The sequence below is a fragment of the Shewanella sp. 0m-8 genome (assembly GCF_052977265.1).
Genome location: NZ_JBRIMB010000009.1, coordinates 1 through 115,343, shown reverse-complemented (window position 1 = coordinate 115,343; position 115,343 = coordinate 1). Strand labels below are relative to the sequence as shown.

Annotated in this window: 97 protein-coding genes, 1 tRNA gene and 1 riboswitch; of the genes, 33 read left to right on the top strand and 65 right to left on the bottom strand. The window is 43.2% G+C overall.

All coding sequences use genetic code 11. The features are described 5' to 3' along the window. Nucleotides 1-213: 213 nt before the first annotated feature. The gene (locus ACVBIO_RS06655; protein ID WP_447172249.1) at nucleotides 214-2,148 is read right to left on the bottom strand and encodes a B12-binding domain-containing radical SAM protein; all 1,935 of its coding nucleotides are present in this window, start codon (nucleotides 2,146-2,148) and stop codon (nucleotides 214-216) included. Nucleotides 2,149-3,409: 1,261 nt separating this feature from the next. On the opposite strand from ACVBIO_RS06655, the gene rarD reads away from it, so the two are divergent. Then, nucleotides 3,410-4,351, top strand: a complete 942-nt coding sequence (gene rarD / locus ACVBIO_RS06650; protein WP_447162864.1) for an EamA family transporter RarD — start codon at nucleotides 3,410-3,412, stop codon at nucleotides 4,349-4,351. 212 nt (nucleotides 4,352-4,563) lie between these two features. Here rarD and ACVBIO_RS06645 read toward each other — a convergent pair whose 3' ends face one another. Further along, nucleotides 4,564-6,138, bottom strand: coding sequence for a methyl-accepting chemotaxis protein (locus ACVBIO_RS06645; protein WP_447172248.1), 1,575 nt, complete (start codon nucleotides 6,136-6,138; stop codon nucleotides 4,564-4,566). Between the two features lie 446 nt (nucleotides 6,139-6,584). On the opposite strand from ACVBIO_RS06645, the gene ACVBIO_RS06640 reads away from it, so the two are divergent. Together ACVBIO_RS06640 and ACVBIO_RS06635 are read left to right on the top strand one after the other, a co-directional pair. Beyond that, nucleotides 6,585-8,774 (top strand): M3 family metallopeptidase, encoded by a 2,190-nt coding sequence (locus tag ACVBIO_RS06640; RefSeq protein ID WP_447172247.1) that lies wholly within the window; start codon nucleotides 6,585-6,587, stop codon nucleotides 8,772-8,774. Nucleotides 8,775-9,097: 323 nt separating this feature from the next. Continuing rightward, nucleotides 9,098-11,254, top strand: a complete 2,157-nt coding sequence (locus ACVBIO_RS06635) for a bifunctional 2',3'-cyclic-nucleotide 2'-phosphodiesterase/3'-nucleotidase (protein ID WP_447172246.1) — start codon at nucleotides 9,098-9,100, stop codon at nucleotides 11,252-11,254. A gap of 184 nt (nucleotides 11,255-11,438) precedes the next feature. Here ACVBIO_RS06635 and ACVBIO_RS06630 read toward each other — a convergent pair whose 3' ends face one another. From ACVBIO_RS06630 to ACVBIO_RS06620, 3 genes are all read right to left on the bottom strand, one after another. Beyond that, nucleotides 11,439-11,621: a hypothetical protein gene (locus tag ACVBIO_RS06630; protein ID WP_447162868.1), complete on the bottom strand. Its 183-nt coding sequence runs from the start codon at nucleotides 11,619-11,621 to the stop codon at nucleotides 11,439-11,441. 332 nt (nucleotides 11,622-11,953) lie between these two features. After that, on the bottom strand, nucleotides 11,954-12,256 hold the full coding sequence (locus tag ACVBIO_RS06625) for a Fis family transcriptional regulator (RefSeq protein WP_447162869.1): 303 nt from the start codon (nucleotides 12,254-12,256) through the stop codon (nucleotides 11,954-11,956). Nucleotides 12,257-12,282: 26 nt separating this feature from the next. After that, nucleotides 12,283-12,651, bottom strand: coding sequence for a hypothetical protein (locus ACVBIO_RS06620; protein ID WP_447172245.1), 369 nt, complete (start codon nucleotides 12,649-12,651; stop codon nucleotides 12,283-12,285). A gap of 194 nt (nucleotides 12,652-12,845) precedes the next feature. On the opposite strand from ACVBIO_RS06620, the gene ACVBIO_RS06615 reads away from it, so the two are divergent. Next, complete coding sequence (locus ACVBIO_RS06615) at nucleotides 12,846-13,457, top strand: DUF938 domain-containing protein (protein ID WP_447162008.1); 612 nt, start codon at nucleotides 12,846-12,848, stop codon at nucleotides 13,455-13,457. Between the two features lie 14 nt (nucleotides 13,458-13,471). Here ACVBIO_RS06615 and yjjG read toward each other — a convergent pair whose 3' ends face one another. Next, nucleotides 13,472-14,158, bottom strand: coding sequence for a pyrimidine 5'-nucleotidase (gene yjjG, locus ACVBIO_RS06610; protein WP_447172244.1), 687 nt, complete (start codon nucleotides 14,156-14,158; stop codon nucleotides 13,472-13,474). Nucleotides 14,159-14,809: 651 nt separating this feature from the next. Then, nucleotides 14,810-16,600: an acyl-CoA dehydrogenase C-terminal domain-containing protein gene (locus ACVBIO_RS06605; RefSeq protein ID WP_447172243.1), complete on the bottom strand. Its 1,791-nt coding sequence runs from the start codon at nucleotides 16,598-16,600 to the stop codon at nucleotides 14,810-14,812. A 219-nt stretch (nucleotides 16,601-16,819) separates the two neighbouring features. Between ACVBIO_RS06605 and ACVBIO_RS06600 the strand changes: the two genes are divergently transcribed. The 7 genes from ACVBIO_RS06600 to ACVBIO_RS06570 all read left to right on the top strand — a co-directional run bounded on the left by ACVBIO_RS06600 (nucleotide 16,820) and on the right by ACVBIO_RS06570 (nucleotide 23,739). Further along, on the top strand, nucleotides 16,820-17,668 hold the full coding sequence (locus ACVBIO_RS06600; RefSeq protein ID WP_447162005.1) for a D-hexose-6-phosphate mutarotase: 849 nt from the start codon (nucleotides 16,820-16,822) through the stop codon (nucleotides 17,666-17,668). A gap of 357 nt (nucleotides 17,669-18,025) precedes the next feature. Next, nucleotides 18,026-21,274: a YdbH domain-containing protein gene (locus ACVBIO_RS06595; RefSeq protein WP_447172242.1), complete on the top strand. Its 3,249-nt coding sequence runs from the start codon at nucleotides 18,026-18,028 to the stop codon at nucleotides 21,272-21,274. Nucleotides 21,275-21,377: 103 nt separating this feature from the next. Continuing rightward, a complete protein-coding gene (locus ACVBIO_RS06590) occupies nucleotides 21,378-21,578 on the top strand; it encodes a YnbE family lipoprotein (protein WP_447162003.1) in 201 nt (66 codons plus the stop codon). Between the two features lie 24 nt (nucleotides 21,579-21,602). After that, nucleotides 21,603-21,923: a YdbL family protein gene (locus ACVBIO_RS06585; protein ID WP_447162002.1), complete on the top strand. Its 321-nt coding sequence runs from the start codon at nucleotides 21,603-21,605 to the stop codon at nucleotides 21,921-21,923. A 411-nt stretch (nucleotides 21,924-22,334) separates the two neighbouring features. Continuing rightward, entirely contained in the window at nucleotides 22,335-22,841 is a 507-nt protein-coding gene (locus ACVBIO_RS06580) for a rod shape-determining protein MreB (protein ID WP_447162001.1), read from the top strand. A 55-nt stretch (nucleotides 22,842-22,896) separates the two neighbouring features. Beyond that, nucleotides 22,897-23,313, top strand: a complete 417-nt coding sequence (locus ACVBIO_RS06575) for a lysozyme inhibitor LprI family protein (RefSeq protein WP_447162000.1) — start codon at nucleotides 22,897-22,899, stop codon at nucleotides 23,311-23,313. A 48-nt stretch (nucleotides 23,314-23,361) separates the two neighbouring features. Next, nucleotides 23,362-23,739, top strand: coding sequence for a hypothetical protein (locus ACVBIO_RS06570; protein WP_447172241.1), 378 nt, complete (start codon nucleotides 23,362-23,364; stop codon nucleotides 23,737-23,739). A 159-nt stretch (nucleotides 23,740-23,898) separates the two neighbouring features. Here the strand turns inward: ACVBIO_RS06570 and ACVBIO_RS06565 are convergent, their stop codons facing one another. The 10 genes from ACVBIO_RS06565 to ACVBIO_RS06520 form a co-directional block, all read right to left on the bottom strand. Next, nucleotides 23,899-24,414 (bottom strand): GDYXXLXY domain-containing protein, encoded by a 516-nt coding sequence (locus ACVBIO_RS06565; protein WP_447172240.1) that lies wholly within the window; start codon nucleotides 24,412-24,414, stop codon nucleotides 23,899-23,901. A 68-nt stretch (nucleotides 24,415-24,482) separates the two neighbouring features. Continuing rightward, nucleotides 24,483-25,631: a DUF4401 domain-containing protein gene (locus ACVBIO_RS06560; RefSeq protein WP_447162875.1), complete on the bottom strand. Its 1,149-nt coding sequence runs from the start codon at nucleotides 25,629-25,631 to the stop codon at nucleotides 24,483-24,485. After that, nucleotides 25,631-26,710 carry a DUF2157 domain-containing protein gene (locus tag ACVBIO_RS06555; RefSeq protein WP_447172239.1) on the bottom strand — a complete coding sequence of 360 codons (1,080 nt, stop codon included), beginning with the start codon at nucleotides 26,708-26,710 and terminating at the stop codon, nucleotides 25,631-25,633. Before ACVBIO_RS06555 ends, ACVBIO_RS06560 begins: the two co-directional genes overlap by 1 nt. Nucleotides 26,711-26,852: 142 nt before the next feature. After that, nucleotides 26,853-28,004 (bottom strand): AI-2E family transporter, encoded by a 1,152-nt coding sequence (locus ACVBIO_RS06550; protein ID WP_447172238.1) that lies wholly within the window; start codon nucleotides 28,002-28,004, stop codon nucleotides 26,853-26,855. Between the two features lies 1 nt (nucleotide 28,005). After that, nucleotides 28,006-28,683: a potassium channel family protein gene (locus ACVBIO_RS06545; RefSeq protein ID WP_447161994.1), complete on the bottom strand. Its 678-nt coding sequence runs from the start codon at nucleotides 28,681-28,683 to the stop codon at nucleotides 28,006-28,008. Nucleotides 28,684-29,012: 329 nt separating this feature from the next. Then, nucleotides 29,013-30,272: an ABC transporter permease gene (locus ACVBIO_RS06540; RefSeq protein ID WP_447172262.1), complete on the bottom strand. Its 1,260-nt coding sequence runs from the start codon at nucleotides 30,270-30,272 to the stop codon at nucleotides 29,013-29,015. A 50-nt stretch (nucleotides 30,273-30,322) separates the two neighbouring features. Beyond that, nucleotides 30,323-31,483 carry an efflux RND transporter periplasmic adaptor subunit gene (locus tag ACVBIO_RS06535; protein ID WP_447172261.1) on the bottom strand — a complete coding sequence of 387 codons (1,161 nt, stop codon included), beginning with the start codon at nucleotides 31,481-31,483 and terminating at the stop codon, nucleotides 30,323-30,325. Between the two features lie 68 nt (nucleotides 31,484-31,551). Beyond that, nucleotides 31,552-32,718: an efflux RND transporter periplasmic adaptor subunit gene (locus ACVBIO_RS06530; protein WP_447161993.1), complete on the bottom strand. Its 1,167-nt coding sequence runs from the start codon at nucleotides 32,716-32,718 to the stop codon at nucleotides 31,552-31,554. Then, the gene (locus tag ACVBIO_RS06525; RefSeq protein WP_447172237.1) at nucleotides 32,715-33,848 is read right to left on the bottom strand and encodes an HlyD family secretion protein; all 1,134 of its coding nucleotides are present in this window, start codon (nucleotides 33,846-33,848) and stop codon (nucleotides 32,715-32,717) included. The genes ACVBIO_RS06530 and ACVBIO_RS06525 overlap by 4 nt, the downstream gene beginning before the upstream one ends. Beyond that, nucleotides 33,838-34,524 carry an ABC transporter ATP-binding protein gene (locus ACVBIO_RS06520; RefSeq protein ID WP_447161991.1) on the bottom strand — a complete coding sequence of 229 codons (687 nt, stop codon included), beginning with the start codon at nucleotides 34,522-34,524 and terminating at the stop codon, nucleotides 33,838-33,840. Before ACVBIO_RS06520 ends, ACVBIO_RS06525 begins: the two co-directional genes overlap by 11 nt. A 387-nt stretch (nucleotides 34,525-34,911) precedes the next feature. On the opposite strand from ACVBIO_RS06520, the gene ACVBIO_RS06515 reads away from it, so the two are divergent. Next, the gene (locus tag ACVBIO_RS06515) at nucleotides 34,912-35,130 is read left to right on the top strand and encodes a DUF7661 family protein (RefSeq protein ID WP_447172236.1); all 219 of its coding nucleotides are present in this window, start codon (nucleotides 34,912-34,914) and stop codon (nucleotides 35,128-35,130) included. Here ACVBIO_RS06515 and ACVBIO_RS06510 read toward each other — a convergent pair. The 14 genes from ACVBIO_RS06510 to hinT form a co-directional block, all read right to left on the bottom strand. Then, complete coding sequence (locus ACVBIO_RS06510) at nucleotides 35,122-35,511, bottom strand: hypothetical protein (RefSeq protein ID WP_447161989.1); 390 nt, start codon at nucleotides 35,509-35,511, stop codon at nucleotides 35,122-35,124. The genes ACVBIO_RS06515 and ACVBIO_RS06510 overlap by 9 nt on opposite strands. Before the next feature lie 254 nt (nucleotides 35,512-35,765). Next, nucleotides 35,766-36,170 carry a hypothetical protein gene (locus ACVBIO_RS06505; protein ID WP_447161988.1) on the bottom strand — a complete coding sequence of 135 codons (405 nt, stop codon included), beginning with the start codon at nucleotides 36,168-36,170 and terminating at the stop codon, nucleotides 35,766-35,768. Nucleotides 36,171-36,385: 215 nt separating this feature from the next. Then, nucleotides 36,386-36,988 (bottom strand): GNAT family N-acetyltransferase, encoded by a 603-nt coding sequence (locus tag ACVBIO_RS06500; protein ID WP_447161987.1) that lies wholly within the window; start codon nucleotides 36,986-36,988, stop codon nucleotides 36,386-36,388. Nucleotides 36,989-37,090: 102 nt separating this feature from the next. After that, on the bottom strand, nucleotides 37,091-37,639 hold the full coding sequence (locus ACVBIO_RS06495) for an NAD(P)H nitroreductase (RefSeq protein WP_447172235.1): 549 nt from the start codon (nucleotides 37,637-37,639) through the stop codon (nucleotides 37,091-37,093). 253 nt (nucleotides 37,640-37,892) lie between these two features. Next, the gene (locus tag ACVBIO_RS06490) at nucleotides 37,893-38,486 is read right to left on the bottom strand and encodes an HvfX family Cu-binding RiPP maturation protein (RefSeq protein WP_447161985.1); all 594 of its coding nucleotides are present in this window, start codon (nucleotides 38,484-38,486) and stop codon (nucleotides 37,893-37,895) included. An 88-nt stretch (nucleotides 38,487-38,574) separates the two neighbouring features. Then, entirely contained in the window at nucleotides 38,575-39,417 is an 843-nt protein-coding gene (locus ACVBIO_RS06485) for a DUF6279 family lipoprotein (protein ID WP_447172234.1), read from the bottom strand. Nucleotides 39,418-39,626: 209 nt separating this feature from the next. Continuing rightward, a complete protein-coding gene (locus tag ACVBIO_RS06480) occupies nucleotides 39,627-40,694 on the bottom strand; it encodes a phosphotransferase (protein ID WP_447172233.1) in 1,068 nt (355 codons plus the stop codon). Beyond that, nucleotides 40,695-41,357, bottom strand: coding sequence for a nicotinamide riboside transporter PnuC (gene pnuC, locus ACVBIO_RS06475; protein WP_447161982.1), 663 nt, complete (start codon nucleotides 41,355-41,357; stop codon nucleotides 40,695-40,697). A 132-nt stretch (nucleotides 41,358-41,489) separates the two neighbouring features. Further along, nucleotides 41,490-41,750: a hypothetical protein gene (locus tag ACVBIO_RS06470; RefSeq protein ID WP_447161981.1), complete on the bottom strand. Its 261-nt coding sequence runs from the start codon at nucleotides 41,748-41,750 to the stop codon at nucleotides 41,490-41,492. Nucleotides 41,751-41,907: 157 nt separating this feature from the next. Then, entirely contained in the window at nucleotides 41,908-44,046 is a 2,139-nt protein-coding gene (locus ACVBIO_RS06465) for a TonB-dependent receptor (RefSeq protein WP_447172232.1), read from the bottom strand. Between the two features lie 52 nt (nucleotides 44,047-44,098). After that, a riboswitch (TPP riboswitch) is annotated at nucleotides 44,099-44,229 on the bottom strand. Between the two features lie 188 nt (nucleotides 44,230-44,417). Beyond that, nucleotides 44,418-44,807 carry a YcfL family protein gene (locus ACVBIO_RS06460; RefSeq protein ID WP_447172231.1) on the bottom strand — a complete coding sequence of 130 codons (390 nt, stop codon included), beginning with the start codon at nucleotides 44,805-44,807 and terminating at the stop codon, nucleotides 44,418-44,420. Nucleotides 44,808-45,011: 204 nt separating this feature from the next. Beyond that, on the bottom strand, nucleotides 45,012-45,497 hold the full coding sequence (locus tag ACVBIO_RS06455) for a PaaI family thioesterase (RefSeq protein ID WP_447161978.1): 486 nt from the start codon (nucleotides 45,495-45,497) through the stop codon (nucleotides 45,012-45,014). Further along, entirely contained in the window at nucleotides 45,490-45,993 is a 504-nt protein-coding gene (locus ACVBIO_RS06450; protein ID WP_447161977.1) for a PaaI family thioesterase, read from the bottom strand. The genes ACVBIO_RS06455 and ACVBIO_RS06450 overlap by 8 nt, the downstream gene beginning before the upstream one ends. Next, on the bottom strand, nucleotides 45,990-46,346 hold the full coding sequence (gene hinT, locus ACVBIO_RS06445; RefSeq protein WP_447170144.1) for a purine nucleoside phosphoramidase: 357 nt from the start codon (nucleotides 46,344-46,346) through the stop codon (nucleotides 45,990-45,992). The genes ACVBIO_RS06450 and hinT overlap by 4 nt, the downstream gene beginning before the upstream one ends. A 194-nt stretch (nucleotides 46,347-46,540) precedes the next feature. On the opposite strand from hinT, the gene ACVBIO_RS06440 reads away from it, so the two are divergent. After that, nucleotides 46,541-46,954: a helix-turn-helix domain-containing protein gene (locus ACVBIO_RS06440; RefSeq protein WP_447161975.1), complete on the top strand. Its 414-nt coding sequence runs from the start codon at nucleotides 46,541-46,543 to the stop codon at nucleotides 46,952-46,954. A 235-nt stretch (nucleotides 46,955-47,189) separates the two neighbouring features. On the opposite strand, the gene ACVBIO_RS06435 is transcribed toward ACVBIO_RS06440, so the two are convergent. From ACVBIO_RS06435 to bioB, 11 genes are all read right to left on the bottom strand, one after another. Further along, nucleotides 47,190-48,041 (bottom strand): CsgG/HfaB family protein, encoded by an 852-nt coding sequence (locus ACVBIO_RS06435; RefSeq protein WP_447161974.1) that lies wholly within the window; start codon nucleotides 48,039-48,041, stop codon nucleotides 47,190-47,192. Continuing rightward, on the bottom strand, nucleotides 48,041-48,454 hold the full coding sequence (locus ACVBIO_RS06430) for a curli assembly protein CsgF (protein ID WP_447161973.1): 414 nt from the start codon (nucleotides 48,452-48,454) through the stop codon (nucleotides 48,041-48,043). The genes ACVBIO_RS06435 and ACVBIO_RS06430 overlap by 1 nt, the downstream gene beginning before the upstream one ends. Nucleotides 48,455-48,466: 12 nt before the next feature. Further along, the gene (locus tag ACVBIO_RS06425) at nucleotides 48,467-48,928 is read right to left on the bottom strand and encodes a curli production assembly/transport protein CsgE (protein ID WP_447161972.1); all 462 of its coding nucleotides are present in this window, start codon (nucleotides 48,926-48,928) and stop codon (nucleotides 48,467-48,469) included. Beyond that, complete coding sequence (locus ACVBIO_RS06420; protein ID WP_447161971.1) at nucleotides 48,925-49,560, bottom strand: LuxR C-terminal-related transcriptional regulator; 636 nt, start codon at nucleotides 49,558-49,560, stop codon at nucleotides 48,925-48,927. The genes ACVBIO_RS06425 and ACVBIO_RS06420 overlap by 4 nt, the downstream gene beginning before the upstream one ends. A 114-nt stretch (nucleotides 49,561-49,674) precedes the next feature. Further along, nucleotides 49,675-50,220 carry a curlin gene (locus tag ACVBIO_RS06415; protein WP_447162882.1) on the bottom strand — a complete coding sequence of 182 codons (546 nt, stop codon included), beginning with the start codon at nucleotides 50,218-50,220 and terminating at the stop codon, nucleotides 49,675-49,677. 497 nt (nucleotides 50,221-50,717) lie between these two features. Beyond that, complete coding sequence (gene cctA / locus ACVBIO_RS06410; RefSeq protein ID WP_447161969.1) at nucleotides 50,718-51,065, bottom strand: tetraheme c-type cytochrome CctA; 348 nt, start codon at nucleotides 51,063-51,065, stop codon at nucleotides 50,718-50,720. 289 nt (nucleotides 51,066-51,354) lie between these two features. Then, a complete protein-coding gene (htpX, locus tag ACVBIO_RS06405) occupies nucleotides 51,355-52,218 on the bottom strand; it encodes a protease HtpX (RefSeq protein WP_447161968.1) in 864 nt (287 codons plus the stop codon). Between the two features lie 377 nt (nucleotides 52,219-52,595). Then, nucleotides 52,596-53,261 carry a dethiobiotin synthase gene (gene bioD, locus ACVBIO_RS06400; protein WP_447161967.1) on the bottom strand — a complete coding sequence of 222 codons (666 nt, stop codon included), beginning with the start codon at nucleotides 53,259-53,261 and terminating at the stop codon, nucleotides 52,596-52,598. Between the two features lie 18 nt (nucleotides 53,262-53,279). After that, the gene (locus ACVBIO_RS06395) at nucleotides 53,280-54,050 is read right to left on the bottom strand and encodes a methyltransferase domain-containing protein (protein WP_447172230.1); all 771 of its coding nucleotides are present in this window, start codon (nucleotides 54,048-54,050) and stop codon (nucleotides 53,280-53,282) included. A gap of 100 nt (nucleotides 54,051-54,150) precedes the next feature. Continuing rightward, nucleotides 54,151-55,344 (bottom strand): 8-amino-7-oxononanoate synthase, encoded by a 1,194-nt coding sequence (locus ACVBIO_RS06390; RefSeq protein ID WP_447172229.1) that lies wholly within the window; start codon nucleotides 55,342-55,344, stop codon nucleotides 54,151-54,153. Nucleotides 55,345-55,701: 357 nt separating this feature from the next. Beyond that, nucleotides 55,702-56,754, bottom strand: coding sequence for a biotin synthase BioB (bioB, locus tag ACVBIO_RS06385; protein ID WP_447172228.1), 1,053 nt, complete (start codon nucleotides 56,752-56,754; stop codon nucleotides 55,702-55,704). 248 nt (nucleotides 56,755-57,002) lie between these two features. Here bioB and bioA point away from each other — a divergent pair, with 248 nt between their 5' ends. After that, on the top strand, nucleotides 57,003-58,343 hold the full coding sequence (gene bioA / locus ACVBIO_RS06380; RefSeq protein WP_447172227.1) for an adenosylmethionine--8-amino-7-oxononanoate transaminase: 1,341 nt from the start codon (nucleotides 57,003-57,005) through the stop codon (nucleotides 58,341-58,343). Nucleotides 58,344-58,697: 354 nt separating this feature from the next. Continuing rightward, the gene (gene fusA, locus ACVBIO_RS06375) at nucleotides 58,698-60,782 is read left to right on the top strand and encodes an elongation factor G (protein WP_447161962.1); all 2,085 of its coding nucleotides are present in this window, start codon (nucleotides 58,698-58,700) and stop codon (nucleotides 60,780-60,782) included. Between the two features lie 291 nt (nucleotides 60,783-61,073). On the opposite strand, the gene ACVBIO_RS06370 is transcribed toward fusA, so the two are convergent. Continuing rightward, nucleotides 61,074-61,529 carry an AAA family ATPase gene (locus ACVBIO_RS06370; protein ID WP_447161961.1) on the bottom strand — a complete coding sequence of 152 codons (456 nt, stop codon included), beginning with the start codon at nucleotides 61,527-61,529 and terminating at the stop codon, nucleotides 61,074-61,076. A 76-nt stretch (nucleotides 61,530-61,605) separates the two neighbouring features. Continuing rightward, a complete protein-coding gene (gene cobB / locus ACVBIO_RS06365; protein ID WP_447161960.1) occupies nucleotides 61,606-62,331 on the bottom strand; it encodes a Sir2 family NAD+-dependent deacetylase in 726 nt (241 codons plus the stop codon). A 268-nt stretch (nucleotides 62,332-62,599) separates the two neighbouring features. Here cobB and fur point away from each other — a divergent pair, with 268 nt between their 5' ends. Continuing rightward, complete coding sequence (gene fur / locus ACVBIO_RS06360) at nucleotides 62,600-63,031, top strand: ferric iron uptake transcriptional regulator (protein ID WP_447161959.1); 432 nt, start codon at nucleotides 62,600-62,602, stop codon at nucleotides 63,029-63,031. Nucleotides 63,032-63,088: 57 nt separating this feature from the next. Here the strand turns inward: fur and ACVBIO_RS06355 are convergent, their stop codons facing one another. Continuing rightward, on the bottom strand, nucleotides 63,089-63,589 hold the full coding sequence (locus ACVBIO_RS06355) for a GNAT family N-acetyltransferase (protein ID WP_447172226.1): 501 nt from the start codon (nucleotides 63,587-63,589) through the stop codon (nucleotides 63,089-63,091). Nucleotides 63,590-63,741: 152 nt separating this feature from the next. On the opposite strand from ACVBIO_RS06355, the gene ACVBIO_RS06350 reads away from it, so the two are divergent. Continuing rightward, nucleotides 63,742-65,394: an FMN-binding glutamate synthase family protein gene (locus tag ACVBIO_RS06350; RefSeq protein ID WP_447161957.1), complete on the top strand. Its 1,653-nt coding sequence runs from the start codon at nucleotides 63,742-63,744 to the stop codon at nucleotides 65,392-65,394. A gap of 17 nt (nucleotides 65,395-65,411) precedes the next feature. Here the strand turns inward: ACVBIO_RS06350 and ACVBIO_RS06345 are convergent, their stop codons facing one another. The 10 genes from ACVBIO_RS06345 to sdhC all read right to left on the bottom strand — a co-directional run bounded on the left by ACVBIO_RS06345 (nucleotide 65,412) and on the right by sdhC (nucleotide 76,804). Continuing rightward, entirely contained in the window at nucleotides 65,412-66,338 is a 927-nt protein-coding gene (locus tag ACVBIO_RS06345; protein ID WP_447172225.1) for an AEC family transporter, read from the bottom strand. Between the two features lie 324 nt (nucleotides 66,339-66,662). Next, on the bottom strand, nucleotides 66,663-66,971 hold the full coding sequence (locus tag ACVBIO_RS06340; protein WP_447162228.1) for a hypothetical protein: 309 nt from the start codon (nucleotides 66,969-66,971) through the stop codon (nucleotides 66,663-66,665). 241 nt (nucleotides 66,972-67,212) lie between these two features. After that, nucleotides 67,213-68,085: a succinate--CoA ligase subunit alpha gene (gene sucD, locus ACVBIO_RS06335; protein ID WP_447162227.1), complete on the bottom strand. Its 873-nt coding sequence runs from the start codon at nucleotides 68,083-68,085 to the stop codon at nucleotides 67,213-67,215. Further along, entirely contained in the window at nucleotides 68,085-69,251 is a 1,167-nt protein-coding gene (gene sucC / locus ACVBIO_RS06330) for an ADP-forming succinate--CoA ligase subunit beta (RefSeq protein WP_447162226.1), read from the bottom strand. The genes sucD and sucC overlap by 1 nt, the downstream gene beginning before the upstream one ends. Nucleotides 69,252-69,332: 81 nt before the next feature. Beyond that, nucleotides 69,333-70,520 (bottom strand): 2-oxoglutarate dehydrogenase complex dihydrolipoyllysine-residue succinyltransferase, encoded by a 1,188-nt coding sequence (gene odhB, locus ACVBIO_RS06325; RefSeq protein WP_447172224.1) that lies wholly within the window; start codon nucleotides 70,518-70,520, stop codon nucleotides 69,333-69,335. A 32-nt stretch (nucleotides 70,521-70,552) separates the two neighbouring features. After that, a complete protein-coding gene (sucA, locus tag ACVBIO_RS06320; protein WP_447172223.1) occupies nucleotides 70,553-73,375 on the bottom strand; it encodes a 2-oxoglutarate dehydrogenase E1 component in 2,823 nt (940 codons plus the stop codon). Nucleotides 73,376-73,580: 205 nt separating this feature from the next. Next, nucleotides 73,581-74,288, bottom strand: coding sequence for a succinate dehydrogenase iron-sulfur subunit (locus ACVBIO_RS06315; protein WP_220781975.1), 708 nt, complete (start codon nucleotides 74,286-74,288; stop codon nucleotides 73,581-73,583). A 12-nt stretch (nucleotides 74,289-74,300) separates the two neighbouring features. Next, nucleotides 74,301-76,067 (bottom strand): succinate dehydrogenase flavoprotein subunit, encoded by a 1,767-nt coding sequence (gene sdhA, locus ACVBIO_RS06310; protein WP_447162223.1) that lies wholly within the window; start codon nucleotides 76,065-76,067, stop codon nucleotides 74,301-74,303. Further along, nucleotides 76,068-76,415 (bottom strand): succinate dehydrogenase, hydrophobic membrane anchor protein, encoded by a 348-nt coding sequence (gene sdhD / locus ACVBIO_RS06305; RefSeq protein ID WP_447162222.1) that lies wholly within the window; start codon nucleotides 76,413-76,415, stop codon nucleotides 76,068-76,070. Continuing rightward, a complete protein-coding gene (sdhC, locus tag ACVBIO_RS06300) occupies nucleotides 76,409-76,804 on the bottom strand; it encodes a succinate dehydrogenase cytochrome b556 subunit (RefSeq protein WP_447162231.1) in 396 nt (131 codons plus the stop codon). The genes sdhD and sdhC overlap by 7 nt, the downstream gene beginning before the upstream one ends. A 411-nt stretch (nucleotides 76,805-77,215) precedes the next feature. Between sdhC and ACVBIO_RS06295 the strand changes: the two genes are divergently transcribed. The 8 genes from ACVBIO_RS06295 to ACVBIO_RS06260 all read left to right on the top strand — a co-directional run bounded on the left by ACVBIO_RS06295 (nucleotide 77,216) and on the right by ACVBIO_RS06260 (nucleotide 94,458). After that, nucleotides 77,216-78,505, top strand: coding sequence for a citrate synthase (locus tag ACVBIO_RS06295; RefSeq protein WP_447162221.1), 1,290 nt, complete (start codon nucleotides 77,216-77,218; stop codon nucleotides 78,503-78,505). A 65-nt stretch (nucleotides 78,506-78,570) separates the two neighbouring features. After that, nucleotides 78,571-78,777 carry a citrate/2-methylcitrate synthase gene (locus ACVBIO_RS06290; protein WP_447162230.1) on the top strand — a complete coding sequence of 69 codons (207 nt, stop codon included), beginning with the start codon at nucleotides 78,571-78,573 and terminating at the stop codon, nucleotides 78,775-78,777. Between the two features lie 1,004 nt (nucleotides 78,778-79,781). After that, nucleotides 79,782-80,843, top strand: coding sequence for an efflux RND transporter periplasmic adaptor subunit (locus ACVBIO_RS06285; protein WP_447162220.1), 1,062 nt, complete (start codon nucleotides 79,782-79,784; stop codon nucleotides 80,841-80,843). 114 nt (nucleotides 80,844-80,957) lie between these two features. Further along, on the top strand, nucleotides 80,958-84,275 hold the full coding sequence (locus ACVBIO_RS06280; RefSeq protein WP_447172222.1) for an efflux RND transporter permease subunit: 3,318 nt from the start codon (nucleotides 80,958-80,960) through the stop codon (nucleotides 84,273-84,275). Beyond that, the gene (locus ACVBIO_RS06275; RefSeq protein WP_447172221.1) at nucleotides 84,272-87,373 is read left to right on the top strand and encodes an efflux RND transporter permease subunit; all 3,102 of its coding nucleotides are present in this window, start codon (nucleotides 84,272-84,274) and stop codon (nucleotides 87,371-87,373) included. Before ACVBIO_RS06280 ends, ACVBIO_RS06275 begins: the two co-directional genes overlap by 4 nt. A gap of 320 nt (nucleotides 87,374-87,693) precedes the next feature. Beyond that, complete coding sequence (locus tag ACVBIO_RS06270; RefSeq protein WP_447172220.1) at nucleotides 87,694-89,934, top strand: hypothetical protein; 2,241 nt, start codon at nucleotides 87,694-87,696, stop codon at nucleotides 89,932-89,934. 316 nt (nucleotides 89,935-90,250) lie between these two features. After that, nucleotides 90,251-91,642 carry a sigma-54-dependent transcriptional regulator gene (locus ACVBIO_RS06265; protein ID WP_447169806.1) on the top strand — a complete coding sequence of 464 codons (1,392 nt, stop codon included), beginning with the start codon at nucleotides 90,251-90,253 and terminating at the stop codon, nucleotides 91,640-91,642. 506 nt (nucleotides 91,643-92,148) lie between these two features. Next, nucleotides 92,149-94,458, top strand: coding sequence for a hypothetical protein (locus ACVBIO_RS06260; protein WP_447172219.1), 2,310 nt, complete (start codon nucleotides 92,149-92,151; stop codon nucleotides 94,456-94,458). A gap of 215 nt (nucleotides 94,459-94,673) precedes the next feature. On the opposite strand, the gene ACVBIO_RS06255 is transcribed toward ACVBIO_RS06260, so the two are convergent. Genes ACVBIO_RS06255 through ACVBIO_RS06240 form a run of 4 tightly spaced genes read right to left on the bottom strand, consistent with a single transcriptional unit; the run spans nucleotide 94,674 to nucleotide 100,131 of the window. Then, a complete protein-coding gene (locus tag ACVBIO_RS06255; RefSeq protein ID WP_084221416.1) occupies nucleotides 94,674-94,847 on the bottom strand; it encodes a Trm112 family protein in 174 nt (57 codons plus the stop codon). 11 nt (nucleotides 94,848-94,858) lie between these two features. Continuing rightward, a complete protein-coding gene (gene lpxK / locus ACVBIO_RS06250; protein WP_447162212.1) occupies nucleotides 94,859-95,851 on the bottom strand; it encodes a tetraacyldisaccharide 4'-kinase in 993 nt (330 codons plus the stop codon). After that, nucleotides 95,852-97,687 carry a lipid A export permease/ATP-binding protein MsbA gene (gene msbA, locus ACVBIO_RS06245; RefSeq protein ID WP_447162211.1) on the bottom strand — a complete coding sequence of 612 codons (1,836 nt, stop codon included), beginning with the start codon at nucleotides 97,685-97,687 and terminating at the stop codon, nucleotides 95,852-95,854. It lies immediately after the preceding gene. A 32-nt stretch (nucleotides 97,688-97,719) separates the two neighbouring features. After that, nucleotides 97,720-100,131 carry a DNA internalization-related competence protein ComEC/Rec2 gene (locus ACVBIO_RS06240; protein WP_447172218.1) on the bottom strand — a complete coding sequence of 804 codons (2,412 nt, stop codon included), beginning with the start codon at nucleotides 100,129-100,131 and terminating at the stop codon, nucleotides 97,720-97,722. A 95-nt stretch (nucleotides 100,132-100,226) separates the two neighbouring features. On the opposite strand from ACVBIO_RS06240, the gene ACVBIO_RS06235 reads away from it, so the two are divergent. Next, nucleotides 100,227-100,733 carry a DUF2062 domain-containing protein gene (locus ACVBIO_RS06235; RefSeq protein WP_447162210.1) on the top strand — a complete coding sequence of 169 codons (507 nt, stop codon included), beginning with the start codon at nucleotides 100,227-100,229 and terminating at the stop codon, nucleotides 100,731-100,733. A 93-nt stretch (nucleotides 100,734-100,826) separates the two neighbouring features. On the opposite strand, the gene ACVBIO_RS06230 is transcribed toward ACVBIO_RS06235, so the two are convergent. The 3 genes from ACVBIO_RS06230 to yejK form a co-directional block, all read right to left on the bottom strand. Then, nucleotides 100,827-101,660: a M23 family metallopeptidase gene (locus ACVBIO_RS06230; protein WP_447162209.1), complete on the bottom strand. Its 834-nt coding sequence runs from the start codon at nucleotides 101,658-101,660 to the stop codon at nucleotides 100,827-100,829. Between the two features lie 21 nt (nucleotides 101,661-101,681). Next, on the bottom strand, nucleotides 101,682-102,560 hold the full coding sequence (locus tag ACVBIO_RS06225; RefSeq protein ID WP_447169809.1) for a 6-carboxytetrahydropterin synthase: 879 nt from the start codon (nucleotides 102,558-102,560) through the stop codon (nucleotides 101,682-101,684). A 382-nt stretch (nucleotides 102,561-102,942) separates the two neighbouring features. Next, nucleotides 102,943-103,971 (bottom strand): nucleoid-associated protein YejK, encoded by a 1,029-nt coding sequence (yejK, locus tag ACVBIO_RS06220; RefSeq protein WP_447162207.1) that lies wholly within the window; start codon nucleotides 103,969-103,971, stop codon nucleotides 102,943-102,945. Nucleotides 103,972-104,468: 497 nt separating this feature from the next. Here yejK and ACVBIO_RS06215 point away from each other — a divergent pair, with 497 nt between their 5' ends. From ACVBIO_RS06215 to ACVBIO_RS06205, 3 genes are all read left to right on the top strand, one after another. Next, a complete protein-coding gene (locus ACVBIO_RS06215; protein ID WP_447162206.1) occupies nucleotides 104,469-104,687 on the top strand; it encodes a YejL family protein in 219 nt (72 codons plus the stop codon). 83 nt (nucleotides 104,688-104,770) lie between these two features. Further along, a complete protein-coding gene (locus ACVBIO_RS06210) occupies nucleotides 104,771-106,555 on the top strand; it encodes a DUF3413 domain-containing protein (RefSeq protein WP_447172217.1) in 1,785 nt (594 codons plus the stop codon). 153 nt (nucleotides 106,556-106,708) lie between these two features. Beyond that, nucleotides 106,709-106,785 (top strand) — tRNA-Pro (locus tag ACVBIO_RS06205). A gap of 118 nt (nucleotides 106,786-106,903) precedes the next feature. On the opposite strand, the gene ACVBIO_RS06200 is transcribed toward ACVBIO_RS06205, so the two are convergent. After that, entirely contained in the window at nucleotides 106,904-107,128 is a 225-nt protein-coding gene (locus ACVBIO_RS06200) for a cytochrome c3 family protein (protein ID WP_447162204.1), read from the bottom strand. Between the two features lie 431 nt (nucleotides 107,129-107,559). On the opposite strand from ACVBIO_RS06200, the gene ACVBIO_RS06195 reads away from it, so the two are divergent. Beyond that, nucleotides 107,560-109,731, top strand: coding sequence for a sensor domain-containing diguanylate cyclase (locus ACVBIO_RS06195; protein WP_447172216.1), 2,172 nt, complete (start codon nucleotides 107,560-107,562; stop codon nucleotides 109,729-109,731). Here ACVBIO_RS06195 and ACVBIO_RS06190 read toward each other — a convergent pair. Further along, nucleotides 109,728-111,167, bottom strand: coding sequence for an alpha/beta hydrolase (locus ACVBIO_RS06190; RefSeq protein WP_447172215.1), 1,440 nt, complete (start codon nucleotides 111,165-111,167; stop codon nucleotides 109,728-109,730). The genes ACVBIO_RS06195 and ACVBIO_RS06190 overlap by 4 nt on opposite strands. Before the next feature lie 105 nt (nucleotides 111,168-111,272). Here ACVBIO_RS06190 and ACVBIO_RS06185 point away from each other — a divergent pair, with 105 nt between their 5' ends. After that, nucleotides 111,273-111,752: a DUF6942 family protein gene (locus ACVBIO_RS06185; protein WP_447162201.1), complete on the top strand. Its 480-nt coding sequence runs from the start codon at nucleotides 111,273-111,275 to the stop codon at nucleotides 111,750-111,752. A gap of 340 nt (nucleotides 111,753-112,092) precedes the next feature. Here ACVBIO_RS06185 and nadE read toward each other — a convergent pair whose 3' ends face one another. Beyond that, nucleotides 112,093-112,923, bottom strand: coding sequence for an ammonia-dependent NAD(+) synthetase (nadE, locus tag ACVBIO_RS06180; protein WP_447162200.1), 831 nt, complete (start codon nucleotides 112,921-112,923; stop codon nucleotides 112,093-112,095). A 202-nt stretch (nucleotides 112,924-113,125) separates the two neighbouring features. Here nadE and ACVBIO_RS06175 point away from each other — a divergent pair, with 202 nt between their 5' ends. Beyond that, nucleotides 113,126-113,770, top strand: coding sequence for a LysE family translocator (locus ACVBIO_RS06175; protein WP_447162199.1), 645 nt, complete (start codon nucleotides 113,126-113,128; stop codon nucleotides 113,768-113,770). 1,064 nt (nucleotides 113,771-114,834) lie between these two features. Next, a complete protein-coding gene (locus ACVBIO_RS06170; protein ID WP_447172214.1) occupies nucleotides 114,835-115,269 on the top strand; it encodes a hypothetical protein in 435 nt (144 codons plus the stop codon). The last annotated feature ends 74 nt before the right edge of the window (nucleotides 115,270-115,343 follow it).

Here is a 115,343-nt window from a genome sequence, read left to right as displayed (position 1 = left end):
ATTGATAGTCCTATATTGATAGTCCTATATTGATAGTCCTATATTGATAGTCCTATATTGATAGTCCTATATTGATAGCACTAAATTGATAGCACTAGATTTATGGTTATAACTTCATAAGCGTTTATTTATAAAAATGAAAAGACCACTTTCTGCAGCAGAAAGTGGCCTTTTAGCATTAAAACTTATCGCTATTTAGCTAGAGAATGACGATTAGTCTTCGCTAGTTTCAATTAGATTATTAATCGCTTTTGAGATCAGATCTTTCTTCATCTGCGTTTTAGCCACTTTTTGGTTAAACCAAAAGCTCATCGGCTGCTCAAAACCAATACCGTGCATATAGTTGTAAATCGCTTTACGCAGCCCCTCGCCGAGCATTTCATGATCTGTGCCCGTTGGATCTGTAAAGTCGACATCGTTTTCAGCAAATAAAATCTCAGGGCGCTCGCAAAGCGTAATACCAAACTGCTCAGGATTAATACCGATAGGACTATGGATAGTCGCCACAAAACGGTGCCAGTATGCAGACTGAAAACACCCCTGACTCATCATCTGACGTACCATTTCCAGCGAATCAACCGTTTCTTGCTCCGTTTGAGTCGGAAAACCGTACATCAAATAAGCGTGAACCAATATGCCGGCATCACTAAAGGCTTTGGTGACTTGGGCAACGCGCTCAACGCTCACGCCTTTTTTCATCAGTTTCAACAGACGATCTGACGCCACCTCAAGGCCACCACTCACTGCGATACAGCCAGAATCAGCGAGTAACTGGCAACGCGCTTGGCTAAAGGTTCTCTCAAAACGAATGTTGCCCCACCAGCTGATCACGACATTGCGCTCAATTAAACGCTTAGCGAGTGTAAACAAAAGCTTTGGCGGTAGCGCTTCATCGACAAAGTGGAAACCTGTTTCACCAGTTTCTTCAATCAATTGCTCTATTCTATCCACCAACACATCGGCGCTAGCGGCATCAAAACGGTCGATATAATCTAAGCTGACATCACAAAAGCTACATTTACGCCAGTAACAGCCGTGGGCGATGGTAAGTTTATTCCAGCGTCCGTCGCTCCAAATGCGGTGCATTGGGTTAAGCATTTCACACAAAGATAGATATTCACCTAATGGCAGGCCGTCATACACAGGTGCACCCACATCGGTTTGCGGAATATCGTGCAGCTCAGTGTTTTCGTTAAAGTGTACGTAAGGCTCGCCATTTTCATCCTCAGCAAGGAAATAGGTACGCACCAAATCATCAATCTCACGCTGTCCTTGGAAATATTCAAGCAAGGTAATAAATGGACGCTCGCCATCATCAAGACAGATAAAATCAACAAACTCAAACACACGGGGATCTTTAAGCGCACGTAGCTCGGTGTTGATAAAACCGCCGCCCATTACAATAGGAAGCTCTGGATTGATGGCTTTACAGGTTTGTGCAATACGCAGCGCGCCCAACATATTGCCAGGGAAAGGCACGGTTAATGCGACCACACTAGGCTGGGTTTCTTCTAAATATTGCTCGACTAACTGTTCTAGAATTTCTGAGCTAAAACTTGGCTCGTCCATCAGGGTATCGTAAAGGTTATCAAAGCTTGGGTTGGCCGCAGCAAGCTTCTCGCCATAACGGCTGACTTCAAAGTAAGGATCAACCCCTTGAGTGATAACGTTCGATAAGTCGTTAATAAACAGCGTGGCTAAATATTTGGCTTTATCTTGTACACCAAGATTACCAAAAGCCGCTTGCAACACATCGCCAGATACCGCTTCCATCTGGGCAATCGTGTCAAACGCAGGGCCTTCAGGTAAAAAGCGGCGCGAGTTAATACGCAGTGCAAGGCTGGGATCTTTGCCTTGTAAAAAGCGAATAGCAGGTTCAACGGCAAGGTGATAGCGGTCATACTCGGCCAGAAAATTGAAAATAACATCAGGCAGCTGATCGTCTTCAAAGTGCTCGTAGTTTTCTTCCACATGTTGACGAATAATCTCCAGCGCAGGCGCAGTCATCATCTCTAGGAAAAGCTCAATAGCAGGATCTCGCTGCACCGCCTCATAACCTCGAGAGCGTAAAAAACCCGTTAAATACGCTGTTGCCGGATAAGGCGTATTGAGCTGGGTCATAGGTGGAGTCATTAGAAGAACGGTCATAGCCTGCCTTTAAATAGTAAAACTTGAATACTCTGTTAGAAACTGAACGGTTTGATACAACAGTCCATTGGAAAACGTACCAGTGACGACGGGACAGTGATAAGTCCGTAAAGTTGGCCTATGAAAGCCATCAGTGAAAACGGTCACTAAGCTTCCGTTACACCCACCACTAAATAGCTTCAGTAAATGCCATCAGTTTATAAAGAGTGTGGCAGCAAAAAACGCAGCCAAAAAAATAATGAGGGATTCTAGCAAATGTACTAAATAAAAACCCGAAAATTAGCAGATGATAGCTTGATTTAGCAGCTGCACTTTAGGCATTGCCTAAAAAGTGCTTACCTTTGAGTAAAAAGCTCAGCGACGCGGCAGCAGGGATAATCGAATGATGTGCTCAGATGGTCACAGATGAACCTTACCTCATAATGACACTCCCAACTCCCTATGGGTCAGACCTGAAGAAACGAGCTTATGTGCAGACATTACAGAGGCTCGCTGCAAACGTCAAAACACTGAAAAATACTCGCTTTACATCAATAGGTTACATTGATATGTTGAGTGCAAATCAATCAGCGGTTAATATTTATCCGAGACGCAGGATAATAAGCTGTTCGATGTTTTCAAGGAGGATTCATCATGTTATTCGAGAAGTTAATCACAACGAGAATTAACTGTGACACCCATGATTATTAGCTGGATTTTCAACCGCCCGGTAATAAATTATCACTTGTCGTCTGTTCCCTTACAGATATCATTCTTTATCAGCTGAGTACTTTACCGCTATGAGCAAAATTAAAAACATCACTCGCATTTTTTTGGTATGTATAGTTTCTACATTTTTATCGATTTTATTAATAGAGAGCGTAGGTGTTGATGCGACTCAAGCAAATATATTTTCTTGGGGTAAATTTTCATTTCCAGTATTCATTTTACTTATGGTTTGTATTGACTCAGCTCAAGCATCAATCTTAAAGCTTATCAATTTGACGACTAATTCATCTACATTCTCCAAGACTAGCGGTAACCGTTAACTTATTTGCTGCACTTCAGGTGATAAATAGCGACTTTAGATTGTTTCCTAGTAAGACATTGACACTGGGGGCCTAAACGATAAAACAGTTCGACTAAGCTCAATCCTTAGCAACATCGATACCTTACTTAACTACTGAATCAATAGCACAAAGTGATATAAATCACACTCTTTGCGCTCAGCTAATGAGAAAATAGCGCCTTTCATAGCCTAATCCGTTCTAGCCAAATTCATATGCAATCCACAACCTCACAAAACGCTGCCTCTACATTTAAAGGCAACGCACTTGCTGCTTTCTCGTTTCTATTATGGGGCTTGATGCCGCTCTATTATCATTTTTTGCCAAATGCCAATATTAATGAATTATTGGCGTTTAGGATCTTGTTCTCAGTCCCTTTTATGATAGTGGTATTCCTACTTATGGGTCGCAAGATGCCTTCTATTTCACAGCTTAAAGCCGACAAAAAGTCTGTGCTGCTGTGTGGGTTGGCATCACTGATTATGTGCGTCTCTTGGTACAGCTTTACCTGGGCTATCACCCATGGACAAGTGCTTGCAGCCAGCTTAGGTTTTTTTATTAACCCACTTTTTGCTATCGGCTTGGGTGTACTGTTTCTTGGAGATAAATTAACTGCAGCACAAAAAATGGCGGTATTTTTGGGGTTCTGCGGTATCAGCTATATGGTCTATAGCTATGGAGAACTTCCATGGCTTGCACTCAGTATGGGCAGTTTCTTTGCACTCTACGGCTTGTGCAAAAAATTTATTCGCTTTGACTCACTGACCTCTGTCACTGTTGAAGCCGCTCTATTAATGCCATTTGCCGCGATCTATTTAGTCTGGTTGTGGAGTTCAGATCAAAGTGTGGCAATATCTTCTGCGTTATCAGGACAGACATCGGTATTGCTGCTGTATATTGGCTCAGCTCCTGTAACGTTAATGCCTCTAGTCTTCTTTGCGCTGGCCATCAGGGCGACAAGCTTGTCAATGATAGGGCTAATGCAATATATCGAACCTAGCTTACAATTCCTTATTGCTGTTATTTTATTTAATGAAGTTTTTGATCAGGTTAAAGCGGTGAGTTTCGCCTTGATATGGACCGGACTACTGCTATGTTCACTTGAAGCTCTACCTGCGCTAAGACACAAGTATCGAGCCAGCAAACATCCAAGTTAGTGATACACGTTAGGGTGAACCGTAGCGATTAGCACTACGGTTCACCCACCAGCTTGTACCATCTTAATCTAAATCACAGGAACGATGGGCTAAAGCCCAAGCTACACAAAGCAGCATTATCCGTCTTAGCCCTAACCGTTTAAACTTTTCCTCGAACCTAGGTCCTAGAACCTAAGACCTAGAACCTATGACCTGCTCTTCCTTCTTTTAAATCATATCTTTCTCTGTACGCTTTGCTCCCAAAACTGCTTCGACAAATTATGGGTCTTGGTCGATAGCCTCGACACCTGCTCGCCTCGCTCTGTAGCATCCATTGTTTGCTCCAAGCTCTCTAACGACAGCTCACTTATCACCTGTATCGAGTGGCTAATATCATTGGCTACGGTTGTTTGCTGCGTCATTGCACAGGCATTTTCGTCACTCATTAGATTCATCTTAATGATAGACTCACGCAGCGTTTCAAAAGACTCATCGACTTGCTTGGCAAGCTCCACTGACTGCTCAGCCTTACGTTGCCCTGCAGCCATTGTTATACCCGCCCTTTCAGTGCTGTCTCTAAATTTACTCACAATCGCTTCAATATGCGATGTCGACTCGCTAGTTCGGCTTGAAAGTTGACGCACTTCATCGGCAACAACGGCAAAGCCTCGTCCCGACTCTCCAGCTCTTGCGGCCTCAATGGCTGCATTTAATGCCAGCAGGTTTGTTTGCTCGGCAATGCCACGAATCACATCCAATACCTTATTGATATCTTGGCTATCTTGCTCTATCGATGCGACTACTGAAGCAAAGTTACCCACCTCATCTTTAAGTTGATTGATAGAGTCAATAACGCGCACGAGTAACTCATGGCCTTTTTCAGCCGACTGGTTACTCATCGACATTTCACGAGCCGCATTATGAATGTTTTGGCTCACCTCATTAAAGCTAGCGCTCATCTCTTCCATTGCGGTTGCTGCTTGGCTCGTTTGTTGGCTCTGGCTATCTGCACGCTGGCGAGTATTGGCGATCGTGTCGTTTAAGCTGCCGCTAAGAGACTCTATTGAACCCGCAGAATCGGCCATACGTCCAACCACACCACCGGTTTCGGTGAGTAGAAATTGCAGGGCAAAACTCACCTTACCGATTTCATCTTGTCGCCCAGTAAACACCCCTGTTGCTAATGGGTCGTCTACCGTTTTGGTTGCCTGTGCCACCAAGTGGTTAAAGGGTTTTAAGATCAGCTTAAGTCCAACAACTGCAGCCGAGCCCACCACAAGAGCCGCCATTATTGGTGAATAGCTAGCAAGTAGCGCTGCACACAAAACAGACAACATTAACCATGCGTATAGTTTTACGCCAAAACCTAACAGCGGTTTACGTAATGCTTGAGGTGTTTTTCCCGCTTGAATCCCCTGATAGATCCCTTCGGCACGGCTTATTTGCTCTGGAGTGGCTTTACGGCGCACCGATTGGTACTCGTGAATTTTGCCATTTTCATAGACGGGGGCGATATATGCATTCACCCAGTAATGGTCACCGTTTTTGGTGCGATTTTTAACAATACCGACCCATGGCTTACCTTGTTTAATTCGCTCCCAAAGTGATTTAAATGCTGCCTCTGGCATATCAGGATGGCGAACGACATTATGGGGCTGGCGTTGCAACTCATCGAAACTGTAGCCACTGACCTTGATAAAGCCTTCATTCGCGTATTTTATATTGCCATCGAGATTGGTGGTCGATAGCAAAATGCAGTTATCGGTGAGGTTTTTTTCTGTTTGGGTCACAGGTTGGTTATTTCGCATTGTTATCAGTCTTATCGCGTAAAAAAACGTACGCCATTCTTGCAAATATTTACAAGGAAAGGATTGATTACTATCACGAAAATACTGTTAGGCTCAATTTACTTTCTGTAAGTAAGCCCATAAGCGGCCTATTACGGGTTAGCCGCTTAGCTTATCAGCCTATTCCAGCTAAGCCCTATATTTGGTATACGAGAGTCAGTTTATCTCAAGTTACTCGATTGCTTTTTTCTCATCAAACTCACATAGCACATAGCACATAGCACATAGCACATAGCACAGCATAAATAAGCCTAATAACGTGTAAAAAATCGCTAAACGCACGATTTGTTACAAACAACACCTATTTTCAATAGATTTACCACATTGAGTCGTGATACTTAAAGGGGTTAACGTCAATGCAATACAATTGACGAAAAACGATAACAAGCATACTCGGGGATATAAATATGAAGGGATTAACCCTCAAACCAATCGTTTCTGCCGTCGCACTCGCATTAGCACTGAGTGCATGTGGCGCTTCAAATACAAACACTAATACCAGCGCTGAAATACAAGTCGCTCCTAATGTTGTTGCACAGCAAATCATTGAAAATAACGCCAGCAACCCATTTTTCAAGCCGTATGATACCTATTTGGGTATTCCTGATTTTGACAAAATTAAACCTGAACATTATTTACCTGCATTTAAGGCGGGGATTGCACAACACCAGGCTGAAATTCAGGCTATTATTGATAACCCTGAAGCGCCAACCTTTGCTAACACGATTGAAGCAATGGAGTTCTCTGGTAACTTAACCACTAAAGTGGCCAGCGTGTTTTACAACCTAACGGGCGCAGACACTAACGAGCAACTGCAAGCCATCTCTAAAGACGTTTCGCCAATGCTGTCATCTGCTAGCGACGACATCTTGCTTAATGATGCACTTTTCCAGAAAGTAAAAGCGGTTTATAACCAACGCGACAGCTTGTCTCTTAATGTTGCTCAAGCAAAACTGTTAGAAGACACATACAAGTCATTTACTCGTGGCGGCGCTAACTTGAGCGAAGCGGATAAGACTCAGCTTCGGGCGCTTAACGAACAGATTGGCAAACTTAGCCTAGAGTTTGGCGATAACCTACTTGCTGAAACCAACTCATTTGAGTTAGTCATTGATAGCAAAGCTGACTTAGCCGGCCTACCTGATGACGTGATTAATACTGCTGCGCAAACTGCAACTAAACGTGGTCACGAAGGTAAATGGGTATTTACCACGTCACGTCCATCTATTACCCCGTTTCTTACCTATGCCGACAATCGCGATCTGCGTGAAGCCCTCTACAAGGGGTATGTAGAGCGTGGTAATAACAACAATGCTAATGACAACAAGAAAATCTTAGCCGAGATGGCAGCACTTCGCGCCGAACGTGCTCAACTGATGGGATATAAGACCCATGCACACTTTGTGCTTGAAGAGCGCACCGCAAAGACACCTGAAAATGTGTATGAGCTACTTAACAAAGTATGGCCAGCGGCATTGTCACAAGCAGAAGCTGAAGTGGCTGACATGCAAGCGCTTATCAACGACGAAGGCGGTGACTTTAAGCTAGCGGCCTGGGACTGGTGGTATTATTCAGATAAGATCCGCGTGGCTAAATATAGCTTTAATGAGCAACAAACCCGTCCTTACTTCTCATTAGAAAATACCCTTAAAGGTGTGTTCTATACCGCTAACCGCTTATTCGGGATCACGGTAAAAGAGCGTACCGATCTACCTAAGTACAATGATGAAGTACGCACTTGGGAAGTGTTTGATAAAAATGGCGAGCTATTGGCTATCTTTATGGGCGACTATTTTGTTCGCGATAGCAAACGTGGCGGCGCTTGGATGAACTCTTATCGTCAACAGTACAACATGGATGGCACTGACTCTACGCCAATCATCGTCAACGTGCTTAACTACCCTCGCCCAGCGGGTGATGAGCCTGCATTGTTAACATTCGATGAAGCTAGCACGCTATTTCATGAATTTGGTCATGCGCTGCACGGTATGCTCTCAAACGTTGAGTATCGTTCACAAGCAGGTACCTCTGTGCCACGTGACTATGTTGAGTTCCCATCACAGGTGATGGAAAACTGGATGACGCAACCTGAAGTGCTTGCGCAATTTGCAACACACTACAAAACAGGCGAAGTGATCCCGCAAGAGCTCGTAAAGAAAATTCAAGCCGCAAGCAAGTTCAACCAAGGCTTTGCCACCGTTGAATATATGGCTGCGACTAAGCTTGACTTAGATTGGCACACAGTGACTGACTTCACGCCAAAAGATGCGGCTAAGTTTGAAGCCGATTCGCTAAACAATATGGGACTTATCACTGAAATAGCACCACGCTATCGCAGTACTTATTTCTCACACATCTTCTCTGGCGGCTACTCTGCTGGCTACTATAGCTATATCTGGTCTGATATTTTAGGCGCCGATGCGTTTGAGGCCTTTAAAGAGAATGGTATTTTCGATAAAGCCACTGCCGATGCATTTAGAAATAACATTCTTTCTCAAGGTGGCAGCGAGGATCCGATGCAACTGTACAAGCAGTTCCGTGGTAAAGAAGCGGGCATTGACCCACTGCTACGCAGCCGTGGTTTTTTAGCTAAGTAACGCGTTAATGCTCAATAAAAAGACACGTATTTAACGTGTCTTTTTTTGTGCCATAAAAATGTCGTTCGCCATTATTTACGCCAGCTACAACATCTAAGAATACTCGGAAAAATAGACATTTACACCACCCTTAAACCAACTAACCAGTAGAACATAGCGCAACAAATTGATACAAGCGAAACCCAGTCAAGATCACAAATCTCTCATCAATTATCTTTATACTCTGACCCCGCTAATAGTGAGTTATGCCAAAAATAAACCTATTAGTTTTTTGGGAAGGAGCACTCCTTCTCGGGGTCTAAACAAATATAAGAGTTATGGATATGTTAAATAAGAAAGTGCTAGCCGTTGTTATCGCTTCATCACTGGGACTCACTGGCTGTGATTGGCTCGATAATGATGATGACAATAATAAAGACAATACCATCAGCGTTCGCCTGATGGAGACGACTGACATCCACACCAACGTGATGCCGTACAATTACTTTGTCAGCGAAGAAGTCAACGAAACTAAGTTACCTGAATGGGGCTTAGCACGTACATCTTTGGTTATCGAAGCAACGCGTGATGAAGTTCAAAACAGCATGCTGTTTGATAATGGTGATTTAATCCAAGGTAGCCCAATGGGCGACTATATGGCGTCGCTGGGTACTAAGCACGTTAAAGAAAATACTCACCCTGTTTACAAAGCAATGAATGAATTGCAATACGATGCCGCTAACTTGGGTAACCATGAGTTTAACTACGGCCTAGAGTTCCTTGATGAGTCACTTAAAGGTTCAGACTTCCCTTATGTGAGTGCTAACGTATGGAAAGTTGATAACTCGCTAGAGAAAGTAAGCAATGCTGCACAAGAGTGTGAAGTTCGCATTACTGAAGAGTTCTACGACCAAGCTGAGCATAAGTATGAGCCATATGTGATCTTAGATCGTGAATTTAAGAGCAGTAACGGCGAGTCTTACTTAATTAAAGTGGGTGTAATTGGCTTTACCCCGCCAAACATTATGGGCTGGGATGCATCATTACTTAAATGTAATGTGATGGTGTCTGACATCAAGAAAACTGCTGAACATTATGTGCCTAAGATGAAAGCTGAAGGCGCAGACATTATTGTTGCGATTCCTCACTCAGGTCTAAATGACAATGACAATGAGTTTGCTGAAAACGCAACATTACACCTTGCCTATGTCGATAATATTGATGCAATCATGTTTGGCCACGATCATCGTGAATTCCCAAATACAACGGGTGAATACGGTGAAATCGAAGGTGTCGATGCTAAGCTTGGTCTAATTAATGGTGTTCCAGCTGTTATGCCTGGTTTCTGGGGCGCTAAGTTAGGTGTTATCGACTTAACCCTAACAACTAAAGATAACGGCGAAAGCTGGAGCGTTGACCATACTCAGTCAACTTCAGAGCTTCGTTCACTAGTACCAAACAGCTCTGACCCAATCATCGAAGACTTAGTGGCTAAAGAGCACCAAGGCACGATTGATTACATGTCTACATCTATTGCTTCAATCGATGTGAACATGAACAGTTTCTTCCCACAAGTGGTACCTGATTTATCTATTCAGGTTGTTAACGAAGCGCAACTGCACCAGTTAATGAAGTGGAAAGCTGAAGGTGAGTTTAAAGATGCTGCTGACGACGCTATCTTCTTGTCAGTTTCTGCACCTTTCAAGTCTGGCCGTAACGGTCCACAAGACTTTACCAACATCCAAGAAGGCGAGCTAACTAACGCATCTGTTGCTGATATCTATGTATTTGATAACAATACACCAGCTGTATTGAAGATGACGGGTTCTGATATGAAGAACTGGATTGAGTGGGTTAACTCAAACGCATACAACAGCCTACCTTTAGCAGCTGATGAACGCTTCCTAAATGAATCATTCCCAGGCTATAACTTTGACGTATTCTTTGGTGGTTTCAGCCAAGCTGGTGAAGGCCTACTGAAGTACACTGTAAACGTAGAAAACGAATCAAAGTACATCAAGATTAATGGCTTTGAGTATGAGACTACCACTAGTGAGCAGATTGACAGCCTAACTTATAACGGCGTTGAAATTGCTGATGATGCAGAAATCTATGTCATTACTAACAACTACCGCGCGTCTAACGTGAAAATGCCAGGTGTTGATAAAGCCGTTCTAGTTAAAGAAGAAGCGGCATTTAATAACCGTGAGTTAGTGCAATACTATCTAGAAGACTCGCTAGCAGACAACCAAGGTGATGCATCATTGGCATTCCCGAATGCTGAAGTGTTTAAGCTTGTAGCACCAGAAGCACAAGCAAAAGGTGGCGTTTGGTTTGCATCTGCAACACTAGATGAAGCGTTCCGCTGTGTAGACAACGGCATCACTGGTCTTTCTACAGAAAAAGAACAAGAAACTAAAGCGGGTACTGAAGGCTTTACTAAGTTCCACTTTAACTTTGACTACAGCGGTGAGTTCAACTGCGCGGCTAAAGCCAAGTAGTTAACACAAAGTAGCTAACACAAAGTGAATAAGGCGCCTTTAAAGTAGGTTAAATTAAAACTTAAATAAAAGCTCTAATAAACTAAAAACCCTACTTAGCGATAAGTAGGGTTTTTTATACTCAATAACTGGGCGCTTCTTTTAGACTGAAACAAATGCTTAAGGTTTTAACTTAAGCCAGTCACTAGTTTGCGGGAAAAAACAATTGGTAGACCCAGCGTGCACCATAAAACCCTGCTGGAATGCCTGCGATAATTGCAACCATTAACGCAAAAAACTTCAGTCTCTTATGATTCAAGTCAGATAAAAGCGCTTCAATATCAGAATCATGCATCGATTCTTGAGACCTTACCTTATTAGGCTCCATGTCTATTCGACTCCTTGTCCTATTCATCACTTATTATGTAACAGTGTAAACCATATTAAGTTAACTGCAGATATAGATTTTAGTATAAGAATGTTTCTAAACATTCCATACGGAGTCAAACATCCATTGGTGTGTCTGGTCTAAAAAAGATAATGCAACGGCTAAAATAAGTGCGAATGCAAAGTTGGGCAGCCAAGCTAATGCGTCAGTTAATACGTTTACTAATACTTCAACGAACAACTGCGAATACGTTTACTAATACTTCAACGAACGACTGCGAATACGTTTACTAATACTTCAACGAACGACTGCTAACACGCAATAAGCACGCTTTATTTAGCGGGCGCAACGTGAAACCGGCACTGTTTATTGACTTTGTTCAAGCTTATACCCTCTGCTTGCAAGAGCTTTTGGGTCAATGTCTGTATTCGTGCAGTCTCACCGCTGCGGATCGCCCTATCCAATAAGCTTTGTGACTCAAATATAAAGCTTATCATCAAGCTGTCTGGCATTTTTGCAAAATTAACTTGGTGAGTCACCCACATAAACCCTGCAACTTGCTCCTTAGCGGCCTCACAAACCTGAGTCAGGATAATGCGAATAGTGTTATCAATTTTTTTATCGGTTTTTCTCAACGCAGTCTCCTTTCCCGCTTTAACGATTACTGACCTTGATTAATCGCTATCAGTTTATTAATAAAGGCTTTTAGAGCATCTTTAGAGCCGAAGCTAAAGGCTAACCCGTAGTGAATACCATTCACGCTCTTTTGCACTCGTTTAGGGAATCGCGTCATCTCAGAGTAATGACAATATTGGTCTTTGACATTCACGCCTTCAATCGCGCTAAAGTCAGCTTTAAACACTTCATAAGCGGGACGGATCACCAGTTGTGCTTGCTTGCCATCCACATACAGATAAAACGGTTCTTTCAACTTAGGAAGCATGTACTCGGTAACTTTCTTGATTGAAAAATTAGTTCTGCACTCAAGTTCACTCAAGAGTGAAACGATCTCATTTTGTTCTATAGCCAAAATAATGCCTGTTAACCTCAAAATTGTGCTTAGATATTAACGCTTTTTATCTACAACGCCTAAGGGTTATTGCGGGGGATATTACGTGTTAACAGCATGATTTATTGAGTAGAGCGCTTTCTTAAGCAAATCATTGAATTTAGTTAATAGACGCGGTAAAACAGTAAGCCTAATTCGATAACAAAGCATCAACAGTGAGCTCATTACCTTACTCTCAATCTTGTGAAAACAATAAAACAGCTATAGGTGCAGTGTTAGAGCATAGCTTTAGCCAAGCCAGTCAAGTACTCGAAATTGGTAGTGGCACGGGGCAGCATGCAGTCTACTTTGCCAAGCTCTTGCCCCATGTCACCTGGCAAACCAGCGATCAACTCTGTTATCACGCGGGGATCAATGCCTGGTTAACCCAAGAGCCAAGCGACAATTTACACGCTCCCTTGGTACTTGATGTCACAGAAAATTGGCCAATAGATAAACTCGAAAATGGCCAGATTGATGCGGTGTTTACCGCTAATACCTTGCATATTATGGCTAAGTCTATGGTCGAAGATTTATTTGACGGACTAGGGAAGCATTTGGCGCTTAACGGACAATTTTGCGTTTATGGCCCGTTTAACTATCACAGACAATACAGCAGCGACAGTAATCGCAACTTCGATCAGTGGTTATTTGAGCAAAACCCACAAAGCGCAATTCGAGATATTGAGTGGATTATTGAACTCGCAGCAAAACAGGGGCTAGTGTTAATCACTGATTACCCCATGCCTGCTAATAACCGTCTGCTGCATTTTGAAAAGCAAAGCTAACGCGTTAATAAGCTTTAAGCCACCAGCTTTGTCGCTAATATCTGGCGAAGCTCGCACAAAGAGCCCACTTGATAATGCGGGTTAATACCGTCAGGCTTCTCTGCTCCATTGCTATTAAGCCAACAGGTATGAAGACCCGCATTAATGCCGCCTAAGATATCTGAATGCGGGTTATCACCCACCATCAGTACAGAGTCCTTATCGGGATTGCCCATCAACTGCAATGCATGATTAAAGATCCCCACATCCGGTTTAGCTACGCCAACCTCTTCAGAGATCACCAAAGGCGAAAAACGATCCGCTAAGCCCACTTTTTCTAAACGTATGGTTTGTAATTGGGTAAATCCATTGGTAATAATCCCCATATTGACGCGCCCCGTTAGCGAGTCAATTAACGCTTGAGCACCTGGTAGCAGCTGACAAATGTCAGCCATTGCAGCAAGAAAATCATTATTGAGTCTTTGTGTTGAAACGGTGAGCTTGTCTGCCCATGATTCAAAACGAATATTCTGCAACTCTTGAGCGGTTAACTTACCGTCTTGATAGTCAACCCAAAGCGGTTGATTTACCGTTTGATACTGAAGGAAGTCTTGACGAGTAAAATCCACATCAAAACGGGAGAACATTAATTGTAAGCCTTGAAAAGCATCAAAGTGAAACAAGGTCTCGTCTGCGTCAAAAAGTACCCATTTATACTGCATGTTTATCCTATTAAATGAATACAGCCATCGCTGCTAAATACTGTTGTGAATACTGCAATCAATTGTGAATTTTGCAATCAATTGAAAAGTGCAGTCGGTAAAGTGCGGCAAGATTAGCGCAGTAGAGGTGCTGTTGTCTAATCGCAGTCACTATCGCAGTCACTATCGCAATCACAATCTCAGTTACTATCTCAATCTCTATCGCAAGCCCAATAAAAGGTGATCGACTTAGCGTATTTTTTGACAAACTAATGTACGGCGAAGGGATGAGGATTGGTTATACCAATCAGTATAAAGATTTGGTCGCTCAGCGAGAGTTTAGCGGCACTGAGACAAGGCAACGAGTGAAGAGCATAGTAATTCTACGTTTAAGATCCCTCTTGTTCCATAAGATTCACAGTATCAGAGCCGCTAAAACTCGCCATTCTGGAGCGTTTTTAGCTGCCTACTTCTGCGTTGAACAACTTCACAAGGGAGCAACCATTCTTTCAGTTATTCGCCTTGAATTAGTTTTCCAAAAAACGTTCTGAGTAGATCAACTTCTTATACTGATTGGTATTATTGTGAGGTTATTCAATCTAGACCTTGATATCGAAAACACTCCTTCCCGCTATGGCAGTCAGGAGTGCTCCGTTAAAGCCATTTTACGCGTTAAAAAGCACTGTCATCAAAGGCCATAATACCTTCACTTGCCGCTTGAATTTGCTTACGCAAGCTCCGAGTCTGCACTGCCCAGTAGTTCATATAAAATTGCGCTGTGCTCAACTTATCTTGATAAAATATACTTTCATCAGTACCACTGGCTAAAGCTTGCAACGCCTTCTCGGCTGTTCGAGTCCACATCCATGCTAACGCTGTTATACCCAATATTTGCATATAAGCCATAGACGCCGCGCCAATTATATCGGGATTTTTTGGCGCATTCGCGGCTATGTAGCCCGTGGTTTTTTCAAGATCGCCCGCTGCATCCATCAAGCCGGTAATATAAGGCTTCATCGCATCATTAGACATATTGTGCTGAATAAGGCCTTTAACCTGCTCAGACCATGCCTGCAAGGTGGCGCCTTTATCTGATAGTATTTTTCGCCCGACAAGATCAAGCGCCTGCACACCATTGGTGCCTTCATAGATCATCGCAATACGGCTATCACGCACAAACTGCTCCATGCCCCATTCGTGAATATAACCGTGCCCGCCAAAGACTTGTTGAGCGTCAACACACGCCTTAAAACCTTGGTCAGTAACAAAACCTTTCACTATTGGAGTAAACAATGCCGCTAGCTTTGACGCCGCTTTAGCTTGCTCTGGGTCTTGGTGTCTCTCGGCTTCATCAAGCCAAAGTGCTTGCTGCCCCATCAATGCTCGAGTGCCTTCGTTAAAGGCTTTTTGTGACAATAACATTCGACGAACATCACCATGCACCAAGATAGAGTCTGCTGCCTGTTCTGGCTGGTTAGGGCCACTTAATGCTCGCCCTTGAATACGATCTTTGGCATAAGCTAATGCATTTTGATAAGCGATTTCAGATACGCCCAAACCTTGTACACCGACTCCGAGTCTTGCCTGATTCATCATGGTGAACATAGCGCGAAGCCCTTGGTGCGGCTCGCCGACGAGTTCACCAATAGCGCCATCAAAATTCATCACACAGGTCGAGTTACCATGGATCCCCATTTTATGCTCTAAACTGGCGGCGCAAAGGCTATTGCTCTCACCTAGGCTACCGTCATCATTAATTAGCACTTTTGGCACCACAAACAAGGAGATCCCTTTAACCCCCTCAGGAGCATCGGGAAGCCTGGCTAATACCAGATGTACAATATTGTCGGTTAAATCATGATCGCCAGATGAGATAAATATCTTCTCTCCAGTGATCGAGTAGCTATCATTGCCAACAGGCAACGCTTTAGTTCGCAGCAGTGCTAAGTCAGTACCAGCATGGGATTCTGTTAGATTCATGGTGCCGGTCCATTCACCACTGACTAGTTTTTCTAAATATTTAGCTTTTAACGCCTCACTACCATGAGCATGTATCGCAGCATAAGCCCCATGAGTAAGGCCTGGGTACATAGCAAATGCCATATTGGTAGCCGTTTTCATTTCAGTGGCGAAAACGCCAACCACCTCGGGTAAACCTTGGCCACCATACTCAGGATCACAGGTGAGAGTTGCCCAACCGTTGTCAACATATTGCTGATAAGCATCGATAAAGCCTTTAGGTGTGACCACTTTACCATCAACTAAGCGGCAGCCTTCCACATCCCCACTGCCATTTAATGGAAGCATAATATCAGTGGTAAAGTCTGCGACGCCTTGCAGAACGGCATCAATCAATTCCGGGTCAAATTCATCAAAGCCAGTTAGGTTTTCTTGTTGATAAACATTGAGAAGTTCGCCAAGAACAAACTGATAGTCACGTATTGGCGCTTGATAAATAGGCATAATGTCGTCCCTTTCATCTCTTATTAATAGTTATGAGTAATGGTCAGTGCTCTGACCACCATAACTAAGTTTGCACAAAAACTCAGCAATAATCTGACTTTGTTTGTACAAGAGAACAGCATTACCGTAAATACAGTCAAAAGAAGGCTTATCTCTAAATTGAAAAACGGGTAAGCTGAATCAATTATTCGTGCTAACGCTATGAAAGGACAACTCCCCATGGGTTCGGTCACCACCAAAAAACATGCTAACGGACTAGAATATGTCGACGTCAATACGCCTTTGTGTAAGGCCAGGATTTTTATGCAAGGGGCGCAAATTGATTACTTTGAGCCTGTAGGCAAAAAGCCATTACTTTGGGTGTCTAGCGCCGACGACTATGAACCTGGTAATGGTATTAGGGGCGGTATTCCAGTGTGTTGGCCTTGGTTTGGTATGAGTGATAACCCAGACTTTCCACAGCACGGGTTTGCTCGTACCCGCATCTGGTCTCTGGAGTCAGTTAAGATGCGAAATCAACTCGTTGATTTAAAGTTCACCTTGAAAATTAGCGAGGAGGATAAACAGTTTTGGCCTCACGATACTGACGTAACGATGCTGTTTACCCTAAGCGACACGCTCAGTGTCAGTCTCATCAACACCAACCATAGTGATTATGATGTCAGTCTAACTCAGGCGTTGCACAGCTATTTTCCAATCAGCGATATTCACCAATTAAAAGCGACAGGCTTTAGTGCGTCTAAGTATATTGAATTTGCTAAAGGCCCCTTCCCACAAGAAGGTGATAGCGTTGATTTTACCCGTGAAACTGACCGGGTTTATACAGATTTAAGTGATTGCCAAGAATTACATACACCAGATGGTGTAATTGAAGTGCGCCGCGAAAACAGCAAGAGCGCCGTGCTTTGGAACCCTTGGATAGAGAAGTCTGAGCGTTTATCTCGTTTCAATAGTGATGACTACCTAACGATGGTGTGTCTAGAAGCGGCAAATGTATTAGAAGATAAAGTGATATTGGCGCCTAACGAGAGCCATACATTGACAACCCATATCGCTTGGAAAGCGTAAACGTTTAGCATGAGAAGGTCTAATCACAGATCTTCTCTCTTACTTATACTTCTTAATGAGTCCGTAGCTCTCACTGAGTTAATAAGCCTATTGAGTTCATATTCACCTCAGACTCAGACACTGCACAGTGACCATTACACATGGCCTTTAAAATCTAAAAATGACTAGGTCAGATATAAGTTGTCTGCATAAGTCTCTCCCTTATGTTTTAAGTCGGTTATACAACTAAAAGCGAGTGTTTTTAATTCTCAGTCATCGCCTATTCAGCTCTAGAGTTAAGATGTTAGAATCCTCAGACTATACTGAAAGCGAGCAGGCAAATATCGCCTTTAGCCAACGACAGATGGAACCTTTCAAGTGCAACAGGCAGGACTGAAAAGCTGGCGACATAAAGCCGCACGATATACAGGTATCTTACTCTTAACCATAGTTACGCTTGCTGCTATCCTTGGTGGGGTCGTATTGTGCAATTACGAAAGAGTCACCATAGATTTAGCAAACCAGTTTCTAGCGCCTTATAACACCCAAATAAATCAACTTAGCTTTAACCCAAAAAGCTTAACTCATTGGCATGTATCGAGCACAGAATTGACGGTTGATAGCACTGATATAAAAATTACCGACCTCAATATCTTATTTGATAAAAAAACCAAACCCTGGGCTTTGAAAGTTAGCGATCTGTTGGCATTATCTGTAGAAGAAATAGATGTAAAACTTGCGCTAAATGCCTTATCAGTCTCAAGACAAACTGATAATGAAGCAGGACCGACAATTGGCCTTAACTTTGACGCCTTTCCCGATATTGAGCTCACACAAACACGCATCGCTTTGCAAGGAGCAAAAGCTAACGCCCCAATCATTGAGCTAAATAATCTGAGCTTAAACAAGCAAGGCGAACTTAAAAGCCAAATTGTGCTAGATAATCAGCCTCTACTTAGCCTGTCAGCCAAGCTAACCACTGAGCAATGGCGTGCGACCTCTAGTATTGACTTAACACTGCTGCAATCATTTAGTCGCCGCTTAGCAGCAACAGAGAAAATGCTTTATGCAAAACAAGCTAAAACACACCATAGCGCGCAACCTACAAGTCTATTATCGCCGTTGTATCGACTGACCCAGTCAATAGACGACAAAAATATCAGCTTTGATGCCACTTTGGACTCAACACTGAAACTGGATTTAACAACCGCAATCTTAACCTCTGAGCACAGTCTGCGCGGCACAAAATTAGTTTTATATAATCTTGCTGATGTCACAATGCAACCTGTCAGTTATAACCTTAGTGCTGAACAACAGAGCCAAGAAAGCTTAGGCACACTTAACTTTGATATAACTGGCCATATTGGCACACCGATTTTAACGGTCATGCCTTTTAAACTGCCACTTAGCCTGGAGCAACATGAGCAGCTATTACATCTGCTCAATGACAAACCGTTCGAACAAGCGCTGAGCAATTTGTATCAAGAGTTAAGCTATAACACCTTAAACAAACATAAAGGTCCAAGTCTGTTACTTAGCGTTGACGAAGGCTTGAGCTATCAGATAGGACAACCATCGCCAGCTGCGCCGCAGCTAAAAATACCTGCACTATCACTATCGATAAAAGACAGCCGCTTAGATGCGAAAATATTCGTTTCGCAGCTCGGCTATCAACTGCTTGGCTCTAACTCGGTATCAACTGCTACTTCTACCGCTGGTGATTACCGACTGAGCGCCGATTGGCAACTTGAGGTTAAACATGACCAAAGCATTACTCTTAACCAATTGTGGCCTAAGCTCAGAGAACTCCCCTACCAGATTAAGATAGGCAAGGCGTCATTGACAATGCAGGGGGAAATGACCGCTGCTAAGTCTAATCAACAGACTAGTTACAGTATTAAGGTCGCAAGTAACGCGGCACAAATCACCAATGGCATAACAATAGTCAGCCCAAAGTTAGCTGTTAACGCTGGATCAGCATTAGACGCTACACCACAAGCTATTTCACAAGCTATTTCACAAGCTAAGCCTGCAGTGCTCAGTAGCCATATTGAGCAAACTAAACTCTCAATTAACTCCCCTATCGAATACCGTTATCAGCAGGGAGTCACCCACTTCACCTTTCCAGCGCTTAGCTATCAAGTCACTGGTATTGACGGTGACCTGCAGCTAAGCAATACGCGTGAAGAGCAATATAAGCTTCGACTTGATCATCTTGATTTTGCACTTAAACAACCTATGCCGCTAACATTTACAACGGCTAACGCCAGTAATAACGAAAGTGCTAACTATAAAAATAGTAACGCTAAAAATTTATCGTTTACTCGCGAGCTGCTAACCCAGCAACTACATAATCAAATAAGCTTAACCCTTACACAACTTAGTCTCGACAAGTCTGGCTATAGCCCTGTCAGTCAGACAAAAAATAACAATGCCAACCAACTTAATCAACGCCGCATCAAGCAAAAACTGGTTCAGCTCGACACCGTTGAATTAAGCCAGCAGCTGACACTAAATCAGCAGCGGTTAAGTAGCGATGAAAACTGGCAGATTAATGATCTTTTCTTCACTAGTCAGCATCAGTTTGTGCCGCAATTAAGCAATTTGACTCGCTTTAACTTAAGCGGAGATTGGCAATTTAGTAGTAAATTCGCCCCAATTCTGGCTTTTTTAAGCCAAACAGACAGTTTACCTGACACGCTAGACATCCAAGGTAATACTGAGCTGGTTATGCATTATCAGCTTAAAAAGAACCAGCAGCTGGCGTTCAACATGGTGATTGACCCAAAGGTTAACGATATCAAAGGCAGCCTTTACAACCTGCCCTTCGATGGGGGCAATATGGATACGCAATGCCAGTATCGTTGGCAACAAAATAGCGCGAAAAAGCATGCAAGCTCATTTGCTTGCGACAATATAAAACTGTCGCTGCTGGCCTTTAATCCTGGCGTAATGATCACCGATATCAAAGCTGAAGCCGCAGTCTCTTTCAGTACTGGATCAGATGTTGCCCCCCAGCCAACAAGCACAAACAGCAAGCAAAATTTAGCGCTTGCACAACTACTTTTAGGCGTGAAGCAAGCCTCTGTCAGGCTGACTGCCCAAGGAGATTTACTCGGTGGCCAACTGCTTATCCCACAGTTTCAATTAAACCTTAGAAAACCATCATCAGCCTATTTTGTTTTACAGCATATTGATTTAACTAAGGTATTAGCCATTCACCCTTTAGTCGGTATTTCCGCTGACGGTATTTTTGATGGCGTGCTCCCCGTCAGCATCGAAAAAGGTAAAGCCAGTATCAGCAGAGGAAGACTCGCTGCGCGCCCCCCAGGCGGCTATATCGCTATAGGTAATAATCCCGCCGTTGAGAAGATGCGCCAAAGCCAACCCTACCTAGAGTTTGCTTTCTCAGCACTAGAACACCTTAACTACTCAGAACTCTCAAGTAGTTTCGATATGGACGCTCAAGGCGATGCTAAATTGAAAGTGAATGTAAAAGGACGTAGCCAGGGTATTGAACGACCTATCCACTTCAACTACTCTCAAGAGGAGAACATGATACAGTTGCTCAGAAGTTTACAGATAGGTGACAATTTACAGAACCAGATTGAACGCGCAGTTAAATAATCATAAATATTCAAAGAGTTATAACTGATTAAAAACCTGTATGTAGCGCTATACTGATTAAAACCTCAAATTAGCCCAACCCGTTAAGGAAAAGGATAAGCCAATGAAAACATTGCATAGTCCGAAATTATTATTAAGCCTAGTGCTCGCGCTATATGCTCTAGTTGGTTGCAGCCCGACGGTTAAGATTGAGCCGCCAGATAAACCCATTGTCATCAATCTCAACGTAAAGATTGAACATGAGATTAAAATCAAGGTCGACAAACAGTTAGATCAACTCTTAACCAACGACGAACTGTTTTAAGCAAAGGAAATAAAGGAGAACGCCATGAAGTCAAAATTACTTGTGCTTGTTACAAGCCTAATACTCAGCTTTAATGCCTTTGCAATCTCACTGCAAGATGCCAAAGCTCAGGGTCTAGTAGGAGAACAAACCAATGGCTATTTAGGTGTGGTCATTGTCTCGGCTGAGGCAAAAGCCGTTACAAGCTCGGTGAACGCAAAACGTAAAGCACACTATGAAAAAATAGCAAAGCAGAACAATATTTCTGTTAATGATGTCGCAAAGCTCGCCGCAGAGAAAGCGATTCAAGCAAGCAAAAAAGGCCATTATATTCAAAACCAATCTGGCAAGTGGATTAAGAAATAAGAGGCTCCGTAAAGCGGCCGTTATACTATAGCGGCCTAACGGTTTAGCAGCTTAGCGTAAACCCTGCTGCAGAGTATAGCCTTGTGTATGCGCTTGCCCTTTTTCTGCATTTTTTGGCTAACGTGCAAAAAATCAATTCCTAATTAAACAAAATTTCACACCTTTTTAGTCCTCGGCATTTTGCCAAATGGCTTCCCGATGCGCATTTTATGGATTTTATCGGTAAGCCCTTTACTTTACAGCAGCTATAACTCATTTAACCACATGGTTTTTCGCAGGTTTAATCTTTGGCGTACCTATCTGGTAAGATAATGAATATTTATATAAAAAGTAAGTAGTTAGCCACATTATAATTAGTATAAAGTATTAACCCGTAAATGAGAGCCTTAGTCGCCAAGGAAGCATAACATCATGATCCGTCGCTTAATCGATAAATTGAGTCCGACATTATATGTCCAGATATGGGAGAACCGTATCCGGGTTGTTGATATTGAAACCAATGGCGTATTTGATGAACAGCCGCACCTACAAGTAGAGTCGAGTAAAAACGGAGCAAAGATTGTGACCGCTTTTGGTAATAAGGCTTACGTTAATCCATTGAACCCTTTTTCTCATCCTAGAGCACTTCTCAATGATTTCTTTGTTGCTGAACGATTACTCAAGGAGATAATTAACCAACTCGCTGGCAAAAAACTCCTATCTCCCGCTCCTATAATCATTATCCATCCAATGGAAAAAACAGAGGGGGGCTTAACTATGATAGAAATTAGAGCATTTCGAGAAATGGCTATAGGCGCTGGCGCCAGAGATGTTGTTATCCATCAAGGCCAAGAGTCATTAATAAACACAGAAATCAATTTCAAAGAACTTGCAAAACAGGAGCAAAGGCTAGCTTTAACGTTATTGTCTATGCATTGAGCCGATATAAGCTAAACCATTACCAATTAAATTTATATAAAATGGGCTAAAACACTTGAAAAAAAACACTATTTTAGGCTACTCACTCTTAATCTTGTTCTCTGTTACTGCCCTAGCAAATGAGATTGATTGCGACAGTGCTTACTCGACAATCGAGATAAATCAATGTGCGGCACAGGAGCTCGATACAGCTAACATTGAGATGCAAACCTACTTAGCTAAAGCTTATGAGCACAACAGTTACGATGCAGAGCTAATTAGCGCAATTAAAGCTGCGCAACTAGACTGGCAACAGTATTTAACATCCCACTGTGACGCGGTATACACTCAGTGGCGTGAGGGCACTATTCGCGGCGTTATGGCCATTTCATGCCAAACAAAGCTAACTAAGCTGCGTACGCATGAAATTTGGGATAATTACCTAACGTACAGAGATAGCACTCCAGCCGTGCTACCTGAGCCAAAAAGCTAATTTATAATACTAATACAAAAGCTAATTTAAAAAATAGGTACTTAACAGATGAGTAGTCCTCTCGGTGGTTTGTATATTTCTTCTCTTAACCGTAATAAGCAAGCTAAGTTTGATTTATCCAGTCGCGTATATGTACAACTTAATTTGACGTTAACATACAATGCTCAGCAGCTCATTTCACAGAGCCGCTGTTTTTATGTGGGAGAGGTACAAACATTTAGTATCGAATATGGCTCTATCACCGTTGAAAGCAGCTTTATTGATTCAGCAGGGTTACTCAATCTTAGATGTCAGGTTGATTATAAGCAAAGCGACAAAGCTTTTAACGGTTTGCAAGAGTTCAACTTATCGCCGCACGAGCCCCTAAGCGGATTAGTCAATGCTGATGAGCGGTTTAAAATCACTGTGTGTGCCAAGCCTGCTTAATCGTAAGCACTAAGAGTGCTACACCAGTAACAAGCTATACTCATAACAAGTAATACTCATCAAAGTACTGCCCATCAAAGTAATGCCCATCAAAGTACTGCCCATCAAAGTAATGCCCATCAAAGCTATGGGCTTAACTTTCCTCTCGTTTAAAGCGGCTTAAATTGGTTTAAAATTTTTGTCTAGCAGGGACTCTAACAGTAAAGCCCCCTGCTCGCTTACCCTAAACTGGCCATATTTAGCAGAGTCAAATCGCTTTGCTTGTCCCTCTTCGAAAAAGAACGCATTGCTAGCAAATTTGATTTGATTGTGACGCACACGATATTGAATATTAACCACTTCATCAATCGTATCCTGAGCTTCATCAACCGACACTAATTGCGCCACTTGATTTTGGTCAAGCTTGACCTGCAGTAAACCGTCTCCATTCTCAACCTTAACTAATGGCCTGATCTTGGCCGCGATGGCATAGTTCAATGCCATATAATCCCCCTGCATTAAGGAGCGAGGGTCCACTGGAGCGAGCGCAAAACGAACCACTTTACCCTGGGCTAATTGCTGCTCTTTCTGGTATATATCCCAATTAACAACGGCCAATACTGCACAAATTGTCGCAATGACGAGATAAACAGTCATTGGATTCTTTAGCTTGATAATGTTAGTTTGTTCGGTCATAACACTCTCTTATACAACTTTTATACAGCATGTTTAACGATTCTGAACCAGCACGCTTATAAACCGCTTTATGCATTACTACCCGACTCAGTATTAGGTAATATTTTACCCAAGAGTAGCTTAGCCACTAGCAATATGACCCCAAGTGCCAATAGCCAAATCGATTTCTCCAGCAGCGTGACTTGCATGCTGTAATAGTACCAAGCGACAAAACTTACGATCCCCAGCAGTCCAAGGGAGAAAATAAGTCTTTCTCCAACATAGAAGCCAACAATCAAGATAAGCACTGCACTTAACAGACCCACCATCGGGATAGAGAGCGCCGCGAGTAATACCATAACCAGCATACTAATGAGCCCTTGTTTGCTATTGAGAGATAGTGATAACGAGCCAAAAATGTTAATCAGCAAAGCCATGGTAATAATGAGTGTCGTACTGACCGACAAGGCATTCGCCCAATTCGCTAGCACAGGAAACGCATTTTCTAGGGCGATACTCGTATGCCCAATCATTAACGGCAGTTGAATTAACACCATCCACAACGCCAACATATAACCCATAGCGCTCATTCTGGCAAAATGCTGCCCCGTGTTAGCGTGAGTTAGCCAAAGCCCGACAAACATTAGGTTGATGATGACTGGCATTAATTCCAGTAGCTGTAACTCATAGCCAATACCAATCACACAAGCTAGCACACCAAAGCTCATGACACATTGATGGCTATAGTGCTCAACTAAAAGCCAGTTAAGCATCAATATGGAGCCGAATGCTAAAAACCAACCTAGTCCAAAATCGTCGCTAAACCAACCTGTTATGCCATAACCTAGAGATAATAATCCACACAAACTGAGTGCTAATGCCATCTGATTTAAAAACAGCTGCGAGGGGCTTAAACGATAAACCAATATAGCCAGACCGCTGTAAAATAGACCAATAATAGTCGCAAAAGTGGTATCAAGATCATCGAAGAACAGGCTGAAAAAACTGATGGTAAAAGCTAATATAAATAGCGAGGCCACCCAGGCAGCCAGCGACTGCATCAATTGTATATACCAAGGGCTATTGGGCGTTAATGAAGGTAAGTCTGATTGAGTACTCCCCCCGTTAGTGGATAACTTTCCCTCAATTAAGCCAAGTGCATTCAACTCAGCCCAAAGTTTACCTTGGGCTAATACGTCTTGAGCCACAAACCGACCGGCGAATAATTTATCTAGCATCAAGACAGCCCTTCTACGCTAAAAGCCTGATGACGCTGTTTGAGCCACAGAGTCACTGCCGTTGTGGAGCCGATAATGCTCAGTCCAAGCACTAAAAATAGGCCTATAGGATCGTTGCCCTCTAGGACTAAACGGGCAAGTAGGCTATTAACAACGGCAACAAGACTAAAGCTGCCAATAGCGAGTACAAAGATATCTTTAAGCACAAAGTTATAGAGAACATAGCCCGCACCAATAAAAGCAACATAGCCAAAGAACCATAAACCGTTGCCCCAATCGAATAGAGTCTCAATGACTAATGCTGTAATACAGACCACACTGATTAGTATGCTGAGTTGTTGAAACACTGGCGCGTCATATCGATTGGGCTCATAGCCTAAACTTTGGTTATGCTGTAAATGTTGTTCACATAGCGAGCTCTGGTTAAATAAGCCAAGCTTGCCACTGAGCAACAAACAACAGAAATGCAGTAATAGGTTAAGTAAAAATAGTGCCTTTAAAGATAAATTGAAAATGAATAAATGCGCAATCATGCCCGGAAAAGTCTGGTAATAAAGAACCAAAGTCAGATTAACGAGTAAACCCAATAACAGCCATAACAGCTCAGATCCAGCGACCCAAGCTAGCGGTAAAACAAACAATGCCCAAAGTGCAAACAACTGCCACGGATCAGCTCCCGTTTGATAGGTTTGCCCAACCAAAGCCAAAAGGCTGCCGATAATAATGGCGGCGGCCAATAACACCGCATTTGCCGCAGTATAGCCAAAGCCTAACCCTGCACCTCGCTTTCTTGCCCGAAGGTGCTGCACAAGATAAATAAGCAAAGTAACTATCAATGCGCCCTCAACCACAGCAAAACGCGCAAGTTTACCCATAGATTGCCAGTTAGCGGCCACAAAAAAGACCACTCCAGCACCTAGAAATAATCCAGATAGCCAAGTGAGCAACACATTGGTTAACGCTTGCCATTGCCCCCTCGTTGGAGTTTGGCACGCTAAGGATAAGGCCTTGGGCATACTCTCTTGCGTTATCAAGGCTTGTTCAAACCAGCGCCATAACGCAGATTTAAAATTATTCACTCACTTGTTCCCTAACATAAATTTAATCAGAAAAAAATTTCTGCTTCAATATCTTATACCGATTTACATATTACTATCTTAGATCCGTTAACCAAAATAAAAAGGGTGCACTATGGCACCCTTTACTTGTTACGGACGAAGTTTATTCATCAGCCCCGCCATAAGCTGGCGCACTCACAGGTTTAGCGTCAGGATCTGTAACGGGTTGAGCATCTGGGGCTTGTCCCTCTTCGGTTTTGAGCCAAGTTATAAATAACTCATACCAAATAGCCAAGATTACCGACCCTAAGAACAAACCTATGATCCCAGCGGTGATCATACCGCCAATCGCGCCGATAAGAATGACCGGCATTGGCACATCGACCCCACGTCCCATCAGCATAGGTTTTAGGAAACTATCAGAAACGCCTGCAATCAATACCCAAACAGTAAAGATGGTAGCTGGGGTTGAATCATGAGTTGAAAATACATAGAAAATAAGCGGCAATACCACTAACAGTGGTGGCAGTTGCGCGATACCGAGAATAAACACAATAAAGGTAAATATTCCCGCAGCAGGAATACTAAAGGTAAATAATGCAGAGCCAATTAAAATACTTTGAATAAACGCAACGCCAACCACACCCAGTAATACACTACGGATCGTGGCTGCAGTTAAACTTGTCCACTCTTCACCGTGCTTACCTACTACTTTTACCGCCACGGTGCTGACTGCTGCTGCAGATTTCTCGGCATGCGCCATAAAGCCACCAGCAATGGCCAGTGAAATGATAAACATCACTAAAGACCCTAAGCTACTACCTAGCATACCCGCCGCTGCACTGACGCCTGTTTTAATTTGGGGTAAAAAGTGCAGTACCGCCTTCTCTAAATTAGTCGCAAATAATGCCCAAATATCATAAAGTTTATCGCCTATAAGCGGAATGTCTGCAATTTTTTGTGTTGGCCCAGGAATATCAACTTCACCAGACTGTAGCACTGTAATGATGTGTGACACCCCATCGAAAATTGAGCTTGAAACAATCCAGAAGGGTGCAATAAGCAACAGTATTCCTGCCAAAGCGAGAATCGTTGATGCAAGCCCTCGGCGCCCTTTTAATGCCTTTTCAAGCTTTTGCGTCATTGGCATAAGGGCAACTGCAATAATAGCTCCCCAAAGTACAGGGATAATAAATGGCTTGATGATATCTAAAGTCCAAACAACCAGAATAAACAGTAAGCCAATCCTTATTGCCGATTCCATCATATTGTTGATGAACAACTTACTTTGGGTATGCTGCATAGGGTTTTCCATATTAACCTTCCTGTTGTGTTTCTTTTTGAGCTAATCCAGCGCTCACTAAACTTGCAACGACAATTGCCATATAAAACACGCCTGCAATCGCCTCCATATATACCGCAACTTGTGCAAAAGGCGTATTAGGGCTGATATCGCCATAACCTAAAGTGGTTAACGTGACAAAGCTAAAATAAGCCATTTGTGAAAAATTTTGTCCCCAAACACTATGCTCAATACCTGAAAAAGCGTGAGGCGATAATGCTAAAATTAAGAGATATACCAAAGCCCACATCAAGCCTAGCAGTAAAAAAAGCGCAATAGAGCCGACGACCTTGTTGCCATCAACTGAACCAGAAAATAGGATTTGCTGAGCGATAGAGCTAAAAGTGCCCCAGAAAAAGACAAACATAAGGCCAAGCATAAAGAGATCAACATGTGGTACTGACATAAATTTTTTGACGGCCGCCGCCAAAAGCCAAACAATGATAAGCCCCTGCATAAAGCGCTTCCAGCGCTTATCGACCCCGAGACTGACCACACATACCCAGAAAGTAACGGCAATAATGACCTCAAGTATGGACTCTAGCATACCATCAGCGACCGTTTTGACTAATGAGGCACTAAGCAGCAACACCACTAGCGCTGCTGTCATATAGTAAAAGTTATTATCTTTTGTGATTATATTTCTGAACAATCTGTCGAGTCCCTGTCAGTTATCATTTTACCGGCCATATAACCAGCGGTTCAGCTTAGCTAATGCTTCCAATACAATAGCTTAATTTATCCTCAAATGCCGAAACTTTTAACATTCTGATAAAGATTTCATCTACGTTAATATGTCAAAAATAGCCGCAATTTCATAGCCATGTCAGTATTGACATTAAAAACACAAAAAATAACCCGCGATAAAAACTGCGGGTTATTAATACTAACGAACGACTTTAACAAGGCTATTTACTTACGCTTTTCACTCACATTTTTTACTAAAAAATTATAAAACCAGCAAAAAACAGTGATAACAGCTTAATCCCGTTGCAGCGCAACAATAGGGTCAAGCTTAGCCGCTTTATTGGCTGGGTATAAACCAAAGCCAACGCCTATCGTCATACACACACCGAGTGCCAGCAGTATGGAGAACGGTGACCAGGCTACAGGCCAGCCAGCAGCAGACGAGATAATTAGCGCCAGCAATAACCCAACTCCGATACCAATAATGCCGCCCGTCGCCGAGATAGCAATGCTCTCAATCAAGAACTGACGAGCAATATCCTTACGTTTAGCGCCTAAAGCACGTAACAGACCAATTTCGCCTGTTCGCTCTAAAATAGTCGCGAGCATAATATTCATAATACCTATACCACCGACCAACAATGAAATGCCTGCAACACAGGCCATCACAATATTGAAGATCTGCTGGGTCTTTTGATGTTGAGCCAGTAGATCTGCTGGAACCACCACATCAAAATCTTTCTCACCACCGTGGCGCCTATTTAGCAGGTGTTGCAAACTTTTGGCAGCAAGCGAAGGGGCTACTCCATCAGCTAAAGCCAACTTAAACGCATCAAGTTCACTCTCTAAACTCTTAAATTGCATTTTTTTAAGCGCTGTCGTTAATGGAATAAAGACTTGGTTACGCTCCCCACCAAGCTTCACGCCTTGAATGCTAGACTTAGAGCCCTCTTTTTCTGATAACACGCCAACAACGGTAAACCATTGATGGTTTACTTTAATCAGGCTGTTTATCGCATTGCCCTGAGGAAATAAACTTCTGGCAGCTTCTGGCCCCAATACCGCAACCTGTTGATAGTAAGCTTCATCAGTATCATTGAGTGTTCGTCCCTCACCTAGCGGCAGTGAACTCAGCTCGAAATAACTGGGAGTGACTCCAACCACTTTTGCATCGCTGCGGCCTTTGAGGCTAAACAGGCTGAACACTTTTACGTACTTCTCAGCACTCCAATTCTCAACAAATGGCAAGGTATCACGAGCACTTTCGATATCTCTCAGGCTTAATCCAATGCTGTGTTCTCGTATAGACTTAAGCGCCTCACCTTCGGCGCTACGTGCGTTAACGACTAAGTTTTTAACCCCCATAGACTCAATCATTTTTAATGCTTCGCGCTCCGCCCCTTCGCCAACACTTAGCATAGCGATAACCGCACCGACACCAAAAATCATACCGAGCAAAGTTAAAGAAGTGCGTAATTTATGGTGACGCATTTCATCGAACGCTTGTTTAATCCCTTCCCAATATACGGCAATAGGCACAGATGACTTATTCATAACGTCCTTTTTAAGTGGTTTGACTAGGCTCACCGAGGCTCTGTTAGCGGTCATACACGATTCCTCTTCGGTGGTGTGGTCAATGCAATGGTATCCCCTTGCTTCAAGCCTTCGGTGATCACGGTTCGATTCAAGCTGCGATTACCAAGTTTAACGCTTTGCTTAGCAAAACCAGCCGATGTTTGTAAATAGACCCAATACTCACCTGACTTTTGGAACAGAGCTTGGTTTGGCACGGTAATCACATCTTTAAGATCAAGTGCGTGTACCATGGCATTCACTTGTCTGCCTGGTTGCATAATTGCAGTTAAGGTTTTATCTAAAGTGACTGTGACCTCAAAATAATTAACTGGGCTGTCCTGCTCTTTAGCTTTTGCCAATGCATCGAGCTGCGTTAAGGTACCGTTTATTGCAAATTCTGGATATGCATCAAGATATAACGTCACAGCCTTGCCTATAGCCAAACCCAAGGCTTCTGATTCAAGCACATGCAATTTAGCCTGCATCTTTGAAGTGTCAGGAAGTAAGCCGATGGCCATACCTGACCACATCATGTCGCCAGCAGCGGGCAACTTGCCATTCCAACCCGTTTGCGCGACAAAAATGCCGTCATGAGGCGCAACAATCTCCATCTGCTTTAGATTACCGGTATAACGGTTCATCTTGGCCTGATGGCCTTTTTGCTTTAACTTGATGAGCTCTTGTTCTGCTTGGGCTTGAGAACCATGCTGACTCAGCCCCCAATCATAAAAGTCCATTTTGGCTTCAAGGTAATCTTGATTGCGCATCTGATCGATAATATCGATTTTGGTATAAACTCGTTCATCGTCACTGAAAAATTGTTCGGCTAAATCTTGCTCCTGCGCGGTCAGTTTTGTATCAGTAGTCAAACTCTTATCGATGGTTTTATCCCTCAGGCTCTGGATCTGGCTATCGAGACCTAGACGATCATAATCGAGCGCCTCCATCTCTAAGCGGAACCGTTCTCGCGCCCCATCCATTCGTGCAACAACATCACCGGTTTTAACCGTACTGAAATTGTCCATGATCCAAGCTAAAGACTGCGGGCCTCTAAGCCCTGTAGGTACATTGACCGTAGTCGAGTTACTCGCCTCTAACTCACCCGATGCAGGAATATCAACTTTAAAGTCAGAGCGATGAACCTCAACGGTTAACACACCATTATTTGCAGGATCACTACAAGCTGTCATGACTAGCAAGCCAGTGACGAATAAAGCACGACGAACATAGCGCCTTTTATTTGTTAAATGAGTGATTATCATGGCAGCAACACCTCCTCTCCTTCCGTTAATCCTGAGGTAATTGCTACTCGCTCTTTCCCCATATCCCCTAAGCCAACATATTGTTTACTCTCGGTAAATATCCCCGGCTTTAATACATATGCTTTGCCGCGTTCATAATGCACAGCATCTAAAGACAAGAGTAATTCAGGATTGTTATTGGCGATATCGATACTTATTTTTGCGGTCATCCCTGGGCGCATCATCTCTGTATCAGGTTGCTCAATACTGGCGACAGCATCAAATATAACCAAGGGGACATCTTGATTTTTAACTCTAAACACTGCGCCAAGTTCAATTATTTTGCCGTTAAAGCTTTTCTCAGGATTAGCATCGAGACGAATTTTTAATGCTTGGCCAATCTTAACTCGCCCAGCTTCAACTTCAGGGATGGTCATGTTGACTTGCATGTGTTGCAGATCGGGAATACTTAATACAGAGTCACCGACGAAAATATTTTGTCCTTCAGCGACTTTATTGCCTTGTTGATCATTGCCATAAACCACCATACCATCTCTTGGCGCAATTAATGTCAGTGACTTTATCCCCTTTTCGAGAGCGGCGACTTCAGAGGCAAACTTTTGCTGATCACCAGCTAACATTTTCATTCTCTGTTCAGCGCTTTCGATTTCAAGCTCAATTTTTTGATTAATTAATTGAACCCTGTCTTTAGCGATAACTTCATCTTTTAGGTATTTTTGTTGATCGATAACCGAAACAGTTATATCTGAAATGTCGACTTTAAGTTGACTCTTTTCTTGTTCCATTTTGGCTTCGGCTAGCTCAAGCTTTAGCTCTTGTAACTTTTTGGCATTACGCAGTTTCGAGGTTTCGATATCTTGAATGGTGGTCGCCAAATTTGCTGCTTTCACAGAAAGCCTTTGGGTTAATGTCGAGGTATCAAGCTGAGCCACTCTATCGCCTTGCTTGACTTCACTGCCCTCTGGAGCCAACATTTTTACCTGATACTGCCACACTCGACGCAGTGCCGGCGGCCTTAAGCTCACCGTATTAGCTGAAACGAGCTCCCCCGTCACCTCAATTTGTTGCTCTAAAATCCCTGACTCAACTTGAGTCACTACATATTGGCTACAGCCAGTGAGAATTGCAGCTAACATCAATGTATTAATGGCTGTCATCTTCATGATGAAGTCACTCCCGTTTCTATTAATACGCTCGTTCCAGGAATGATCTCAACTCGCTCGTCACGGTTAAATTTAATCGACAATTTAAACCAGTTACTTTTACCCCATGCCGGTTGCTTACTGGCTTGTCGACTAATCGTGTCGACACTACCGCTTAAGGTTATTGTTGATTGAGAATCGAGCCTTAGGCGGACAGTTTCGCCAATGGTTAGACGGTCTACATCGACTTCATTGACCCATGCAATTACCTCTAAATCATCAAGTGCGGGGATATTGGCAACTTGTCTGCCTATTTGCGCGTTATCACCCACCGAGTATTTTTTGTCGCTCCAAGGATCGCGAGAATAAAGTACTGGGCCTGCAATATCGGCGTGCAGCTCAAGTTGCTCTAGTCCCGATAAGGCTTGAGATAACTCAAGTTCAGCGCGCTTTTTATCAATCGCCAACTGGGATAATGATGCTGTGCGCTTATCTTGGATCTCGGCTAAAGCTTGCTGTTTTTTGGATAATTCAGACTCGGTTTTGAGCTGATTAAATTGATTGTCAGCGTAATCTTTAGCCGCAATAAAGTCAGCCGGAATAGCGGCATCTAACTGCGCTTTTTCTAATTCAAGCCGGGCTTGCTTAAGTTCAAATTTGGCTTGTAATAACTGCGCATTGAGCTCTATCGATTGGCTCTGTTCCTGCGCAGTCACTCGTAATAAGCTCGCTTCAAGCTGCTCAATTTGATTATCAATTTCACTCTTATCGAAAATAACCACGACTTGCCCAGGCTCAGCTAAGCTCCCCTCTGGCATCATCCACTGAATTTGATAGCGCCACGTATCGCCAGCCTTTGGCACCACAAAAGCTTGTGATACGACAGAGGCGACCTGTCCTGTCAGTAACAGCGGCGTCAAATCAGCTTTGTTTAACGAGTCTACGTCAGCATAGGCTAATGAGTTATCAGAGCTCTGGTTTATTGTTTTCGTTTGAGAACTCGACAAGGCGCTAGCAAGCGACTCTGCACCAGCGGTTGCTGATACACTCACATTGACCAGCATGGCAACAGATAAGCTAAGCACCATCCGAGGGAGCACACTCTTTGCTTTGATCATGACACGGTGATTAACCAAGGTATTAAGCGGCATTGTCACCTCTTTCTTCAATTTCTACGATGTCGCCATCTCGCATACGAATAACACGCTGAGCATAGGCTGCGACTTCTTCTTCGTGAGTCACGAGAACGATGGTCTGACCCGCTTTATGTAACTCAGTAAATAGCGCCATGATCTCAACTGACGTTTTACTATCGAGTGCACCAGTCGGCTCATCGGCTAACAAAATAGCGGGACGATTAACTAAAGACCGCGCAATAGCGACACGCTGTCTTTGGCCACCAGACAGTTGGTTTGGCCTATGGTCATGTCTAGATCCTAAGCCCACTCGCTCAAGAAGTTCGTGTGCATAGTCAGTATCTTGCTGTGCATCAGCTGAAAACCTTAAAGGTAATAATACATTTTGAAGGGCCGACAAACGCGGCAGCAGATGAAAGCTTTGAAATACAAAACCAATCTCTTTATTTCGCACCGCAGACAAGGCGTCATCATCTAACTCAGCCACTTCCTGGTCATTTAGGCTGTAGTTTCCCGACGTAGGCTTATCAAGGCAGCCTATAATATTCATTAATGTCGACTTACCAGAGCCCGACGGGCCCATAATCGCAACAAACTCATTTCTTGCGATTGAGAAGCTCACCCCATTGAGCGCTTTAACTAAGCTTTCGCCCATGGGGTATTCTTTTGTTAATTGATGAACTTTAATCATAAGGTTCTCATATAGCAGAATTAGTGAAAATCATATAAATGCTTATATCATACAGATAAGTGGATATAGGCCGTTTAGATGGTCTGCAAAAAAGTGTAAATAATCGTAATACAATTGGATTAATTATCGGACAACTATTTTCACAAATTGTTTTCGGTGAAGACTAGCTTGAAAAACGCCGACTAATTAAATCTATCATTTAGAAGAGCATGAGGCGCTAGCGCGATAAAAGCTGATGGGGGGTGATGCTGAAACATTTTTCTTCCTTGCTTAACCTAAGAACATCTCAATCCATTTGAAATACTTTATACAAAATACGTAAGTTCATAGCGAAACGCAAGCACTTGCAAACCCAGTTCCGATGTCTGCGACTCAGGAGTTTCAATATTGAGAACCAAATTCGATCTGTTCGTCAAACCAATGTCAGTAGTTAGAAAAGCGCATGAATGGCATCTATTTAATAAGCCTTGCATAGGTATTCGTACCAGAGTCTATGATGTGGTTATACCAATGGATCTGAAACAAGATGAGCTAGGAACACACTTAGAAGATATCTATCATGAGCACTGCTCAATAGCCCATCGGCAAGTGACGAGGTTAACTTAACATCGCGCCCGCTAAGGTGAACAAGGATATTGGAACGAAAAATACCCACTGGAATAAATACTTAAATGGCATTTCGAGGCTACTCATAAATCCGATATAAATCTGCCATATTGCAAATAAGCCAAAGTTGAGTGCGATAAATATCAGCATGCCAAAGCTTTGCATGGCTGAAATAGCGTTAAATGAACAAGCCAGTAAGACCATGCTTGATAGCACCAGAAATACCGAAATATAATGAAAAACACAGTGCATAATCACTTTTGCCACTGGATCAAAGGCAGCAGTCTGCATTGGCTGTAAAAAGTGTTTTCGGCCGTAGGTAAAATGACCAACACACGTTAAGGCTGTAATCCCCCCAGCAATCAGCAGATAAATATTCATGAGTGACTCCCACTAAATCAACAATATTGAATCAAACCTACCGCTAAACAGAGTTTCAATTATGGTGTCCAATTTTAGAAAGCAATTATAAAAAGCAAGTTTGGATAGCAGTTATAAAAAACAAGTTTCGAAAGCACAAGTTAGAAGGCTAAAGTTTGAATAATAGACAGGATATTAGCAAAAATCATTTCACAAATTATGTAATTTACTGAGGCTAAACGTGCTCAAGTCTAGCCCCAATAAGGTGAAAATGGTTACATGGAGACCATAGTCCAATAATCGAGACGTTTCTCCGGTTCGGCTAGAATGCTCTGACAGGTCTCTTTATATTTACCCATCAGTGGGCCTAAATTTTTCGCATTTGGCATACTAGCTCGGTGCTTTTCAGCCGCTGCAGTTATCGCTGCAGAAACTTCATCTTCGGTTTTAAATTGTTGTGCAAGCTCCTTAGCTTGCTCACCAGACACCTTTAAGCGTTCAACTACCGCCGCCATCTGAGGTGCATTCATCGCAGAAATTGCCTCCGTAGCGATATGATAATAAGCCGCACAATCGGCAAGTTCGCCAACAAAGGCCTCTTCAGCCTCCCCCGCGAAACTATTAAAAGAGAGTGAGCTAGCACCGAGGATCAATAAAGCTAAATTCGTTTTTGCAAACATTGAAGGTTATCCTTTTCTTTTTAGTCGCTAATATTTAGCATTAAAACAGCTTCGAGCATCCATTTCTACTTTAGCTTTTAATGAATATCAAGAGTATAGCGAAGATAACTCGTTCTCTTTTAAAAAAGAACCAGTTTAATACTGGCTTTACTGTCATTTTAGCGATGAGTGCTCTGTACGCCATTTCTTTCATTACAACATTAGGTCGCGTTAACTCACGAAGCTTGATACCCAAGCAGTTTATCTTTCAACCCTTGCTTCACGTCATGCCATTCGGCATCGATTATCGAGTACACAACAGTGTCTCTGACAGTGCCATTACTCAAAATTTGATGATTACGCAAAATACCGTCTTGGTTAGCGCCTAACCGGCAAATCGCTTGGCGTGACACTTGGTTTTGAATATGCGTTCTAAATTCTACCGCCATTACGTCTAGAGTTTCAAAAGCGTAAGACAGTATAAGTAGCTTTGCTTCGGTGTTAACCGCGGTGCGCTGTGCACTTTTTGCGTACCAGGTGTAACCTATCTCTAAGCGGCGATGTTGCTGCTGCCAGTTACAAATACGTGTACAGCCGACTATCGCACCCGAGTGACGTTCTCGAACCGCAAAGGCTAATGCCTCTCCTCGAGCCTCTGCCTCTAACGCCGCGGTAATATAGGCTTTCATCTCGTCTGGATGAGGAGCTGATGCGTACCATATTTCCCACAAGTTCCCATCTGTGACAGCGATACTTAGCGCCGGTAAATGCTCCAATGATAAAGGTTCAAGTACTATATACTCACCAACTAAACTGGTTTCTTTTACTTCTGCGTTCACCACAACCTCCTGTATTTTTATTATTCTACGCTAGCATGGTAACAGACTCAGTTTAAGCTAACTCTTGATGAAATTAGCTCAACTCACATACGATGCAAGAATTTATAAATATCGGGCGAAACTCATGCCATCTTTTAGGGTTTTAGTGGGGGCATTGATAACCGGGGTACCTAAATAGAGAAAACCGACTATTTGATCTTTTGCTTGTAAGCCCAATAATTGATGCACCTTTGCATCGAAGGCAAATGCACCAGTACGCCAAATTCCTCCTAGCCCCTGAGCAAATGCCGCTTGCTGCATGGCCATCACTGCGCATCCTGCAGCAAGGTGTTGCTCAAACGCTGGCACTTTAGGGTGTTCAGTCACTTTAGCAACCACGGTGATCACCATTGGTGCTCTCAAAGGCATGTTTTTCGCTTTCTCGATAAAATCTTCGTCGGCGCCCTTTTCAATCAGTGCTTTTACAAACACTTTCCCTAGACGGGACAAACCATCTTCTTCGGCAATAATAAATTCCCAAGGCGTTAACCCCGCATGATCAGGTGCTCGCGTGGCAGCATCGAGGATATTTTGTAGTTGTTGTGAATTAGGTGCAGGAGTCGTCAGTCTTGGGGTTGATTGACGAGTTAAGAGTAATTCTAATGCGTCCAACTTATTATCCTTAATAGTGTTTTTACGAAAAAAAAGGGTCAAGAAACATGTACTCTTTGAGAGTATCAATTGCGCAAAAAAAATCCCACCTATTTAGTGGGATTTACCTTGTTTAATCATCGATTGATTAAAGCATTTACTCAACATAACGGCATTTATTGCTAACGGGTCGTAACGCATATAAGTTAAAAAGACGTTACCAACTCATTTAAACAAGCAGCTAGAGCACAGATGTAAACAGCCTGAGGCCCCATTAAGCCAGCCCATTACGCTTGGCAATATAATAATCAAGGCTTGTGTAACGCCCCCCGCCCATAAACAGCAATGCCAACAGCATAAACAGGTAGGTAACTGCGAACTCAATACCGTTATTCAAAATAACAAAGTTGCCTGAGCTAGTTAGCCACTCGTAATTACCATTTGCTTGTAAGATCTCTTTAGCACGCTCAAGCTTTTCAGCCGAGGCAATCACGTTATCATTCGCTAACCAAGAGCTTGGGTCGGCAATCGCTAACCAACCATTTTCGATATGTACACTAAGAGCGGCGACCAACATAGTGAACGCTAACGGAATCGAGATTAAGCGAGTCGCCAAGCCTAAAATAAGCAATGCCCCCCCCAAAAATTCGGTACCTGCAGCAAGTGCAACCATCACCTCAGGAAAAGGTAAGCCTAATCCCCAATCGGGATTACCAAACCATGCAGCGGTATCGCTGAAATGGGAAAGCTTGTTATAACCTGCTTGCATTAACACTGGCGCGAGATATAAACGCAAGGCCAGCGGCGCTATCCCTTCGCCACATTTTAGTAGCGTCAAAAATTTCTGGTAAAGTGTAACTAGTTGCATATCGTTCCCTCTTTGAATTTAATCCTCGGCTTAGCTGTATAGACCCTTACAACTTAGCCTATCTTTCAGCAAAAACGGTAAAGTTAGCTTAATCGGCCTCGCTGAGCTCATTAAGATCAACGATTAATGCATCCAGCTTCTTTTGAAAGTATCTTTTCTGGCTAGCACTTGCCAGCTGATTGAGTCGAATAAGTAATTGACCAAATTGTTCGGTATTGTTATCAAGTGAGGCTTTATATACGTCTGACTTAAGGCTGTCTGGCTGAGTGATTAACACGGTTAGGCTGTGAGATAGCGCCGCTTGGTTTTGCCGATTCTTCAGTGCTTGTGAAAATAGCCTTATCCATTCATGCCGATATTCAAGCCACATGTCTAAGCTCGATGCACGGCCTAGGTTATATTCATGTATGGCTTGCTTTTGCTTTGATGTCAGCTTCCCTATCCACTTCTTTACACGTTTGTTGATGCGTTTATCAGCCATTTCGACTAATGCCAGCCTATCTTTACCTAAATACTTTTGATTTAGCTCTTTTTCATCAACTCTAAGCTGCGCAATGATTTGTTTAACTTGTTCATCGGTAAAAGAACTTATAATCGGTACCAGAGAGGGGTTAATAAATTCAAAGCTTCTGTTCCAGTGCTGCTTTACCTGCTTAACTTGTGCAGCCCATATTGCGGGTGTCAGGCTTGCTTGTTGAAATTCAAGTGAGAGCAATGATAACTGTTTCGCGTACAAAGGAAGCTCTTCGGCTCGGTGCCAGATTAAAAACTGATTAAGTGCAGATTCAAATTGGGCTTGTTGCTGTGTGTTTAACGAGACATATTCTGCAAGTTTCCACTCTATGGCCCAATCTAAAAAATAGTAGCCCATCTTGGTCGAGCAACCCACAAGAGAGATAAGGAGTAACATCCATAAGCTAGCTTTTCTCATTGCTTCCCCTATTGTTCCAACTGTTTGGGCTTATCTTTAATCACCATATGAATATTCAGTCATTAGCGTCTTTAACCTAGCATAGAACATCGGCAGGAATTCGCTCGGTTACAACATGTGTGGGGTAATTAAGAAGCAGTGAAAAATGTAAGCGCCCGCCATCATTATTACTGATAAATTAGCTTAGCTGGCACTAAGTACAACATCCACTAGGTACAGCAAGCAATTAACGCATTATATTGCTGAGCACTGTCCAAGTAATCTTCGACTAAATGGGCTCCCTCGCCATCAGCTAACTTTGTAATTTCGCCCTCTTTTACTAAGCAATCAAATGCCATTTGTAGTGCCCAGCACACTGCAAACACCCAATAAAGATCGACGGCGGCAGTGACGGCATTTCTTGCTTTGTTATTTAGGTTCGGGTGAGCAACTAAGTAGTTGTCAATCAGCCAATGGCGCTGCTCTGATGACAGAGAATGGCTGGCAATCACGGCTGCAAGATCGCATAAAGGGTGTGAGCTACAGGCATATTCAAAATCGATGCATTTAAGCTTATCTTCAACCAGCAAAATATTATAGGGGTTCAGATCTCGGTGGCTAAACTGAAGCTGAGTCACACAAGCACCGAGGCTATCAAGCATTGTATCAATCTGATGCGACTTAGCCAAAAGCCGTTGATAAAGCTGCTGCCAACGAATCAATAGCGCCTGCTCTGCACATCTATCATCACAGCAATCATCATTAGGTGAGCCCTGTAGCCGAGATAACTGCTTGTTCATTTCGGTTAATCGCGCCAAGTATCTCTGCCACTGTGTATCAACTGTCATCACATTACTGGGCCGAGGCAATTGCTTTAATCCGTTTAATAATTCAAGCAGCTTTTGCTCGGCTTTTGGCCAGATATTATGAGTGGTACTAATTGGGTGAGCCCCATTGGCACTCATTAAGTCATTCCAGCAATCTTGCTCATTCTGGGCAAAGAACTCACTTAAATAAAATGTTTTATCGGGGCTGACATAGACAATTTGTGGTGCAAGCTGAACCTTACTTGCAAGTTGCCAATTTAACACTTCGTCCTCTCGATTACAGATCTGAGAGCTCGCCCAACTATTGACTCTTAGTACCCACTCAGATTCAGTGGACTTACTCTGATGTAAGCCACGAATGTAATAGTTTTGATTGCTTAAGCCTTGCGTCAAAGGGGCTATCAGGCTGACATTTGTCAGCCCTGACTGCGCAAGATAAGGCGCCAGAATTTGAGTTAAACCTTGAGCCATTTAGGCGGTTCCTGCCGCTAAGTCAATCTCTTGCGTGGTTTGCTGCACGTACATTTTATTGCGCCACATGTAGTAGCCAAATACAACCATCCCAAGGTAAAGTACAAACAAAATGGCGGTTAACATCAAGCCTTTACTGACATAGAGATAAATAGAAACCGCATCAATAACAAACCAATAAATCCAGTTTTCTAGGACTTTTTTTGCCACCAAGTAAGTGGTCATAACCGCAAAACAGGTCGTCGCAGCATCTAAATAGGGGAAAGCGGCTTGAGTTTGAGTTGCCATGAAATGACCGATTAAAACAGCAATCAAGCTCGTGAGCCCTATTAATTTCAAATGCGTGCTCAGCTGCCATGAAACAATGTTCACCCCATCATGCTTTTTACCGCCTCGAGTCCACATCCAATAGCCATAAACAGCCATGGCCATATAGTAAATATTAAGCACGGACTCCATCAACAACGACACTTTCCAAAACAATACGGTATAAATCGCGGTACTGATAAACGCTGCCGCCCAACACCAAATGCTACCTTTCATCGCAAAAATAAGGTAGGCCAAAGCCAGTAAGACCGCTACAGCCTCCCAGCCCGTCAACGCTTCTGCTTCACTAAAAGCGGCAGTAAAACTATTGACTAACGCTAGCCAAAACTCAGACATAAATGGTGCCCTGTATTTAACACAAGATACTTAGCACAAGAAGTTCTTGCCCTAAATCATCGTCAGATATTGTTAAACTCAACAGTGGCCAAAAGACATTCCCTATCTCTAGACCACCTCATCTAAATAAAATTATTCGCTATGACTTAAATTGAGTTCGCCACCAATAAACTTACAAACGAATACGGCTTTACCAAATTTTTCATGAGCGGCTTGCATCTCAACCGCAAGCATAGACATCACATCGCCATACTCACCAACCACCTGAGTTGCCATTGCATTGGTCACTCGCTGTATGTTGTCGTAAGAATCCACTCGCGCAATAAACCATTTAATCGGGTCTAAATAGTTATCTTGAAGCGGGTAGCAACTAATTTCTGCTGTTAATTTCATGGTATTGACCTCAGCCACCCTATGGTGGCTCAATTTGACTATATTAAGTAAATCGGTATTCAGTAAATGGGTGATTAACTTAACCATTAATCACTCTTCACTTATGCTTTAAAAATCTTGAATCACACTTGTAATTACACGCGTGATGATCTCTTACTTACAAGAACTTAAGGTTAAATGTCATACCTAGTTGGCGTGGATCGCCATAGCGTATATATTGCTTATCAGCCCAATCTAAATCTGGTTCATTACCGAAGTAGAAACCACGAACGCCATATTGTTCGTCAAGTAGATTACGTCCCCACAGATACACAGACCAGATGTCGGCTTCATAACCCACTTTGGCGTTAAAAATTTGATAAGGATCAGACTTTGACTCATTACTGTCAGAGTAGTAGAAATCACTCTTTCCGCTAGCGTTGACGTTGGCAAACCAACCATTATCGCTGCGATAAGTCGCACCTATGCTAAAGGTATAGTTAGGTGAATGGGCGAGTTCTCGGCCTGAAAGATCGACCTCAGCACCATATTTATCTTCATATTGATAATCGCCATAAGCCGTTTCTAACCAGCCTAGGCTACCGTATAAGTTCAAGTTGTCTGTTGCATACCAATTACCTTCGAGTTCCGCACCGTAGTTGTGTGAACTACCTGCATTCTCGGTAAATAAAATAAAGTTACCCTCTTCACCCGGAACTGTTGACTGCTGTGATGCTGCAACTTGCTGATCTTGTCTATCCATATAAAACACAGCAAGGTTGGTGCTCGCCTGACCGTCAAACCAAGTCGATTTTAAACCCAATTCATAGTTATAAAGGATTTCGGTGTCGTACTCTTTTTTGTCTGCTAACTCAACTGGCAGCGACATGTTAAAGCCACCCGCTTTGTAGCCACGCGCCACACGGATATAGGACTCATGGTTTTCGCTTAACGCCTTGCTTAATGCGATATGTCCGCCCCACATAGTTTCGCTTGGGCCGAAACTGTCGCCTGCCGAATCACTGTAATCACTTTCTCGACGCTCAACCCGTAAACCAACAGATAATGCATAAGTTGCACCTAAGTCTGAATCTAACTGACCAAATAATGCATAATTTTGTGCTTCATACTCGGCTGATAACTGGTTATAAGTATCGAGCGTGTCGTTATCTTCTTGTAAGTCCATGACATACACGCCAATCAGCCAATCGGTACTATCTGAAAAAATACGTCCAGATTCTGTGGACGATAATCTAAACTCCTGGGTTAGCGTTTTTCTCTCGCCTTTTTTGTCCCAGTTATACTCGTACTCACATGGAATACCACCGCAATCTCGACTTTCCCAGTAGTCAGGGTTTGCCCAGTCACCGTCGTAGTTATGGCGCGTATCTGATTGCGCCAACGAGGTTAATGAAGTGAGATCAAAATTCTCGGCGCCAGTATAGGTGAACTTAAGTGACGAGCCTGTTGTACGTTGCTTATCGACACCCGGAGCATCGGTTAATGTGTCAAAACCATTATTATCCAGTGTCCATGCATCATAACCATTGTCGTAGTTCGCGTGCAGGAAAGTTAAATCGATTTCTAGATCTTCGGTTGCATACCAGCGTAACTTACCGCGGCCTGTAAACTCATCACGATTATTGGTGTCACTTCGGCCAAGGTAGAGGTTGTCACGATAGCCATCTTGTTGATGCTGCTGTAACGATACACGATAAAGTAAATTACCTGAGTCTGTAATAGGACCTGAGCTGAAACCACTGAAAGTCTGTAGATTATCATCGCCAAGAGAGACTTCTGCGCCATGTTCAAACACATCGGTAGGGTCGTTACTCTTGAGATAAATTAGACCTGCTAAGGCATTTGCGCCATAGCGAGTTCCTTGTGGCCCACGTAGCACTTCTACTTGTTGTAGATCATACATGCTTGAGACCATGCCTAAACCAGATAGGTCGATATCGTCTACAACAAACCCCACCGAAGAGTTAGGTGCGCCCTGGTATTCTTCTTGCTCGCCCACACCACGGATCTGAAAATATTTAGGTCTAGAGCTACCACCAGACCAATTTAAATTGGCAACCGTATTTAAGATATCTTCAAAGTGTTGGGCACCTTCATCTTCAATTTGTTGCTGATCAATAATGGTAACGCTGGAGGGCATTGTTTCTAATGCTGAACCACGAAAGTCAGAGGTCACCACCATGACTTCGATATCATCGTGAGTGGTGGATGCATCGCCATTAGCAAAGGCGTTTGTAGATGAGATGGCTGCAATAACCGCAAGTGCTATTGGCGAATAAGATTTTAGATTTAACATAGGACCTCAAAGTAAAATTTTGAGATCCGGCATCAGTAAAGAAGCGATCTGGAAATGAATTGTGGCCCATTCCTACGCCGGTATTAGCCGGATCAGGTTCAAAGGGTTCGTTTTTCAACATCTCAGTCAAAGCAGATAAATCCGACTTTCGGTTTATAGACTTTAACACCCCTTGGCGAGCGCGATTATACATGAAATTTACAACTCGATGACAGACTTCTTTAAAAACAGGTACTTTTTGCATGAAAAAACGTCAGCTTAGCTGACGTTTTTTTAACAGGTGTGATATAAACTTGGTTTACGCTAGGCTTTAGCCAACAACTTAAACTTACCACTTTAACTAACCAATATTAACCAAGAGTGTCGTCAGGCTAATTTGAAAAGGCTTTTCTCACGTATAGCTCAAAACGAGTTGCGGTGGCATTAGGAGCCACAGCGCTAACTTGCAGGTGCTGTTTACCGTGTAGCTTTACCGATTTCCAGCTTACGCCTTCGTCGTCAATTGTCATTCCGTTTAAATCAAACCAGGTGAACTTATATTGCAACCTTAAATCGGTTGATACCTGACTGACAATGGTTCCCGTACCACGTAAGAATCCGCCTTCAGGGCGAGCCATGATATTGGTTACTTGTACCTCTTTACCAAAGCTATTGTTATCAATCCTAGCATCCCCATTTGACCCCGCCATCACACCGGCGGTATGTGGAGCACATGCAGTGAAAACCAATGCGGTAAATAGTCCCAATAAAACCTTTTTCATCTCTATCCCCTTCTTAGCTGCAACACATACGCTATTGATACAAACCATGAGTTAAGTAGCAAGTTAAATTAACATGCCCGATTAATAGCCTAAGCGAATAAACGTAAGTTAATAAGCTTGAGTTAATAAGCTTGAGTTAATAAGCTTGAGTTTAAGCATAAGCTAATAGGCGTAACTTAAATAAACTAAAGTTAGCCAGCTCGACTAATCAATCAAAAAGTGCGCTCTTGCAGTTGCAATTAAATGCTTACGGTTTGTCTGCCAACAATTAATGCTTACATTGGCCACTCGGCGGCCTTGGCGCGTGATTTTACACTCGGCGAAGCTATCTTTATGGTAACCAGCCCTTAAATAATCAATTGAAAAATCGACAACTTTAGGTACTTTTGTGGTTTGCATAAACACCATCAATTGTACTATTGCCGACATCTCCATAAATCCTGCAATCACGCCGCCATGTAGCGCAGGCAAGATAGGATTACCTATGTTGTCATCTTTTGCTGGCAGCTTGAAAACCAGTTCATCACCAAATCTGTCTACCGCCATTCCGATAAATTTTGCGTAAGGAACATGCTCCAAGAGATGGCCAAAGTCATTTAGCTCTGTGGCCTTCTTTACGATGCCCTTAACGTCAAGCTTAGCACTGTCGTCCAACGATGGTTCAATAGAAAAGTACGATTCATCATTCATATTCAGCACCTCCCATCAATGCCTGCCTAAACTCTTCACCAACCATCTCAGGGCTGATACGCATAAACGAGCCTACCGCATGAGCGATGGGATCATCTATTGAATCTTGGTAAGCAATAGCGCGGGTAAAGGCAACACTTGAAGACAATTTATAACACTGGGCAAAACCGTAAACAGGTTTGTGCGGCGCTGCTGGCTTCATATAATCGACACGCAAATCGAGAGTCGGAGAGATCTCAAGCAAGCGGTGTTTATCAAAAATTGAACACACCACCGCGCAACCACTTGCAGTATCCATCAATGTTGTGATCACACCACCATGGATCACCCCCGTGTCAGGGTAACCAACAAGCTGTGTATCGTAAGGCAGCTCCAGTAAAACATGCTTTCCGCTACCTTCTAGCACTTTTAATTTAAGCTTACGGCATTGAGTTAGCTGCGCGACAAATCGGCTCGCCATATCGGTTAGCGAGTAGCTCTGACTGCTTGAACTCATTCACTCGGGCTCAACATCGGGCCTAGTGGATGGCCACCCACTAAATGCATATGAATGTGATAAACCTCTTGGCCACCATGCTGATTACAGTTCATGATTAATCGGTAGCCATCTTCAGCTATCCCCGCTTCTTGAGCCAACTTAGCAGCCACAGACATCATACGGCCTAATGCTTTTTCGTCTGATGCCTTAATGTCATTAGTTGTTGGGATCAGATGATTTGGAATAATTAACACATGTGTAGGTGCTTTGGGCGTGATATCTCTAAAGGCTGTCACAAGATCGTCTTGATATAAGATATCTGCAGGAATTTCACGTCGAATAATTTTGCTAAATATGGTTTCTTCGGCCATTTGTCTGCCCTCAAAAGGAAATTACTAGCCATAGTATACGCGAAAATATTGACAAGGCGATGGACGATTTCTGAAGTAAATCACATGATTGGATCGTGTTGACTTGCACCTGCATTAAACAGATGTATATACAATGTGGTTGACTTTACGCTGTTTAGGATTTCTAATGAAAAAAAATATGCAGGAATAAGACAATGCTTACGGAAAAAGAAACCGCACTCTTAGATGCCGCAACTGAATTAGTACAAGAAAAAGGCATGATTGCACTTAATATGTCTGATGTTCATAAGCGAGCCGGGTACTCCCGTGCTGCACAATATCAGTCTTTTAGTGATAAAAATGCTCTGCTTGCCGCTTTGTGTATGCGTGAACTGGTGAACAATACCACAGCTATTGAAGAGCAACGCTTCAACGAATTTACAGGGCATTTCACCGTTGTGCTCAGGCCCGTCGTTTATCGCTATTTGAAACTATCTGACAGATTGATGATTGATTCAGCTTTTGGCCTAATGTTGGCACAGGTTCGCTCACTGCCAGATGACGATCGCTTTAGCTACTTGAAAAGTGGATTTGAGTTTTTAAGCAAAGAACGAGAAATGAATAAGTAGCCAAGAATAAAAACTCAATATAGCGCTTGGCAAGCGCCAAGCTAAATGGACTGCATAATCAGCTCTATTTGCAAATCAATCTAAAGCTAAACAGTATTAAAAGTAATGAACATATAAAATACGAAACCACTCAAATAACACGCATTCGACACATAAATGAGTAACAATTTAGTTGGACGTGAACTGACACCATAAAAAAGGCGCTATACATAGCGCCTTTTTTAATATCGCTATATTAACCTTGGTTTAGCCTAGCTTGGACTCTGTCAACCGAATGAGCCTCTAACCAGTATTTTTTAAGCACTGAATTTTCTAAACCAGCTTGAGTATCTGCAAGGTTCCAAGCTCGTTTCCAAATGCCATCAGCAATCATGTGCACCACTGCACTTTCAATCGCCTGTACCACACACAAACTAACGGGTTCGTTCGAGGTATAACCAACTTCAGACTCTAATAACTCCTGAGCATCGATAAATTTAAATACCCCTGCCGTCAGTTCTTTAGACAATACTGATTTAGTTGTGGTGACACTGCTAAGCAGTCTTCCTGTACGTATGTCTACAGCCCTAAGATTTACCGTAATACTATCAACACGAAATTGACTTGACGCGCCAATGCCCAAATAACGAGCTCCAGCGCCACCGGTACGAATATTGGTGTCGTATGCAACAATACCGCCTTCCATCAAGATCTGTGCAGAATTAAGTTGGCTTAAACTTGCAGCATCGCCCTTTAGTCCTGCACGCACAATTTTTCGCTCAGTCAGTAAATTTTGTAACCCCTCTCTTTCAACAGGGATAAACCAGCTAGAGTCATTCAGCGCTTGGGCTAAAAATGCTGTACCACTTTGAGGTACCGCGGTGGAAAAGTTACTCGATGGAATAGGTTTGTATTGACCGGTTTGATCTCTAAAGTCGTAAACGGCTGCAACCATGCTTCCTTGCGGAGCGGGTAAACCAATTAGATCGTAATAAGTCTCACCTTTTGGCATTAAACTTGATGAAGGCACTATTTGCTCTAATTCACTCGTAGTAGAGCACGCGCTTACAAAGCATAAGGCAAACAATAAGGTTAGCTTGTTAATCATTAACCTTCTCCAGTGTTAGTGTCGATAATGCCACCGACTTCGATAATTGTTGTTTCACCCGTGACAACATCGGTAATATGCACCAATAAGGCACCATCTTGATTCACCACCTGGATCTCGAAATCATCAGTCTTTAAGTACCCTTCACCGCCGTTTGCCGCATCATTAAACAGCTGACTCATCAGACGAGACTCTAGTGAACTCGCTAATCGGTCAAGCGCCGATGGCGGCACATAACTCGACCCTCCTGTATGTTTATTTTGAGCTGATGCATTAGACAGTAAATATGAACCATTAAGGTAACTGCCCCCAAAGTTGGGATTAACAGGAGTGTAAGTCAGCTGAGTTGCATGGGATGAGCCCATAAGCACCGCCAACAATGAACCACCCGCAATTTTAATAACCCTTTTCATAAACTTTCCTTGTTAAAATTCATCTGGAGCCAAATCGGGATCTAAAAATTGGGCCCAGTTTGCTTGCCTTTGATTTTGTTTTAATTTTTGGTTTACTCGCCCGGCAGCAGCTAAAGCTTGCTCATCGATATTTCTACTTGCAGGAGAGACAACCGTGATATAGATAGGTCTTCTATTGTGAAGAATACTAATTTTACTACCGCTTCTCGCTGTCGCTTGTTCAACCACGGTCAAACCTGAATGTTGAGCCACACCACCAATATCCCGATAAGCTGCGACAAATTCTCGATAAAATCGATGACCAAATCGAGTCATTGCACGATTAAGAATAAGCCCATCGATAAGATCTGTTTCAACTTTTGGGGGTTTATCGCTGGTACTTTCGGCTAGCGGTGGTTGCTGCTTATCTAATACAATCTCCCCTGCCGTCAACGTTGACGACAGAAGGAGAAAACATAAGCAGAACCGACTCATTGAGTCACTTCATGCATATTGGTTTGGGCCCAGGCAATTGCCTGACCACGGCTCGATACACCAATTTTTCTAAACGCTCGATAAAGATGCGTTTTTATGGTGCTTTCACTGACAAATAGTTTATTTGCAATATCAATATTGGTACTTCCACTGCGTAATACTTGCAGTACTTCACGCTCTCGGATCGTTAAGGTTTCAACCTCATCAATAGCACTATCATTAAGGCTGTTACTCTCTGTAAAACGCTGAGGTAGAACCACTTTGCCTTTTACTATATCCGCCATGCCCTCACCAATTGTTTCTAAACAAGCATCTGAATAAAATACCCCGGCAGTCACTGAAGCTTGGATAAGAAATTTAGCGTCAACCTGTTTAGGAAAATGCAAAAAGACGACTCGAGCGATGTTGCTGCCTTTTTCAATGCGCTTTTGAATTTGATATGCGGTTTGAACATCTACGGTCGACAGATCAATCAAAATGATAGTAATGCGACTTTCTAATAATTCAGCATTAAAATGCTCTGGAGAGATCCGATGTAGTTTGACCAAGAACTCTTGTGGCCATCTGGTATTGAGAAGATCGGCAAATAAATGCGAGCGGGTAACCAAAACCCAATGTGTGACTTTGAACATAAGCTAACTCCGTGTGTACTGTATATCACCATCCGTGTGTTTTTATTGTAATACACTCAGACTACAAATAAAGACAGAATTATTCACATAAACACAACAACAATTGAAGTTGGCTTAATTTGAAATATAACCTTGAGTGACTTGGGCTGATTGTCCCTGCCCATATTGCACAACTGAAACACCATGCCCAGTACCATTTTGGTATATTGTCACCGAGCTTTCATTGCCCATTTGTAGGACTGAAGCTAAATTATTGTTCCCTTGTTGATTAATATCGAGATTTAAATAGGCACCTTGCTGAGAAGAGATAGCGATGTTATTGAAGCCACTTTGAAGAATACTTGCCTCAATTTCTGCACCATTTTGGTAAACGCCAGCGCGGTTACTTCCCCCTAACTGCTTCACATCCGCCACTGTTAATAAGCCCGACTGACTCACTATTGCCCGGTTTGAAACACCTTGCTGACTCACACTTGCATCTAAACTATCACCACTTTGGGCGATAGAGGCGCGGTTATCATAGCCATTAAGTTCATCAAATTGGCTAAGGTCTTGAGCGTGCACCAGAGGCAAAAAGGCAAGGAGTAGCGCTGGGGTATAACGCCATATGCTGCTGATTTGAAGATTAGAGGAGTTAACCGCCATCTTAGTAGTATCCATACTCAATTACCGACCTTTAATGACTATATGAAATTAACGCGGCCATTATGTCGGGAAAGTGCTTGTCCATCATCAATCTAGAGTATTAAAAGCGCTGCATCCAAATAGCTATTCGCTCAATAAAAACTAGACTTTACTACTACGGATAACTCAATTAACAACAATTAACTATTTCACAAAAATACATTCAAGCTATTGATTTTAAAAGAAATAAACAGCAAACCCTCAAATATTGTTATCGATGGTGTTAACTAAGCTTGTCATACGAAAGGAGTCACAAGTCATTTCTTATGTAAGATGAAAAATATTGTATGTTTTATGCTGTGATGAGATTTTGTATAAAATTTTCTTACCTATAATCTGAACCCTAGTAAGAATTTGAATGCTGGTTCCACCAGAAAACCTTTTGAGCCAATATTGATCCTGCACTGTCAAAATTTTTATGCAAAAAAGCCAGCTCTAGGCTGGCTCATTTTAGCAATTTAAGTCAAATAAAATTACTTAAGTGTCGACTCGGCAGTACGACCATCATCGTGACAGCTGTCACATGTTGGCTTGTCACCCACGTTCATTTCATGTGGCGCGTGACAATCAGCACACGTTAGCATGCCGTCATGTGGCTGGTGAACGGCGTCCATTTCAGCCAAAGTACCGTGACAGGCTTGGCACTGCTGGAACTCGTATTCACCGTCTGCAGATGGTGAACCGTCAGCGTGACACGCTTCACAACCGTCCATTTCAGCATGCATTTCGGCAAGTTCTTGACCTTCAGCGAAAGCTGTTGGTGATAAAGCGAGTGCTGCGAATGCCGCACCAAAAATTGCACTTAGTAGTTTATTGCTCACAATTGTATCCTCATTTGATGTTCGCATAGTGAAAACTTAATAGTCAGGTTGTTTTCATCTTGCGAACAATATTTTTAGCACGACTTAGGTTAATTTAGCTAAGCATTAACTAATCCGCAACTAATTTAAGTGAAAGATCATATCATTGTGGAAATTCTCAAAATGTGCGCTTAATCAAATTACTTCTTGGAATGCAGTATAACTAACTATTTATCACGTTGATTTTGGGTAATAAAAAAGCGATTCGAGAGATTGAACCTCGAACCGCCTTGATTTAGCCATGCTTCAATTAGTGAGTTCTAAGTGCCGCAATACGCTTTTCTAGTGGCGGATGACTCATCATCAACTCAGCCATCGATTTTTTACCATTAATACCTAGCGCTGACATTGACGCTGGCATTGCACCGGTTTCAGGGCCTTGGCGCAGTCTCTCAAGTGCCGCAATCATCTTATCTTTACCCGCTAAACGTGCAGCACCTTCGTCGGCTCGATATTCACGAATACGAGAGAAGTAAGCCACAATGATTGAAGCTAAGATACCAAACAGCATATCCAGTACAAAAACCACTGCCATATAAGCAAACATGCCTAAGCCTTCACCCTCTTCGTCATTACTCGCGACGAAGTTATTGATGATGCCAGCCACGACACGTGCAGCGAAGATAACGAATGTATTCACCACGCCTTGAATAAGAGTCAGCGTCACCATATCGCCGTTAGCGACGTGGCTTACTTCGTGGGCTAATACAGCTTCTATTTCGTCTTGACTCATGCCATACAAAAGACCACTGCTCACTGCAACCAATGCGTTGTTTTTGCTAGGACCCGTTGCAAATGCATTTAACTCTGCCGACTGATAGATAGCCACTTCAGGCATTTTAATGCCCGCTTGCTCTGCTTGACGAGCAACGGTTTCCACTAACCAACGTTCAGTGTTATCACGCGGCGTTGTGATAACCTCACAGCCCATAGTTTTCTTAGCCATCCACTTAGAGATAGCCAAGCTGATAAAGGCGCCACCAAAACCAAAGATTGCAGCGAATACTAATAATCCGCCCATGGTTGAGGTATTAACACCTAAGATAGACATCACAATTGATGCCACCAATAAGATCGCCATGTTAGTGGCAATCAGTAAAAATATACGCTTCATTTAAGCTCCTGTTAGGATACAAAGTACCTGATATACACTCTATAAGAGACATAATATGTCCAAAAAACGAGATTTCAAGGGGAGACTGCAAAATTTATGTCTTATCGCTTCAAATACATGCCTTGTAGCATCAATAATAGACGGCTGAGTTCCACTTTTATATCAAGTCGGCAAAGTCTAGGTCGGTTTCATTAATCTAAGATTAATTTAATCGGTAAAGCAGGATAATTATAGGAGACGTGGGATTAATCTTTCTTAACATAAAGATAAGCCCAATTAGGAAGCATAATTTCTCCACCAATTGGGCGTTAATTTTGCGTACAAGCTTTAGCTAATTCATGTTACATCGCACTAACTATTAGATATTAACGATTAGCTTATAACAAAACACTCATATCTAAATGACTGGCAGCAGCTTCCGCGGTCGGCTTAGCAAGATGCGGTACATAGCCCAAGCAAGGTGCCGTCATCATCTGTTTTAGCGCGGCTAGATTTTCTTGTTGATTTGCCATATCGGCATCGACTTGATTCGCTACCCAGCCTACAAGGTTCAAACCATCAGCCTTAATCGCTTCAGCCGTTAATAATGCATGGCTTAAACAGCCTAGTTTCATACCCACCACTAAGATCACTGGCAAGTTCATCGATTGCACAACGTCTGAAAGGTAGTGACCTTCTCCTAATGGTAAACGCCAGCCACCCGCACCTTCAATCAAGCAAAAATCAGCACCAACAAATTCAGCCATCTTGAGCTGAGCTTCAATACGATTAGGCGCTAATTGAACGCCTTTCTCTGCTGCCGCGATGTGCGGCGCAATAGCTGCTTCAAAGGCAAAAGGATTAATATCCTCGTAAGGAAGTTTGATACTAGAAGCAGCCATTAATGCCAAAGCATCACTATTTCGAAGCCCTTTCTCTGTTTGTTCACAGCCAGATGCTATCGGCTTAAAGCCTACTGTTTCGCCTTTAGCGGCAGTTAGCAATGCAGATGAGATCAACGTCTTACCACAATCGGTATCTGTACCCGTTACAAAAAATGTCATGTCAACTCCAAGCTGCGTTTAGCGCTTTTTCCGCGCTTTAATAAAGCTAATATTATAAGTTAAAGGAAGGCCCTCAGGGGCTCGACTCAACTCTGCCTGAGCTTGCAAAGCTTGCCAATCTTTACGTCCTCTCAATGTGACCTGAGGCAAGTTAACATTTTGATCTTGTTTTACAATTGATGCCCCAACCCCTTTAATCGACTGCAGCATAGCTCTAAGATCGGCAAAGTGAACCGTTATCGCTTGAGTTTCAAACTCTGCTATTTGCCAGGCATCTTGCTCAAAACAAGCAAGCAGTGTTTTTTCATCGATAAACGTATTGACCTTAAAACCTAGTTCAGCCAACTGATACAAACTATTGGCAGCCACGATACTCATATTCAGTTCACCATCACGACAAAGCACTCTGCAAGCTTCATTAATCGCTAGAGGAAGATTTTGGCACCATTGCAATGCCACATTGGAATAGATGCCACCAATCGTGTCTGCAGCAAAAGGAAGACTCTGGGCATCGCCACAAATCGGTATGTACTGCGGGAAGTTTTCGCTAAGCGTTTTGAGCATCCCCTCGGCAATATCGAGACAGAGTACTTGCTCAAGGCTAGGAATATGATCAAAGCAAGTACCAGGACCGGCACCTATATCTAATAAGCGGGAGCTTGAGGTCACTTGACGTAACAGATGCTCAGCAGTTCTTTTTTGCAGTATATCGTAACTATGGTAATGCGCGGCTGCGGCGGAAAACCGCGCTGCGACTTGGTGTTTAAGCTCACTTGATCCTGTATTCACTGCATTGGATCCTAATCAATCAAATAAAATTGAAATAGCGGTATAAAAGCCTTTAAAGAACCTTTAAAGACAGCGTAATGAGATATTAGAAAGCTCAATGTCAGTCATCATTTAAGATAACAGCCAACACATCCACTAACGCCAAAATATCTTGCTGACAGTGATTAGCATTTATGGTTAACCTTAATCTTGCACTTCCGACGGGTACGGTTGGAGTTCGAATCGCACCTAACCAGAAACCATGTTCTTTCAATCTTTTAGCCACCGCCATTGTCTTAGCGGCATCGCCGATTAAGATCGGTTGAATTGCAGTTTGTGAGTCTGAGAGTTCGATATTCTTTTCTAAGCAGGCAGCTCTAAAACAGGCAATATTGTCATTCAATTTCTGCCGACGTTCGGGTTGCTGCTTAATCATATTGATGGCGGCCAATGCTGCTACGGCATGAGCTGGCGACAACGCTGTTGAGTAGATGTAATGACGGGCATTGGCCACCAAAAAATCGATTAATGCTTGGCTTCCGAGAATTGCAGCTCCTTGCCCCCCCATGGCCTTACCAAAGGTGACCAACTGAGCATCAATCTTAATGTCGTTTGCAATCCTTGTGGCACCCAATCCGTTTTCGCCTAGCAGACCAAAACCATGGGCATCATCGACGATTAACCAAGTATTATGCTGTTGACAAAGCGCCGATAACTCAGCTAAAGGAGCAATATCACCATCCATACTAAATAGACTTTCGGTCAATAATGCACTTGGCGAAAAGCGCTCTAAATGACTCTTAGCACTATCGATGTCGTTATGACTAAAGCGCTTCAGCTTAGCACCACTATCCTGAACGCCGTCGATCACTGAGGCATGGATTAACTTATCGGCAAGCACCAGATCCGTTTCATTAAACAAGGTCTTCATTAATGCGTTATTAGCGCTAAAACCTGAACAAAATAACAGTGCAGCTTCATGTCCTGTGGCTTCGCATAAGGCTTGCTCAAGTTTTAAATGCGCTTCGCTATAACCCACGACCAATGGCGAGGAAGTACTCCCAACACCGTGTTGTTTCGCTCCTTGGTAAAGTGCCTCAGCTAACTCTGAAGATGTCGATAAGCCTAAATAGTCATTACTACTGAAATTAACATAAGGCAGTGCATCCACTTCAAAGTAATTTGACTGATTAGGGTCCAGCACAAGATTAGTGCGTCTTCGAAGCAGACCTTGTTGTTCTAACGCTTGATTTTTATTGATAACTCTAGCGTTCAAGGACTCGACTAACGGCTGATTTTTTGAACTTTCTGACATTGTTATGCTCAGTTAAAAGGCTAAAATAGCCTAGTAAACCCACCGCTTTATTTTCGGCAGGCTTTGGTAATTGTGTATTTTAATCGTTACTTGTATAAAATCGCTTTGAAAAAGGGAGCACTATCAGCATTGAGCGATACTGACCAACACTGACGATGCTCTCTGTTAATTAGTCACCCGGCAACCATTAACTATCTTGTAACCATTAACTATCTTGTAACCATTAACTATCTTGTAACCATTAACCATCTTGTAACCATTAACCATCTTGTAACCATTAACCATCTTGTAACCATTAACCATCTTGTAACTATTAACTATTAACTATTAACTATTAACTATTTTTTAATCAGCAACTTAAAGCGCGCCGGCATCATAAAATGCAGACACTTTTTTGTCTTGCTGCGCCGCGGCTTTTGCCAACATAGCTTCATCCTGTTCTTTGGTTGATGCTACGCCCTGCTCAGGATGCAGGCCCAGTCGTCTAAATAGACTCATATCATCATTTTCTTCTGGATTTGCCGTCGTTAACAACTTACAGCCGTAAAAGATTGAATTTGCTCCCGCAAAAAAGCACATCGCTTGCAGTTCATCGGTCATATTCTCACGCCCTGCCGACAGACGCACTCTAGACTTGGGCATTGTAATACGCGCTACGGCAATGGTACGGACAAACTCTAATGGATCTAAATCATCAAGCTTTTCAAAGGGGGTACCTTCGACTTTTACCAACATATTAATTGGCACAGAATCTGGATGCTGATCTAAGTTTGCCAATTGCTGAAGAAGACCGGCTCGGTCGGTGGCTTTCTCGCCCATGCCAACAATGCCACCAGAACATACTTTCATGCCTGATGCACGTACATTGGATAAGGTATCTAAACGACTTTGATAGGTGCGAGTGGTGATCACATCGCCATAATATTCAGGCGAGGTATCTAAGTTATGGTTGTAATAGTCCAGCCCCGCATCAGCCAGCGTATTGGCTTGATCAGCTGACAACATACCCAGGGTCATACAGGTTTCCATACCTAATGCTTTAACCTCTTCCACCATGGTCTTAAGGTATGGCATATCGCGTTCTTTAGGATTACGCCACGCTGCGCCCATGCAGAAACGTGATGCTCCCGCAGCTTTAGCACTGCGAGCTTCTATTAGTACCGTTTCCATGGCGAGCAAGCGCTCTTTTTCAAGACCTGTGTCATAACGTGCACTTTGCGGGCAATACTTACAGTCTTCTGGGCAAGCACCGGTTTTAATCGACAGTAAACGGCTGATCTGGACTTCATTAGGATCGAACTCTTGGCGGTGGATGCTATGCGCCTGAAATAGGAGATCGTTCATTGGCAGTGCAAATAAGCTTTCAATCTCTTCGCGCTTCCAGTTATTTCTTAGCTGTACTTCAGACATGCAGTTCCCTTTTTGCTCACACGTTCAATTAATCTGATTCTTTTGCGTTTGCTGCTAGCATCTGAGTTTATAAAAAAGATGCTAACTGCCGTTAACCCTGTTAAAGAATGGCACACTTTTAACCTTAAAAACAACAACTTACCACTATGAAGTAGAGGGTTTTACGTAATATTTATCTTGCTTAGGATACCTACAGGTCGTAACCTGTCAATGTCATACTAATTAAAAGGTTTACTAACGGTTATTATATGAGCAACAACATTCAATCTACTACAAGCAGTGTTGATCTTCAATTTGATAAAGAGCACTTGTGGCATCCGTATACCTCCATGGCCAATGCATTGCCGGCATTTGGAGTCGTTGCCGCCGATGGCGTTGAACTGGAGTTGCAAGATAGTACAAAACTCATTGACGGTACCAGTTCATGGTGGGCTTGTGTCCATGGTTATAGCCATCCCAAAATAGTCGCAGCAATGCAGCAGCAAACCGCACAATTAAGCCATGTTATGTTTGGCGGGATCACCCACCGTCCTGCAGTAGAGTTGGCACGACTGCTCATCGACATGACTAGCCCCAAACTAACCAAGGTATTTTTGGCGGACTCGGGCTCAATCGCGGTAGAAGTGGCGATGAAAATGGCTCTGCAATACTGGCAAGGTAGAGGACATACAGCGAAGCAAAAAATCCTCACCATTAAAAATGGCTATCATGGTGATACCTTTGCAGCCATGAGCGTGTGCGATCCAGAAGGTGGCATGCACACCATGTTTGGTGAGTTAGTCACCAAACAATTGTTTGCCCCAGCTCCTCAGTCTCGCTTCGATGACGACTTTGACCCAGAGGAACTGAGCGACATTTCTAACCTGTTTGAAGATAATCATCAACAGATAGCGGCATTATTGCTCGAGCCGATTATGCAAGGTGCTGGCGGTATGCGTTTTTACCACCCAGAGTATTTAACCGCGGTAAGAAAACTGTGCGACAAATATAATGTGCTGCTGATTCTTGATGAAATCGCCACCGGCTTTGGTCGTACTGGTAAGTTATTTGCCTACGAACACAGCAATATTGAAGCCGACATTTTATGTTTAGGTAAAGCATTGACTGGTGGTTATATTTCGTTAGCAGCAACCCTGTGCAGTGATGAAGTGGCTAAAGGTGTTAGTGATTCTCCTGCCGGCGTGTTTATGCACGGCCCAACCTTCATGGCTAACCCATTAGCGTGCTCTGCGGCCATCGCCAGCCTTGAGCTTATTGGTGAAAATCATTGGCAACAACAGGTTAGTGCTATTGAAACTCAGTTAAAGCACGAACTGGCAAGCGCTATAGACTACCAAAATGTCAAAGACGTACGCGTATTAGGGGCCGTAGGAGTGTTAGAGATGAATGCCACTGTTAATACTGCAGAGCTGCAACAGCAGTTTGTCGATTTAGGCGTATGGATAAGACCTTTTGCTAATCTTATCTATATCATGCCGCCCTATTGCATTACCTCAAGCCAGCTCAGCAAATTGACTCATGCGATGAAAGTCGTAGCTAAACAAGTTCATCTTCCAAAGGACTCAAATACGTTTATCAGTCATGGGTAAGCTAAGGTAACCAACAACTATAAATATGTCCGCTTCGCAACACCTCTGATCTGGGACCGTTGGCGTTTCAATTCGTAACGGTCGGCTCAGTTGGTGCCACTGACCAGCATAAATATCTGAAACGCCAAGATTGCGTCATTACTATTGGTCACATTAAGAGCCTATAAATATGCCTTTTAGCTAACCCCCTGCCTTTACAGCCGAAGTAACAACCTTAGATTTGGCTATAAAATGTGATTTTTTTATGATATTTCGTTTAATTTAGCCCTGAATGATAAAAATCGATAAAATAAATTGAAAAGTATTGCTATACTTGCGCGGAATTTTAGAACGTAACTCCAATAGAGTAGAAAAATGACTGATTTATCAAAGTACAGAAACATTGGTATCTTTGCTCACGTTGACGCGGGTAAGACTACTACAACTGAGCGTATCCTAAAGCTTACCGGTAAGATCCATAAACTGGGCGAAGTGCATGACGGCGAATCAACAACTGACTTCATGGAACAGGAAGCTGAGCGTGGTATTACCATTCAGTCTGCTGCTGTTAGTTGTTTTTGGAAAGAACACCGTTTCAACGTTATCGACACCCCTGGTCACGTTGACTTTACAGTAGAAGTTTACCGTTCTCTTAAAGTTCTTGATGGTGGTATCGGTGTATTCTGTGGTTCTGGTGGTGTTGAACCACAATCAGAAACTAACTGGCGTTATGCTAACGACTCAGAAGTTGCGCGTATCATCTTCGTAAACAAGTTAGACCGTATGGGTGCTGACTTCTTACGTGTTGTTAAGCAAACTAAAGACGTTCTAGCTGCTAACCCACTTGTTATGGTACTGCCAATCGGTATCGAAGACGAGTTCAGTGGTGTTGTTGACCTACTTACTCGTAAAGCATACGTATGGGATGACACTGGCGAAGCTGAGAACTACTCAGTAGAAGACGTTCCTGCTGACATGGTTGACCTTGTTGAAGAATACCGTGAAATGCTAATCGAAACTGCTCTAGAGCAAGACGATGACCTATTAGAAGCTTACATGGAAGGCGAAGAGCCATCTATGGAAGACATTAAGCGTTGTATCCGTGCTGGTACTCGTACAATGGACTTCTTCCCTACATACTGTGGTTCTGCTTTCAAGAACAAAGGTATGCAGCTTCTTCTTGATGCTGTTGTTGATTACCTACCAAACCCAGTTGAAGTTGATCCACAACCTCTTACTGACGAAGAAGGTAACGAAAACGGTGAGTTCGCTTTAGTTTCTATCGATGAGCCACTAAAAGCACTAGCATTCAAAATCATGGATGACCGTTTCGGTGCACTAACATTCGTACGTATCTACTCAGGTCAGCTACGTAAAGGCGATACTATTCTTAACAGTGCAACTGGTAAGACTGAACGTATCGGCCGTATGTGTGAAATGCAAGCAGATGAGCGTAACGAACTTGATTACGCACAAGCTGGTGACATCATCGCTATCGTTGGTATGAAGAACGTGCAAACAGGTCACACTTTGTGTGATGTTAAGCACCCTTGTACTCTTGAAGCAATGGTATTCCCAGAGCCAGTTATCTCTATCTCTGTAACACCAAAAGATAAAGGCGGCTCTGAGAAAATGGGTATCGCTATCGGTAAAATGATTGCAGAAGATCCATCTTTCCGTGTAGAGACTGACATCGATTCAGGTGAAACTATTCTTAAAGGTATGGGTGAGCTTCACCTAGACATTAAGGTAGACATCCTTAAGCGTACTTACGGCGTTGACCTAATTGTTGGTGAGCCTCAAGTTGCATACCGTGAAACTATTACTCGTGAAATCGAAGATAGCTACACGCATAAGAAGCAGTCTGGTGGTTCTGGTCAGTTCGGTAAGATCGACTATGTTATCCGTCCTGGTGAGCAAAACACTGGCTTCACATTTAAGTCTTCAGTTGTTGGTGGTAACGTTCCTAAGGAATTCTGGCCAGCAGTTGAGAAAGGTTTCGCTAGCATGATGAACACCGGTACTGTTGCTGGTTTCCCTGTGTTAGACGTTGAACTTGAACTTAAAGATGGTGCTTTCCACGCAGTTGACTCGTCAGCTATCGCGTTCGAAATCGCTGCTAAAGGCGCATTCCGTCAATCTATGCCAAAAGCTGGCGCGCAACTTCTTGAGCCTATCATGAACGTTGACGTATTCAGCCCAGATGACAACGTTGGTGACGTTATTGGTGACCTTAACCGTCGTCGTGGTATGATCAAAGATCAAAACGCTGGTGTTACTGGTGTTCGTATTAAGGCTGACGTACCGCTTTCAGAAATGTTCGGTTACATCGGTTCACTACGTACTATGACTTCTGGTCGTGGCCAATTCTCTATGGAATTCGCTCACTACAGCCAGTGTCCAAACAGTGTTTCTGAGAAAGTTATCGCTGAAGTTAAAGAAAGAAACGCTAAGAAGTAACTATTAATTTAGTTATGACTCTTTAGAGTTTTAAGCTTTAACATAAAAGCCTATAGATGAATGTCTATAGGCTTTTTTATTGCCTGCCTAATCATAAACATTATGAACATTGCTTACGTAAAGCAATCAGTATCAAGATGTGTTCGCTCAGCGAGGGCTTAGCGCTTGTGAGGCAAGGACTTTAATTGAACTCGGTTATGACACTGATTGGAAGTGCTAAAACTCGCCATTTAGACTACAAGAGCGAGTTATACTAATTGTAAGAAAGGGATATAAGAATATGTATAATCATTAGGCTTCAAACGTTTTTGCCATGCGAATAATACTATTTAACGGTACCCGATGCTTGTTACGGTCGGCACATAATAGCTGATGATTCTTATCCTTTGGCTCACCAATCTGCTGGATCTGCACTTGATAGCCTTCCGCTTTCGCTGCTGCATAATATCCCTCAAACTCCCATAGAGCCATATTGGTATTATCGCAAATAACCACAGGTATTTTATTAGCAATTGCGTGGATAAATCGCGTTAAGTTAAGTTGATGATATTTAGATAATTGTTTTGGATTAAAGTGGTACTCACCATCAAGATAAAAAAACTCATCTGTAGAGCAAACCTTAACCGATCCACTATCATCACACTTTGGTAATGACTTTACATATTGTTCAACCCAATAGCTTTTACCACTTCCCGGCAGTCCACGCATAATGATTGCAATGCCGCCAACATCAGTATCTTGTTTCATCTACAATTACCTTTTACTTACCTCATTACGAGGACATTATTAATACCCATTGGTATACGACACCCAAGCACTAAGGCTAAAGTAGGTTATTCACTATTTTGCCACTAAGAATATCATCCACAAGTTTAGGTACCACTTCACTCGCTTTCCCTTCTAAATGATATTGGAATTGGCTGTGCCTATCTGCAGCCACAAGGTTAATCTCAACCGTCTGTGCGCCATGGTGATTAGCTGTATCAACAAAGCCTGCCGCAGGGTACACCGTTCCTGATGTGCCTATCGCAATAAACAGATCGCATGTATCTAGCGCATGTTGAATTCTATCTAAACCAAAAGGCATTTCACCAAACCAAACAACATGCGGCCTGAGTCTTTGAGCTGGTATGCAGCAAGTACAAGTATGTTCTGGTCCAAAAGGTTCTCTTAATACGAAGGTTTGCTGTGAGCGTGGGCAACGCCCTTTAGATAACTCTCCATGCATGTGTAAAAGACGTCGAGAGCCTGCTCGCTCATGTAAATCATCTATGTTTTGTGTAACCACCAACAACTCGCCCTCAAACTCTTGCTCAAGCTTAGCAAGTGCAATATGGCCCGCATTGGGTTCGATAGAGCCATTATGAAACTGTTGCCATCTATCGTTATAGAAACGTTCAACTAACAATGGGTTATTGGCGTAGCCTTCAGGGGTCGCGACCTCTTCGATTTTATGCTCTTCCCATAAACCATCTTGATCTCTAAAGGTACGTAACCCAGATTCAGCAGAGATCCCTGCCCCGGTCAATATTACAATCTGCTGGTACATCTACAGTCCTTATTATTAGTCTTTGTTACTATCTTGCCTTTTTGTCGGCGTGGATGACATTAGGCGTTAGTATAAATGGGCAATAACAATACAAAAAGTACGTTTAAATTGTTTGTTTTATATCTAGTTAATGGCTTTTATTTGCATATGAGGCTTTATTGCTAGATCAAAGGTTTAAGTTTTCAATTTGTACACATATAATGGATTGAATACCCACAAATGAACTGATTAACTTATAGCTAATCGTTCTGCAATCAAGAGAACAATAATGACAGATGGAAATCAAGCGCTAAAGAAAGCCGGTTTGAAAGTGACCTTACCACGAGTCAAAATTTTAGAATTGATGCAAGCGCCAGAGAATCAACACATCAGTGCTGAAGATCTCTATAAGAAGTTACTGGATATTGGTGAAGAGATTGGTCTTGCTACTGTATATCGCGTACTTAACCAGTTTGATGATGCAGGTATTGTTACTCGCCACCACTTTGAGAGTGGCAAGGCTGTTTTCGAACTTTCGTCTCAGCATCACCATGACCACTTAGTATGCCTATCGTGCGGTAAGGTTATCGAATTTTCTGACGAAATGATTGAACGTCGTCAAGATGAAATCGCAATGAAGCATAACATTAAGCTAACTAACCACAGCTTATATCTATACGGTGTTTGTACTAACGATGAGTGCGACCACGGCGTCGCGTAATACTGCGACTCGAGACAAAAACCAGCTTAGTCGCTGGTTTTTTTGTTTAGGTAACCGCTATAGAAACTTATGAAACACATTCACTTTATGGCCCATAAATTTATCACGGTTTCTTTGCTTCATCCCCACCTTACGCGCAACGCCTTCCGAGCCTTTATTACCTAGTAAAATTAACGCAATAGCCTCATGAATGTCGTAATCCTGAAAGCGTTCAAGTGCCGCTGCGCCGGCCTCAAAGCCAATACCTTGCCCCCAATATTGTGGTAGATATCGGTACCCCAGCTCCACTTCGTTAAACTCAGTAATAAAAGTCGGGCCACAAAATCCAATCACTTTCCCATCCGACTTATGCTCTACAGCCCAGCGGCCGTAGCCTCGCTCTTGATAGCTGGGTAAAATAACGTTATCTAAAATCTGCGTCGCTTGAGACATTGAAGTCATAGGAGCGCCAGGAATATAAGTTAGGACTTCTGGGACACTGTTCAACAAAAAGATAGCTTTAGTATCTTCAGGCTCAAACCAACGCAAAATCAGCCTGTCTGTCTCAGTAATAATCACAATAAACTCCTTTTAATCAACTTCCTTTCTAGGCAACTAATATACTCGTTATTTGTTTAGTTTAGAAAGTATTAAAACATGTTTGCTTAAATCGTACCAATCGCGTTCAATATAGCAATGCTAGATTAGAGTCAATAACAAAGGAATGCTTTATGACTATCATGCAAAAGGTCTATTGGGTTATTGCAACCTTAGGTAACCTAATTGCCATCAATTATATGCTTAACAACACTGGGCTGTTTCCAAGCTTAGTATTGATGTTTACCCTTTTCTATACTGCTGTCGGTTATTTTGATATCTACCACAGCTCACATACACTTAACCGGCTCTACCCTGTTGTCGCTTATCTGCGTTACTTTCTCGAGTCTTATCGAGTCGAAATCCAACAGTACTTCATCGCTAATGACACAGAAGAGACCCCTTTTAACCGTGAACAACGTTCTTTAGTCTACCAACGTGCAAAAAACGTGCGCGACACCATCGCCTTTGGCACACAGAGAAATTTATTAGAAGATAACTACCTCAGTCTGTGGCAATCACTGCACCCTAAAGAGGTTGATAAAAATAACAAACGCATTCAAATTGGTGGGCCCGATTGTTTACAGCCCTATCAAGCATCTTACTTTAATATCTCGGCCATGAGTTTTGGCTCACTGAGTGCTAATGCCATCGAATCCCTTAATCTTGGCGCATTAAAAGCGGGTTGTTACCACAACACCGGTGAAGGTGGCGTGAGTCCCTATCACCTTAAACATCATGGCGACCTAGTTTGGCAAATTGGCTCTGGTTTGTTTGGATGCCGTGATGATGCAGGTAATTTCAACCCCGACACATTTACAGCAATGGCCACTCGCCCGCAAATTAAAATGATTGAGATAAAGCTCTCTCAAGGCGCTAAACCGGGGCATGGAGGGGTATTACCTGCCGCTAAAATTACCGATGAGATTGCAGCCATTCGCCACATCCCCAAAGATAGAGATTGCGTCTCTCCAGCTGTAAACCCTGAATGCACAACGCCAAAAGACCTGCTTAACTTCATTCAGACATTACGGCAGCTCAGTGAAGGGAAACCTGTTGGCTTTAAACTCTGTGTAGGTAACCCTGTCGAGTTTTTAGGTTTATGTAAAGCGATGATTGAAACGGGGATCACCCCAGACTTTATTACCGTTGATGGTGCAGAAGGCGGCACAGGAGCCGCTCCTGTCGAGTTTACTAATAGATTGGGCATGATGTGCCTTGAGGCCATTTATTTCGTTGATAACGCCTTAACGGGTGCAGGACTCAGAGACAAGATCACAATTATCGCCTCAGGAAAAACAGCCTCAAGTTTTGATCTACTGGCAAAAATTGCGATGGGCGCAGATACCGTTAATGCGGCCAGGACCATGATGATGTCCTTAGGCTGTATTCAGTCGAGACAGTGCAACACCAACATGTGTCCTACGGGGATTGCAACACAAGACCCTGCGCGCAGTAGAGCGGTTAATATTGTAGATAAAAGCGAACGAGTCAAAAATTATCACCACAACACGCTCGAGAGTTTTTTCGAATTAGTCGGCAGTATGGGGCTAGACAATCCAGAAAAGTTACAGCCGCATATGCTCAAGCGTCGTACTCCCTATGGTCTATTAATGTCGGTAGGCAGTTTAATCCAACCGCTACAAATGAATGATCTCGTTAACGAGAATAAAGTTGCAGGTCCATGGAATGAATGGTGGCGTACGGCTCAAGCAGAAGACTTCTATTGCGAGGATGTTTATATCCTCTCTCCTGCAGAGCTGTCGCGACCTAGAAATGCTGTTTAGCAACATTTAATAATCGATTACAGTAACACCGCCAACCAAAAGCTCATGCTTAATACAGACAGTACCGTAGATAACACTACGGTACTGGCGATTGCAGCCTGTTGCGCTTGAACTTGCATAGCAACTAGATAGGCATTAACCCCCAAAGGTGAAGCACTGAGTAGAACCAAGACCACTAAATTATCACCATCGATCGACAACAGCTTAGATCCACATAAAAATACTAAAAATGGCAGTAGCAAGAGTTTGACCATGGAAGCGACAAGCGCTAATTGCCAATGACTGGTTATCTTATAAAAACTCAGGTTTGCCCCAAGCACAAACAAGGCACATGCCAAAGCCGGCTCACTGAGCAGGCGCAACCCATTAAATAAGTTATCTTCTACTTTAATCGCGAGTAAATTTAACAGTAATCCTGCAGAAATCCCCAATACAATCGGGTTTAACACTATGCCTTTTATAAACTGCCATCCATTGAATCCAGAGGTATTTTGCTTATAACTCAAAAGAAAAGTTAATGAAAAAAGCATGGCGCTATGAAAGGTGATAATTGCAAACACGTTGCCCATCATCTTCTCACCCAGCGCGCCTACGATAACTGGCAAACCAACAAGAATCGTGTTGGAATAGCTACATCCTAATCCATAAACAGCACTACTTGTGAGTAAAGCTTTACGCCCTCGCATTAGCCAGCAATATAATCCAGCAACGACCCCGTAGACACCAAGCACAGGCAGATAAAAAGCCATTAAGTTTTTAAGCTCAAAACTCTTAGCCAGATCGGCTTGGTACATATTAATGAACAAAAAAGCCGGTATGGACAGATAAAAGGTAAATAGGCTTATGCCACCGATACTTTCTTTAGTAAACGGCCCCTTCGCCGTCAGAAAATAGCCTAAGCTCGCCATAAAAAGTAATGGAAAGATGATAGTAATCGTCGACATCAAGTTAAATCCCTTAACAAATTAATACCTTTATAAATAAAGGCTTACTAGCGTGGAGAATAGCAATGGCTATAAATAAAGCTAGAGCGAGATTGAGCGCAGGGATAATAGCAGAGTACGGGTGGTTGTGTTAACAAGATTGGAACTTTGTGGTTTCTAGGTCAAAAATGTATCTAAAACCTTTTACCGGCAACGCTAAATTGACAGCTAATAAAAATCATAGCGACACCATGTCATCTCGAAGGGTTAGCCACATCGAAATAACCTAGTCCCTAACATAAAGATATTCAGATATAAAAAGCAGGGCTTTAAAGCGAGAGCATACTACTTACTAGACACATTAAGCGGAATAATATTACAGAAGATCTCCTTCTCGAACTGCTGCTCTAAGCGGTCGCGCCATGACTGCTTGTTAATTGGCACGAGGTAAAAATGCTCTCTAGACGTATCTGTTACAAAGGCTAACCCATGACGCATTAGCTCAAAGTGGATATCGTTAACAAAATCCGCAGAAAAGTTTTGGCGGCCAGTTAACTGATTGATATCTTTACGGGTGAGCGAAACACCTTCGTTGAGTTCACCAAACCTCATTCGCAGCCAATCAGAAAATTCTTTTGCACTAACCATCGACATAAAAGTTACCTACAAGTTCCCTATAGATAAATTAGGTATAACAGATTGTTAAAACTACGCCATATTTTTGACAAAATAAGACGGATTTATCGCCAATAGTTCTAGATTTGCCCCTCTTGGTAGAATTAAACTCTAAAAACAAACTGACAAAATTGAAAAATTACACTTACCTTTATTGTAAACATAAAGAGCTGGCAACAAAAAAGGCGCTAAAAGCGCCTTTTTTAAACAAGGTTAGAAATTACCAACCTGTTTTAGTACGAAGTGCCTTACCGATATCAGCAAGTGAACGTACAGTCGTTACGCCTGCAGCTTCAAGAGCCGCAAACTTATCTTCTGCCGTACCTTTACCACCAGCGATAATTGCGCCAGCATGGCCCATACGCTTGCCTTCAGGTGCAGTAACACCAGCAATGTATGATACAACTGGTTTAGTCACGTTAGCCTTGATGTATTCAGCAGCTTCTTCTTCAGCTGTGCCACCAATTTCACCAATCATTACGATTGCTTCAGTTTGTGGATCGTTTTGGAACATTTCCAATACGTCGATGAAGTTTGTACCAGGAATAGGGTCGCCACCAATACCAACACAAGTTGATTGACCAAAACCTTCATCAGTCGTTTGCTTAACCGCTTCGTACGTTAACGTACCAGAGCGAGAAACAATACCTACTTTACCTGGCTTGTGGATGTGACCTGGCATGATACCAATCTTACACTCACCAGGTGTGATAACACCTGGGCAGTTTGGACCAATCATGCGTACGCCAGTTTCTTCAAGCTTAACTTTAACTTGAAGCATATCTAACGTTGGGATCCCTTCAGTAATACAAACGATTAGCTCAATGCCACCGTCGATTGCTTCTAGGATTGCATCTTTACAGAAAGGTGCAGGCACATAGATAACTGAAGCCGTTGCGCCAGTCACTTCAACTGCGTCTTTAACAGTATTAAATACTGGAAGACCTAGATGAGATTGACCACCCTTTCCAGGAGAAACACCGCCGACCATCTTAGTGCCGTAAGCGATAGCTTGCTCTGAGTGGAATGTTCCTTGACCGCCAGTAAAACCTTGACAGATAACTTTGGTATCTTTGTTAATTAATACAGACATTATTTGCCCTCCGCAGCTTTAACTACTTGCTCAGCCGCGTCAGTTAGACTTGTAGCTGCGATAATATCTAGATCTGAGTTAGCTAGCACTTCACGACCTAGATCAGCGTTAGTACCTTCAAGACGTACAACAACAGGTACTTCAACACCGACTTCTTTAACTGCGCCAATGATGCCTTCAGCAATCATGTCACAACGAACGATGCCACCAAAGATGTTCACAAGAACAGCTTTAACGTTTGAATCAGACAAGATGATCTTGAATGCTTCAGCTACACGCTCTTTAGTCGCTCCACCGCCTACATCTAGGAAGTTAGCAGGCTTACCACCATGTAGGTTTACGATATCCATCGTACCCATTGCTAGGCCAGCACCATTAACCATGCAACCAACGTTACCGTCTAGTGCTACATAGTTAAGCTCAAACTTAGCCGCGTGAGCTTCACGAGCATCATCTTGTGATGGATCGTGCATTTCACGGATTTTAGGCTGACGGAACAATGCGTTACCATCGATACCAATCTTGCCATCAAGACAATGAATGTTGCCTTCTTCAGTGATAACAAGTGGGTTGATTTCAAGTAGTGCGAAATCATGGTCTTCAAACATTTTCGCTAGGCCCATAAAGACCTTAGTGAATTGCTTCATTTGAGTTGGGTTAAGACCTAACTTGAAACCAAGATCACGTGCCTGGTATGGCTGAGGACCTGTAAGCGGATCAATAATCGCTTTATGGATCAACTCAGGCGTTTCTTCTGCCACGGTTTCAATTTCAACGCCGCCTTCGGTAGACGCCATGAACACAACGCGTCGTGTTGAGCGATCTACTACTGCACCTAGGTACAGTTCATTTGCAATATCAGTGCAGCTTTCAACTAAAATCTTAGCAACTGGCTGACCTTTCTCGTCAGTTTGGTAAGTAACAAGGTTCTTACCTAACCAATGTTCAGCGAATGCGCGGATCTCTTCTTTATCACCGGTAACTTTAACGCCACCTGCTTTACCACGGCCGCCAGCGTGTACTTGACACTTAACAACCCACATATCACCGCCAATATGGCCCGCTGCTTCAACTGCTTCTTGAGCAGTATCACACGCAAAACCTTCTGACACTGGTAAACCATATTCGGCAAATAGAGCTTTTGCCTGATATTCATGCAAATTCATGATGATCTATCCATTCTACTTCTTATAAATTTTTCAACAGGCCCTAGTAGGGCCTGCAACGAGGGTATTGTCTGCCTTGACCTAAAGGTCGAGTAACAGACGAGTTGGATCTTCTAGGAAGTCTTTAATAGCAACCAAGTAACCAACTGATTCACGACCATCTACAATCCGGTGATCGTAAGAAAGTGCGAGGTACATCATAGGCAGGATTTCCACCTGACCATTTACTGCCATTGGGCGATCTTTAATGGCATGCATGCCTAAGATAGCGCTTTGTGGCAGATTCAGAATTGGTGTTGACATCAGTGAGCCAAATACACCACCGTTAGTCACGGTGAAGTTACCACCAGTCATATCTTCTACTGTTAGCTTACCGTCACGGCCTTTAATGGCGAGTTCACGTACATTACGCTCGATATCAGCAAGGCTCATCTTGTCTGTGTCACGTAGAACGGGTGTCACAAGGCCACGAGGAGTAGATACTGCAATGCTCACATCGAAATAGTTGTGATAGACAATCTCGTCACCATCTATTGAAGCGTTCACTTCAGGGAAACGCTTAAGTGCTTCCGTGACCGCTTTAACGTAGAAAGACATGAAACCTAGACGAATACCGTGGCGCTTCTCAAAAATCTCTTGATATTGCTTACGAATATCCATAATTGGCTTCATGTTAACTTCGTTAAACGTCGTTAGCATGGCTGTAGAGTTTTTAGCTTCAAGTAGACGATTCGCAATCGTTTTACGAAGACGTGTCATAGGTACACGTTTTTCGCTGCGCTCAGCAAGAGGTGCTACGGCAACTGGTGCACTTGCTGCTGGAGCCGATGCTGCGCCTTTGTTCTTAACAAAAGCTTCAACATCTTCTTTAGTGATACGTCCACCAATACCCGTACCGTTAACCGCATTTGCATCAACGTTGTGCTCAGCAATTAAACGACGAACTGATGGGCTCAGTGCATCATTAGACTCATCAGTCGCAGGTGCTGCAGCTTCAGCTTCAGCTTTAGTGACTTCTTGACCTGCAACTGCGCCCGCTACGAAGCTTGCAATCACAGCTTCACCAAGAACAGTATCGCCTTCTTGAGCTAAAAACTCAGCAATCTGTCCGTCTTCTGGTGCAACAACTTCAAGTACGACTTTATCAGTTTCAATATCAACAAGGATTTGATCACGAGAAACTTGCTCGCCAGCTTGAACATGCCATGTAGCAATGGTTGCATCTGCAACTGATTCTGGCAGTACGGGTACCTTAATTTCGATACTCATGGATTACGATCCTTTTTATATAATGTCTATTACTACAGCTTTAACGCACTGTTGATTAATGATTCTTGTTGCTGAGCATGCAATGCAGGGTAACCACATGCTGGTGCAGCTGAAGCTTCACGGCCTGCGTAGCTCAACTGAGCTCCCCCAGGAATGACACTCCAGAAATGATGTTGACTACAATACCAAGCACCTTGGTTTTGTGGCTCTTCTTGGCACCAAACAAAATCTTTAACGTGGCTATATTCAGCAAGGGCTGCTGCCGCTTCTTCATGTGGGAACGGGTACAGTTGTTCGACACGAATTAACGCAACATTCTCTAAGCCTTCTTTACGACGACGCTCTAAGAGCTCAAAGTAAACTTTTCCGCTACAAAATACGACTCTATCGACTTTACTTACATTTAATTCATCAATTTCGCCGATAACGTTTTGGAACGTACCGTGTGCTAACTCTTCCAGGCTAGAAACCGCTAATGGATGACGTAGCAATGACTTAGGCGACATAACCACGAGTGGGCGACGCATAGGGCGTACAACCTGACGACGTAGCATGTGGTAAACCTGAGCTGGCGTCGACGGCACACACACTTGCATGTTGTGGTTAGCACAAAGTTGGAGGAAACGTTCTAGACGTGCACTTGAGTGCTCAGGACCTTGCCCTTCATAACCATGTGGCAATAGCATCGTTAAGCCACATAAACGGCCCCACTTCTGCTCACCCGATGATAAGAACTGATCGATAACAACTTGGGCACAGTTAGCAAAATCACCAAACTGAGCTTCCCATAGTGTTAATCCACCCGGCTCGGCTGTGGCGTAACCGTATTCAAATGCTAGGACTGATGCTTCCGATAAAACCGAGTCGGTTAAATCAATGGGCCCTTGCTCATCGGCAATATTGCGCAGTGGCATATAAGCCGTTGCATCATTTTGATTATGCAATACTGCGTGACGATGGAAGAAAGTACCGCGACCAGAATCTTGACCGGTAATACGGATACGTTTCTTGTCTTCAAGAATCGACGCATAAGCCAAGGTCTCGGCAAAGCCCCAATCTAGCAGTTTTTCACCTGCAGCCATTGCTAAACGATCTTTATAAATCTTAGCAACGCGTGATTGCAGCTTGTGGCTTTCTGGTACATAACTGATTTTATCAGCTAAGTTTTTGATGCGCTCAATCGACATATGCGCATCATATGCATCATTCCACTCGGCGCCGATATAAGGGCTCCAATCGACAGAGTGAAGTGTCATTGGTCGCCACTCTTTCACGACGCAATCACCATCATCAAGTGCATCACGATAAGCATTCACCATCGAAGTTACGTCATCGCTACCCATTGCGTTTTCAGCAATTAGCTTATCGGCGTAGATCTTTCTTGGTGTTGGATGCTTTTTAATCTTGGCATACATAAGAGGCTGAGTAGCACTTGGCTCATCGGCTTCGTTATGGCCGTGACGGCGATAACAAACCAAGTCAATCACCACATCACGTTTGAATTCGTTACGGTAATCGACTGCCAATTGTGAAACAAAAGCAACCGCTTCAGGGTCATCTGCATTCACGTGGAAAATTGGTGCCTGCACCATCTTAGCGATATCAGTACAGTATTCAGTTGAACGTACGTCTTCAGTTAAGTTAGTGGTAAAGCCAACCTGATTGTTAACTACGATACGGATACTGCCGCCAACCTTAAAGCCACGAGTCTGCGACATGTTGAAGGTTTCTTGCACAATACCCTGGCCAGTAATGGCAGAGTCACCATGAATAGTGATTGGCATCACCTGCAAACCCGTATCACAACCGCGTCTATCTAAACGCGCACGTACAGAACCAATAACCACAGGGTTAACGATTTCAAGGTGAGATGGGTTAAACGCAAGTGCTAGGTGAACGTTACCACCTGGCGTTTCGAAATCTGAGGAGAAACCTTGGTGATATTTAACGTCACCAGAGCCATTAAGCTCATCACTGTGCTTACCGGCAAACTCATCGAACAACTCTGATGGTTTCTTGCCTAGAATATTGACTAGCACGTTCAAACGACCACGGTGTGCCATACCAATAACGACTTCTTTGGTACCCGCATCACCTGCGCGATAAATAATTTCACGCATCATAGGAACGAGTGCATCACCGCCCTCTAACGAGAAGCGCTTTGCCCCTGGGAACTTAGCACCTAGGTATTTTTCCATACCCTCAGCGGCGTTGAGTCCTTCAAGAATTCGAGTCTTATCTTCTTTTGAGTAGTTTGCAGCACCCAGAGACGGTTCAAGACGTTGCTGAATCCAACGTTTTTCATCGGTATCGGTAATGTGCATATACTCAGCACCGATAGAACCACAATAGGTCGCCTTTAGTGCTTTAACGAGATCCACCAGCTTCATGGTTTCACCACCATGAGCAAATGAACCCGTATTAAATTGACGCTGCATATCATCGCTATCTAAGCCGTGAAATGCTGGGTCTAACTCAGATACCTTGTCGCGCTTCCAAATATCAAGCGGATCTAAATTGGCATTCTGATGACCACGGAAACGGTGAGCGTTAATTAACTGTAGGACTTTAACTTGTTTTGCATCGACTTCATGATCGGTCACCTTAGGTGAACCTTTTTGACGTCCATCTAATGCAAGACTACGAAAATAGTCGCGTACTTTAGAGTGGGCAGCTTCTGGCACATCCGCTGATGAACCATTAACTAGAGGGAGGTTATCAAACACGACACGCCAGTCTTCAGTAACTGACTGTGGATCGACTTGATAGGCTTCATACATCTCTTCTACATAGGTCGAATTCGCGCCATTAAGATGTGACGATTCGAGCCAGGCTTTCATGATGCCTTGGTGCATTTCTATTCCTTTCAAACTGTATACACGTGCTTAGCCAAAGTCATAAATACAGATCCTTAGTAACGTAAAGGATATGTAATCTCTGTAGCCCCGAGAGTTCCAGATTTTCGTTATATTTGTCTTCCATGACACAAAAAAGAGCCACCCTCCACAGGGAAAGTGACTCATATAGAGCTATATCAATATCGGCTCTTGGTTCTGCATACTAAACGGCTCTCTGCAGCAGCATAGACTTAATATGTCCAATTGCTTTTGTCGGATTAAGCCCTTTAGGACAAACGTCAACGCAGTTCATGATGCCGTGGCAGCGAAATACGCTGTACGCGTCATCAAGCCCAGATAAACGTTCCTCAGTTGCCGTATCACGGCTATCGATCAAGAAGCGATAGGCATGTAGCAAGCCACTTGGACCGATAAACTTGTCTGGGTTCCACCAGAATGAAGGACAAGCCGTAGAACAACATGCACACATGATGCACTCATAGAGTCCATCTAAATGCTCACGCTCTTCTGGTGATTGCAGATGTTCACGCGCAGGCGTTTTTTCGTCGTTAATCAAGAAAGGCTTAATCTTTTCGTACTGGGTATAGAACTGAGTTAGGTCAACAATCAAATCACGTACTACAGGCATGCCTGGCAGTGGACGGATTTCGATTTTTTTCCCTTTAAAGGTAGAAACTGGCGTAATACACGCAAGGCCGTTTTTACCATTCATGTTGATACCATCACTACCACATACGCCTTCACGGCATGAGCGTCTAAACGCGAGTGTTGGGTCTAACTCTTTAAGCTTTAATAGTGCATCCAGTACCATCATGTCGGTACCTTCATCCACTTCTAAGCTGTAATCCTTCATGTATGGCTTAGTGTCTACATCAGGATTGTAGCGATAAACTGCAAATTCCAATTTCATCGGGTCTTCTCCTTAGTAGGTACGCTTAATTGGCGGGAATGCGGCACGAAGTTTTGGTTCCATGTTCACATCACGCTTAGTCATTAGCTCGGTAACCGGGTCGTAGATACTGTGGCATAACCAGTTATCATCATCACGCTCTAGGTAATCTTCACGTGAATGTGCACCACGACTTTCTGTACGGAAGTTGGCCGCTGTTGCCGTAGCAATTGCAGTTGCCATCAAGTTATCTAACTCTAAACATTCAATACGCTGAGTATTGAACTCTGTTGAGTTATCAGAAAGTTTCGCATTAGCCAAACGTTCGCGGATAGCTTTAAGCTCTTTAAGGCCTTCAGCCATCGCATCGCCACTTCTAAATACTGAGAAGTTAAGCTGCATACAAAGTTGTAAGTCTTTACGGATAACCGTTGGATCTTCACCATCTTTGTTGCTTTCCCAGCGATTTAGACGCGCTAGAGAGGCATCGATATCAGCTTGTGTTGCATCTTTTGCAATCGGTGTTTCGTCCAATGCTTTACCTAAGTGTTGACCCGCTGCTCGACCAAATACTACAAGATCTAACAATGAGTTACCACCCAATCGGTTCGCACCGTGCACCGATACGCATGCTATTTCACCAACCGCGAATAGACCGATTACATCTTCTTCAGTGCCATCGCTATTTTGGCGTACAACTTGACCACTCACTTTGGCTGGTAGACCACCCATCATATAGTGACAAGTCGGTAAAACTGGGATTGGACCATCTGCTGGATCGATATGTGCAAAAGTACGAGACAATTCACAAACACCAGGAAGACGTGCTTCAAGGGTTTCTTTACCTAAGTGATCAAGCTTAAGTAAACAGTGCGGACCTAATGGGCCATCAAGACCACGACCTTCACGGATTTCAGTCATCATAGAGCGTGCAACCACGTCACGAGATGCTAAATCTTTCGCATTAGGTGCGTAACGTTCCATGAAACGTTCGCCGTCTTTGTTTAGCAGATAACCGCCTTCGCCACGACAACCTTCAGTGACCAAAACACCTGCGCCAGCAATACCCGTTGGGTGGAACTGCCACATTTCCATGTCTTGCATCTGCACGCCAGCGCGCATCGCCATACCCACACCGTCGCCAGTGTTAATATGAGCGTTAGTAGTAGAGGCGTAGATACGACCTGCTCCACCTGTCGCTAAAATCGTTGCTTTTGCTTTGAAATAAACAATTTCGCCAGTTTCAATTTCAATTGCAGTACAACCGACAATCACACCGTCTTCATTTTTAACCAAGTCGAGTGCATACCACTCAGAAAAGACTTCGGTCTTATGTTTAACGTTTTGCTGGTAAAGGCAATGCAATAATGCGTGACCGGTACGGTCTGCAGCAGCTGCGGTACGCGCCGCTTGCTCACCACCAAAGTTTCTAGATTGGCCGCCAAATGGGCGCTGATAAATAGTGCCGTTTTCGAAACGTGAGAAAGGTAAACCCATATGCTCAAGCTCAATAACGGCTTCAGGACCGGTCTTACACATAAACTCAATCGCTTCTTGGTCACCGATAAAATCAGAACCTTTAACGGTATCGTACATGTGCTGTTCCCAGTGATCTTCGTGCGCATTACCAAGGGCTACAGTAATACCACCCTGTGCAGATACGGTATGAGAACGAGTTGGGAATACTTTAGATAACAGCGCACAGCTCTTACCTTCTTTAGAAATCTGTAGAGCGGCACGCATACCGGCGCCACCAGCACCGATTACAACCGCGTCAAATTCGCGAACTGGAATACCCACTTAAACACCCCACACAATCAAAATGCCTGCGACCAAATAACTGAAGGCTGCTACGACAAAAACAAACTGAAGTACACCACGTAGAGAAACACACTTTACATAATCAGTCAGCACCTGCCAGATCCCAATCCAGGCATGTATCAACACTGCAACTAGCGCGAGTACGGTGAAGACTTTCATTGGCAACGTGCTAAATAAGCCATGCCATGCGTCATAAGTTAGTGGAGAGCTACATGCGATAAACCCAACCAAGAAAATGGTATAACAGGCTAGGATTACTGCACTTGCACGTATAAGAATAAAGTCATGGACACCGCTGCGCCCAAAACTTGCTGCGTTAGTTACCATACCCAAATCCCCGCAATGATTGAAAACACTACTGACAAGGCAATAGCGACTTTAGCCGAAGTTACACCAGAAGAAAGTTCTTCCCAGTAGCCAGCATCCATCACTAAGTGGCGAATACCCACTATTAAGTGATAACCCAGCGCGGTAAGAATTCCCCAAACGATGAACTTAACAACAAAGTTATCAAAAAGAGATTGGACGCCAGCGAAACTCTCGGCTGATGCTAATGATTCATTAAGCAACCAGATAAGGATACCGACGGCAAACAGCATGATGACACCCGATACACGATGAAGAATCGACGCGATCGCTGTTGCAGGGAAGCGTATGGTCTGCAGATCTAAATGGACAGGTCTTTGCTTTTTCACGTTCTGCTCACTCTGCTCAATTGAGCTATTTTTTGTTATATGAACCGCTTTCGCTCAAATTCTAACCAGTGATCAAGATCACGGTTTAGAACTTTTACAAAAGAAAACTTGAAACAAACATTTAACAGTTTTAGCAACCACTAATTAAGCATGCAAATAAGTGATAACTAATCGCTAATGTATGCAGCTCTTCTGAGCTGCGGCAAGTATACGTGGGTGAAATGTCAAATACAAACATCACATTATGCAAATTTAGTTTTTTTGGTGAAAAAATCTGCCAAGCTGCTGTTGGCACAGGTAGTTAATGGCATTTAATACCATGGTCTAACGAATTTAAACGCTTATTTAAATTGAAATGTGATCTAGATTCACTGTAAAGTATTGACGTTTGATAAGCCGCACTCAATAAGAATGAAGTAAGGAGAATGGGGTATGGCTGACAATATAGCCAAATTAGAACTACCAGGGAATGATTCAATCGATCTACCTATTAAAGAAGGTACGGCAGGATTTGATGTAATCGACATCAGCAAGTTAGGTAGCAAAGGTTACTTTACTTTCGATCCAGGATTTCTTGCGACCGGATCTTGTGAATCTGCAATTACTTATATCGATGGTGAGAAAGGAATACTGCTTCACCGCGGTTACCCGATCGATCAACTGGCGACAGAATCAAGTTACTTAGATTTATGCTATTTGTTGCTTTATGGAGAGCTTCCAAGTAAAGCTGAATACGAAAAATTCGTACACACAGTAAAGACTCACACCATGGTTAACGAGCAACTGGCCTTCTTTTTTAGAGGATTCAGACCTGATGCTCACCCAATGGCGATGTTATGTGGCGTAACTGGCGCCCTATCGGCGTTTTACCAAGACTCTTTAGATGTGAATGACGAACGTCATCGCGAAATTGCCGCGTATCGTTTGGTATCGAAGATGCCAACAATTGCAGCGATGTGTTACAAGTATTCAATCGGTCAGCCGTTTGTCTACCCACGTAACGACTTAAGCTATGCTGGCAACTTCTTAAGCATGATGTTTGCAGTACCTTGTGAAGAATACAAGGTTAACCCAATCGTTGAACGTGCCATGGATCGTATTTTCATCCTACACGCTGACCACGAGCAAAATGCGTCAACATCTACCGTACGTTTAGCGGGCTCTTCAGGTGCTAATCCATTTGCATGTATTGCAGCGGGTATTGCGTCTCTATGGGGTCCTGCGCACGGCGGAGCGAATGAAGCATGCCTAAATATGCTGGAAGAGATCGGTACTGTTGATCGTATTCCAGAGTTTATTGCACGTGCTAAAGATAAAGAAGATCCATTCCGTCTTATGGGCTTCGGTCACCGTGTTTACAAGAACTTCGACCCTCGCGCTAAAGTAATGCGTGAAACATGTCATGAAGTGCTTGCCGAACTGAAAGTGAACGATCCGCTTCTAGATGTAGCCATGGAGCTTGAGCGTATTGCACTAGAAGATGAGTATTTCGTGTCTAAGAAGCTTTATCCCAATGTTGATTTCTACTCAGGGATCATCATGAAAGCCATTGGCATTCCAACAAGCATGTTCACAGTATTGTTCGCCCTAGCGCGCACAGTCGGTTGGATTGCACATTGGAAAGAGATGCTAGATCAGCCAGGTCATAAGATCAGTCGTCCTCGCCAGCTTTATACGGGTGATGCTAAGCGTGACTTTATCGATTTAGATAAACGCGGATAAATATCAGTCATCATCACATTTAAGCTCGTCACTTAAATTGAGATACGACGACCTAAAAGGCACTCATTGAGTGCCTTTTTTATTATCTGGTTCTATACTATAAAATATTCCGGCATGTTCACCCAATATGGTTCGCGTTAGCGCGCACAGTCGGTTGGATTGCACATTGGAAAGAGATGCTAGATCAGCCTGGTCATAAGATCAGTCGTCCTCGCCAGCTTTATACGGGTGATGCTAAGCGTGAATTTATCGATTTAGATAAACGCGGATAAATATCAGTCATCATCACATTTAAGCTCGTCACTTAAATTGAGATACGACGACCTAAAAGGCACTCATTGAGTGCCTTTTTTATTATCTGGTTCTATCCTATAGAGTATTCCGGCATGTTCACCCAATATGGTTCGCCCTAGCGCACAGTCGGTTGGATTGCACATTGGAAAGAGATGCTAGATCAGCCTGGTCATAAGATCAGTCGTCCTCGCCAGCTTTATACGGGTGATGCTAAGCGTGAATTTATCGATTTAGATAAACGCGGATAAATATCAGTCATCATCACATTTAAACTCGTCACTTAAATTGAGATACGACGACCTTTTTATTGCGCCTAATTCGCTACTCCCCATTACTCTTGCTCGATATTTCAGCAGTCCGTACTCAAATTAGCAGTACTCAAGCAGTAGTATGTTCAAACAAGTAGCATCCAGTCATATTTAAAACCAAGCGACTTTCAAGCAAGCGGCTCTCAAACAAGCGGAGCTCAAGCAGTAACATCAGTGAGTAACCCAGCAAGCCGTTAGCCACTCAATAGCGATATCTCCTCAATAAATTGTATCAATTCGTCATGTTTATAACTCATTGCGACGACTATATCCGACGAGTAAATACGCCAAATAAAATTCATCATGAAAAATGCTAATGACAGCAAAAAAGGCGTTTCTACATAGTAAAAACAGTCATATCCGTTAGCTAAATACGCGATATTGATGGCTCATCTAGCCTAAACCTTTCAATTAGTCACAACTCATATCTGTGAGAAATCGTTATAAAGCACTGCTATAAAGTTAGCTAAAGGCAGTAAATAGACAGTAAATCGTCAGCAGAGTATATTTTTGTTAAAAAAACCAACATATGTAACTTTTCGCTACATTTTGTGATCAAAACACAAAAAACGAACACAGCATGAACATAAGCTGCTGAATAAAAACAACTTTTAACTTTGGCACACATCCTGCTTTATCAGGCCTATCGGAAAATAGAATTAGGGCCTACTTACATGGAAACGTTAAATAAAAATAGAATCATTTTAACTCTACTAATCGCAACACTATTAAGTGCATGTGGCGCAGAAGAGCAGGCTAAGGAAGAAGAGAAGTATGCTGTTCCTGTTGAGACTGCAACCGTCATCCAAGGAGATGTTTCTTCTTTTTACAGCACGACTGCCACATTAGAAGCACCTCAAGAAGCTAACGTTGTCACTCGAGTGGCTGGTCTAATCCAAGAGATTAAGGTTGAAGAAGGCGATAGAGTTAAAAAGGGCCAACTGTTAGCTGTTATCGACTCTAAGAGACAGAAGTTTGATTTAGACCGCTCTCAAGCAGAAGTAGAGATCATTGAGCAAGAATTAAATCGCCTTAAAAAGATAACCAATAAAGAGTTTTTCAGTGCCGACTCTATGGCAAAACTTGAATACAACCTACAGGCCGCCATGGCAAAGCGAGATTTAGCCGCGCTTTATGTCCAAGAAAGTCTGATCCGCTCGCCTATCGATGGCATCGTTGCCACCCGCTTTGTCAAATCTGGCAATATGGCGAAAGAGTTTGATGAACTATTTTACGTGGTTAATCAAGACGAACTTTACGGCATAGTACATCTGCCAGAGCAACAACTTCAGCACCTTCGTTTAGGCCAACAAGCCGAGATTTACGCTAATAAACATCTCCAACAAACCACTCACGCGACAGTATTGCGGATCAGCCCCATCGTTGATCCACAAAGCGGCACCTTTAAAGTCACGCTGTCAGTGCCAAATCAAAATGCCACACTTAAAGCCGGTATGTTCACACGTGTTGAGCTTAAGTACGACACTCATAGTAATGTCATCACAGTGCCTTACAACGCAGTGATAAACCAAGACAACGAATTTGCCCTCTATGTTATCGATGGTGAAAATGCCGATCGCCGCAGTGTCTCTCTTGGCTATCGCGAAGCCGATACCGTTGAAATCGTCGCCGGTATTGAGCCTGGAGAACAGATTGTGATCCGCGGTCAACAGAATCTCAAAGATCAATCATTAGTCGAAGTCATCAATTCATTAGACCTAGCGTCTGCCAAATAAATAGGGAGACTGCGGTGTCTATTATCAAAAAATTTCAGCCTCAAGCGACAGTTGAGTTAACTCATTCATTAGATCTAGCGTCAGCTAAATAGATAAGTAACAACGGAGCACGTTATGTCTATTATAAAAACTGCGGTTAATCGACCGGTAACAGTATGGATGTTTATGTTTGCGGTCATTCTTTTCGGCATGGTGGGATTCTCTCGCCTTGCGGTAAAGCTTTTACCTGACTTGAGCTATCCGACCATCACTATTCGTACGCTATATGTGGGTGCGGCGCCCGTTGAAGTCGAGCAACTTGTGTCTAAGCCCATTGAAGAGGCTGCAGGTATTGTAAAGGGGCTTAGAAAAATCAGCTCAATTTCTCGCTCAGGCATGTCTGATGTTGTGCTTGAGTTTGAATGGGGCACAGATATGGATATGGCAAGCTTAGATGTACGAGAAAAGCTCGACACCATTGAGTTGCCTCTGGATGTGAAAAAGCCATTATTACTGCGTTTCAACCCTAATTTAGACCCCATAGTACGTTTAGCCCTATCCGTTGCAGATGTCAGTGAAAGCGGACAAAGCACAACAGATGGGATGAGCGAAACTGAATTAAAACAGATGCGCACTTATGCAGAAGAGGAGTTAAAGCGCCAACTTGAGTCTTTATCTGGCGTTGCAGCGGTCAGGCTTTCAGGTGGATTACAGCAAGAAGTTCATATTCAGTTAAACCAGCAAAAACTCACTCAGCTTAATTTAAGCGCAGATCTTATCCGCAGTCGTATTGCCGAAGAGAATATTAACCTTTCGGCAGGTAAAGTAATCCAAGGTGACAAAGAATACTTAGTTCGTACTCTTAATCAGTTTAACTCGCTTGATGAGCTCGGCCAGATAGTGATCTACCGTGATGAGCAAACACTGGTTCGCCTCTTTGAAGTCGCCCAAATCGTCGATGCTTTTAAAGAGCGCAATGACATTACTCGCATAGGCGATAAAGAGTCGATTGAACTGGCCATTTATAAAGAAGGTGATGCCAATACTGTTGCCGTGGCTCGTAAAGTCACCGCTGAACTGAATAAACTTAATGAGCGTAATGCCAAGGCTGAATTAAAGGTTATTTACGATCAATCTGAATTTATTGAAAGTGCTGTTAATGAGGTCACCACTGCAGCCTTGATAGGTAGCTTGCTATCGATGCTAGTCATCTACCTGTTTCTAAGAGATATTATTCCGACCCTGATTATCTCAATTTCTATTCCGTTTTCGGTTATCGCAACCTTCAATATGATGTACTTTGCCAATATCAGCCTTAACATCATGTCACTAGGGGGAATTGCCTTAGCTGTAGGACTGCTCGTTGATAACGCCATTGTGGTGCTAGAAAACATCGACCGCTGTAAGTCGCTCGGTATGAACCGACTCGAAGCTGCGGTTACGGGGACCAAAGAGGTCGCCGGCGCTATTTTTGCTTCAACCCTCACCACCCTTGCGGTATTTGTACCATTAGTGTTTGTCGATGGTGTAGCAGGAGCGCTGTTTTCCGACCAAGCGTTAACTGTCACCTTCGCCCTACTCGCCTCATTGCTTGTCGCGCTCACGACAATTCCGATGCTGGCCTCTCGCGAAGGCTTTAAAGCCTTGCCGCCTTTATTGGAACAAACCATTAAGCCAAAGCCTCAGACTAAAATCGCCAAATTGAAACATTACAGTGCAACAGTCTTTTCGTTTCCTTTTGTATTGATATTTAACTATCTGCCAAGCGCACTCTTAACCTTAGTGCTTATTGTGGGACGTAGTCTATCTTGGTTAACTGGGTTGATAATGCGCCCCATTAGCGGCGCGTTTAACTGGGGCTACCACAAATTAGAGCGCTTCTATCATAAGCTATTAGCCGCCGCACTTAAGTTTCGCGTCTTAACGCTATCTATTGCGATTGCTGTCACTGCGGGAGCGACGCTGTTAATACCGCGCCTTGGCATGGAGCTAATTCCACCGATGAATCAAGGCGAGTTTTATGTGGAGGTGTTACTGCCACCTGGAACTGAAGTGGCTCAAACAGATCGCGTACTGCGAACCCTTGCGCTGTCGATAAAAGATCGCAGCGATGTAAAGCATGCCTATAGTCAGGCAGGTAGTGGTGGCTTAATGACATCAGACACTTCACGCGGGGGTGAAAACTGGGGGCGTTTACAAGTTGTGCTTAGCGATCATAATGCCTTTGATGCTGTTGCGAATAAGCTACGTGCAACAGCAATGCGCATTCCTGAGCTTGAAGCCAAGGTGCAACACCCTGAGCTATTTAGCTTCAAAACCCCACTGGAGATTGAGCTGATTGGTTACGATTTAGGCCAACTTAAGCAAACTGCCGACAATTTAGTCGATGCCTTAGCGGGATCTGACCGTTTTGCCGATATCAATACCAGTTTACGTGATGGCCAACCAGAACTTAGCATTCGCTTTGACCATGAACGATTAGCCGCACTGGGTATGGATGCTCCTACCGTCGCTAACCGCATTGCCCAGCGCATTGGCGGTACGATTGCCAGTCAGTACACAGTGAGAGATCGTAAAATTGACATATTGGTCCGTAGCGAACTCGAAGAACGCAATCAGATAAGCGATATCAATTCGATGATTATTAATCCAAACAGTAGTCATCCTATATCGCTCAGCGCAGTAGCTGATGTCAGCCTAAAACTTGGTCCCTCTGCGATTAACCGCATTAGCCAGCAACGAGTTGCCATTGTGTCTGCAAACTTGGCATACGGGGACTTAAATGATGCCGTGCTAACCGCTCGCGATATTTTAGCCGCGCAAACGCTGCCAACTTCAGTTCAAGCCCGCTTTGGTGGTCAGAACGAGGAGATGGAGCATTCATTCAAGTCTCTACAAATTGCCTTAGTATTAGCGGTGTTTTTAGTTTACTTGGTGATGGCGAGTCAATTTGAATCACTGCTGCACCCCCTACTCATCCTTATCGCGGTACCAATGGCGGTAGGTGGCAGTATTTTAGGTCTGTATATCACCCAAACCCATCTCAGTGTGGTGGTGTTTATCGGCCTTATTATGCTGGCGGGGATTGTGGTTAATAACGCCATTGTACTGGTCGATAGAATTAACCAACTACGTCAAAGTGGCGAAGATAAGCTGACTGCAATCTCAAACGCAGCCAAATCCCGTTTACGTCCAATTATCATGACCACAATGACCACCGCTCTGGGCCTATCTCCTATGGCGTTTGGCCTAGGTGATGGCAGTGAAGTGAGGGCGCCAATGGCGATTACTGTCATTTTCGGTCTATCTTTGTCGACCTTACTGACTTTGGTTGTGCTGCCTGTACTTTATGCCGTCTTTGACAGAAAAGAGTATGACCGAAAGGAATTTGATAAAAATAACAGTGAGACAGTTGTAGTCAACAAGCAAACGCTTGAAGGAGGCAAAGCATGAATATCACCCGCTTAGCCATTGCAAGGCCCGTGACCACCACAATGTTTTTTGTGGCAATCCTACTCTTTGGCCTTGCTTCAAGTCGATTACTACCACTTGAGATGTTCCCAGGCATCGACATCCCTCAAGTTATTGTTGAGGTGCCTTATAAAGGCTCAACACCTGCGGAAGTGGAACGTGATATCACTAATATACTGGAGGAGTCATTAGCCACAATGGGCGGTATTGAGGAGCTACGTTCGAGTTCTTCACAAAATGGTGCTGAAATTGAGCTAAGAATGAAATGGGAAGAAAACGTTGCCACCAAAAGCTTAGAAGCCCGCGAAAAAATCGATGCGGTGCGCCATTTACTGCCTAAAGATGTTGAGCGAGTGTTTATCAGGCAATTTAGTACCGCCGATATGCCAGTACTCAACTTGCGAATATCGAGCGACCGCGAACTATCTAGCGCGTTTGACCTGCTCGACAAGCAGCTTAAAAGACCGCTTGAGCGCGTTGAAGGCGTATCACAGGTTACACTTTATGGGGTTGAACAGAAGCAGATTGAAATTCGCATTAATGCCGATAAGCTGGCATCGAGCAATATTTCAGTCCAAGCACTTAACCGCCGTTTACAGCAAGAAAACTTTGTCATTAACGCGGGGGTGCTAAAAACTGACTCTCGTGTTTATCAAGTCTCGCCAAAAGGCGAGTTTAGAAACTTAGATGATATTACCGCCTTAGTGCTCGCGCCGGGGATCACCTTAGGGGATATTGCAACGGTCAGTTTTTCACTGCCGGAGCGATTAGATGGCCGTCATTTAGATCAGAACTACGCCGTGGGTTTAGATGTCTTTAAAGAGTCGGGCGCGAATCTAGTCGAGGTATCAGAACGCGTCATGAAGGTCATTGATGAGGCTAAACAGGACTCACAGTTTGAGGGCATTAAACTGTTTGTCATGGAAGATCAGGCCTATGGGGTTACCTCATCGCTGCGCGATTTACTTGCTGCGGGGTTAATTGGCGCCCTACTGTCATTTGTCGTTCTGTACCTGTTTCTTCGCGATCTAAAAATGACCTTAGTGATTGTCTCTTCTGTGCCGATTGCTATCTGCATGACCCTCGCTGCCATGTATTTACTTGGCTACAGCCTCAATATCTTGTCTATGATGGGCTTATTACTTGCGGTAGGTATGTTGATTGATAACGCCGTGGTCGTGACCGAAAGCGTACTGCAAGAAAAGCAGGCACTCGATACTGATGGCAATGCTAAACCGAGTGCTAGCGCTGATGAGCAAAAAGCGGTCAATGCACCGATGACGACGAGCGCGATTCTTCTGGGCGTCGACAAAGTCTCGCTTGCTGTACTAGCGGGCACCATGACCACGGCAATCGTATTTTTACCCAATATTTTCGGCGTCAAAGTCGAGCTCACCATCTTTTTAGAACATGTGGCTATCGCTATCTGTATTTCACTGGCTGCATCTTTGTTAGTCGCTAAAACTCTGCTGCCATTAATGCTCAGTAAAATGACTTTTAAAGCCAAAAAGACGACTAAGCAGAGTCGGTTGCAAACAAACTATCGTCGTAGCCTCAACTGGATCTTAGCTCACCCACGCCTATCGGGTGTGTTAGCTTTCGTGATCTTAGCGTCAACTGCACTGCCCCTGAGTATGGTCAGCCAGGATCAATCAGATGGTGAAGGCAATAATCGTTTATACATTAACTATCAAGTGGAAGGCCGCCATAGTTTAGATGTCACCGAAGCCATGATAACTAAGATGGAAAGCTACCTATATGCCAATAAAGACAAGTTCCAAATTGATTCGGTATACAGCTACTTTTCTGCCGACAGAGGTCAATCGACATTGATTTTAAAAGAAGATACCGAAGTCGATATGAAAGCACTCAAGAAAACCATTCGTGAAGGTTTTCCTAAGTTTGCCATCGCTAAGCCACAATTTGGCTGGGGTGGGGAAAACAACGGTGTGCGCGTCTCTCTCACTGGTCGTTCAACTTCTGAGTTAATTCGCCTTAGCCAGCAAGTCATTCCTCTGCTTAGCAATATTGATGGACTCACTGATGTGCGTTCTGAATTAAACGGTGCCCAACAAGAAGTGGTGATCCGCATCGACCGCCAAATGGCCGCGAGACTCGATCTTAAGCTCAATGAAATTGCGTCGAGCATCTCGATGGCGCTTCGAGGTACACCTCTACGATCATTTCGCCATGATCCCAATGGAGAACTGCGTATCGAAATGTCGTTTGAGCAGCAATGGCGATTATCGCTTGAGAAGTTAAAACAACTGCCAGTGATCCGCATCGATAACCGTGTCTACACCTTAGACAGCTTGGCCAAGGTTGAGGTTTTACCAAGATTCGATACCATTCGGCATTACGATAGACAGACCGCACTGTCGATTGGTGCAAATCTAGATGAACTGACGACTGAGGAAGCGCAGAACAAAATCACTCAAGTGATGGACAACGTTAACTTCCCTGCAGGTTACGGCTATTCATTAAGAGGTGGCTTTCAAAAACAAGATGAAGATGAAGCGGTAATGGCAACCAATATGATCTTGGCGATTGCGATGATCTACATAGTCATGGCCGCGCTGTTTGAGTCGTTATTATTGCCAACTGCAATTATCACCTCAATCCTATTCTCCATTACCGGCGTATTTTGGGCACTACTGTTTACGGGTACGCCTATGTCAATTATGGCGATGATTGGGATTTTGATCTTGATGGGTATTGTGGTCAATAACGGCATTGTACTGGTGGATCAGATTAATCAACTATCACCTGAGCTTGATGAGTTATCAGACACCATTAGCGCCGTATGTTTCACCCGTCTGCGTCCAGTGCTTATGACAGTAGGAACAACAGTATTAGGCTTAGTCCCACTTGCCATGGGTGATACTCAGCTCGGCGGTGGCGGTCCATCATACTCGCCGATGGCGATTGCGATTATCGGCGGCCTCACCTTCTCAACCGTCACTAGCTTGTATTTAGTGCCCTTGTGTTATCAAGCCCTGTATAGAATGCGTCACAACAGTGCTATACGCCTTGGTCAAGCTGATAGATTCTCAAGAAGGCTATTACCTTGGATGAATTAATACAGACAAACACGTAGATGAAACCCAAAAAGGCTGTTTATTCAGCCTTTTTGCACTTTAGTTCAAAGAAAAGTATTCATAGAAAGCATTCATAGAAAAATAGCAGATGTTCGCCCTTCCTCTTTTCTCCGCCCCCAAGATTCTGTTCCACTAATGCGACACGTTAAATCATTGAAGACTCTAAAGATAACTGGGAGTGTCACCCTCTTGCGACACCTTAGTCATGAGTAAAGTCTATCTCATTGAATCTTATAGCCTAATTGTTGGCATCAAATATGTATTAAATCAGGATGAATATTGCGATAAATGAGGTATCAATTATGAGTATTCACAATAAACCTCGTTTCTCATTTTTACCTATGTTTGCAGCACTTGTCCTTGCAGGACTGCCAATAGCAGCTAATGCGCTATCGGGTGCGATTTTCACCACCACAGCCGATGGTGGCATAGTTAATGAGAATGTGAGATATGGAAGTAAACTCGAAGTCTATCTTGATGGTGGGCCTAGAATGAATGCGCCAGCATCCGCTGCGGCGCTTCCTGATGGTAACTACTATTTCCAAGTCACCGATCCTAGCGGTAAGCAACTACTCTCCCTCGATCCTGTCGACTGCCGAGAAGTAAAAATCGAAAATGGCGTCATTACCCAATACCTAGGAGAGAGCCGTACTTACTTGGATAAGGGAAAGTTGGTTTCCTGTACAAAGTTCCCAACCAATGGTAAAAAAACGATTACGGTTCATGAATTTAACCCAGACATCGATCACGGTGGAACCCCTCTCAATGCCATGGTCATTCAGCTCTACCCTTATGCCGACACTCCCAATAAAGGTGGAGTTTATAAAGCTTGGATGACCCGTACGGATAAATATAGCGAGCAAAATGAAGGCTTTCACGGCTTTATTCCACGCTATGCTAAAACCGACAACTTTAAGGTAAAAGAGAAAAAACCTCAGTACGGTATTATCGCACTGCGTAACTACCACGATGCCAACTTAAACTGTCGTTTAGACCTAGGCGAGAAGTTTATCTGGCAATGGCAATATGGTATCGAAGATGGCATAAATGTGCGTAATGACGACAACACCAATGACGAGTCAAGTGGCGACCCAACCACTATCTTGCTTAAAGAGGCACTAGGCCAGTTAAATGATACATGGTCTTTAGACCACTTCAGATGGACAGAGCATCAAGACAAGAACCTCAATAGTCAATATTTAACCACATCAGGTTATGTTCATGACTACCAAGCGTTTAGCTCACTCAATACCGGCCCAGAGGATCCTAATCTTTGGGATGGCGATGACGCTAATGACTTTATCCAGCGTTTCGTCATGGAAATGCCTTGTCCTGATTTGTTTGATGACGGCTTAGCGCCACATACCAGTAATGAGTTCTCTGATTTTATCCCTGCAGCCTTAGGTGTAGAGCCTATGGTAGCTAGCGATCCACAGATCACTCTTACATTAAGTCAGGTGGGTTTTGCCAATATTGCGGTTAAAAAAGTATTCGATACCAATAATAATGGTATCCATGATGCCAACGAAGTTGGGATAGCCAACTGGCCAGTTCGATTAAAGTATGCACCTAGCTTACTTGAGTCTAACGGTGGCCCTATACCCGATACTATCAGTAGCACGGTTAATAAAGACGTGTATGACGAAGTGGTAGCACGCTTTGGACTCACCGCCGACCCGATCCTAGAAAACGGTTATGCAAACCGCATAACAGATGCCAACGGTATGATGACCTTCAGCGTTCTATTACCCAATGGATATGGTGATGCACCGCTAACTCCCTATCCATCAGACTTCTACCAAGTTGAAGAGGCATCTGCTCAAGGCTGGATGGCAACATCAAGTGTCACTCTTGAGTTTGATGTGCGCTCCGAGGCTAGCGGCCCAGATGGTCGATTCCCCCCTATCATGGGTAATGCCTACCTAGACAATAGCAGCACGCCTTTAGGTGACGTGGTATTTACTAATATCTGTTTCAAGGAGGCGAGTTTCGGCACTAAAGGCTATTGGCATAACAAAAACGGGCTGGGCGAAATGGAAGCAGCATTTGTCACAAGTTATATCAATGGTTTAGACCCTTATGACAGCGAAACAAGCTACTTCGGTAAAGGCGATGAGCCATTTGACGGTATGTTCACCAATGGTACACCTGTCGATGCTGCATACAAAAATGACTCAATCACAGATGGAATTTCAGCTGGTGCGGGTACCGTGAAAGCCGAAGTGTCACATTTTCTCATTGACGGTAATGGTGGCGGCGATCCAAGGGAACAACTTGCCCAGCAATTACTGGCATTTTTGTTCAATATTGAGTACCGCCTTGGCGGTGATGCGGTGTTAATGATGCCTGGCGGAGGCACTATGTCTAGCGCAGATATCGTTTCAGCTGCTATTGCGGCATGGCAAGGTACCGACGCCGCAGCGCAAAATCACTACAAGACCTTGCTCGATACCTTTAACAACATGAAGGTTGCCGATGGTAACGGGGTTAAGTATGTACCGAGCGCCCCCGCAGATTGTCCGGCGCTCCCAAGTCCATACTAATGCCTATAACCTAATAGTTATAACCAATGCTACAACTAATAAGAGCTCAGGGAGGAGCTCATTTTTTCATCATCAAAAAACACCATATTACCGCTGCTTACTTAACACTGCTTGGAGGCTGAGGCCCACTGTCTCAATATTAAGACAACATAAAAAATAATAATAACCGCTTTTACAAACAATTAGATGACTTAAGACTGTGTTACGCAGATGCTCCCACATTGTAAGACTTGCGATCCCCCATATACAGCCTAAAATTTGTGCATAACTTATTCTCTACTTGGTAATAAGCACAAGCCCTCTTCTAGACAATACCATGAGCAATTTTAAACATAGCGAGTCACCGATAAGGGAGCTATTGGTATTAAACTTTACCGACCACGATTTTCAAGGAGAGAGACAACTCAAACCCTTTAATTGGCACTGTACTCAGGCCGATGGCCTTGCTAGTGCGCTGCAATGCGTAAATTCAACCAAGATTAAAGTTGCAATAGCAATAATCTCAAACGGTCACAAGCTACAGATATTACGCACCATAAAACACCTCAATGCTCATCAAAATAACCTTATCTGGATAGCGATCACTGCAAAAACGCATACTCAGGATAAAAACCTAACCTCATGTTTATCTAGCTACTTTGCTGATTATCACCACCAGCCCATTGACTGGGATCGTCTAAATCACACATTAGGCCACGCATATGGTATGGCCGTCATAAAAGAAACGCTTTCCCAGCAGAGCAACTGTCCTTATTCTTCTCTCAGCCCCTCTCCTTGTAACAATCACCAATTACTCGGGGAGACTAAGCTTATCAAGCAGCTAAGATGTAACCTATCCAAAGTGGCAGGCTCTGATGAATCAGTTCTCATTAGCGGCGAAACAGGTACAGGTAAAGGCCTTTGCGCCCGCTTGATCCACGAGCAATCCAAACGGCGTTTAGGCCCATTAATCACGATCAACTGCGGCGCCCTTCCCCAAAACCTTATTCAATCCGAACTATTTGGCCATGAAAAAGGCGCTTTCACCGGCGCTGATAGGCAATATATTGGTCATATAGAAAGGGCTAATAAGGGAACGCTATTTTTAGATGAAATTGGTGATCTATCATTAGAGTCTCAAGTTAATCTATTACATTTTCTAGAAGAACACATCATAGAGCGCCTAGGCGGCAATAAAGCCATTACTATTGATTGTAGAATTATTTTCGCTTCTCACATTAACCTTGAAACCGCTGTTGAAGAGGGGCGATTTCGTGAAGATCTATACTATCGGATTAATATTCTACACATTCACGCACCGAGTCTTAGAGAGCATAAAGCGGACATAACACTGCTCGCCAATGAATATTTAAAAATCTTCAGCTCTAAAGCACAGCAATACACGCTTTCGCCTCAAGCAGCAGAAACCATGCTTGCCTATGAGTGGCCTGGTAATGTCAGAGAGCTTAAAAACCGCATACATAGAGCCATTATAATGGCAAATGGTGACCCGTTAAGTGAAGCAGACTTAGGGATAAAAATCACCAAGATTCAGCCTGCTGACAACGATGTTGTTGACTTAGCCCAGCACAGGGTTGAAATCGACACAGAACTACTGCTCGATGCTATTAAACGTAATAACCACAATATATCGGCAGCTGCCCGAGAACTTAAAATATCCAGAACCACCTTTTATCGTTTGATTAAGAAATGCAAAATCGAACTCTAGCGGTGCAAACACCATTCGTGACTCCCACTATTGCAGCATAATGTCGACACATCCAATACTACAAAGACATGCGCTGCAACACCAAGTGTAACAAGCGTTACACTATCTGCTTGAACAACATTAGAGTGTAAATCGAGCACAAACAAACAGTTAAAAATTAACTCTAATCGCCCCCTGTTTCATCCTTGAAACATCAATACATTTTAAAGCTGCGCTAAGTATCACTTTTAACTTTGTATTCAGAACCTTACATCTATGGCGCAGTGTTTGCTTATTCTTTAGTCACAAGTTTGAATACCCACTCACTAAATCTCACTCACTGAAGCCCGGTGACATAGAGCTATTTCACTCCGGTGTTCAGCTTTATCGGCACTATGTCGACAACGGCGCAACGCTAAATTACGCCGAATATCTAAACATTTCACGCTAGCACTTTATCAAAAGTTGGCTAGCAAAAAGTAACAAGTACGTTTTATCCATATTAACTAATTAAGATGGTAAATATTATGAAACGATTTAAATGCAAACGACTTATCAAAGCGCTCGGTATTGCGCTGGTAAGCGCAACGACCCTTTATGGCGTCACGAGTCTGTCAACCGCAGATGCGGGATTCTTGCCGCAACTGAAAAATAATGTCTGCTTAGCCCAATACTCTGGTAGCCATTTAACCTGTACCGCCAATGATATTCGAGTCAGTGAAGTCAAAAATGTGACTAACCCTGACGGAACAACGCCGGTCGAGTGTACCGATGGAGAAGAATTTGATTTTAAAGCCGACTTCACCATAGTAACCACGGCCACCAGCCGTTATGGTTATGGGATCTGGTTACCAGAAGGCAAATGGAGTGCTAAAGACGAGAGCGAAACTAATACCTGTTCGGTGTTAAGTGGTAGTGCAACTGAATTACCTGGTATCGATTTAGATGGTGATGCCTGTGCCGATATAAGTAAAAAAGCAGGCAACAGTCAAGTACACGAATATGTCGGAGAAACGATCACCATGCTGTGTCGTGATGATGATAACTCAGACAAGGCCGATTTTAATTACTGTGCTTCTTGGAACCAACAAGAATATGGCAATTGTTCTGCTGGGGCTCCCACTCCCGCAGGTTCACCATCTAAATGTCGTTGTGACACCTTCGATATCGATGTATTTATCAAACCTAACCCACCAACCGTGATTAAAACCCTAACCAGCCAATCATCAACCCGCAGTGAACCAGGTGGAGCCTTTAACTATACAGTAAGCTTTACTAACCCTAATGCTCAGACATCACTGTTTATCACATCACTAACTGATGAAATAGATATTGGTGGTGAGGGAACGTTCGATGCTTCAATTAACCTTTGGGCTACTCCAGTTGCAGTCAATACAAATGTTGAAGGACAGTACCTGACCTCGACGAACTGCTCTATGCCTGCTAACGGCGGTGAAATTCTGCCTAGTGCCACCTACAGTTGTGCCTTCACGGTACACATTGTCGACAGAGACTTACCCAATGACCAAAGTCCGCAGTTCTACGATGACTTAGTCATGCTCTCGTTAGAAGATAAGAACGGTACAGCCGTTGTTGACGGTGATAGTTGTATCGATATTCCTGGCAGTATTGAGGGTGATCATTGTAGTAATGAGATCACTGTACAGATCACTAACCTGCCACCAGCAATTACCGTGACTAAAACGGCTAATCCAAATGAAGTATTAGAACCAGGTGGCAATGTTGAGTTTACCATTGAGGTTAAAAATGATGCCGAATTCTGGGACTCGCCACTTACGCTAACGACACTATCTGACAGCGTATACGGTGATCTTCTAGCGGGTGATTGTGGCGCGCTGTCTACTAGTATCGCTGAGAACGGAACTTACACTTGTAAATTCACTAAGGCTATTACCGGCAATGCAGGCTTTAAACACATGAATAAAGTGGATGCAATAGCCAAAGATGATGAAGGTGACACAGCACTTGGTGACAGTACGGAAATGGTCGCTGTCGTTGATGTGGCATCAACGATCTCACTGGTTAAAACAGCAGTTCCAAAGAGTGTCAGTGAAACCGGTGATGACCCCTCAGTCTATAGAGATGTTGACTATACATTTATGTTTACCAATACCTCCACAGTTGATGCTGTTAAATTCTACAAATTAGATGACGTGCTTTTGGATGCCAACATGAACCCCATTGGTACAGCCACAGATATCACAGCAGATTGTGATGTTAATGGTACCAATCTGGGTAACGGTATCTGGCTATCAGCGGGTGATTCAGCGAGTTGTGTTATCACCATGAAGCTACAAGGTGATGCTGGAGGTAATCATATCAACCTTGCTACGGTCTACGGTGTCGATGATGACCTAGTAGAGCGAGAGGCCAGTGATAATGAAACCGTAACCTTTACTAACCTCCCACCAGTAACAGCAATGACATTTGCCAGCAGTAAGCTTATGGTGTTGAAAATTAAAAATACCGGTATCGAAGATGTGACCTTAACAGATATCACCATACACGGTGAGTCTGTGATTGATCATTTGTCACCGGTACCCGGTCATACATTGCTCAATGACGGTGGGTCTCATGAATTTGTGCCATACCCAGCATGTGCTAATGGACACACCATTGGATATAGTGGTTCTCTAAACGATAACGATTTCTATGAGTGTGCCTTTACTGTTGAGCTTCTACCTGGTATTGATAGCGCAGCCGCTATCAATTATGCCACACCAGCTAACGACGGTGTAACAGTGTTATTAGAAGACAATGAAGGAAGTAAGGTTTCTCATGGCGTAAATATCGAAGTCAACGCTGTAAAAAATTAGCTAGTGCTTGAAGCTAGATAAGCTATAGCAACACTTGGGCGATAGAGTTTACCTTCGCCTTTTTTATTGCTGTAGCAGTTACGAATCTAAAACTGTTCGTCAATTTATTAAGCCGTTATTTGCTATCCAGCATATGCACTCTTAGATAACCAAAATGATAAAAGCACCTCTTCGGTGCTTTTAGTTTTCTCTAGTTCTAGAATAACAAGCTTAGCTTATTCAGCCAAAGGCTCGGCTTTGTTCTCTAGCAATACCGGAATACCGTCATTGATAGGATAAGCCAGCTTGTCTGCCTTGCAGATCAGCTGTTGGGCTTCTTTATTGTATTCAAGCTTGCCTTTACACACTGGACACGCAACGATTTCGAGTAATTTTTTATCAAATGCCATTTCGAATGCCTTTACTTATCTGCTACCAACCGATCAATTTTGGCCAGTAGTTGTTTATCAAATGAGGGAGATAGCTTCGCATCTACCGCGAGATACCACCAGTTATCTTTTGCAAAATCGCGACATTTCACCGCATCTTTTTCAGTCATCACCAACAAACGGCCATTTGCTAGTTGATTAAGCGCTGTTTCACTATAAGCACTATGATCATCAAATGCTTGCGATTGCGCAACTTGATATCCCTGCACTTGCAGAGAATCAAAAAAACGTTGAGGATTGCCGATACCAGCCATTGCCACAAGAGGTTCACTTTTTGTTGGAGCAGCACTAGCATTATGATTTGCAGAAACCGGTAACCATTTGGCAGGTTCAAGGGTCATCACCTGCTCATCAGCAAGTGCAACACCGCCATTAACGATAACATGATCAACACTGCGTAAACGCCACGCACCTTCACGTAGTGGGCCTGCTGGCAATAACATGCCATTACCTAAACGTCGTTCACCATCAAGAATGATAAGCTCGATATCACGAGCCAGTTGATAGTGTTGCAATCCATCGTCACTAATAATGATATCCACATCAAACTCTACCAACAAGTGTTTAGCGGCATCGACCCGCTTAGCACCAACCACCATAGGCACTTGAGTTCGAGCCACTATCATCGCAGGCTCATCGCCAACACTATCCGCGCTATCGCCGGGAAAAACCGCACGCACACCATCAATTTCGACGCCATAGCCACGGCTGATAACCCCGGGTTTTAAACCGTGCTTTCTCAGCAACTCGATAAGATAAATGACGGTGGGTGTTTTACCACTACCGCCAACGGTAATATTGCCGACAATAATCACAGGCACAGGCAACTTAAGCGCTTTTTTTACCTTTAAGCGAAACAGAAAGCGCCTAAAACCTGTGATCAGCGCAAATAACAGCGACAACGGCCAGAGCGCAAACCGCAGCGGATGACCTTGATACCACAGTTTATTTACCCAGGACTGCATTTAGCTACCAAACTGCATTTGATACAAGTTGGCATAAGCGCCGCCTTTGGCGAGCAGAGACTCATGAGTACCACGCTCGATGATCTTACCTTGGTCAACCACTAAAATTTGGTCTGCGCTTTCAATCGTCGATAAGCGGTGTGCAATCACGATAGAGGTTCGGTTTTGACGTAAGTTATCAAGCCCTTGCTGAATTGCCTTTTCAGACTCAGTATCAAGCGCTGAGGTCGCTTCATCAAGAATTAATACTGGCGAATTGCGTAATATCGCACGAGCAATTGCAATGCGCTGACGCTGCCCACCAGATAACATCACGCCATTTTCGCCAATTTGGGTATCTAACCCTTCTGGCATAGGCTCAATAAACTCCATCGCATGAGCCAGTGTCGCCGCTTCAATGATCTGCTCTTTTGTCGCCACACCTGGATATGCATAAGCGATGTTGTTAGCAATGCTGTCGTTAAACAAGGTCACTTGTTGTGAGACTAATGCAACTTGGCTTCGCAACGACTTAAGTTTGTAATCATTGATATTTTGGCCATCAAGCGTGATTTCACCCGCTTTAAGTCCAGTATAAAAACGAGTGACTAAGCTGGCAATGGTCGATTTACCAGAGCCAGAACGGCCGACCAATGCTAATGTTTGCCCCTGCTCTACTTTAAAGTCAATACCGCTTAGTGCTAGCTTCTCATGTCCTGGATAGCTAAAGTCTACCTGATTAAAGGCAAGTTCACCTTTTACTCGCTCAACTTCTAGAGTACCAGTATCACTTTCAGGCTCAGTATCGAGTAGTTCAAACACTGTAGTACAGGCCGCGATACCACGCTGGAATTCAGCGTTAACCCGGGTAAGGTTTTTAATCGGCTGCAGCATCGCTAGCATGGCACCTAAAATAGTGGCAAACGTACCCGCTGTTAGTTCTGCTTTCATGCTGTCAATACTGGCTGCATAAAGTACAAATGCTAATGCAAACGAACCGATAATCATCACTAACGGCTGGCTAATAGCCTGAGCTGTAGCCAGTTTCATTGTTTGGTAACGGTTTTGATCGTTAACTTTTGCAAAACGCTGAGCTTCTGTTTCTTGTCCGCCAAAAGACAATACGTTCTTATGGCCTTTAATCATCTGCTCAGTCGCAGCAGTGACTCCGCCCATGGCGGTCTGAATTTGCTTAGACACTTTTCTGAATCGGCGGCTCACAACGGTGATCACTACGCCGATAATAGGGCCGACAATTAAGATAACTAAAGATAGTTTCCAAGAGAAATAGAACATGATAGCAATCATGCCGATCACGGTAATACTGTCTCTAACGATAGTGATCAGTGCACTACCCGATGCGCGCGCAATCTGTTCGGTGTCGTAGGTCACACGAGAAATTAAGTTACCGGTGTTTTCTTTATCCATGTAGCTTACCGGCAGAGTCAAGTAATGCTCGAAGACTTCTTGGCGCATATCCATAATCACCCGTGCACTCATGTAAGAAATACAGTAGGTCGACAGGAAGTTTGCAAGGCCACGAAGTGAGAACAGGCCGATAACGACAAATGGTGCCAACAGCAAAACATCACTGCCAGAGTTAAAACCGTCACCAGTACCAAAATCGAGACTACTTACGCCGCCCGTTACACCACCAGCAGCTTGGGCCGCTTGGCCTGCTTGACCACCAAAGCCTTCATCAATAAATGGTTTAATCACGGCAATAAATGTTGCGTCCACAAGGGCGTACATAATGAGGCCGATTATGGCAAAAGCTAATACTGTTTTAAGAGGCTTCAAATAACCTAATAAGCGCTTAAATACAGTCCAGACTTCATTTTTAGGAGATGTTGTCATTGAGAGATTAACATTTTGGCAAAAGAAGCATTCTACTCTGGATTTTTATTCTGGCCAAACCTAAACACTTTGTTATACCAAAATGGTGCAAAATCTGAACGATATGTTCGAACTTTCATAGTTTCCTGGTCAAATAAAACACTAACCTGCCCTTGTTCCCCAGCCGTAAACATAGCAATATCCCGTTGTTCATAACGTTCGACGACCTCCTTTTTAGGAAATCCATAGCGATTTCTAAATCCTGCCGGAAATAAAACCAGCTCGGGGGCGACAGCATCGATAAAGGATGTGGTAGAGGAGGTTCTACTGCCATGATGAGGGGCTATGAGTAACCGGCTCTGTAACCTAAAGCCGTACTTTGCTGCTCGTTCAAGTAACCGATATTCCGTCTGCTTTTCAATGTCCCCCGTTAGTAGCACGCTATTGCCGGTATCGCTAACTCGAATAACACATGAACCGTTATTCCCCTTTTTAGGCTCTAACGGCGCTAAAATTTCAAGATTAAGATTCTGCCAAACCAATGTCTTAGGTCTGCAGCTATGTTGCTGTATCGGGATCAAATCAGAGATCACTGCGACATCGGGATACTTATCAATAATATAAGCAGCCCCGCCTGCATGGTCGTTATCACCATGACTGACGACAAGATAATCAATATTACCGATCCCCTGACTTTTTAGAAAAGGAAGTAACACTCTATCTGCATAACTAAAGGTGTCACCATATCGTGCGCCAGTATCATAAATAAGTGCCCGATTATTTTTCTCTATGACCAAAGATAATCCTTGCCCGACATCGAGTAAATGAACCTGCCAACGGTTCTCTTTTGGTGCTCCGCTAAAGTGAAATAACACGCTGAGCACTAACGGGAGTAACATTACTGACAATGGCAAACGCCATGTAAGTTGCTTAATATTAACCAGTAAGTAAAGGCCGATAGAGGCCATGATTAACGCAGCTACAACTTCGTCAGAAAGATCGAGCCAAACAAAGTTAACCTCACTAGCATAATCAAGTAAATTAACCACAGGAGTCATCGCCAGCGCTGCCAGAGTAAAAACACCACCGCCAGAAAACCCCAGAGCTGTCATAATGATAAAAGCTAGCAAAGACATCAGGCTTATCGGAATAAGCACTAGACTAAACCAAGGCACCAAAACCAGATTGACCAAAAGACTCACCAGAGAAGTCCCAGAGAAGAAAATCGCTTGAATAACACCTAGACCCAGCGTTAAGCGCCACTGCACTGCCCAAAATGCCAATGCTGCAATTTTTAATTGAGGCCATAAATGCCGATAAGGGATTGAGCTTTTATTTTCTGCAGCCGTAATACAACGGGTTGGCGCCGCCGGGCTATTGATTTCGAGAGCATTAGTTTCAAGAGAATGGGTGTCGGAAGTGCAGATTTGGGCCGAATGAGTCTCAAGCCTATTTGTCACTGACATTAGTGAGCCTGATGTCGCCTCAGCAGCTACGGAGAAGTAGCGTGTTACCGTGAGGAGAATAATGGTTAACGCACAAAATGATAACCAAAAACTTGCGCTCAATGGGCTTAGTGGGTCGATAAGCAAAATGACAAAAAGTGCATAGAGCAATCTTTCCCAGCTTGAGGAGTGACGGCTCAGCACGCTAAAGCTGATATAAGCAATCAACATGATAAGCGCACGCTGGGTAGACACCGAAAAGCCCGCAAGATAAGCATAAGCCACTGCGCCAAGCAGTGAGAATGCTAAACAACAAAGCCAATTACGCCGACTCGAAACTGGAAAACGACGATACAAAACCAATTTTGCAGCAATTAACAACCACAGTGATACCACTGACAGGTGTAACCCCGAGATAGCAAAAAGGTGACCCGCCCCTGTATTTCTAAGTTGTTGCCAACGCTCAGACGATATCATTGATTTATCGCCACTTAGCAGCGCTAAAAGCAGATCGGCACTTTCATAAGGTGATAAAACTAGTTTCAACTTTTCGATAAGCCTCATACGGTAAGACAAATCAGTTGTCAAAATTTGACCACTAATAACCTTACCTTTGCCTATAATGTGCTTAGCGAGCAGATGCTTTTGTTGGTTAAATCCCCCTTGATTTAAAATGCTCGTGATCGGTTTAACTTTAATCTGTAATTGCCAACGCTGACCAGGAACAATAAACGGCGCTTCGTTCCAAATTAATCTCATCCTCCTACTGACAAGATGGGGTGAAATTGAATCGATCAGCACAATATCCATACTAATCCGGTCGCCGTTTGTATGAACAAGTGATATGATTTCGGCCTCAACATTCAATGTTTCAATATTTTCGCCAGTGTTCCAGTCCATTAGTAGTGAATAGAAAATGCTTATCCAGCTTATTGCTAATAAGCTGCCAGCAATAAATGGAGCACGCTTACAGGCTGTAATAACCACTACGATCAACAAAGGTAGGATGTATAGGTTCACCAAGGATGGCCAAAGCATCGTTGACAGAATAGTGATGCAGTAACCGCACATAAATCGATTCATAGTGAATTAAGTTAAGACAGCAAATTGAAGTTATGCCAAAAAAAATTATTGAAAAATTTATGCCAAAGCCCGAAACATTGCGTGAACATAAACACTTGCGCATGTTTGGTGATCTACTCTTAAAGCCAAATCTGTGGACGTTAAATAGACGCTCAGCGCCTGGGGCATTTGCGGTAGGCCTGTTCGTCGCGTGGATCCCAATGCCATTTCAAATGGTACTGGCAGCGGCTTTAGCCATATTATTTAACGTAAACTTACCACTTGCAGTAGCGCTGGTGTGGATAACAAACCCTATCACCATGCCTTTTATGTTTTATATGGCTTACCTTTTAGGCGCCAGTTTACTCGGGCATGAGCCACAAGCATTTAATTTTGAAGCCAGCTGGCACTGGGTCCAAGCATCACTTGAAACCATAGGTCCACCGTTTTTGCTTGGCTGTATTGTGTTGGCAGGTATTTTCTCACTGGTCGGTTATTTTGTGATAAAAAACCTCTGGAAATACTCAGTATTATTTAAGTGGAAAAAACGCTATAAATAGCCTGTTCGTTTGTTGAACAAAGAACACAAAAAAAGCAGTCATCAAGACTGCTTTTTAATGGCTTTAAATCAGAGAATTACTGGTTTATTGCTATTATTTTTGTGCCAATACACTTTTCATCGATGGGACTATGGTCGTTGGATCGAGCCGAACTTGATACCAGTTCACTCGCCAATCCAAATGGGGGCCTGTCGAGCGGCCTGTTGAACCCACTTCAGCAACTTTATCGCCTTGTTTGACGGTATCGCCCTCTTTCACATAAAGCTTACTTAAGTGTAAAAAGCTCGAACTCACGCCATAACCATGGTCGATGATCATGGTGCCGCCAGAATAAAACATATCTGGCACAGAGAGTGATATCACGCCATCGGCAGGTGCCATAACCACAGTCCCTGTTTTTGCTGCCACATCAACCCCATAATGAGGTGTGCCAGGTTTACCGTTATATACACGCTGGCTGCCATACACTCCTGAGATCCTGCCTGTTAATGGCCATATAAAGCTTTGCGCAAAAGCATTACTCTCAGTAAATTGTGCCCTAGCCGCTTTGACTTGTTTAGAATCCTTTGCAGCGCGAGCTTGCGCGTTAGGATCGGGCTTCATTATTTTCTTACTGATCCCATTAACGTGTTGGATCTTATATTGCTGCTTTTTAATCTTTAACGGCTTCAGCTCAGTCAAACCATCGGGATAAACAAGCTTAAGCATCTGCTCTGACTCCGCTTCACGGGCAAAGCCGAACGCAAACTGACCTCGCTCGTTCACGCGTACCGGCTCATCATTTAAAAACACCTGAGTGCCAGGTTGTACCTGGGCTCGGATCAGTGCCCCTTGAGATAACTCACCGTTAAGCTGAACTGCCGCGCTCGTTTGAAACGCTAAGCTAGTCAATAAACTAGTAAAAACAATCTGCGTAAATGGTTTCAAAGCCACTCCTTTAATACTGAGTTATCCGACCGTCCTGCTCGCAATAGCGCCTTTCCCCACGCCTTCGTAAGCAATCACTTTAAAACCACTGCTAGGGACTTTGTCAGATAAGGTCTGTGCCATATAGTCAGCCAATAACTCAACCGTCGTGTCATGAGGAAGAATATCGCAAAGCGCTTTAGGCATGGCTAACTGAAAGTCACCTTGGGGCGCTTGGTAATGGAAACCAAAATGGGTCGCATCGCTTACAGCTGTCTGTGGAGACAAAGACAATGAACCGACGAGAACTTGATCGTCTATTGTCGCGAGGTAAATATCGTTCCAACGATTAGCCCAATACTCATCCCATTTGGGCGCCGCAATGCCATTTTCAAATACCGTTACAGGACTACGATGTCCGTGAGCGATTCGCTGGCAATTACCATCGTGCTTTTTTAGACCGTGACTGTAATGGTAATAAGGAGCATCATGTATTTCGTTTCTAAGTGTCAACGAAATACCTTCTACATTTGCGGGTAAGACTTCTTTTAAGGCTTGTTGTAAAAATTTATTCACGCTGTCAAAATCGATGATTTCACTCGGAATAAGTGCAAATGCTTGCGACGGACAGGCCAGATGAATATCACCTTGTTGGCTCGAAAAATCCATCCATACTCTGTCACCTTGTTGCTGCCAACGGGCTTCACTACAGGCAGTAGGAACCAACAGGCGGTGATCTGCCACCGCATCGATGGTATTTTTAATGGTGCGCTTCACTTTCGCGAAGTCGAGCACCATATTTTGCTCATCTAAACCACCGTCGAGCAACACATCAACAATCCAGCTTTCACCAACCATGCCTCGTATAGGGCACAGGTAAGAAAAATCGATAACCGTTAAATCTTTAACAAACAATTGCATTTTCGCTCCTAGGTAGAAAAACAGTCTACCTGTCTTAGTCCATGCAGCAATGGCCACAGGATGCTAATGTGTTGATGAGTCAGTAAGCTGACTCTTCTGATAATAACTTCAGCTTACAATGATCAAGCTCAACATTCGACTTTTTTAGTGTGAATTGCCTTTTTTAGAGCAAGCATTACACAATCCATGAAGCTGTTAACTATGCATCTTCATTACTGACTGCAAAATAACATTTGCCATTAGAACTTGCTGCATACACTTTTATAGAACTGTTTTGAAATATAAGCCGACACAAAAAAGCCGAACACTTAAGGTTCGGCTTGTAAATTTGCCTTTATTCATAATCAGCTATGAACAAGAGGCATTTGTAATGCTTAAGGGGTTACTCACCCTTAAGACGGCGATCGAGTTGATCTTTAAGGTTTGCCGGTACACCTTTAATAATGATGGTGTCAGATACAGGATCGTAGATCACTCTCTCACCTAGATGTTGGCCATCAAAACTTAGCGTTACACCACCACCTGTGCCAGAGAACTTTTTCAACTGTCTTAAGGTTGGTTTATCACCAGGAAACTCCTCTTCTAATTCATAATTGCCGCCTTGGGCAAAGTCATAAAAAGAGTCCATACCTTGGTCCGCAAGTTCATCGGCTAAGTCTTTAATCTGAATCGAGGCACCTTCATCACAGCGCTCGCTACAGTAATCAAATACACGCTCTCGAGCTTGTTGACGCTCATCTTTGGTTAACTCACTATTACCCACAAAATCTTCAACAGCGTTCATCAACGACTTGTTCTGAGCCTTGGTATTAACACCTTCAACACAGCCCATAAAGTCCAAGAAGAAATCAGCAACTTTACGTCCTGCACGACCACGCACAAAAGAGATGTACTTTTTCGATTCTGGATCAGCCTGCCACTCAGTTAAATCAATACGTGCAGCGAGTTGTACGTTGTTTAGGTCCAAATGTGTATTTTGCGACAGTTCCATATCGTCGAGTACTGTCATCGATGATTTTGCGTTAAGCAAAGACACAAACAGGTAATCGCTTGTCATGTAGGTGTAGCAAGATAGCAGCAAGAACCCGCCAGTGCTAAAGTCGTACTTAGCCAGTTCTTCTTGTAGCAACTTACCCGCAATCCCAGAAAACTCGACAAAGCCAAGCTCACCACTGCGATAAGTGGTTAAGGCTTCTTCAAACTTAGTGTTTGCTTCGCCATCTTCACCACTAATACCAAAATGGCCAAACCCTTTACCGGCTTTGGTGGTATAAGTTTGATGCAACTCTTCTAGCATCGCCTCAACCGCTTGGCTATTTAGCAAAGGTTGTGGACGTAATCGACAACTAAGTTGACCTTCACCATCTTGAGAAATGGAGTGGATAATTGCTTGTTCGACGTTAATACTCATTGAGCCTCGATAAAATTTGGCAAGGAGCGTAAGGCTTTCTCACACTCTTATTGGAAACAATTGATATCTGTCATTGGTAAGGGAAGAGCAATCCTACCTAATCCAACCACATTGTAATGCCCGCTATCATACCAGAGAGTCGCAATAAATCTATATTTGCTTGAGTGAACTAAGGCCTAGCGTTTAAAGTCATATGATTGCAGTATTAATGAATAAGCTGATTATAATCAGAACGAGAAAATAAAGGTAAAAACATTGAAAATCAACAAGATAAAAACAAAAGCAAGAAGGGTGAACACACAAGGTAGCATTGCTTGAATGTTAGCTTGATGCAAAAGCTGATTGGCGATTTTCAACACAAGAGTCACTTAATCCCACCGCCTAATTTCCAACACTGCAACCAGCACTGTAAAAAGTACAATAAAAAGTGCGGAGCTTCTGCAAAAAATCCGTTATTATATGCCGTTAATCAAGATTTAAAGTGAACCTTTTTAATTATGGCTATTCAATCCAAATATTCTAATACCCAAGTAGAGTCTATTATTGCAGATTTACTTGCAGTGCTAGCAAAGCATCAATCTCCAACAGACTTAAGCTTGATGGCTCTTGGTAATTGCGTCACTCATCTGCTAGAAAAGAAAGTTCCAGCTGAGGCGCGTCAAGTAGTTGCAGAGCAATTTGCTAAAGCATTGTCGCAGTCAGTGAAAACTAACTAAGATACAGATATATTAAGCAGAATAAGTAGAGGCTAAAATAATGATTTTAGCCTCTACAACCCCTAAACAATAAATGGGTCAACATGGTCGAGCGACAAAAACAGATTGGACGTGATCGCGTCTCACGCTTAGTAAGCTGGGGGCACTGGTTTGCTTTCATTAATGGACTACTGGCCATTATTGTCGGCTATCGCTATCTCGACACCATCGGACTTCCCGAATCATTTATTGGCTGGGGCTATTTAGTTATTAGCACCGTAGGTCATTTTAGCTTTTTAGCTTTTATGGTTTATCTGGTGCTTATCTTCCCTGTTACCTTATTGCTTCCTTATTCAAGGGTCCTCAGGGGATATGCCGCTGTAGTGGCGACATTGAGCTTATGTTTATTGCTCTATGATACGGTTATCTATGATGATTATGGTCTTCATCTAAGTCCCTTTGTATTTGATCTGGCCTGGGCGGACTTAAATGCCTTATTAAGGGGCACCTCCTACATCATCACACCTCTCGCCATTTTGGCGATAGAGCTTACTTTGGCGAATTTCCTTTGGAAACGGATTGAAAAAATCCGCAAACGGAATATAGGTAACCGAATAGTCGTGATTGTTGGTGCCTGTTTTGTTGCTAGTCACCTGATCCATATTTGGGGCGATGCCGCAGATGTAACCGAAATTACCCATTTCGATGATGCTTATCCATTGTCTTACCCCGCTACGGCTAAAAGCTTAATGGAAAGTTACGGTATTGAAGGTATTCAAGATCAGCAGAACCAAACGCCACCAAAGGCTAGCCTAGACTACCCATTAGCAAAGCTGCAATGTAACGCTGATGACCTACCTAACATTTTAGTCATTGCAGTTGATAGTTTACGAGCCGATCAAGTTGATAGCGCGACCATGCCTTTCCTTGCATCTTATGCGAAAAAGAACATGGACTTTACTGAACACCTCAGCGGTGGCAATCAGTTTAGTAGCGGCATGTTTAGCCTGCTTTATGGGCTTCAAGGTAGCTACTCTAACGCGGTAGATTTACATTTCCGTAGTCCAGTATTAACCCAAGAACTCAGCGATAAAGGGTATCAATTAGCGTTATTTACCACTCAAGATATCCTAGGGCAGCCCCAAGCAATATTTAACGACTTTACACGCGTTAACTCAGAGCATATCGACAGCTACGCAAAATCTGATCTGCAGTCCGTTGCTAACTGGCAAAAATGGACTCAATCGGCGGCCCAACCCTGGTTTAGCTTACTCAACCTAAAGTCACCAGAAAGCTATGACACGCCTATTGGCTTCTTAGGTATTAAAACGGTTCAAGCATCGTCAAAGTTTAAACCTGCACAAAAAGTACTATTTAACCAGTATCGACAGTCGCTTAACTTTATCGACAAACAGATTGAGCAGGTTGTGAGCACACTTCCAAAAAGTACTATGGTTGTCATTACAGGTATCAGCGGCAAAATGTTTACCAGTAATTCTGACGAAGCAAGAGTCAACCTGTCACCCGATAGCATTCGCGTACCAATGATTATCCATTGGTCAAATGAAGAGACAGCCAAAAAAATAAAATATCGCACGACGCACAACGGCTTAGTGCCGGCAATTTTGACTCAAACCTTAGGTTGTACCAACCCTGCATCAGACTACAGTTCTGATCAGAGCCTAATGCAACCGAGTGATAAGACTTGGGTTTATGTTGGTGACCATCGTATTTTTGCGATTTATCAAGAGCATGAAATTACCGTTATTGATCGACATGGTAAGTACCGTATCTACGACAATGACTATACTAAGCCGTTAAAAAAGAAATTAAGTGCCCCAGAGCTTGTGGAAGTGATGCGAGAAGGTCGTAGGCTTTACATCCACTAAAAGTGCTATAGCATAAAAGACTATAAACTAAGCAAACGAATTCTCATCACACATGAAGAGCTTGCGCTAACAATAATGACTTGATAAAGTGCGGGTTCTTCAGAAATACCCCCTTAGTTATAAATGCTTTATAACTTGTTCTGTAGAATATCTCGGGATATGGCCTAGTCCGGTAAGGCGCTTGTCTGGGGGACAAGAGATCACAGGTTCAAATCCTGTTATCCCGACCAAATTATACAAAAAAGCCAGCTAATCGCTGGCTTTTTTGTATCTGCAATTTGCAGGAGCAAATTAGATAAAAGCACTGTGTTAAATTATCACTACAGCGCTTTTATCACTGCCGAGTATTTACTCGTGACAGTCTGAACACTCTTTCATTGTTAGGTCAGGAGTGTGGATCTCTGTATCTAACTCGTGAGCACTTGCCATATCGTGACAATCGTTACAAGTCGCAATGCTTGCTTCCATTTCTGTATGCTCTTCAACATTAATTGTCTCGTGGCAGTCAGTACAGTTTACAGCCATAGCTGAAGCAGAAAACGCTAACGCAGCAACCAAAGTTAAATATTTCATATGCATTCCTTAATATCGGAGTTATCGCACTTAATGTTTGTGGTGTCACAGAACTGTTAAGGCTTATTTTGTTAGTGCTGCCTAATAAATGAAAGACTTAGTGTCTCAGCAGCCCTTGCCTACCATGATATGAATTAACCTTAACTGAAACTTAAATCTAGCCATCAAATTGAACAAAAGCTGAATGACTCCTCGATGACTTGTAAAGGATGTGAGCGAGGTCTGACATATCATCAAATTTAAATATTTTTCTTTTAAACCTGATAGTTCCCAATAAGAAAGCCTCAGTCAAACAAGTTGACCTTACTGACTACTTTTTGCACACTCAGTCTCTAATATTTGGTTAAAAGTTGATATCTAGCTATAAAGTTAATAGATTGTAAACTGCCAAGACAAAACAAAAACTTCCACCCTAACTAAGGCGCATATTTTTGGGGAAAATAGAAAAAAACAAATTATTGTTAGCCACTTCGTTAGGCGTAATCGGCTTAATCATCAACCTATACCCGATACACTTATTTGCTAACATTCAACTGATCCTTGGCAACGTTTCCTACGTTATTGTCGCAGTATTGCTGGGCCCTTGGTATGCACTTTATACCGCAATCATTACCGTCACCGGCTTAATGATTGCCTGGGATAGCCCTCACGTTTACGTCTTATTCGGCGTTGAAGCGCTCTGCTTAGGTTTAGCTAGAAGAAAAGATATTTACGCCTTATATGCCAGCTTTAGCTTTTGGCTATTTATCGGTATGCCGCTCTTCTACCTTTATATCTTTTTATTTTCCGACTTGCCTAGCAGTCATATTGCATTCGTCATTTTAAAACAGGGAATTAATGGTCTGGTTTATGCTTGTATCGGCTCTTTGCTGATCATCTTAACGCCCTCTTTCTGGTACTTTTCATACAAAGTAAAGGACAAGCAGCGTCGAACGTTCAATGCACAACTCACCTATACTTTTACCCTCGTCATCACCATCGCTTTGCTATTGTCAGCCTTACTGTTTAATAACCAATTTATTGAACGCCAACAACGCTTGCTGTATAGCAATATTAAAAACTCAGCCAACCACCTGGCTTTATCAACGCAAGCCTATCTTGATTCGCATACAAGAGCGATTACCAATGCAGCTGCTTGGCTCAGCCTAAATAAACACAGTAAGACAGAAGAACAAATATTACTGTCTGAGCTACATAATAATTACTCTGGATTCATTACTATGTTGCTCGCCAATGACGAAGGCAACGTCATTGCCGCTAGCCCCGCGTCCTTGCTTACCAATGGCACTGTTAATCCTCAAAAATTTAGCATCCGTGACAGAAACTATTTTATCGAATCTTATATAAACCAACGCGCTTATATTTCACCACCGTTTTTAGGTAAAGGCTTTGGTAATGATCCTATCGTAGCGATTAGCTCGCCCATTTACCCAGCCAACAACCCTCATCAACCGATAGGCATTATCGAAGGCTCACTCAATTTAAATGAATTTAAAAAGGTTGATAAATTCAACACTGATTCACAGCACCAGTCCATTGTGCTCATCGATAAAAATAGAAAAGTGATTTACGCCTCAGATGGACTCGATATAGCGCCCTTGAGCGAATTTAGCTTCTCACAACCTAGCGAAAACTATATTACCTCTCTCCCAATGCTTAATATCAGCCACGGCGACAATAAGGCGCCTGAGTATGTTTATACCAGTGTGACGCTCAGTAATGATTGGCAATTATTTGTACTGAATCCTTTTAGGCCATTGGTAGAATTGGTCGAAAGCATGTATTTAGCCACGTTTGCAATACTGCTTATTTCATTATTGATCACTATTTATATTTCACGAGTGATCAGTGCGCGCCTGACTCTGCCTTTAGAAAATATCGCCAATAAGTTCAGCACTAGCCTTGAAGGTAATAATGTCGAATATGCTGTAAACGAAGAGTCTCCTCAGGAGGTTTATTCGCTATTTAAACGTCTACAGCAAAGTAAGAGTCAGCTTATTGGTTATCAACTAGAGCTAGAGGAGAAAGTAGCAATACGGACCCTGGAGCTTGAGCACGCCAATAGCAAGTTAAAAGCGCTGGCAGAAAAAGACCCACTAACGGGCTTATATAACCGCCGCTATGCAGAAGATAAGTTTCCAGCGATTCAAGAGCTTTGCCAACGAAGCGATGAAGTCATTGCAATCGCATTGCTAGACCTTGATAAGTTCAAGTTTATTAACGATACCTATGGTCATGACGGAGGCGATCTCACCCTTAAACGCATTGCCAAGTTGCTAAAACAAGAGTTTAAACGCGATTCAGATATTATTGTTCGGTATGGCGGCGAAGAGTTTCTGTTGATCATGCCACTGTGTAATGCACTAAAAATTGAACATCACTTGGAACGATTTAGACAGAAACTTGAAAGTCTAGTCATCGATGCTAAGCAAACGTTTCAAGTCACCACCAGTATCGGAGCAGTTATTGGTAATGGTACCTTTAGTACATCACTGGAAGACTGGGTTAAACAAGCTGATCTCAACCTATATCAAGCCAAAGAAGCCGGTCGAAACCAATTAGTGTTCACGACCTTAGAAGATAAAGATCTCCCTGACAATTAGGGGATAATCGTCTCGTCCATTTTACTGAGTATATAGGGATAAAATGGATTCCATTTCTGTCTCATGATCTCGCTAGCCGGAACACTGAGCACCCCTTTCTCTCCTCGAGAAGCACCTGAGCCTATCTGAATATGTTGCTTGTCAGCATCCCAAACAGGGCCATACAAGCCATCGCTCATAGGAAACGGTAATGCTACGTGTGACAGTGAATAAACTTGCTTAGGCCAGCTTAATGACAGCGGTATGACACTAGCGTCATTGATACTACGGCTTTGAATTGCACGACTATCAAGGCTCTGGTTTTCAATTAAGGTAAAATCATAATTGAATTCTCCATCGGTCATCATCTGTCGATAAGGTTGTAACGGATCATTTAGAATCAGGCTTAAATTGACTTGCGTACGGTTAATATCAAATAGCACCAACTCATGGCCTGCATCAGGTAGCTGGCTATAGAGTGCACTTATCACAGCGCTTGTATCCACGGTATCATCAGTCAGTGACTGAAAGGTCAAAATGGGAGGTAAAGCATTTAATCCCGTCTGCCCGAGCTGCTTTATCAGCTGTTGATTACGCATTGAAAGTTGATAAACAACATCCCCAGCGTTAACCGCAAAAGAACCATACTTAAACGGATCGTATTCAGCTTGAATACTGTTCCAGCTCAGTTTATCTAGCCCCAGCACAGTACCTAGCCTTGCTTGCCATTTAGCCCCTGCGGCAACAGGAGGTAAACCGATTGCAGGAGAAAGAAAAATCATCGCCGAGTAATCAGCTAGTTTTTTCGTCGCTAAGCGCTCTAATTCATAGTTTAGCGCGAGCGCTGCCCCTGTGGAAAAACCAACTAAGTAGAGGGGTTTGTCCCTCAACGCTGTTTTCATATGCTGGGTAGCCAGCGCTACAGCTCCAGCCATGTCTTGCCAGTAGATATTGGTGAGTGCTGAGGGTATAGTGCCATGGCCTGGTAACCTAAGCCCTAAAACATGAGCCTTATTTTTATAATGCTTGCCGAAGTGTGACATGGCGTACGGAGAATCAGACATGCCGTGCAGTAGCAACACGCCGTATTCGGCATCAGCTTTGGGCCACTCATAGCTGCGATTCCAATCTTGCTCCCAGTGGCCAGGATCCGAATAACTGCCTCTCACATAACGATTAATGATATCGAAGGACTGTGGGTCGACAGGCTGCTGATACACTTTACTTTCTAGCTCAGCGAACAGTTTATCTTCAAGCTCCAGATATTCTTCAAAGCTATTAAGGTTGCTGTTTACGCGATATTCAGAGGTTAAGTCGGTAGTATGCCAAAGTGACAGATCGGGACGGGAATTTAAAAACCATACGGCCATAGCAATTAACGCAATGCTAGTGCCTAAAGATGCATAAAACAAAGCAAAGGCAAGATGTTTTGTTGATCCAATAATAATGGCTTTCATAAGCGTCGCTATTCATCCTAAACAGGCAATATAATAAAAGATAATGTAATAATAAAAGATAACGTACACGTTTTTAATACGAACTGGTAAAGATAAGGGCTTACATTGAATAAAAATAATTACCTCATCGGCGAACTCACCGCGAGCACCTGCTTTTACTTACCCACTCCACCAGCAATCATTGATGACTGGCATTACCACTCAAGCGATGCAATCGCGCAACTTATCGACGCTAATGGCAATCATTGGCGTAAAATATTTACCATAATGGCTAAAATTTCAGTGACCGATAAACAGTGGAAACACTATCGCGATACACAATTATTAAAACACAACGAATCTATCTGCATCGGTGCCACCAAGTTAACGCCAGGCGCCACACTTCACATTGTTTGTGGCCAGCAAAGCGCTCACGCATTGTCATTATCTGAACAACAATTTAATCCAGTAGATCCCACAACAACTTATATCAGCAGGCACCTTAATCAAGCCATCTATCTTTGCCCTTATCTTGATTATCGTCAATTTCCGAACCTGCAAATAGATAAGTTAAGGGCCAGATTAAACTTGCCCGCACTAAGCTAATCTCTAAGCCAACCTCTGAGCTCGTTTGCTTAAGGTTAGCGCTTAACGCTATGGTTTAACGATGCCGCTTAAAGATAAAGCTTAACGCTATTACTTAAAGCCATTTTTTAAAGCTATTGTATAAAACTGTTGCTTAAAGCGGTTTCTTAAAGTCATGCCAATACTCGATGTTGTAATACAGAACAACATATTTTCTAGGCAAGTACAAACAACAAAGGCGCCTAGGCGCCTTTGTTGTTAATCAAGTCATTGGGTTAATATCAAAATTTATAAATCACATTATTTGCTCATAAAATTTAGCATCTAACGCAACCCAAGCCGCTACTCAGGCGCTTTGACCCTAGTCATAAATTGTTGGAATTGGCTCACGCTTGTGTTGAGTCGCGCGGTATATACCAACTAGCTTATCATTAACGAAGTGGCTGACTTCTTTACCCTCTAAAAAGTCATCAATTTGATCATAGGTTAAACCCAGTGCGACTTCATCTTCTAATTGCGGTTTGCCCTCTTCCAGATCAGCCGTTGGCGCTTTAACCACCAGCTGTTCAGGTGCACCTAAGCATGCAGCTAGCTGGCGAACTTGACGCTTATTTAGGCCAAATAAAGGCGCTAAATCACAGGCTCCATCGCCCCACTTAGTATAAAACCCGGTTATATTTTCAGCACTGTGATCGGTACCAACCACTAAACCACCGACTAAACCCGCGATCTCGTATTGAGCAACCATGCGCATTCTTGCCTTCACGTTGCCTTTCACAAAATCAATTTTATCATCTTCTGGTAAGCTAATACCCGCGGCTTCAACGGCAGCCAGCGTTTCACTATGAACACCATCAACGCCAAGTTTTACATTCAGCGTAACTTGCTTTGAAGGTTGAATAAACTGACAAGCCAATTGCGCTTCATCTTCATCCTTTTGTACATCGTAAGGTAAACGAACTGCAATGAACTGGTATTGGTTAGTCTCTGAGTCAGCGTTCAGTTCATCAATAGCAAGCTGACACAAGCGACCAGCCAATGAAGAATCGACACCACCACTGATCCCCAAAACTAAAGAAGAGGTACTGGACTGCTTAAGCTTTGACTTAATAAATGCAACCCGTCTTTGTATTTCAAAAGCGGGATCAATAGCCTTAAGCACTTTCATTTCTCTTAAGATCTGTCCTTTCACGTTCTGCGCTCCAATAGTGTTGGCATAAAATCGGTGTCTATTATGGGCCAATTGTTGCGATTATTCACGGGCTGATTACTCACAATCGTGTTAATTTATTATTTCTAAACTCACAGCTGTTTTAAATTAAGCTTCTTGGCATTTACTCAATAGCTATGTTGCTCTTAATCAGCAGTAAATCAAATAATTACCTAGGCATCAGATGGAACTTCAATTACTTATATCACTGTCATTCATCCATCTCATTGCGCTAGCAAGCCCAGGGCCTGATTTTGCTTTAGTGGTTCGCCTTGCCACTCAAGAGTCTCGCGCTGCAGCTGTTGCCTCGGCGCTTGGCATAGCGGTCGCGATTCTCGGGCACACCCTACTCAGTTTAACGGGGGTTAGCCTTATCATTCAAAGCTCTGCCCTTTTATTCACCCTTGTTCAGTTGGCTGGCGCTAGCTATTTAGCCTGGATGGGCATGGGCGCGATAAAAGCTGCATGGCTGCACTGGAAAGATCCTGTATCGATTGAAACAGCCACGCAAGGGCGAGGAATAACCCCTTATAAAGGCTTTATGCAAGGGCTCTATACCAATATTTTAAACCCCAAGGCTCTGGTGTTTTTCATCACGCTATTCTCTACTCTGATCACCCCACAGGTCAGTTTCGCAACTAAGAGTATGGCCGCTTTACTATTGTTTTCTTTATCCTTTATCTGGTTTAGTTTGATTGCGGTAGTACTGTCCAAGCCCACTATTCAGCTTAAAATGAAACAGGCCAGCCCACTAATTAATCTCGTTACCGGGCTTGTATTTATTGGCGTAGCACTGATGATTATCTCGGGACTCGTGGCATCACACTAGCAAATCGAATACAGCGAGTGCTGGACAGGACGTCCGAATGTCGTGATCGCATGTTCAATGATGTTCCCTACATCATAATGACATTTCCCATATTCCTAAGGGTCAGATGTGAAGGAATGACCTTATGTGCAGATACTGCTGAGGCTCGCCCCTAGTAGGTCCAGGTAGGCTTAACGAAAACATCTGATGTGAATGGATTCACAAATGCCGCGGTGACATAGATGACATAGATGACGTAGAGCAGCCATGTTTTCATCGGTTGCAGCCGTATCAACGTTGGATAATTGGCGCCTTCATTTGGGAAGTCGTGGTTTGATGTCTAACTTGAAAATGCCCCAAAGTAAGTTAGCCTTTGAATGAAGGCTGATTACATTTTTTGTTTGTATCCTTGCTATGGGGGAGCCCGTTTGAGCTTGTAGCTGAGTCGCTATTAATCGCCTCCAGCGGGGTATGTGCAGACACTGCTGCGAGACGCTGCACTTCTTTATAATGGAAAGTATCCCTATACGCTCTGCGATGACAAACAACATCCATGTTTAAAGGCCAGTTCGGCATCCTGCCTCTCGTTCGAAGAGTATCTCTTTGAGATACCTCACCCTGAAACCGAAGCCCGCAGCCGTATCTGCACTGGATAATTTTCTTCTTCGATTTGGGCTGAAGAGTTAGTTTTCTAACTTGAAAATTCCCAAAAATTATTTTCACTGATAAAAGTGGTAAATAGCACAATTAAGGCTTTGGGCTTGTAAAAGCTAATGTGGGACGCGAGATACAAGACCTGCCCCAGAATTATCATATAGGCCGGAGCCTAGTGACTTTTCTTCCTGCGTGAACATTGCACTTTATGCAATGCCGGAGGTTCTTTGTTTCACTCAGGCAAAGAAACAGGGAATCAGCTCTCTCCACGCCGTAACCAATTGTTAACAATCTGGTTTGATGTTAGTCTTGAGTGATTAAAGTATTGGCAATCTGTTCTTATTAGAAATTCAGCCTAATATACTGTTAGGCTTACTTTTTGCCCGTGAGTAAGTCTTTATTTATTTGGGCTTAATACAAAAGGAAAAATAATGAAAAAAGCAATTTTAACTGGCTTAATGTTGTTATCTTCTTCAGCAGTTTTTGCTAATGGAGATAGTGCTGGTTTAACAGGTATTTTGAATGTAAATGATACAGTAAAAGTTAAAAACTTTATTTACCCAGATAAAATATGGACATTATACATTCCAAATGACCCTGCGGATGCTGCAAAAATACTAGCATATGTAACATATAAAAAAGTTGGTACTCATAAAACAACTGTAGAATATTTTGATCAAGACGGAAAACGAAGAGATTATTGTTCATTTGAAACTGTTGTTACCAATACACCTTATATACATACATTAACATGTAGTTGGGGAGGTCGAAATCCTGAGGGTGGGTTAACCTTTAAGGTCTTTAATGACTTAAATGGCAAAAAAGAAGAGATAGGGAATCTATTTTTACCAGCTAAGAAAGCCTAATCGGGTAGCCAAGGGTATCTAACCCTCAGCCCCCACACCACCCTGCATGCGGCTCCGCACAGGGCGGTTCATTT

Coding starts and splice junctions, on each gene's coding strand:
- ACVBIO_RS06345 (WP_447172225.1), bottom strand. CDS start 66,338: ATGTCGACGATTACTATCATCTTTCCATTACTTTTTATGGCGAGCTTA.
- ACVBIO_RS06585 (WP_447162002.1), top strand. CDS start 21,603: ATGAAGTCAAAATTACTTGTGCTTGTTACAAGCCTAATACTCAGCTTT.
- ACVBIO_RS06535 (WP_447172261.1), bottom strand. CDS start 31,483: ATGACAGCTTGTAGTGATCCTGCAAATAATGGTGTGTTAACCGTTGAG.
- ACVBIO_RS06600 (WP_447162005.1), top strand. CDS start 16,820: ATGGGTTCGGTCACCACCAAAAAACATGCTAACGGACTAGAATATGTC.
- sdhD (WP_447162222.1), bottom strand. CDS start 76,415: ATGGTAACTAACGCAGCAAGTTTTGGGCGCAGCGGTGTCCATGACTTT.
- ACVBIO_RS06280 (WP_447172222.1), top strand. CDS start 80,958: ATGTCTATTATAAAAACTGCGGTTAATCGACCGGTAACAGTATGGATG.
- ACVBIO_RS06215 (WP_447162206.1), top strand. CDS start 104,469: ATGGCTATTCAATCCAAATATTCTAATACCCAAGTAGAGTCTATTATT.
- ACVBIO_RS06440 (WP_447161975.1), top strand. CDS start 46,541: ATGCTTACGGAAAAAGAAACCGCACTCTTAGATGCCGCAACTGAATTA.
- ACVBIO_RS06490 (WP_447161985.1), bottom strand. CDS start 38,486: ATGCAACTAGTTACACTTTACCAGAAATTTTTGACGCTACTAAAATGT.
- bioA (WP_447172227.1), top strand. CDS start 57,003: ATGAGCAACAACATTCAATCTACTACAAGCAGTGTTGATCTTCAATTT.
- ACVBIO_RS06580 (WP_447162001.1), top strand. CDS start 22,335: ATGATCCGTCGCTTAATCGATAAATTGAGTCCGACATTATATGTCCAG.
- ACVBIO_RS06540 (WP_447172262.1), bottom strand. CDS start 30,272: ATGAATAAGTCATCTGTGCCTATTGCCGTATATTGGGAAGGGATTAAA.
- ACVBIO_RS06630 (WP_447162868.1), bottom strand. CDS start 11,621: ATGGAGCCTAATAAGGTAAGGTCTCAAGAATCGATGCATGATTCTGAT.
- ACVBIO_RS06470 (WP_447161981.1), bottom strand. CDS start 41,750: ATGAAATTAACAGCAGAAATTAGTTGCTACCCGCTTCAAGATAACTAT.
- lpxK (WP_447162212.1), bottom strand. CDS start 95,851: ATGCAGTCCTGGGTAAATAAACTGTGGTATCAAGGTCATCCGCTGCGG.
- ACVBIO_RS06190 (WP_447172215.1), bottom strand. CDS start 111,167: ATGAAAGCCATTATTATTGGATCAACAAAACATCTTGCCTTTGCTTTG.
- ACVBIO_RS06560 (WP_447162875.1), bottom strand. CDS start 25,631: ATGCTAGATAAATTATTCGCCGGTCGGTTTGTGGCTCAAGACGTATTA.
- bioD (WP_447161967.1), bottom strand. CDS start 53,261: ATGACATTTTTTGTAACGGGTACAGATACCGATTGTGGTAAGACGTTG.
- ACVBIO_RS06315 (WP_220781975.1), bottom strand. CDS start 74,288: ATGAAATTGGAATTTGCAGTTTATCGCTACAATCCTGATGTAGACACT.
- ACVBIO_RS06520 (WP_447161991.1), bottom strand. CDS start 34,524: ATGATTAAAGTTCATCAATTAACAAAAGAATACCCCATGGGCGAAAGC.
- ACVBIO_RS06235 (WP_447162210.1), top strand. CDS start 100,227: ATGCCAAAAAAAATTATTGAAAAATTTATGCCAAAGCCCGAAACATTG.
- ACVBIO_RS06170 (WP_447172214.1), top strand. CDS start 114,835: ATGAAAAAAGCAATTTTAACTGGCTTAATGTTGTTATCTTCTTCAGCA.
- cobB (WP_447161960.1), bottom strand. CDS start 62,331: ATGTACCAGCAGATTGTAATATTGACCGGGGCAGGGATCTCTGCTGAA.
- sucA (WP_447172223.1), bottom strand. CDS start 73,375: ATGCACCAAGGCATCATGAAAGCCTGGCTCGAATCGTCACATCTTAAT.
- ACVBIO_RS06275 (WP_447172221.1), top strand. CDS start 84,272: ATGAATATCACCCGCTTAGCCATTGCAAGGCCCGTGACCACCACAATG.
- sucC (WP_447162226.1), bottom strand. CDS start 69,251: ATGAATTTGCATGAATATCAGGCAAAAGCTCTATTTGCCGAATATGGT.
- odhB (WP_447172224.1), bottom strand. CDS start 70,520: ATGAGTATCGAAATTAAGGTACCCGTACTGCCAGAATCAGTTGCAGAT.
- ACVBIO_RS06255 (WP_084221416.1), bottom strand. CDS start 94,847: ATGGCATTTGATAAAAAATTACTCGAAATCGTTGCGTGTCCAGTGTGT.
- ACVBIO_RS06460 (WP_447172231.1), bottom strand. CDS start 44,807: ATGAAAAAGGTTTTATTGGGACTATTTACCGCATTGGTTTTCACTGCA.
- rarD (WP_447162864.1), top strand. CDS start 3,410: ATGCAATCCACAACCTCACAAAACGCTGCCTCTACATTTAAAGGCAAC.
- fur (WP_447161959.1), top strand. CDS start 62,600: ATGACAGATGGAAATCAAGCGCTAAAGAAAGCCGGTTTGAAAGTGACC.
- ACVBIO_RS06295 (WP_447162221.1), top strand. CDS start 77,216: ATGGCTGACAATATAGCCAAATTAGAACTACCAGGGAATGATTCAATC.
- msbA (WP_447162211.1), bottom strand. CDS start 97,687: ATGACAACATCTCCTAAAAATGAAGTCTGGACTGTATTTAAGCGCTTA.
- ACVBIO_RS06415 (WP_447162882.1), bottom strand. CDS start 50,220: ATGGATACTACTAAGATGGCGGTTAACTCCTCTAATCTTCAAATCAGC.
- ACVBIO_RS06485 (WP_447172234.1), bottom strand. CDS start 39,417: ATGAGAAAAGCTAGCTTATGGATGTTACTCCTTATCTCTCTTGTGGGT.
- ACVBIO_RS06565 (WP_447172240.1), bottom strand. CDS start 24,414: ATGACCGAACAAACTAACATTATCAAGCTAAAGAATCCAATGACTGTT.
- ACVBIO_RS06340 (WP_447162228.1), bottom strand. CDS start 66,971: ATGTCGATGGTTAGTGCAAAAGAATTTTCTGATTGGCTGCGAATGAGG.
- ACVBIO_RS06655 (WP_447172249.1), bottom strand. CDS start 2,148: ATGACCGTTCTTCTAATGACTCCACCTATGACCCAGCTCAATACGCCT.
- ACVBIO_RS06640 (WP_447172247.1), top strand. CDS start 6,585: ATGAAGGGATTAACCCTCAAACCAATCGTTTCTGCCGTCGCACTCGCA.
- ACVBIO_RS06480 (WP_447172233.1), bottom strand. CDS start 40,694: ATGGCTCAAGGTTTAACTCAAATTCTGGCGCCTTATCTTGCGCAGTCA.
- ACVBIO_RS06270 (WP_447172220.1), top strand. CDS start 87,694: ATGAGTATTCACAATAAACCTCGTTTCTCATTTTTACCTATGTTTGCA.
- ACVBIO_RS06390 (WP_447172229.1), bottom strand. CDS start 55,344: ATGTCAGAAAGTTCAAAAAATCAGCCGTTAGTCGAGTCCTTGAACGCT.
- ACVBIO_RS06265 (WP_447169806.1), top strand. CDS start 90,251: ATGAGCAATTTTAAACATAGCGAGTCACCGATAAGGGAGCTATTGGTA.
- ACVBIO_RS06175 (WP_447162199.1), top strand. CDS start 113,126: ATGGAACTTCAATTACTTATATCACTGTCATTCATCCATCTCATTGCG.
- ACVBIO_RS06525 (WP_447172237.1), bottom strand. CDS start 33,848: ATGCCGCTTAATACCTTGGTTAATCACCGTGTCATGATCAAAGCAAAG.
- ACVBIO_RS06550 (WP_447172238.1), bottom strand. CDS start 28,004: ATGGAAAACCCTATGCAGCATACCCAAAGTAAGTTGTTCATCAACAAT.
- ACVBIO_RS06350 (WP_447161957.1), top strand. CDS start 63,742: ATGACTATCATGCAAAAGGTCTATTGGGTTATTGCAACCTTAGGTAAC.
- ACVBIO_RS06225 (WP_447169809.1), bottom strand. CDS start 102,560: ATGCAATTGTTTGTTAAAGATTTAACGGTTATCGATTTTTCTTACCTG.
- ACVBIO_RS06465 (WP_447172232.1), bottom strand. CDS start 44,046: ATGTTAAATCTAAAATCTTATTCGCCAATAGCACTTGCGGTTATTGCA.
- yejK (WP_447162207.1), bottom strand. CDS start 103,971: ATGAGTATTAACGTCGAACAAGCAATTATCCACTCCATTTCTCAAGAT.
- ACVBIO_RS06590 (WP_447162003.1), top strand. CDS start 21,378: ATGAAAACATTGCATAGTCCGAAATTATTATTAAGCCTAGTGCTCGCG.
- ACVBIO_RS06605 (WP_447172243.1), bottom strand. CDS start 16,600: ATGCCTATTTATCAAGCGCCAATACGTGACTATCAGTTTGTTCTTGGC.
- hinT (WP_447170144.1), bottom strand. CDS start 46,346: ATGGCCGAAGAAACCATATTTAGCAAAATTATTCGACGTGAAATTCCT.
- bioB (WP_447172228.1), bottom strand. CDS start 56,754: ATGTCTGAAGTACAGCTAAGAAATAACTGGAAGCGCGAAGAGATTGAA.
- ACVBIO_RS06260 (WP_447172219.1), top strand. CDS start 92,149: ATGAAACGATTTAAATGCAAACGACTTATCAAAGCGCTCGGTATTGCG.
- ACVBIO_RS06420 (WP_447161971.1), bottom strand. CDS start 49,560: ATGTTCAAAGTCACACATTGGGTTTTGGTTACCCGCTCGCATTTATTT.
- ACVBIO_RS06455 (WP_447161978.1), bottom strand. CDS start 45,497: ATGAATGATGAATCGTACTTTTCTATTGAACCATCGTTGGACGACAGT.
- ACVBIO_RS06505 (WP_447161988.1), bottom strand. CDS start 36,170: ATGTTTGCAAAAACGAATTTAGCTTTATTGATCCTCGGTGCTAGCTCA.
- htpX (WP_447161968.1), bottom strand. CDS start 52,218: ATGAAGCGTATATTTTTACTGATTGCCACTAACATGGCGATCTTATTG.
- yjjG (WP_447172244.1), bottom strand. CDS start 14,158: ATGCAGTATAAATGGGTACTTTTTGACGCAGACGAGACCTTGTTTCAC.
- ACVBIO_RS06635 (WP_447172246.1), top strand. CDS start 9,098: ATGTTAAATAAGAAAGTGCTAGCCGTTGTTATCGCTTCATCACTGGGA.
- ACVBIO_RS06435 (WP_447161974.1), bottom strand. CDS start 48,041: ATGATTAACAAGCTAACCTTATTGTTTGCCTTATGCTTTGTAAGCGCG.
- fusA (WP_447161962.1), top strand. CDS start 58,698: ATGACTGATTTATCAAAGTACAGAAACATTGGTATCTTTGCTCACGTT.
- ACVBIO_RS06200 (WP_447162204.1), bottom strand. CDS start 107,128: ATGAAATATTTAACTTTGGTTGCTGCGTTAGCGTTTTCTGCTTCAGCT.
- ACVBIO_RS06210 (WP_447172217.1), top strand. CDS start 104,771: ATGGTCGAGCGACAAAAACAGATTGGACGTGATCGCGTCTCACGCTTA.
- ACVBIO_RS06370 (WP_447161961.1), bottom strand. CDS start 61,529: ATGAAACAAGATACTGATGTTGGCGGCATTGCAATCATTATGCGTGGA.
- ACVBIO_RS06425 (WP_447161972.1), bottom strand. CDS start 48,928: ATGAGTCGGTTCTGCTTATGTTTTCTCCTTCTGTCGTCAACGTTGACG.
- ACVBIO_RS06645 (WP_447172248.1), bottom strand. CDS start 6,138: ATGCGAAATAACCAACCTGTGACCCAAACAGAAAAAAACCTCACCGAT.
- ACVBIO_RS06530 (WP_447161993.1), bottom strand. CDS start 32,718: ATGAAGATGACAGCCATTAATACATTGATGTTAGCTGCAATTCTCACT.
- pnuC (WP_447161982.1), bottom strand. CDS start 41,357: ATGTCTGAGTTTTGGCTAGCGTTAGTCAATAGTTTTACTGCCGCTTTT.
- ACVBIO_RS06430 (WP_447161973.1), bottom strand. CDS start 48,454: ATGAAAAGGGTTATTAAAATTGCGGGTGGTTCATTGTTGGCGGTGCTT.
- ACVBIO_RS06570 (WP_447172241.1), top strand. CDS start 23,362: ATGAGTAGTCCTCTCGGTGGTTTGTATATTTCTTCTCTTAACCGTAAT.
- sucD (WP_447162227.1), bottom strand. CDS start 68,085: ATGTCTGTATTAATTAACAAAGATACCAAAGTTATCTGTCAAGGTTTT.
- ACVBIO_RS06450 (WP_447161977.1), bottom strand. CDS start 45,993: ATGAGTTCAAGCAGTCAGAGCTACTCGCTAACCGATATGGCGAGCCGA.
- ACVBIO_RS06285 (WP_447162220.1), top strand. CDS start 79,782: ATGGAAACGTTAAATAAAAATAGAATCATTTTAACTCTACTAATCGCA.
- ACVBIO_RS06510 (WP_447161989.1), bottom strand. CDS start 35,511: ATGAATATTTATCTGCTGATTGCTGGGGGGATTACAGCCTTAACGTGT.